General features: G+C 66.2%; 98 protein-coding genes and 3 pseudogenes (2 of these 101 only partly in view). 34 read left to right on the top strand and 67 right to left on the bottom strand.

What is annotated here, in order from left to right:
• Together QFZ23_RS06080 and QFZ23_RS06075 are read right to left on the bottom strand one after the other, a co-directional pair.
• Positions 1-1,495: the beginning of an FAD-binding and (Fe-S)-binding domain-containing protein gene (locus QFZ23_RS06080; protein ID WP_306921287.1), read on the bottom strand. It extends 1,604 nt beyond the left edge of the window; only the first 1,495 of its 3,099 coding nucleotides appear in the window; its start codon is at positions 1,493-1,495; the stop codon falls past the left edge of the window.
• Positions 1,496-1,642: 147 nt separating this feature from the next.
• Positions 1,643-2,074 carry a hypothetical protein gene (locus tag QFZ23_RS06075; protein WP_306921285.1) on the bottom strand — a complete coding sequence of 144 codons (432 nt, stop codon included), beginning with the start codon at positions 2,072-2,074 and terminating at the stop codon, positions 1,643-1,645.
• Between the two features lie 170 nt (positions 2,075-2,244).
• Between QFZ23_RS06075 and QFZ23_RS06070 the strand changes: the two genes are divergently transcribed.
• Entirely contained in the window at positions 2,245-2,676 is a 432-nt protein-coding gene (locus tag QFZ23_RS06070) for a DUF3592 domain-containing protein (protein WP_306921283.1), read from the top strand.
• 135 nt (positions 2,677-2,811) lie between these two features.
• Entirely contained in the window at positions 2,812-3,687 is an 876-nt protein-coding gene (locus QFZ23_RS06065) for a potassium channel family protein (RefSeq protein WP_306921282.1), read from the top strand.
• 147 nt (positions 3,688-3,834) lie between these two features.
• Here the strand turns inward: QFZ23_RS06065 and QFZ23_RS06060 are convergent, their stop codons facing one another.
• The 3 genes from QFZ23_RS06060 to QFZ23_RS06050 all read right to left on the bottom strand — a co-directional run bounded on the left by QFZ23_RS06060 (position 3,835) and on the right by QFZ23_RS06050 (position 6,339).
• Positions 3,835-4,035 carry a hypothetical protein gene (locus QFZ23_RS06060; RefSeq protein ID WP_306921281.1) on the bottom strand — a complete coding sequence of 67 codons (201 nt, stop codon included), beginning with the start codon at positions 4,033-4,035 and terminating at the stop codon, positions 3,835-3,837.
• 393 nt (positions 4,036-4,428) lie between these two features.
• On the bottom strand, positions 4,429-5,511 hold the full coding sequence (locus QFZ23_RS06055) for a TM2 domain-containing protein (protein ID WP_306921277.1): 1,083 nt from the start codon (positions 5,509-5,511) through the stop codon (positions 4,429-4,431).
• Positions 5,512-5,922: 411 nt separating this feature from the next.
• Positions 5,923-6,339: an ester cyclase gene (locus QFZ23_RS06050; protein ID WP_306921275.1), complete on the bottom strand. Its 417-nt coding sequence runs from the start codon at positions 6,337-6,339 to the stop codon at positions 5,923-5,925.
• A 199-nt stretch (positions 6,340-6,538) separates the two neighbouring features.
• Between QFZ23_RS06050 and QFZ23_RS06045 the strand changes: the two genes are divergently transcribed.
• Both QFZ23_RS06045 and QFZ23_RS06040 read left to right on the top strand, forming a co-directional pair.
• Complete coding sequence (locus QFZ23_RS06045) at positions 6,539-6,829, top strand: YegP family protein (RefSeq protein ID WP_306921273.1); 291 nt, start codon at positions 6,539-6,541, stop codon at positions 6,827-6,829.
• A 97-nt stretch (positions 6,830-6,926) separates the two neighbouring features.
• Positions 6,927-8,708, top strand: a complete 1,782-nt coding sequence (locus QFZ23_RS06040) for a RecQ family ATP-dependent DNA helicase (RefSeq protein WP_306921271.1) — start codon at positions 6,927-6,929, stop codon at positions 8,706-8,708.
• A 55-nt stretch (positions 8,709-8,763) separates the two neighbouring features.
• On the opposite strand, the gene QFZ23_RS06035 is transcribed toward QFZ23_RS06040, so the two are convergent.
• Together QFZ23_RS06035 and hisC are read right to left on the bottom strand one after the other, a co-directional pair.
• Positions 8,764-10,188: an amino acid permease gene (locus QFZ23_RS06035; RefSeq protein WP_306921270.1), complete on the bottom strand. Its 1,425-nt coding sequence runs from the start codon at positions 10,186-10,188 to the stop codon at positions 8,764-8,766.
• A gap of 69 nt (positions 10,189-10,257) precedes the next feature.
• Positions 10,258-11,367: a histidinol-phosphate transaminase gene (gene hisC, locus QFZ23_RS06030; RefSeq protein WP_306921268.1), complete on the bottom strand. Its 1,110-nt coding sequence runs from the start codon at positions 11,365-11,367 to the stop codon at positions 10,258-10,260.
• Between the two features lie 93 nt (positions 11,368-11,460).
• On the opposite strand from hisC, the gene QFZ23_RS06025 reads away from it, so the two are divergent.
• The 4 genes from QFZ23_RS06025 to QFZ23_RS06010 all read left to right on the top strand — a co-directional run bounded on the left by QFZ23_RS06025 (position 11,461) and on the right by QFZ23_RS06010 (position 15,906).
• Positions 11,461-11,964 (top strand): Lrp/AsnC family transcriptional regulator, encoded by a 504-nt coding sequence (locus tag QFZ23_RS06025; RefSeq protein WP_306921266.1) that lies wholly within the window; start codon positions 11,461-11,463, stop codon positions 11,962-11,964.
• A gap of 118 nt (positions 11,965-12,082) precedes the next feature.
• A complete protein-coding gene (locus QFZ23_RS06020) occupies positions 12,083-13,756 on the top strand; it encodes a thiamine pyrophosphate-binding protein (protein ID WP_306921264.1) in 1,674 nt (557 codons plus the stop codon).
• A gap of 57 nt (positions 13,757-13,813) precedes the next feature.
• Positions 13,814-14,569, top strand: coding sequence for an ArsR/SmtB family transcription factor (locus QFZ23_RS06015; RefSeq protein ID WP_306921263.1), 756 nt, complete (start codon positions 13,814-13,816; stop codon positions 14,567-14,569).
• A 140-nt stretch (positions 14,570-14,709) separates the two neighbouring features.
• The gene (locus tag QFZ23_RS06010; RefSeq protein WP_306921261.1) at positions 14,710-15,906 is read left to right on the top strand and encodes a TerC family protein; all 1,197 of its coding nucleotides are present in this window, start codon (positions 14,710-14,712) and stop codon (positions 15,904-15,906) included.
• A gap of 157 nt (positions 15,907-16,063) precedes the next feature.
• On the opposite strand, the gene QFZ23_RS06005 is transcribed toward QFZ23_RS06010, so the two are convergent.
• From QFZ23_RS06005 to QFZ23_RS05975, 7 genes are all read right to left on the bottom strand, one after another.
• Positions 16,064-16,195, bottom strand: coding sequence for a hypothetical protein (locus QFZ23_RS06005; RefSeq protein WP_306921259.1), 132 nt, complete (start codon positions 16,193-16,195; stop codon positions 16,064-16,066).
• Between the two features lie 446 nt (positions 16,196-16,641).
• Positions 16,642-17,265, bottom strand: a complete 624-nt coding sequence (eda, locus tag QFZ23_RS06000) for a bifunctional 4-hydroxy-2-oxoglutarate aldolase/2-dehydro-3-deoxy-phosphogluconate aldolase (RefSeq protein ID WP_306921256.1) — start codon at positions 17,263-17,265, stop codon at positions 16,642-16,644.
• The gene (locus tag QFZ23_RS05995; protein ID WP_306926705.1) at positions 17,258-18,643 is read right to left on the bottom strand and encodes a mannitol dehydrogenase family protein; all 1,386 of its coding nucleotides are present in this window, start codon (positions 18,641-18,643) and stop codon (positions 17,258-17,260) included. Before QFZ23_RS05995 ends, eda begins: the two co-directional genes overlap by 8 nt.
• Positions 18,644-18,732: 89 nt before the next feature.
• The gene (locus QFZ23_RS05990; RefSeq protein WP_306926703.1) at positions 18,733-19,674 is read right to left on the bottom strand and encodes a PfkB family carbohydrate kinase; all 942 of its coding nucleotides are present in this window, start codon (positions 19,672-19,674) and stop codon (positions 18,733-18,735) included.
• Positions 19,675-19,712: 38 nt separating this feature from the next.
• The gene (manD, locus tag QFZ23_RS05985) at positions 19,713-20,924 is read right to left on the bottom strand and encodes a D-mannonate dehydratase ManD (protein WP_306921254.1); all 1,212 of its coding nucleotides are present in this window, start codon (positions 20,922-20,924) and stop codon (positions 19,713-19,715) included.
• 93 nt (positions 20,925-21,017) lie between these two features.
• Complete coding sequence (locus QFZ23_RS05980; RefSeq protein WP_306921252.1) at positions 21,018-22,043, bottom strand: L-idonate 5-dehydrogenase; 1,026 nt, start codon at positions 22,041-22,043, stop codon at positions 21,018-21,020.
• Complete coding sequence (locus QFZ23_RS05975; protein WP_306921251.1) at positions 22,040-23,461, bottom strand: MFS transporter; 1,422 nt, start codon at positions 23,459-23,461, stop codon at positions 22,040-22,042. The genes QFZ23_RS05980 and QFZ23_RS05975 overlap by 4 nt, the downstream gene beginning before the upstream one ends.
• Positions 23,462-23,615: 154 nt before the next feature.
• Between QFZ23_RS05975 and QFZ23_RS05970 the strand changes: the two genes are divergently transcribed.
• Complete coding sequence (locus QFZ23_RS05970; RefSeq protein ID WP_306921248.1) at positions 23,616-24,347, top strand: GntR family transcriptional regulator; 732 nt, start codon at positions 23,616-23,618, stop codon at positions 24,345-24,347.
• A gap of 21 nt (positions 24,348-24,368) precedes the next feature.
• On the opposite strand, the gene QFZ23_RS05965 is transcribed toward QFZ23_RS05970, so the two are convergent.
• On the bottom strand, positions 24,369-24,914 hold the full coding sequence (locus QFZ23_RS05965) for a YceI family protein (protein WP_306921246.1): 546 nt from the start codon (positions 24,912-24,914) through the stop codon (positions 24,369-24,371).
• 361 nt (positions 24,915-25,275) lie between these two features.
• On the opposite strand from QFZ23_RS05965, the gene QFZ23_RS05960 reads away from it, so the two are divergent.
• The gene (locus tag QFZ23_RS05960) at positions 25,276-26,013 is read left to right on the top strand and encodes an HNH endonuclease family protein (RefSeq protein WP_306921244.1); all 738 of its coding nucleotides are present in this window, start codon (positions 25,276-25,278) and stop codon (positions 26,011-26,013) included.
• Between the two features lie 65 nt (positions 26,014-26,078).
• On the opposite strand, the gene QFZ23_RS05955 is transcribed toward QFZ23_RS05960, so the two are convergent.
• The gene (locus QFZ23_RS05955) at positions 26,079-26,375 is read right to left on the bottom strand and encodes a hypothetical protein (RefSeq protein WP_306921243.1); all 297 of its coding nucleotides are present in this window, start codon (positions 26,373-26,375) and stop codon (positions 26,079-26,081) included.
• Between the two features lie 147 nt (positions 26,376-26,522).
• A complete protein-coding gene (gene fdhA / locus QFZ23_RS05950; RefSeq protein WP_306921242.1) occupies positions 26,523-27,734 on the bottom strand; it encodes a formaldehyde dehydrogenase, glutathione-independent in 1,212 nt (403 codons plus the stop codon).
• Between the two features lie 401 nt (positions 27,735-28,135).
• Between fdhA and QFZ23_RS05945 the strand changes: the two genes are divergently transcribed.
• Both QFZ23_RS05945 and QFZ23_RS05940 read left to right on the top strand, forming a co-directional pair.
• Positions 28,136-28,438 (top strand): DUF1540 domain-containing protein, encoded by a 303-nt coding sequence (locus tag QFZ23_RS05945; protein ID WP_306921241.1) that lies wholly within the window; start codon positions 28,136-28,138, stop codon positions 28,436-28,438.
• A 134-nt stretch (positions 28,439-28,572) separates the two neighbouring features.
• Positions 28,573-32,367 (top strand): TM0106 family RecB-like putative nuclease, encoded by a 3,795-nt coding sequence (locus tag QFZ23_RS05940; protein ID WP_306921240.1) that lies wholly within the window; start codon positions 28,573-28,575, stop codon positions 32,365-32,367.
• 2 nt (positions 32,368-32,369) lie between these two features.
• On the opposite strand, the gene QFZ23_RS05935 is transcribed toward QFZ23_RS05940, so the two are convergent.
• The 3 genes from QFZ23_RS05935 to QFZ23_RS05925 form a co-directional block, all read right to left on the bottom strand.
• A complete protein-coding gene (locus QFZ23_RS05935; protein WP_306921239.1) occupies positions 32,370-32,672 on the bottom strand; it encodes an acylphosphatase in 303 nt (100 codons plus the stop codon).
• A gap of 144 nt (positions 32,673-32,816) precedes the next feature.
• Complete coding sequence (locus tag QFZ23_RS05930; RefSeq protein WP_306921237.1) at positions 32,817-33,365, bottom strand: hypothetical protein; 549 nt, start codon at positions 33,363-33,365, stop codon at positions 32,817-32,819.
• Between the two features lie 414 nt (positions 33,366-33,779).
• Complete coding sequence (locus QFZ23_RS05925) at positions 33,780-34,652, bottom strand: pullulanase X25 domain-containing protein (protein ID WP_306921235.1); 873 nt, start codon at positions 34,650-34,652, stop codon at positions 33,780-33,782.
• 264 nt (positions 34,653-34,916) lie between these two features.
• On the opposite strand from QFZ23_RS05925, the gene QFZ23_RS05920 reads away from it, so the two are divergent.
• Positions 34,917-35,207, top strand: coding sequence for a hypothetical protein (locus QFZ23_RS05920; protein ID WP_306921234.1), 291 nt, complete (start codon positions 34,917-34,919; stop codon positions 35,205-35,207).
• Positions 35,208-35,223: 16 nt separating this feature from the next.
• On the opposite strand, the gene QFZ23_RS05915 is transcribed toward QFZ23_RS05920, so the two are convergent.
• Entirely contained in the window at positions 35,224-35,505 is a 282-nt protein-coding gene (locus tag QFZ23_RS05915) for a DUF2630 family protein (RefSeq protein ID WP_306921233.1), read from the bottom strand.
• Positions 35,506-35,801: 296 nt separating this feature from the next.
• Here QFZ23_RS05915 and QFZ23_RS05910 point away from each other — a divergent pair, with 296 nt between their 5' ends.
• The 3 genes from QFZ23_RS05910 (at position 35,802) to QFZ23_RS05900 (ending at position 38,325) form a co-directional block, all read left to right on the top strand.
• Positions 35,802-36,695: a glucose 1-dehydrogenase gene (locus QFZ23_RS05910; RefSeq protein ID WP_306921232.1), complete on the top strand. Its 894-nt coding sequence runs from the start codon at positions 35,802-35,804 to the stop codon at positions 36,693-36,695.
• Between the two features lie 222 nt (positions 36,696-36,917).
• A complete protein-coding gene (locus tag QFZ23_RS05905) occupies positions 36,918-37,892 on the top strand; it encodes an aldo/keto reductase (protein WP_306921231.1) in 975 nt (324 codons plus the stop codon).
• Positions 37,893-37,962: 70 nt separating this feature from the next.
• On the top strand, positions 37,963-38,325 hold the full coding sequence (locus QFZ23_RS05900; protein ID WP_306921229.1) for a DUF6457 domain-containing protein: 363 nt from the start codon (positions 37,963-37,965) through the stop codon (positions 38,323-38,325).
• A gap of 71 nt (positions 38,326-38,396) precedes the next feature.
• Here QFZ23_RS05900 and QFZ23_RS05895 read toward each other — a convergent pair whose 3' ends face one another.
• Positions 38,397-40,700, bottom strand: a complete 2,304-nt coding sequence (locus tag QFZ23_RS05895; protein WP_306921228.1) for an FdhF/YdeP family oxidoreductase — start codon at positions 40,698-40,700, stop codon at positions 38,397-38,399.
• 203 nt (positions 40,701-40,903) lie between these two features.
• Here QFZ23_RS05895 and QFZ23_RS05890 point away from each other — a divergent pair, with 203 nt between their 5' ends.
• Positions 40,904-41,479, top strand: coding sequence for a hypothetical protein (locus QFZ23_RS05890; RefSeq protein ID WP_306921227.1), 576 nt, complete (start codon positions 40,904-40,906; stop codon positions 41,477-41,479).
• Here QFZ23_RS05890 and QFZ23_RS05885 read toward each other — a convergent pair.
• Entirely contained in the window at positions 41,418-42,386 is a 969-nt protein-coding gene (locus QFZ23_RS05885; protein ID WP_306926701.1) for an adenosine deaminase, read from the bottom strand. The two genes, QFZ23_RS05890 and QFZ23_RS05885, sit on opposite strands and share 62 nt — an antisense overlap.
• A gap of 147 nt (positions 42,387-42,533) precedes the next feature.
• Here QFZ23_RS05885 and QFZ23_RS05880 point away from each other — a divergent pair, with 147 nt between their 5' ends.
• From QFZ23_RS05880 to QFZ23_RS05875, 3 genes are all read left to right on the top strand, one after another.
• Positions 42,534-45,083 carry an ABC transporter gene (locus QFZ23_RS05880; RefSeq protein WP_373427853.1) on the top strand — a complete coding sequence of 850 codons (2,550 nt, stop codon included), beginning with the start codon at positions 42,534-42,536 and terminating at the stop codon, positions 45,081-45,083.
• Positions 45,038-45,235, top strand: a complete 198-nt coding sequence (locus QFZ23_RS23685) for a hypothetical protein (protein WP_373427852.1) — start codon at positions 45,038-45,040, stop codon at positions 45,233-45,235. The genes QFZ23_RS05880 and QFZ23_RS23685 overlap by 46 nt, the downstream gene beginning before the upstream one ends.
• A 205-nt stretch (positions 45,236-45,440) precedes the next feature.
• Positions 45,441-46,142, top strand: coding sequence for a transglycosylase family protein (locus QFZ23_RS05875; RefSeq protein ID WP_306921225.1), 702 nt, complete (start codon positions 45,441-45,443; stop codon positions 46,140-46,142).
• 237 nt (positions 46,143-46,379) lie between these two features.
• On the opposite strand, the gene QFZ23_RS05870 is transcribed toward QFZ23_RS05875, so the two are convergent.
• Positions 46,380-46,907, bottom strand: coding sequence for a hypothetical protein (locus tag QFZ23_RS05870; RefSeq protein WP_306926699.1), 528 nt, complete (start codon positions 46,905-46,907; stop codon positions 46,380-46,382).
• A gap of 265 nt (positions 46,908-47,172) precedes the next feature.
• Between QFZ23_RS05870 and QFZ23_RS05865 the strand changes: the two genes are divergently transcribed.
• The 3 genes and pseudogenes from QFZ23_RS05865 to QFZ23_RS05855 all read left to right on the top strand — a co-directional run bounded on the left by QFZ23_RS05865 (position 47,173) and on the right by QFZ23_RS05855 (position 51,063).
• Positions 47,173-48,141, top strand: coding sequence for an MSMEG_6728 family protein (locus QFZ23_RS05865; RefSeq protein WP_306921224.1), 969 nt, complete (start codon positions 47,173-47,175; stop codon positions 48,139-48,141).
• 8 nt (positions 48,142-48,149) lie between these two features.
• Entirely contained in the window at positions 48,150-49,010 is an 861-nt protein-coding gene (locus QFZ23_RS05860; protein ID WP_306921222.1) for an NAD-dependent epimerase/dehydratase family protein, read from the top strand.
• Between the two features lie 135 nt (positions 49,011-49,145).
• Positions 49,146-51,063 (top strand): annotated as a pseudogene (locus QFZ23_RS05855) (DUF222 domain-containing protein).
• 216 nt (positions 51,064-51,279) lie between these two features.
• Here the strand turns inward: QFZ23_RS05855 and QFZ23_RS05850 are convergent.
• The 3 genes from QFZ23_RS05850 to QFZ23_RS05840 all read right to left on the bottom strand — a co-directional run bounded on the left by QFZ23_RS05850 (position 51,280) and on the right by QFZ23_RS05840 (position 56,307).
• On the bottom strand, positions 51,280-51,600 hold the full coding sequence (locus QFZ23_RS05850; protein WP_306921220.1) for a hypothetical protein: 321 nt from the start codon (positions 51,598-51,600) through the stop codon (positions 51,280-51,282).
• Positions 51,601-51,709: 109 nt separating this feature from the next.
• A complete protein-coding gene (locus QFZ23_RS05845) occupies positions 51,710-53,647 on the bottom strand; it encodes a gamma-glutamyltransferase family protein (protein WP_306921218.1) in 1,938 nt (645 codons plus the stop codon).
• A gap of 74 nt (positions 53,648-53,721) precedes the next feature.
• On the bottom strand, positions 53,722-56,307 hold the full coding sequence (locus QFZ23_RS05840) for a Tex family protein (protein ID WP_306926697.1): 2,586 nt from the start codon (positions 56,305-56,307) through the stop codon (positions 53,722-53,724).
• Positions 56,308-56,572: 265 nt separating this feature from the next.
• Here QFZ23_RS05840 and QFZ23_RS05835 point away from each other — a divergent pair, with 265 nt between their 5' ends.
• Positions 56,573-56,869, top strand: a complete 297-nt coding sequence (locus tag QFZ23_RS05835) for a hypothetical protein (protein WP_306921216.1) — start codon at positions 56,573-56,575, stop codon at positions 56,867-56,869.
• Between the two features lie 24 nt (positions 56,870-56,893).
• Here the strand turns inward: QFZ23_RS05835 and QFZ23_RS05830 are convergent, their stop codons facing one another.
• The 12 genes from QFZ23_RS05830 to QFZ23_RS05775 all read right to left on the bottom strand — a co-directional run bounded on the left by QFZ23_RS05830 (position 56,894) and on the right by QFZ23_RS05775 (position 70,721).
• A complete protein-coding gene (locus QFZ23_RS05830; RefSeq protein WP_373427922.1) occupies positions 56,894-57,673 on the bottom strand; it encodes a triose-phosphate isomerase family protein in 780 nt (259 codons plus the stop codon).
• A 129-nt stretch (positions 57,674-57,802) separates the two neighbouring features.
• Positions 57,803-59,200 (bottom strand): MFS transporter, encoded by a 1,398-nt coding sequence (locus tag QFZ23_RS05825; RefSeq protein ID WP_306921212.1) that lies wholly within the window; start codon positions 59,198-59,200, stop codon positions 57,803-57,805.
• A 61-nt stretch (positions 59,201-59,261) separates the two neighbouring features.
• Positions 59,262-60,029, bottom strand: coding sequence for an SDR family NAD(P)-dependent oxidoreductase (locus tag QFZ23_RS05820; RefSeq protein ID WP_306921211.1), 768 nt, complete (start codon positions 60,027-60,029; stop codon positions 59,262-59,264).
• A gap of 83 nt (positions 60,030-60,112) precedes the next feature.
• Positions 60,113-61,081, bottom strand: coding sequence for a 3-hydroxyacyl-CoA dehydrogenase family protein (locus QFZ23_RS05815; protein ID WP_306921210.1), 969 nt, complete (start codon positions 61,079-61,081; stop codon positions 60,113-60,115).
• 2 nt (positions 61,082-61,083) lie between these two features.
• Positions 61,084-61,566: a ribose-5-phosphate isomerase gene (locus QFZ23_RS05810; RefSeq protein WP_306921208.1), complete on the bottom strand. Its 483-nt coding sequence runs from the start codon at positions 61,564-61,566 to the stop codon at positions 61,084-61,086.
• Positions 61,563-63,338: a dihydroxyacetone kinase subunit DhaL gene (gene dhaL / locus QFZ23_RS05805; RefSeq protein ID WP_306921206.1), complete on the bottom strand. Its 1,776-nt coding sequence runs from the start codon at positions 63,336-63,338 to the stop codon at positions 61,563-61,565. The genes QFZ23_RS05810 and dhaL overlap by 4 nt, the downstream gene beginning before the upstream one ends.
• Before the next feature lie 47 nt (positions 63,339-63,385).
• Positions 63,386-64,381 (bottom strand): sugar phosphate isomerase/epimerase family protein, encoded by a 996-nt coding sequence (locus tag QFZ23_RS05800; protein WP_306921204.1) that lies wholly within the window; start codon positions 64,379-64,381, stop codon positions 63,386-63,388.
• 213 nt (positions 64,382-64,594) lie between these two features.
• Positions 64,595-65,326, bottom strand: a complete 732-nt coding sequence (locus QFZ23_RS05795; protein WP_306921203.1) for a GntR family transcriptional regulator — start codon at positions 65,324-65,326, stop codon at positions 64,595-64,597.
• Positions 65,327-65,796: 470 nt separating this feature from the next.
• Complete coding sequence (locus QFZ23_RS05790) at positions 65,797-66,870, bottom strand: alkene reductase (protein WP_306921200.1); 1,074 nt, start codon at positions 66,868-66,870, stop codon at positions 65,797-65,799.
• A gap of 274 nt (positions 66,871-67,144) precedes the next feature.
• The gene (locus QFZ23_RS05785) at positions 67,145-67,522 is read right to left on the bottom strand and encodes a hypothetical protein (RefSeq protein ID WP_306921198.1); all 378 of its coding nucleotides are present in this window, start codon (positions 67,520-67,522) and stop codon (positions 67,145-67,147) included.
• A gap of 543 nt (positions 67,523-68,065) precedes the next feature.
• On the bottom strand, positions 68,066-68,746 hold the full coding sequence (locus QFZ23_RS05780; RefSeq protein WP_306921196.1) for a DUF6318 family protein: 681 nt from the start codon (positions 68,744-68,746) through the stop codon (positions 68,066-68,068).
• A 220-nt stretch (positions 68,747-68,966) separates the two neighbouring features.
• Positions 68,967-70,721, bottom strand: a complete 1,755-nt coding sequence (locus QFZ23_RS05775) for a purine-cytosine permease family protein (RefSeq protein WP_306921194.1) — start codon at positions 70,719-70,721, stop codon at positions 68,967-68,969.
• Positions 70,722-70,926: 205 nt separating this feature from the next.
• Between QFZ23_RS05775 and QFZ23_RS05770 the strand changes: the two genes are divergently transcribed.
• Both QFZ23_RS05770 and QFZ23_RS05765 read left to right on the top strand, forming a co-directional pair.
• Positions 70,927-71,361 (top strand): pyridoxamine 5'-phosphate oxidase family protein, encoded by a 435-nt coding sequence (locus QFZ23_RS05770; protein ID WP_306921192.1) that lies wholly within the window; start codon positions 70,927-70,929, stop codon positions 71,359-71,361.
• 26 nt (positions 71,362-71,387) lie between these two features.
• Positions 71,388-71,822: a very short patch repair endonuclease gene (locus QFZ23_RS05765; protein WP_306921191.1), complete on the top strand. Its 435-nt coding sequence runs from the start codon at positions 71,388-71,390 to the stop codon at positions 71,820-71,822.
• A gap of 7 nt (positions 71,823-71,829) precedes the next feature.
• Here QFZ23_RS05765 and QFZ23_RS05760 read toward each other — a convergent pair whose 3' ends face one another.
• On the bottom strand, positions 71,830-72,585 hold the full coding sequence (locus QFZ23_RS05760; protein ID WP_306921189.1) for a response regulator transcription factor: 756 nt from the start codon (positions 72,583-72,585) through the stop codon (positions 71,830-71,832).
• A gap of 101 nt (positions 72,586-72,686) precedes the next feature.
• Here QFZ23_RS05760 and QFZ23_RS05755 point away from each other — a divergent pair, with 101 nt between their 5' ends.
• Entirely contained in the window at positions 72,687-74,378 is a 1,692-nt protein-coding gene (locus tag QFZ23_RS05755; protein WP_306921186.1) for a sensor histidine kinase, read from the top strand.
• 60 nt (positions 74,379-74,438) lie between these two features.
• On the opposite strand, the gene QFZ23_RS05750 is transcribed toward QFZ23_RS05755, so the two are convergent.
• The 12 genes from QFZ23_RS05750 to QFZ23_RS05695 form a co-directional block, all read right to left on the bottom strand.
• Positions 74,439-74,987, bottom strand: coding sequence for a TetR/AcrR family transcriptional regulator (locus QFZ23_RS05750; protein ID WP_306921184.1), 549 nt, complete (start codon positions 74,985-74,987; stop codon positions 74,439-74,441).
• A 371-nt stretch (positions 74,988-75,358) separates the two neighbouring features.
• On the bottom strand, positions 75,359-76,636 hold the full coding sequence (locus QFZ23_RS05745; protein WP_306926695.1) for a 5-methylcytosine restriction system specificity protein McrC: 1,278 nt from the start codon (positions 76,634-76,636) through the stop codon (positions 75,359-75,361).
• 25 nt (positions 76,637-76,661) lie between these two features.
• A complete protein-coding gene (locus QFZ23_RS05740; RefSeq protein ID WP_306921182.1) occupies positions 76,662-78,893 on the bottom strand; it encodes an McrB family protein in 2,232 nt (743 codons plus the stop codon).
• 54 nt (positions 78,894-78,947) lie between these two features.
• Positions 78,948-79,223 (bottom strand): hypothetical protein, encoded by a 276-nt coding sequence (locus tag QFZ23_RS05735; protein WP_306921180.1) that lies wholly within the window; start codon positions 79,221-79,223, stop codon positions 78,948-78,950.
• Positions 79,224-79,225: 2 nt separating this feature from the next.
• Positions 79,226-79,654, bottom strand: a complete 429-nt coding sequence (locus tag QFZ23_RS05730; protein ID WP_306921178.1) for an acyl-CoA thioesterase — start codon at positions 79,652-79,654, stop codon at positions 79,226-79,228.
• A gap of 56 nt (positions 79,655-79,710) precedes the next feature.
• Entirely contained in the window at positions 79,711-81,642 is a 1,932-nt protein-coding gene (locus QFZ23_RS05725; RefSeq protein WP_306926692.1) for an ABC transporter ATP-binding protein, read from the bottom strand.
• A gap of 182 nt (positions 81,643-81,824) precedes the next feature.
• Entirely contained in the window at positions 81,825-83,558 is a 1,734-nt protein-coding gene (locus QFZ23_RS05720) for an ABC transporter ATP-binding protein (RefSeq protein WP_306926690.1), read from the bottom strand.
• 285 nt (positions 83,559-83,843) lie between these two features.
• Positions 83,844-85,910 carry an MDR family MFS transporter gene (locus QFZ23_RS05715; RefSeq protein ID WP_373427851.1) on the bottom strand — a complete coding sequence of 689 codons (2,067 nt, stop codon included), beginning with the start codon at positions 85,908-85,910 and terminating at the stop codon, positions 83,844-83,846.
• Positions 85,903-86,400, bottom strand: coding sequence for a MarR family winged helix-turn-helix transcriptional regulator (locus QFZ23_RS05710; protein ID WP_306921176.1), 498 nt, complete (start codon positions 86,398-86,400; stop codon positions 85,903-85,905). Before QFZ23_RS05710 ends, QFZ23_RS05715 begins: the two co-directional genes overlap by 8 nt.
• 226 nt (positions 86,401-86,626) lie before the next feature.
• Positions 86,627-88,363 (bottom strand): thiamine pyrophosphate-binding protein, encoded by a 1,737-nt coding sequence (locus QFZ23_RS05705; RefSeq protein ID WP_306921174.1) that lies wholly within the window; start codon positions 88,361-88,363, stop codon positions 86,627-86,629.
• A complete protein-coding gene (gene speB / locus QFZ23_RS05700) occupies positions 88,360-89,472 on the bottom strand; it encodes an agmatinase (RefSeq protein WP_306926687.1) in 1,113 nt (370 codons plus the stop codon). The genes QFZ23_RS05705 and speB overlap by 4 nt, the downstream gene beginning before the upstream one ends.
• A 163-nt stretch (positions 89,473-89,635) precedes the next feature.
• Positions 89,636-90,211 (bottom strand): helix-turn-helix domain-containing protein, encoded by a 576-nt coding sequence (locus QFZ23_RS05695; protein WP_306921172.1) that lies wholly within the window; start codon positions 90,209-90,211, stop codon positions 89,636-89,638.
• 289 nt (positions 90,212-90,500) lie between these two features.
• On the opposite strand from QFZ23_RS05695, the gene QFZ23_RS05690 reads away from it, so the two are divergent.
• Positions 90,501-92,042, top strand: coding sequence for a sodium:solute symporter (locus tag QFZ23_RS05690; protein ID WP_306921170.1), 1,542 nt, complete (start codon positions 90,501-90,503; stop codon positions 92,040-92,042).
• A gap of 105 nt (positions 92,043-92,147) precedes the next feature.
• Here QFZ23_RS05690 and QFZ23_RS05685 read toward each other — a convergent pair whose 3' ends face one another.
• Positions 92,148-92,381 (bottom strand): hypothetical protein, encoded by a 234-nt coding sequence (locus QFZ23_RS05685; protein ID WP_306921168.1) that lies wholly within the window; start codon positions 92,379-92,381, stop codon positions 92,148-92,150.
• Between the two features lie 247 nt (positions 92,382-92,628).
• On the opposite strand from QFZ23_RS05685, the gene QFZ23_RS05680 reads away from it, so the two are divergent.
• Together QFZ23_RS05680 and QFZ23_RS05675 are read left to right on the top strand one after the other, a co-directional pair.
• On the top strand, positions 92,629-93,816 hold the full coding sequence (locus QFZ23_RS05680) for a VIT1/CCC1 transporter family protein (RefSeq protein ID WP_306921166.1): 1,188 nt from the start codon (positions 92,629-92,631) through the stop codon (positions 93,814-93,816).
• 147 nt (positions 93,817-93,963) lie between these two features.
• Positions 93,964-94,869, top strand: coding sequence for a matrixin family metalloprotease (locus QFZ23_RS05675; RefSeq protein WP_306921164.1), 906 nt, complete (start codon positions 93,964-93,966; stop codon positions 94,867-94,869).
• Between the two features lie 147 nt (positions 94,870-95,016).
• Here the strand turns inward: QFZ23_RS05675 and QFZ23_RS05670 are convergent, their stop codons facing one another.
• The 4 genes from QFZ23_RS05670 to QFZ23_RS05655 form a co-directional block, all read right to left on the bottom strand.
• Positions 95,017-96,150, bottom strand: coding sequence for an LOG family protein (locus tag QFZ23_RS05670; RefSeq protein WP_306921162.1), 1,134 nt, complete (start codon positions 96,148-96,150; stop codon positions 95,017-95,019).
• A gap of 137 nt (positions 96,151-96,287) precedes the next feature.
• A complete protein-coding gene (locus QFZ23_RS05665) occupies positions 96,288-97,064 on the bottom strand; it encodes an SDR family NAD(P)-dependent oxidoreductase (protein WP_306921161.1) in 777 nt (258 codons plus the stop codon).
• 36 nt (positions 97,065-97,100) lie between these two features.
• Entirely contained in the window at positions 97,101-98,468 is a 1,368-nt protein-coding gene (locus QFZ23_RS05660; protein ID WP_373427850.1) for an MFS transporter, read from the bottom strand.
• A gap of 268 nt (positions 98,469-98,736) precedes the next feature.
• Entirely contained in the window at positions 98,737-99,444 is a 708-nt protein-coding gene (locus QFZ23_RS05655; protein WP_306926683.1) for a FadR/GntR family transcriptional regulator, read from the bottom strand.
• Between the two features lie 397 nt (positions 99,445-99,841).
• Between QFZ23_RS05655 and QFZ23_RS05650 the strand changes: the two genes are divergently transcribed.
• The 3 genes and pseudogenes from QFZ23_RS05650 to iolB all read left to right on the top strand — a co-directional run bounded on the left by QFZ23_RS05650 (position 99,842) and on the right by iolB (position 102,723).
• Complete coding sequence (locus QFZ23_RS05650; RefSeq protein ID WP_306921160.1) at positions 99,842-100,840, top strand: gamma-glutamyl-gamma-aminobutyrate hydrolase family protein; 999 nt, start codon at positions 99,842-99,844, stop codon at positions 100,838-100,840.
• Positions 100,841-100,967: 127 nt separating this feature from the next.
• Positions 100,968-101,708, top strand: a complete 741-nt coding sequence (locus tag QFZ23_RS05645) for a GntR family transcriptional regulator (RefSeq protein ID WP_306921158.1) — start codon at positions 100,968-100,970, stop codon at positions 101,706-101,708.
• A 108-nt stretch (positions 101,709-101,816) separates the two neighbouring features.
• A pseudogene (gene iolB, locus QFZ23_RS05640) lies at positions 101,817-102,723 on the top strand (5-deoxy-glucuronate isomerase).
• Between the two features lie 67 nt (positions 102,724-102,790).
• Here iolB and QFZ23_RS05635 read toward each other — a convergent pair.
• Positions 102,791-104,070 (bottom strand): annotated as a pseudogene (locus tag QFZ23_RS05635) (MFS transporter).
• Between the two features lie 172 nt (positions 104,071-104,242).
• Here QFZ23_RS05635 and QFZ23_RS05630 point away from each other — a divergent pair.
• Entirely contained in the window at positions 104,243-104,692 is a 450-nt protein-coding gene (locus QFZ23_RS05630; RefSeq protein ID WP_306921156.1) for a MarR family winged helix-turn-helix transcriptional regulator, read from the top strand.
• A 106-nt stretch (positions 104,693-104,798) separates the two neighbouring features.
• Here the strand turns inward: QFZ23_RS05630 and QFZ23_RS05625 are convergent, their stop codons facing one another.
• From QFZ23_RS05625 to QFZ23_RS05585, 9 genes are all read right to left on the bottom strand, one after another.
• Positions 104,799-106,241 (bottom strand): sugar porter family MFS transporter, encoded by a 1,443-nt coding sequence (locus QFZ23_RS05625; RefSeq protein ID WP_306921154.1) that lies wholly within the window; start codon positions 106,239-106,241, stop codon positions 104,799-104,801.
• Complete coding sequence (locus tag QFZ23_RS05620; protein WP_306921152.1) at positions 106,238-107,113, bottom strand: sugar phosphate isomerase/epimerase family protein; 876 nt, start codon at positions 107,111-107,113, stop codon at positions 106,238-106,240. Before QFZ23_RS05620 ends, QFZ23_RS05625 begins: the two co-directional genes overlap by 4 nt.
• A gap of 75 nt (positions 107,114-107,188) precedes the next feature.
• On the bottom strand, positions 107,189-108,202 hold the full coding sequence (locus QFZ23_RS05615) for a Gfo/Idh/MocA family protein (protein WP_306921151.1): 1,014 nt from the start codon (positions 108,200-108,202) through the stop codon (positions 107,189-107,191).
• Between the two features lie 36 nt (positions 108,203-108,238).
• A complete protein-coding gene (locus QFZ23_RS05610; RefSeq protein WP_306921149.1) occupies positions 108,239-109,150 on the bottom strand; it encodes a sugar phosphate isomerase/epimerase family protein in 912 nt (303 codons plus the stop codon).
• A 136-nt stretch (positions 109,151-109,286) separates the two neighbouring features.
• A complete protein-coding gene (locus QFZ23_RS05605; RefSeq protein ID WP_306921148.1) occupies positions 109,287-110,798 on the bottom strand; it encodes a CoA-acylating methylmalonate-semialdehyde dehydrogenase in 1,512 nt (503 codons plus the stop codon).
• A 44-nt stretch (positions 110,799-110,842) separates the two neighbouring features.
• Positions 110,843-112,792: a 3D-(3,5/4)-trihydroxycyclohexane-1,2-dione acylhydrolase (decyclizing) gene (gene iolD, locus QFZ23_RS05600; RefSeq protein WP_306921146.1), complete on the bottom strand. Its 1,950-nt coding sequence runs from the start codon at positions 112,790-112,792 to the stop codon at positions 110,843-110,845.
• Positions 112,793-112,795: 3 nt separating this feature from the next.
• Complete coding sequence (locus tag QFZ23_RS05595; RefSeq protein ID WP_306921144.1) at positions 112,796-113,746, bottom strand: Cgl0159 family (beta/alpha)8-fold protein; 951 nt, start codon at positions 113,744-113,746, stop codon at positions 112,796-112,798.
• On the bottom strand, positions 113,743-114,744 hold the full coding sequence (iolC, locus tag QFZ23_RS05590) for a 5-dehydro-2-deoxygluconokinase (RefSeq protein ID WP_306921143.1): 1,002 nt from the start codon (positions 114,742-114,744) through the stop codon (positions 113,743-113,745). Before iolC ends, QFZ23_RS05595 begins: the two co-directional genes overlap by 4 nt.
• 220 nt (positions 114,745-114,964) lie before the next feature.
• Positions 114,965-115,343 carry the 3' portion of a tautomerase family protein gene (locus QFZ23_RS05585; RefSeq protein WP_306921141.1) on the bottom strand. It continues 26 nt past the right edge of the window, so only the last 379 of its 405 coding nucleotides appear in the window; its start codon lies beyond the right edge, outside the window; its stop codon occupies positions 114,965-114,967.

Raw genomic sequence — 115,343 nt, 5'->3', positions numbered from 1 at the left:
CGGAGAGCGAGCCGCCGTGCCGCACCACCAGCCGCGCGGCGTCGGCCGAGAACCGGCGGAACACGTCCCGGCCCTCCTCAGAGCGCAGGTCGTACGTAATGCGGATGTGCATGCAGCCGGCACCGAAGTGCCCGTACATGACGCCGTGCAGGCCGTAGCTGTCCAGCAGCCCGCGGAAGTCCGCCAGGTAATCGGCCAGGTTCTTCGGTGCGACGGCGGAATCCTCCCACCCCGGCCAAGACTCACCGCCCGTGGACAGGCGCGACGAAAGCCCGGCCCCGTCCTCGCGTACCCGCCACAGCGAGGCCCGCTCCATCGGGTCGGGCACCGGCCGGCCCGCGACGAGGCGCCCGTTCTCTTGGAGGCGAACCAGCAACCGGTTGGCCTCGGACTCGACTTCGGCGGGATCGTCACCGTCGAGATCCACATACAGCCAGGCCTTGCCCTCCGGCAGACCAACTACGGCGCCCTCGCCGCGGCGGAAGCGCATCGTATCCACGATCGCCTCATCGATGCCTTCCACCGCAGCCGGGGAGAACTCGAGGATGGTTTCGATGTCCCGCGCCGCGTCCACCACGTCCGCGTAGCCGAGGCACACCAGTAGAGCGCTCGCCGGTTTGGGCACCAGCTTCATCCGGGCTCCGGTGAGGATCGCGCACGTACCCTCGGAGCCCACCAGGGCCCGGGCGACGTTGAAACCCTTCTCCGGCAGCAGGTTGTCCAGGTGGTACCCCGAGACCTGCCGCTGGATCCGGCCCAGCTCCACGCGGAAGTCGGCCAGGTTGTTGTGGGCCAGTTCCTTGAGCTCATCCGTCAGCGCAGCGGCGCGCGCCGTTGCCTGCTTGTCCTCCGGGTGCGTGGCGCGCAGCCCCGTGGCAGTGGCGGTGAGCCGGGCACCATCGGAGGTGACGACGTCGAGCTCCACCACGTGGTCAGACGTGCGGCCGTAGCGGACAGAATGGTTGCCGCACGCGTCGTTGCCCAGCGAGCCGCCCACGGTGGCGCGGTTCTTCGACGACGGGTCCGGGGCGAAGGTGAAGCGGTTGCCGGTTGCCTGCTCCACCTCGCGTGTGAGCACGGCGAGCACCACGCCCGGGTCCACGGCCACGGCGCCTGCCGCCTCGTCGATCCCGTGGATCCGGTTCATGTGCCGGGAGAAGTCCAGCACCACGCCTGGCCCGATCGCGTTGCCCGCCATTGACGTGCCGCCGCCGCGGCTGATCAGTGGCGTTCCCGTCGCCCGGCACACCGCGAGCGCTGCCACTACGTCTTCCGCGGACCGCGGGAACACCACGGCCAGCGGGGGCACCCGGTAGTTGGAGGCGTCGTACGCATACTCGGCCAGCCGGCGCGGCGAGCTGTCGGCGCTGATTCCGGCCGCAGTCAGTTTCTCCAGCACCTTCTGCTGTGCGGCGTTGCGCGCTTTGCCGGACTCTTCGGTGGAAGGTTCGACGGCGGCGGCGTCCGCAGCGGAGGCACGGTCAGTCTGCTTCATGTTGGCCAGCGTAGTCCGCGGACGCCGCGGCGGCCGATCACTGGGGACAGCGGGACGCCCGTCGGCTGGAGTTTCGTGGTCCACCATGTGGGCCACAGGCCGCGCCACAAGTGCGCATCACCGTTTTCTCTCAGTTGAACTTTTCTTTCAGTTGAGCTGCCGGGAGCTCGGCTCCGGAATTCCTCGTTCGATGCGGAGGCGCTTGGCGCGGGCGGCGGTGCCGGCCAACCGGCCGGCGTATAGGGCGCCGGCACCGCCCGCTGCGGTCAGAACCAGGGCTCCCCACATCGGGTCCTGGCCCTGACTGGTGGGCCCGGCCACGAGCAGGACAGAAAACACGGCGAGGGCCGCGAAGAACACCACCATGACTATGAACCCTCTAGCTGACAGCACGGCGGGGTGGGAGCTGGCGGAGACCACACCGATCTCGTCCTTGGCGTAGCTGTAGAGCCTGCCCTCCGTGGTGCGGCACAGGACGCGCTTCTCGCCCCGGGCCAGTGCCAGGTCATGGTGGGCACGGACCTCGTTATCCTGGCTGGCGCCGTCCCCGTGGCTGTTGCCGGGCTTCCCGTGCTGCATTCTGGTCCTGCCTGCTTCGGTTCCAAATTGTCGTCGCAGTGAAGTATGCCAGCACGGGTCGGCGTGACAACTCCTCTCACAGGCAGGTCACGGATTGGACCTCCCGGCCGCGGCATTCTGCTGAGTTCAGGGCAAACTGGCATACTGCTTGGTGAACCTTGGGGGATCACTTGAAAATCGTGCTGTACGTCATTTGGGCGCTGTTTGTTGCCGGCGCCGTCTACTCCGTCCTCCACGTGGTCAGGAAGGCCGGGCGGCACGAGCAGCTAACAGCCGGTTGGCCAAGGGTGCAGGCCGCCGTGACCGGCAGCCGGGACGGCTGGAGCGGCGGCGCAGGCAACATGAGGCGCAACCGCCGCTTCTGGCCCACGTACCAGTTCACCGACTCCCACGGTACGTTGTTCATGGGGGAATCAGAGCTTTCGTTTGCCGAACAGCCGGTGCCGGGGTCGCCGCTAGAGGTCGCTTACAACCCAGCCAACCCCGACGAGTCCTTCCACGTCTCCTCCAAGACGAGAATCACCCTGGGCTGCCTGATTCCGTTCTTCGCTGTCTTTGCCGTCGCCCTTTTCTGGTTCATCGGCGTCTTTCCGTTGGGCTGATTGATCATCCTCAAGCAGCTACGCGCTCATCCGGGACGGCGTGCAGCGCTACGGCATCCCGGCCGCCCAGCCCCGGCGTCCGGTACCCCTCCCGGAGCCTCCAGCCCCGGGATTCGTTCGCCCGTAGGATGAGACATGCACTTCGAGGACACGCTCTTGACGGTACTGGGAGCCGGACTGATTCTTCTGATGCTCGCGGACGTCTTCCATACCCTCCTTTATCCGCACGGCTCCGGACCTGTGTGCAGAACAATAATGCGTGTCTTCTGGTTCCTCTCGCGAAGGTTGAAAGGGCGCCCCGGCACACTGGCCGCTCCTGTGGCGATGGCCGCCGTCATTGCCGCATGGGCAGGTCTGGCGATTGCGGGGTGGGCGCTGCTTTACTTGCCGCACCTCCCGGAAGGTTTCGTGTACGGGGACGGCGTGCCACAGCAAGGAGATTTCGCCGAAGCAGCCTACATATCGATGGTGAGCCTCTCAACAGTGGGGTTCGGAGAAGTGGTTGCCGGCTCGCCGATCATCCGGCTGCTGACAGGACTCCAGGCGATCACGGGGTTCGGGCTGCTGACAGCCACAGTCTCGTGGTTCCTGCAGCTGTTCCCGGCGCTCAACCGCCGCCGAGCCCTTGCCCACCATCTGAACCTGATCAGGGAATCAGTTGAACCTAACGGCATTGCAGGACTGGAACCCTTGCACGCCGCTGCGCTGCTGGAATCCCTGGCCATAGACGTTGCCACGGTCAGCATCGATTTGCTGTCCTTTCGCGAGAGCTACTATTTCCGCGAGGTCGAACAACGGGGTTCCCTGCCGGACACCATCTCCTACGCCCAGCAGTTGGCTGCTGAGGCTCAACAAAGCCCGAACACCGAGCTCCTGTTTGCCGGACGAATGCTCGATGCATCGTTGGAGGAGCTGGCGGCAGTCCTCCGCGGCAAGTTCGGCCACCCGGGCGACACCACTTCAGCGGTCTTTGACAGCTACGCCCTGCACCATAAACACCGCCAGCGGTAGACCCGGACTACACGGTGACGTCCCTGCAGGATCTGGCTGGCGCATTGGCCAACGTCGCGGGTTGAACGCAACTGCCTCCCTCGGCGCCTCATGGACACGCCCCGCCCGCAGCGGAGTCGGTTGGGCGCAGGTCAGAAAGCGGAGGGCTCAGGTCAGCTTGTAGCTCAACCGGTACTTGGCGCCGTCTTTGGTGAACTCCATGATCCCGTCCTTGCCTCCGGGTTCGAGGACCTGCTGACCGAGGTAGTCATCGCCCTCGACGTCGTTTTCATAGAGCTTCACCGAAACCTTGCCGGTGAACTGGAGCGTCCTGTCGATCTTGTTCTTGTCGCCCTCGCTGATCTGCACGGACTTCCCCAGGTTCTGGTCCTCGATCCGGATCCGGATCTCGTCATCACCGACGAAGTCCTCCTGCTCAATGCAGTGCAGGGTTCCGAGATGGATCTTGCCGCCCGGCAGAGAGGTCAGCGTGCTGGCCGACGATATGCGCCCTGCCCTTGCCCTAGGTTGAGACGAGCAGCAAATTGTTGCCCTTGCCGTCCCAGTTCTTCCACCACGCGACACCCTGAGGGGTGTGGTCGCTGAGTTCTTTGCTGGTCAGATCCGGCCCCGGCCTGAAGCGCGAGTCGTCATGTGTGCAGTCCGGTTTCCCAAGTAACTCGCAGTTGTTGTCGTTTTGAGGGCTCATAACGACAACAACTGCGAGTCAGTTGGGTGTACCCGTTCAGTTGAGATGCGCTGCTACTTCGCCGTGATGGTCCAGTCGCCGTCGGAGTTGACCTGGACGAAGCCGGGGCTGAGCTTCACGGTGCCGCTGTAATCGCCGATCTTGTTGACTGCCAGCTCTGGAACCTCGCTGCCGAAGCCCTGCACCAGGAAGTTGCTTTCGCCCTTGTTGGTGATGGTTGCCTTGTCGCTGGCCACGTCCCAGTAGAGGACCTTGTCCCCGTGGCCGCTGACCTTGTCCGTGGAGGTCGGTACGCTGTCGATGTCCTCGATTTTCAACGTCCAGGCGGAATCGGCGCTGACGTTGAACTCGGTGGTGGGCGCACCCGCGCTGGTGTCCACGAGGTGCGAACCGGCGTAGGCGCCGGTGGTGTTGACCAGCAGTATCTCGGCGCCGTTGGTTTCCAGGGCGGTGTTGCCGCTGCAGGCCTTGCAAGTGAAGGTCACCACGGCCGGGAGTCCCTTGAGGTCAACCGTCTTGACGTCGTCGCCGGTACCCGTCAGCGTCTGGGCCTCGAGGTGGGGCCGGCCTTCCCCGGCAGCTGCTTCCTCGGTGGTTGTGGGCTGCGCGGAGGAACCGGCGGCGCTCTCCTGCGTGACAGGCGCCGCAGAGATGATCGGCGGGGTGGCGGCCTGCCGGACAACAGCGGCAGCAGCAATCCCGCTGAAGACACCGATCACCAGGTTGACCACCAAAAGGACAACCGTGACCACAACGGCCACCTTCTTGTGCTGCGCATACCCTGCCAGCGGCCGGCGGTTCTTGTCCGTCTGCCTTCCGGCCAGTGTGACGATCAGGTCCACGAGCGACCAGGTGCCCAGGCCGCCCAGCGTCAGCAGCTTGGCGATGCCCGTGCCGATCTTGCCGAGGTAGAAGCGGTCCACGCCCAGGCCGCCAAGGAGCAGCGAAAACAGCCAGGTGACCAGGAAGGACTTCTGCGGTTCCGCTCCGTACTGCCCCGGGAAGGCCCCGTACTGCCCCGGATACGCCTGCCCAGCGTTTTGCCCGTCCAACAACTGCCCGTTCGCATACTGCGGCGCGCCGTAGGTGGTGTAGTCGGAGGGCGGCGGCGGCGGGGTTGGGCCGGGGTGGCTCATTGCGGTCCTTTCAGGGCAGGCGACGGCAGGGGTCGCCGAGGTGGCGGAGTGAGGAAGAAGGTGGGCAGTGCGGAAGGGGGTGGTGCGGAAGGGTGCGGCGAGCGGACAGTCCACCTGCACAAAGAACGCCCTGTGAGCGGAAATTTGTGGTGAATGACACGTCGCCCGACAGCGGGCACATGGCTTCAAAAAGCCCGATTGCTTAAGGCTTTATGGCTTGCACATCTGCTGCTGTCCCCCAGTTTGACGCTTTGGCGTCACCGCCCCCTGAAGGGATAATACAGGGCTTCCGGAGGGCACGCGGGGACGCCACGGCGCGTCCCGGAAGACGCGCCGTGAAGGCAACGACGACGGCGGTCCCCGCCCGCCGTCGTCGTACCTTTGCTCTCTTTTGGGGTTGCTGTTCAAGCCCTACTTTGGCACGGCTCCGATCTGCTGCATCAGGTTCAGCATGTCCGTCGATCCCCAGTGTTCGGCCACCTTGCCGTCCTCGACGCGGATGATGTCGATGCCCGAGAACTCAACGCTGTTGCCACTGGCCGGCACCCCGGCGAAGTCGCCCTGGTGCGTCCCCGTGAGGATGGTGTGGACGGCCTCCAGATTCCCGTCAGCAAGTGCCGGCTCGGAGGTCTTCACTGCGAGGTCCGGAAACGCGGTCCGGATGGCGTTCACATAGAACTTCACGCCCTCCTTGCCCGGGGGCTGGCCGGGAAAGCCCTCCTCGTGGTCGACGACATCGTCCGTCACCATCTCGTCGATGAGCGACAGATTGCCGCCCGTCAGTACCTCGTCGTAAAAGCGCTTGATCAATCCCTGTCCGCCAGCCATCCCGTGCTCCTTAGTGCTTGTGGCTGTGTATGGCGGTTGCATTGTCCTCCCGCCGCAACACGGCTTCAATGGCGCGTTGCTTCCCGAACCGGGCGGCACGATCCGCCGGCAAAAATCGGGCGGTTCGTCCGGGCGGGAAAGGTCCAAAATAGACCTAGGGGACATGCCAGGACATGCAGCGCGAACGGAGGGAATTATCATGGCCGGACACTTTGAAATCGTTGATGCTCCAGACGGCGGCTTCCGCGTCAGGCTTCTGGATGGCGCAGGAACACTGGTTGCGACCTCGGTGAAGTACCCCACCAAACAGGCTGCTGTTGCCGGGATTTCCTACACCAGGGAGATCGCCGGAACAGGCCTCATCCGCGACATGAGCCGCGGTGGCCACGGGGAAATCATCATCCCCAAGTCCAGGGCCGCGCATGCGACCGCGAGATTCCACTCCCATACGCGATTCCCGGCGGTGGAGCGGGGCGCCCGGACCCTCTGACCGGTCGGGAGGCATGACGTCGGGGCGGGCCTGGGACTAGGGTGGATTCACGGCTGAAGACACCCGGCCCCTGGAACGCCCCTACGGAGCTGCCACCATGACCGAAGCCTTCGCCCCCGCAGACGCCGCCGCCTCAGACGCGGAATCTGAAGCCGGCACCGGTAGAGCCGCCGACGCCGAACTCCGCCGCATCGCCTCCGAAAACCTCGGCCTCCCCCACCTCCGGGACGGCCAGCTCGCCGGCATGCGCGCCCTCGTTTCCGCTCGGGATGTGCTCGCCGTGATGCCCACCGGCTACGGCAAGTCGGCGATCTACCAGGTGGCCGCGCTCTTCATGCACGGCGGCCACGGCAGCGTGAAGCATCCCGACGGCGCCGCCGCCATCAGCGCAAGGCGCGGTCCCGCCGTCGTCGTCTCCCCGCTGATTGCGCTGCAGGAGGACCAGCTGGACGGCCTGCTGGAGGACCTGGGCGGGGAGTCCGCCGTCGCCATCAACTCCGGCCGGAAGGATTCCGAGGTGGAGGACGCGTGGGAGGCGGCCGAACGGGGCGAGGCCGCGTTCCTCTTCCTCGCCCCCGAGCAGCTGGCCAAGACCGAAACCGTGGCACGGCTGGCGGCGCTGGACGTCCAGCTGTTCGTGGTGGACGAGGCCCACTGCGTCTCGTCCTGGGGGCACGACTTCCGCCCCGACTACCTGCGGCTGGGCGAGGTCCGCGGGCAGCTCGGCAACCCACCCGTCGCCGCGCTGACCGCCACGGCCTCTCCCCCGGTGCGCGACGAAATCCAGCAGCGCCTGCGCATGAAGGACCCGCAGGTGCTGGTCCACGGCTTCGACCGGCCCAACATCCGGCTGGACGTCGTCCGCCACCTCGAGGACAGGGACAAGCAGCGCGCCGTCGTGGAGCAGGCGGCAGAACTCCGCGCCGAGCTCAACGGTCCGGGACTGCTCTACGCTGCCACCCGCAAGGACACCGAAACCTACGCCGCCGAACTCGCCGAGCACGGGCTGCGCGCCGCGGCCTACCACGCCGGCCGGAAGCAGGGCGAGCGGGATGAGGTCCACGAGCAGTTCCTCGACGACGAGCTGGACGTCGTGGTGGCGACCACCGCCTTTGGCATGGGCATCGACAAGCCCAACGTCCGCTTCGTGATCCATGCCGACATCCCCGAGTCACTGGACGCCTACTACCAGGAGGTCGGGCGCTCCGGCCGCGACGGGCAGCCCGCCTCCGCCGTCCTGCACTACCGGCCCGAGGACCTCGGCCTGCGCAAGTTCTTCGGCACGCACAAGCCGGACGAGGACGCGCTGCTCGCCGTCCTCACCGCCCTGCGCGCCGCCGACGGCCCGATCACCCAGAAGGCGCTCGCCGAGCAGACCGGCATCCCCGGCCGCCGGCTGACGGGGCTGCTGAACGAACTGCAGGAGACCCGTTCCGTGAAAGCCCTCAAGCGCGGCGTCCGGCTGGAGGCCGGCGCCAAACTGCCCAAAGTGGTGGAACACGCCGTCGAACTCGCCGAAGCACGGCAGCGTGTGGACCGATCCCGGATCGAGATGGCGCGCGGCTACGCGGAGACGGACGCGTGCCGGCGCCAGTTCCTGCTGGGCTACTTCGGCGAGGACCTGCCCGAGCCGTGCGGCAACTGCGACAACTGCACTGACGGTTCCGCTTACGAGGAGGATTACGACGACGGCGCCGCGGCGGCCGCGGGCGGGGAGCCGTTCCCGCTCCAGGCCGCCGTGGTGCACAAGGAATGGGGCGCTGGCATCGTCATGCGGCACGAGGAGGATGTGATCACTGTGCTGTTCGAGCAGGAGGGCTACAAGACGCTCTCCCGCCAGGCCGTGACGGACGGGAAGCTGCTGACCCTGTCGACGTGAGTAATCAGCCGACGTTGGATTTGGGTGCTATTCGCTCCCCGCCCGGAGTCCGGCTTCAGTCGATGAGCACCGGAGGCTCGGCGCGCTCCGACGACTCCACGCGGCCTGGGGCCTTGGCAGAGCGCTTCATGAAACGGTGGTGCAGCCAGTTCGCCACAGCCAGGAAGGCCACGAGGCCGAAGGTGCTCAGGAGTTGGGGACGGGAATCCTCACCGATGAAGCCGACCGTGAAGATGGCCGCGAGAATGAGCAGGCCAAGGCCCGTCAGCCAGGGGAAGCCTGCCATCCGCAGCGGAAGGGCCGTTCCTTCACGGTCCGCGCGCAGACGCAGTGCAAGTTGGGCGAGCAGGGCCGAAGTCCACACCAGCAGGGACGTCGAGCCCACGATGTTAAGCAAAATGGGAAGGATCTTCTCCGGGAAGGCCACCTCGAGCACGGCCGTGACGACGCCGAAGGAGACACTGGCCAGGACTGCGACAACCGGGACCCGGGCCTTGGACACGAAAGCGAGCGAGCGCGGCGCTTCACCGCGCTCGGCGAGGGAGAACGCCATCCGGGAGGCCCCGTAGAGGTTGGCGTTGAGGGCGGAGAGCAGTGCCGCGACGGCAACGAAGGTGATGGCGGTGGCTGCGCCGGGCATGCCCGCGGCCTGCAGCACGGCAGCGAACGGGCTCTTCAGGCCCGCCGAGCCCGCGGGAACCACAGCCGCGATGATGAAGATCGCGCCGATGTAGAAGATGAGGATGCGCCAGAGGACCGTGCGGACAGCCTTTCCGACGCTGCGGGCAGGATCCTGGGTTTCGGCTGCGGCCACAGAGACAATCTCGGTGCCGCCGAAAGCGAAAGCCACCACAAAGAGCGCCGTGGCGATCCCCGCGAAACCGTGCGGAGCGAAATCGCCTCCGGTGAAGTTGGCCAGGCCCGGTGACTGGATGCCCGGCAGCCAGCCGAAGAGGAGGGCGACGCCGATGAGGAGGAAGCCGACGATTGCAGCTACCTTGAGCAGCGCGAACCAGAACTCGAATTCGCCGAAGTTCTTCACCCGGGTGAGGTTCACGGCAGTGAGCACCGCGATGAACACGAAGGCCATCAGCCATACCGGCAGGGCGGGGAAGATCGTGGAAAGCAGGCCTGCCGCACCGAGGGCTTCAGCCGCGATGACAACCACCAACTGCAGCCACCAGAGCCAGCCCACGGTGGCACCGGCCACGGGACCGTAGGCCCGGGCGGTGTAGACGGAGAAGGCGCCGCTGTCCGGGTTGGCGGCAGCCATCTCACCAAGGGCCCACATCACGAGGATGATGAGAGTGCCGGCAACCAGGTATGAGATGAGCACCGCCGGGCCGGCGGCTTGAATGCCGGCGCCCGAACCGATGAAGAGACCCGCGCCGATGGCGCTTCCGAGTCCCATCATTGTGAGCTGGCGGGGTTTCAGGGCGGCGCCAAGCGGCTGGGCAGACGTCATTGTCTGTTGTTCCATGGGGATTCCTCTGGGTTGTCTGTCGAACGGGTAAAGGTGGAACGGGTAAAGGTGGAACGGGCGGGGCTTTCAGGCCGCGTGGGCTGCCAGGACGGCTTGCAAAACCTGGAGGACGCGATCGTTGGAAGCAGGGTCGGCAACGGTGATCCGGATACCGTCGCCCTGGTATGCGCGGACCAGGATGTCCGCTTGGTCGAATGCTGCCACGAGCCTCGCCCGGAGGTCATCGTCTGCCCGGATCCACAGGAAGTTGCCTTGGCTTGGCTGCAGCTTCCAGCCCTGGGCTTCCAGCCGTGCGGCCAACCGCGAGCGCTCTTCCTTGACGACGGCGACCCTCGCCTGCATCTGGTCGGCCGCGTCCAGCGAAGCGACAGCAGCCTTCTGGGCCAGGGCGGTCACCGAAAAGGGTACGGCGGTCCGGCGCAGCCCCTCCGCGATGCCTGGAGCTGCCACGGCATACCCCACGCGCAGGCCGGCCAGCCCATAGGCCTTGGAGAATGTTCGCAGGACGCAGACGTTCGGGTACTCGCGGTAGAGCGCCAGGGAGTCGGGGCCGCTGCCTGCTTCGGCGTATTCCACGTAGGCCTCGTCGATCACCACGAGGATGTCGGAACGGAGGGAGCGGAGGAAAGCCTCAATGCGTTGGTGGCTGATGGGAACGCCGGTCGGATTGTTGGGGGTGCACAGAAGGATCACCTTGGTATGTTCGGTGACGGCGGCGGCCATGGCGTCAAGATCGTGGCCCTCGGCATCGTCCAGCGGGACGCGGACCGGCCGGGCGCCCGCCAACTCCACCAGGATGGGGTAGGCCTCGAAGGACCGCCACGCGAAGATCACTTCATCGCCGGCGTCGCAGATCCCGGTGATGATCTGCTGGAGGACGCCGACGCTGCCGGGTCCCACCGCGATTTCCCCGGCGCTGACGGCGAGGTGCCCGGCGATCCGTTCGCGGAGCTCGACGGCGGCCATGTCCGGGTAGCGGTTCATCCTGCTGGCCGCTTCGGCCACCGCGGCGGCGGCCGCGGGAAGGGGTTCGTAGTGGCTTTCGTTGCTGGCGAGGGCCGCGACGTCCGCGCCGGCACTGCGCCGGCCCGGGACGTAGGACGGCAGGCCCGAGACCGCCGCACGCAGGATGGGGTGCGCGGTTTCGGTTGCCGTCAGGATCTGATCTGTGGTCATGAGGCTTGATCATGGAAGTGACCGGGGCCACATTGCAAGATACTCTTGGTCCCTTGGGATTTCTGCTCAACTTCTAACGTCTGTGGTGAATATATGACCATCCCGAATCCCCGCGCCTTTGATTCCTTGGACGCCAGGATCATCCTCGCCCTCGATAAGGACCCGGAGGCCAGCGCCCTGGCACTTTCCCGGACACTCGGCGTCGCACGGAACACGGTGCATGCGCGCTTGGCCAGGCTCGAGCGCGGCGGCGCCCTAGGGTCCTTCAGCCGGAGGCTGGACCCCGCAGCCTTCGGCTACGGCCTGATGGCTTTCCTTTCCCTGGCCATCAGCCAGACCCGCGCCGGCTCGGTGGAAAACGGACTCGAAGCGATTCCGGAGGTCATCGAGGTGCATGCCACCACGGGGGACGCGGATCTCATGGCCAAAGTGGTGGCCCGGGATACGGCCGATCTCTACCGCATCACCAACCAGATCCTGGAAATCGAGGGGATCCAGCGGACCAGCACGGCCATTTCGGTCCTGGAACTCATGCCGCCCCGCTTCGACGGCCTGCTGAACCGGCTGTCGCAGCAGGAATCTCGCACATCGGGCTAGGGCGAGTGACCGCGGCTACGCTTGAGCATATTTGCAGTGTTCCCAGATTTTACTGACAAATATCACAGCAGAAATCTTGTCTCTTGCTTATTGCGAGTCTGGATCCGACGATTCCTGCATGACTTCACTGACAGTGTCCGGCCGCGTTGCGCAGGTTCTCAGCAGCTATCTCAGCGACGTGTTCGGCGTGATGGGCAACGGAAACGTCTACTTCCTGGACGCCGCCGAGAAGGAGGGCCTCCGCTTCACCGCCGTTCGCCATGAAGGCGGCGCCATCGCGGCGGCGGACGCCTACTACCGGGCATCCGGGCGCCTCGCGGCGGGGACCACCACCTACGGTCCCGGCTACACCAACGCCCTGACGGCCCTCGCGGAAGCGGTCAAGGCGCAGATCCCGGTCGTGCTCGTCACAGGGGACGCCCCGAGCAGCGGCCTCCGTCCCTGGGACGTGGACCAGGCGGCAATCGCCGCCGGGCTGGGAGCGGCGACCTTCACGGTCACCCGTGAAGCTGCGGGCTCCATCACCCAGGAAGCGGTGGAGTACGCACTTGCCCGGCGGACCGCCGTCGTCATCGCCATTCCGTACGACCTTGGCGCGCTTGAAGCAGCGGAGGAAGAGCTTCCCGCGCCGCCGGCAGCTGCAGTTGCGGACGCCGTCGACGCCGGGCTTGGACGGGCGGCCGAACTGCTGGCCGGCGCGAAGCGGCCGCTCATCCTGGCCGGCCGCGGTGCCCACCTCGCCGGCGCCGGCCCCGAACTCCGGGAACTCGCCGACCGCCTCGGCGCGCTCACAGCCGGGACCGCACTGGCGCTGAACCTGCTGCAGGGCGAGGGGTACCTCGGCGTCGCGGGCGGCTTCGGGACGGATACCGCCGCCGGGCTCATGGACGAGGCGGACGTGGTGCTCGTGGCCGGGGCAAGCCTGAGCCCCTTCACCATGCGCTTCGGGCACCTGATCGGCCCGGACGCCACCGTTATCCAGGTCGACACCGCCATGGAGCCGACGAACCCGCGGGTGGACATGTTCGTCAGTGCGGACGCGAAGGCCGCCGCAGCCCGGGTCCTGCGGCTGCTGGATGGCGCCGCCCCCTCCGGGGCCGATGCATCCAAAGCCTGGCGCGCGGAAGCACTCAAGCGACTGGCCGAAGGACCCTGCCACCACCCCGGCACCGCGGAAACCCCGGACGGCCGCCTTGACCCCCGGGCGCTTGCCTCGGCACTGGACGCCATCCTGCCGGAACGCCGCACCGTGGTCCAGGACGGCGGGCACTTCCTCGGCTGGGCACCCATGTACTGGCGCATTCCGCGCCCCCAGGACCTGGTCATGGTGGGAACCGCCTTCCAGTCGATTGGGCTCGGCCTCGCCAGCGCCGTCGGGGCCGCCCGGGCAGTGGACGACGGCAACACCCTGGTGCTGGCCGCGGGCGACGGCGGATTCCTGATGGGCCTGTCCGATCTGGAGTCGCTCGTGGGCTCGGCGAGCAGCGCCGTCGTCGTGATCTATAACGACGCCGCCTACGGGGCCGAGATCCATCAGTACGGCTCACAGGGCCTCACCGAAAAGCCCATGCTGATCCCTGAAGTGGACTTCAATGGCATCGCCCGCGCACTCGGGGCCGAGTCGGCAATCATCCGCTCGCTGGCGGACCTTTCTGCGCTCAAAGACTGGATCGACGCCGGCGCCAATGGAACCTTCGTAGCCGACTGCCGCATCACCTCAAGCGTCCGGGCCCCTTGGCTGAGCGAGTGGATGAAGGCGTCGCAAGCGGCGAAGGAGGTGGTGGCGGGCTAGGGCCGACTCAGCCCGCCTCCATTGACATGTGACCAAATGGTCACCTATCCTGACCGTGTGGACGCCGTATTCAAGGCCCTCGCCGACCCCATCCGCAGGGACCTGCTGGACGCACTCTTCCTCGAGGACGGCCAGACGCTGGGTGCTCTGGAGGCACGGTTCGAGATCACCCGTTTCGGCGTCATGAAGCACCTGAAGATCCTGGAGGAGGCGGGCCTCGTGGTGACCCGACGCCGCGGCCGCGAGAAACTGCACTTCCTCAATCCGGTGCCCATCAGGCTCGTCCACGACCGCTGGGTGAGCAAATATGCAGAACCATGGGCCGCTGCGCTTAGCGACCTCAAGACCCGATTGGAAAGTCCCATGGAAAAGATCTTCGAAATCTACATCAAGACCACTCCGGAACGGCTTTGGGAAGCCATCACGGACAGCGATATCCGCAGCAAGTACCAGTTCGGGAACACGCTGAAGTCGGACTGGACGCCGGGCTCCCGCTTCGAGATGGGCAACCCCAAGGCCGGGGCACTGCTGGGTGAGGGCGAGAACCTGGAGGTCGATCCCCCGCGCCGGCTGGTGCAGACCATGCGCGCACTGTGGGGCGAGGACGTGAAGGCGGAGGGCACCTCCCGGGTCACCTGGGAAATCGAGCCGGTGGGCGACGACTCCTGCCACCTCACCGTCACGCACGACCAGCTCCGCGAAGGCGCCAACGAACAGCTCTACGGCGGCTGGCCGATGATCCTCTCCGGCCTGAAGACCTGGCTCGAGACCGGGCGGCAGCTCACCACGCCGGGCTCGCTGATGTACGGCTGAGCGCCGGCGCTTTTCTCAACCGACTCGCAGTAGTTGTCGTTTTGAGCCCTCAGAACGCCAACCACTGCGAGTCAGTTGGGAAGGCTGGGTAGGGTTGATTCCAAGCGCTCCGTCCGAATCACATTCAGGAAAGAGGCAGCATGGAAGTTTCCCCTATCGTCTGGACCCTCACGATCGCCGGAATCGTCGCGCTCCTGGCCTTCGACTTCTTCTTCCACGTCCGCAAGGCCCACACCCCCACCCTGAAGGAATCGGCCACCTGGTCCGCCATCTACGTGGGCCTGGCCTTGTCGTTCGGCCTGGGCGTCTGGTTCTTCGGCGGCTCCAAGATGGGCACCGAGTACTTCGCCGGCTACGTGACGGAAGAGGCACTGTCCGTGGACAACCTCTTCGTCTTCCTGATCCTCCTGTCCAGCTTCAAGGTGCCCCGCAAACACCAGCAGAAGGTGCTCCTGTTCGGCATTGTCTTCTCGCTGCTCGCCCGGACCGGCTTCATCTTCCTCGGCGCCGCGCTGATCAACAGCTTCGCCTGGGTGTTCTACATCTTCGGGCTGATCCTGCTGATCACCGCCGGCAACCTGCTCAAGCCTGACAACCACGACGACGACAGCGAAACCCTGGTAGTCCGGCTCGCCAGGAAGCTCCTGCCGGCCTCCGGGCATTTCGACGGCGACAAGCTCTTCACCGAGGTGGACGGCAAGAAGGTCCTCACGCCGATGCTCCTGGTGATGGTGGCCATCGGCGCCACGGATATTCTCTTCGCCCTGGACTCGATCCCGGCCATCTTCGGCCTGACGCAGAACGTGTTCATCGTGTTCACGGCCACCGCCTTCTCGCTCATGGGCCTGCGGCAGCTGTTCTTCCTGATCGACGAACTCCTCGACCGGCTCACCTACCTCTCCTATGGCCTCGCCGCCATTCTCGGCTTCATCGGCGTGAAGCTGATCCTGCACGCCCTGCACGAGAACAACCTGCCGTTCATCAACGACGGTCAGCACGTGAACGTCGTCGAAATCAGCACGGGCACGTCGCTCAGTGTGATCCTCGGCGTACTCGCCGTCACCATCATCGGTTCCCTGCTCAGCCCCAAAGGCAAGGCCAAGGCCATGGTCTCCAACGCTAAGCGACACGCCACCTCCTACGTGGACCTCAACTACGAGACGGACATCGCCGAGCGCGAGCGGATATTCGACAAACTTGTCCGCGAGGAGCAGGAGCTGAAGAGGCTCCCGGAGAAGTACAAGCGCCTCATCCGGAACGAGACCGAGTTCATGAACCTGATCCGCCGGGCCCACGCCGAGCACGACCAGGCACTGGAGCGCGCCGGCGAGAAGTAGGTCTCCAACAGCAAGGGGGCCCACACCCGCAGGGTTCCCTGGCCGAGCTTGCGAGGCTAGGGCGCGGGTGGGGAGGTTCCCGAGGTTCCCGCCGCCAGTTCCGCAAGCTCCGCCAGGAGCCGGAAGCCGTGCAGGTCCACGGGTGCCGCTGTCGCGGTCAGAAGTACGACGGCGTGGTGTCCGGGCCGAGCTCGCCGCGGCTCAGGGCGTCGGCATAAAGCAGCCCGGTGATGCCCTTGGAGACCGACCCGATCTCGAAATCAGCAGCAAGGGAGGCGCCGTGGCTCACCACGGCAACCTCCCCTGCGGAAACGGTGGCCGCGGCAAATAGCCGGTGGCCGCGGCCAAGAGCCTTTCGTAATTGTTCTGACAGTCGTGCGTCGCCATGGACGTCAGGAATCGGCAGGCGCTCCAGCGTCAGTGCCTGTGAAGCATGTGGCGGATCTTGTCTCCGAGTCCTCCAGCGGTGCGGCCGCGACCCATTGAAGAGGTCCGTCCTGTGGTGTAGGGCTTGGTGCCCCGTGTGTATCCCCTCGTGTATCCACCGGTTGTTCCTTGCGTGGTCCGTCCGGAAATACGTCCTGCGGCATTCCTGATCATGTTGCCCAAGTTCATGATGAACTCCTTAGGTTGTGCGTCTGTTCAGGCTGCGACCGGGTTTTAGGACCGGTCTTTCCCGACTTTACGCCCGTCCCAAACCCAGATCTACGGTCAACCAGGAATGCCGCAAAATTCTCATCGCAGGGCTGCCGCTTCCCGCGCCAGTTCGGTGATCTGCTGCCAGTCCCCGCTTTCGACGGCGGCGCGCGGCGTCAGCCAGCTTCCTCCGACGCAGCTGACGTTGGGCAGCTTAAGGTACTCCGGCGCAGTCAAAAGGCTGATGCCGCCTGTGGGGCAGAACGTCACCTGCGGGACGGGTGCCCCGATGGCTGCCAGGTAGGACGGTCCACCGGCAGGACCGGCCGGGAAGAACTTCATGGTGTCCAGCCCACGCTCCAGCACGATCATCACCTCACCCACCGTGGCCACGCCCGGAAGCACCGGCACCTCGAGGCTGAGCATGTGGTCCAGCAGCGCGGGGGTGACGCCGGGGCTGACCAGGAACTGTGCACCCGCAGCCACGGCGGCGTCGGCTTGGCCGGGAGTGAGGATCGTCCCGGCGCCCACCAGGATGTCAGGCACCTCGTTGGCGATGGCCTTCAGCGACGTGAGCGCCGTGTCCGTCCGCAGGGTCAGCTCGATGATCCGGACGCCGCCGTCAGCAAGGGCCCGGGCAACTGGAACCGCGTGCTGCGGGTCCTCTATGGTCACCACGGGGATGACCGGGGAGACGTTCAGAACGCTGGTGGCGTCAGTCATGGTTGATCTCTTTTCTCAGGCCGTCCAGCCCGTGTGTGTCGACGATGCTGTACCAGTGGATGAGGAGGTCTGCGAACCCTTGATGCCGGGCCAGTTCGGGGTCAAAGACGCTGCGGCGTCCCAGCAGCGCCGGGACTACGTCGGCCGCGGACCGCGAGGCCGGCAGCGCCGCATGGAGTTCGGCGGCCAGCGGATCGCTTAGCTGGTCCACGGGAGTGGTCGCCACGTGCCGCATCCAGGCAGCGACGGCGAGTGCTGCCCACCGAGGTTCCCGTCCGGCGTCGAGGTTTCCGCGCACGGTGCTAAGCAGGCGCAGGCCGATCTTCTGCGAACCGTCGCTGCCCACCTTGGCCGTGGTGTGGGCCAGGTGTGGGTTAGCGAAACGGGTCAGCACCTGGGCGCAGTACTCGTCCGCGTCGAGCCCCTCCGGGAGTGTGATGGTGGGCAGGACGTCCTCGGCCATCATGCGCCGCGCGGCGGTGAAGAACGCCCCCTCGGCCACGGCGTCGCTGATGGTCTCCTTGCCGGCGGCGAGGCCGAGATAGGCCAGCAGCGAGTGGCTCGCGTTGAGCAGCCGCAGCTTCCCCGCCTCCCAGGCCCTGACATCGCTGCTGAACAGGGCTCCGGCGTCCTCCCATCGCGGACGTCCGGCGGCGAAGTTGTCCTCGATGACCCACTGCATGAACGGCTCGGCCACCACGGCTGCCTCGTCCCGCAGCCCCAGATCACGTTCGACGGCGTCCAGGTCACCCGCCGTCGTGGCCGGCACCATCCGGTCCACCATGGTGCTGGGGAACGCGACGTTGGCGTCGAGCCAGGCGGTGAGCAGTTCGGCTTCGGCAGGCGGCAGGGCCGCGGCGAAGGCATGGACCAGCGTTCGGGTCAGTTCGCCGTTGCCGGGGAGGTTGTCGCACGAGACCACGGTGATCGGGCCGGTCCCGGTGCGCGACCGCTGCTGCAGGCCACGGGCGACCTGGCCGATGGCCGTGAGCGGCGCACGGCCGCCAAGGTCAGCCCTGACTTCCTCATCCTCCAGGTTGAGGGATCCGGTGCGCGGGTCGATCCGGTAGCCCTTCTCGGTGATGGTCAGCGTGACCACGAGGGTCTCCGGCGCGGCGATCCGTTCCACGACGGCGGCCGGGTTGTCCCGTCCGGAGATGGCGTCCACGATGCTGGACACTACGCGGAGCGGTGCCGCTCCCTCGCCCCGTTCGGCCACGGTGAAGAGTCCGTCCTGTGGAGCGAGCTGCCGCGCCACGGTGTCCGAGCGCTGGGTAACGCCGGTGATCCCCCAGCCTGTTTCTCCGCTGGCCAGCATGGCGTTCTCGGTGAAGACAGCGGTGTGGGCGCGGGCGAAGGCGCCCAGGCCCAGGTGCACGATGCCAGGCTTCAGGCCGTCGGCCCGCAGCGCGGCGCCGGGGAACTCGGCCCTGTCACGGAGGTTTGCACTGCTCAAAGTGGCACTGCTTAGGCGTGCGATGACAGCTCTCCTTCCCCTGTCGCCATAGTCTGCGCCCCCAGGGCGTGGGCGCGGGTCTGCTCAAAGCTCGGAATGAAGCCGGTGCCGCCCTTGCCGCCCACCACGAGTGAGGCCGCGGCTGCTCCATACCGGACAGCCTCGGCGAGGCCGTCGCCGAGCACCAGCCGCGCGGTCAGCGTGCCCACGAAGGCGTCACCCGCTCCGGTCTGGTCCACCACTGCCGGCGCTGGAATGGCTTCGATCCACGCGGACCCGGTGTTGCTCTCCAGCTGGATTCCCTCGGCCCCGCACGTAACGGCGACGTTGGCGGTGCCCAGCGAGCGCAGCTTCGCGGCGGCCTCCCGCGGCGAGGACGTGGCCAGCAGGGCGGACGTCTCCCCGGGGAAGGAAGGCGTCACCAGGAAAGCCTTCGGCGCCAACTCAACGACGGCCGCCGTCGCGTCCTCCACGGAGGTGAGCCGCGCGCGGTAGTTCGGGTCAAAGACAAAGCGGTTGGCAACCTCGGCGGCTTTGAAGACGGCTGCGCGGGACGAAGCCGAGATGGCGCAGGCGATGCCGCCGGCAATCACGGCCCCGGCTGCGGCAAACACGTCCGGGTCCACGTCGTTCGGCCCCAGAGTGGAGCCGACGCTGCCGCTGCGCGCGTAGGAGAACTCGCGCTGCCCGTGGGGGTCGCAGTGCACCAGGTACACGCCCTGCTGGCCGGGATGGAACTTCAGGAGTTCGGTGGAAATGCCGAGTTCAGCGATCCGGGCGGCGACCGCCTGGCCGAGGTCGTCGTCGGGCAGTACTGCCAGCAGCGCGGTGCGGGCACCGGCCGCCGCGGCAGCCGCCGCGACGTTCAGCGCGTCGCCGGAGATGCCGAGCTGCGCCGGAACACCGTGCCCGAACGGGACGTCCGTGGCCACCTCGAGGAGGATCTCCCCCATGGCGACGACGTCGAACGGCTGTGCTTCTGTCGGGTTACTCACCAGTCATGCACCGACCCGTCGAGGCGGCGGTTGATGGGCAGGTACTTGGGGTCAAACGGGAACGCGGCGGCCGCCTCCTCGTCGAACTGAACGCCGAGGCCTGGAGCGTCGCCGGGGTGCATGTAGCCGTCGGTGAAGGTGTAGGAGGCCTTGAACACCTCGTTCGCGGGATCGCGGTGGCCCATGTACTCCTGGACGCCGAAGTTGGGGATGCTCATGTCCACGTGCAGCGCCGCGGCGAAGGACACCGGCGAGAGGTCACCGGCGCCGTGCGAGCCCGAGCGGACGCCGTACAGGTCCGCCAGCGAGAAGATGCGGCGCAGGTGCGTGATGCCGCCCGAGTGTGAAACGGACGTGCGGATATAGTCGATCAGGCGTTCCGTGATCAGCTGTTGGCAGTCCCAGATCGAGTTGAACACCTCACCCACGGCGATCGGCGTGGTGGTGTGCTGGCGGATCAGGCGGAACGCCGACTGGTCCTCGGCCGGCGTCGGATCCTCGATCCAGAACGGGCGGAACGGCTCCAGCGAGGCACCCAGCCGGCCGGCCTCAATCGGCGTCAGCCGGTGGTGGACGTCGTGCAGGACGTGCACGCCGTAGCCGAACTGCTCCCGCACGTGCGCCATCATCTTCGGCGCGAAGTCCAGGTACGCCGTCGTCTCCCACAGGTCCTCCTGCGGGATGTTGCCGCTGGCAGGCTCATACGTCCTGCCGTCCACCGGCGCGATCCCGTAGGTCTTCTCCAGCCCAGGCACCGCGGCCTGCGCGCGGACGGCCTTGTAGCCGAGGTCCAGGTGGTGCTGGAAGTCTGCGCTGAGGTCCTCCAGCGAGGAGCCGCTGGCGTGGCCATAGACCATGACGCCCTCGCGGGCGGCGCCGCCCAGCAGCTCGTACACCGGCATGCCGGCGGCCTTGCCCTTGATGTCCCAAAGTGCGACGTCGATCGCGGCGATCGCCGTCATGGTCACCGGCCCGCGGCGCCAGTAGGCACCCTTGTAGAAGTACTGCCACGTGTCCTCGATGCGGCGGGCGTCGCGGCCGATCAGCAGCGGGCAGAGGTGCTCGGACAGGTAGGACGCCACAGCCAGTTCACGTCCGTTGAGGGTGGCGTCGCCGATGCCGGTAATCCCGTCCTCGGTTTCGATAACGAGCGTGACGTAATTCCGTCCTGGCGACGAGACGACTACGCGTGCGTCGGTGATCTTCACTGGTGGGTCCTTTTGTGTGTCGGGTATTGCAAGTAGGTCGCAGCAGATGGCGTTTTGAGCCCTCAGAACGCCATCTGCTGCTACTTAGTTGGGTCAGGAGAGGCGGAGCATGACCTTGCTGCTGCCGGCGGCCGGGTCCGCGGACACCCGCATGGCTTCCGCGGCCTGGTCGATGCCGAACTTGTGGGTGATGACCGGTGAAACGTCCAGGCCTTCAGACATCGCCTGGAGCGCGTCGGTGATCTCGTCCGCGAACCGGTAGGAGCCGATCCACGTGATTTCCCTTGTCACGAGGTCCCCGAGTGCGGCCGGGGCCGGGGCTCCGGGCAGGTTGCCCACCTGGACGATAGTGCCTCCCCGGGCAGTGGCCCGGAGGATGCCGCCCAGTACCGCGGGGATCCCGGTCGCCTCGAACACGAGCTCCACGTCCTCCGGCAGCGTTGCGCCGTCCGAGAGGTTGCGAACCTCGTCCGCACCCATGGCCTTCGCAATCCGGAGCGAGGCGTCGTTGATATCCGTGGCCGTGACGGTTCGTGCGCCGGCGTACTTGGCGGCCGCGATCACCAGGGATCCGATCGGCCCGGCGCCGTTGACCAGCACGTCGCGGCCGGCCAGCGATCCCGCGCGCCCCACCGCATGAAGTGCGACGGCCAGCGGTTCAGCAAGTGCCCCGCGAAGGGTGTCCACGCCGTCGGGAAGCGGACGGACCTGCGACGCGCGAACCAGCTTCCGTTCACTGAAGCCGCCGTCGGTGTGCGGATCGAAGGCTGCCGACCCGAAGTACCGGATCTGGGGGTACAGGTTGGTCCGGCCGCTGAGCCGCTCCGGCATGATCCCGTCCCCCACGACTTCGGCGGGATGGACGGTGACCGGCTGGCCGACGTGGAGGTTTTCGACGCCGTCGCCCAGCTGGGCGATCCGGCCGGCCACCTCATGGCCGAGGACGAGCGGGGACTTCAGCTGCGCGGTCCCGGAGGCGCCGTGGCGCCAGTAGGAAAGGTCGGAGCCGCAGATCCCGCCCCATTCGACGGCGAGGACAACCTCTCCCGGCCCGGCGACGGGCTCGGGGCGTTCGTCGATGCGGAGGTCGTTGGCGCCGTGGACGACTACTGCTTTCATGCGGCGTCTTCCAGGCGGACCAGGTCGCGGCCGCGGACCTCGGGGCCAACAGCCGCGGAGACCAGGGTGATCAGCGAGTAGCCGATGAGCATGGCGGCCAGGGGCCACCAGTGCCCGGTGACGGCGGTCAGCGTAGCGGCGAGGATCGGGCCGATGGCCGTGGCGAGGATACCGCCGATTTCCTTGGCCAGGGCGAGCTGCGTGAAGCGGGTGCGCGCTCCGAAGAACTCGGCCATGGTGACGCTCTCCATCGAGAAGAGGCTCAGTACGCCCAGGTTCAGGCCGGCGACGACGGCGATGGTGACAAGAGTCGGATTGCCGCTGGTGACCATGAGCATCATGGGAATTGCGAAGACTGCGGTGGTGGCGCTCAGGATCAGGTACAGGGGACGGCGGCCAAAGCGGTCGCCCAGGATGCCGATCAGCGGGATGGTGGCGAAGCCGATAATCGAGCCGATCATGATGGCCGTGGTGCCGACGGACTTGTTCATGAGCAGGACCGTGGCCAGGTAGCCGATCAGGAAGGTCTGGATGAGGCCGGAGTTGCCGGCCTGTCCGAAGCGGAGGCCGAGGGCGATCAGGAAGGACTTGCCCTTGCGCTGGTGCAGCGCGGCTTCGATGGTGCTGGCGGACTGGGTCTGGTGCTTGGGCTGGTCTGCTTCGTTTACCGCGGACGTGTTTGCTTCGGCGGCGAGGTCGCGCTTGGCAAGTGCGACGCCGTCGACGACGTCCTCACGCTGTTCGAAGACCGGGCTCTCCTTGAGGGAGCGGCGGATCCAGACGGCGAAGATCATCAGCAGGAAGCTTGCCAGGAACGGCAGGCGCCAACCCCAGGTCAGCAGCTGTTCCTCGGAGAGTACCGCCACCAGGATGGCCCAGAGCGCGGAGGCGGCGAGGGTGCCGGAGTTGGTGCCGAGGCAGACGAGCGAGGAGATCAGGCCGCGGCGGCGGGCGGGGGCGTATTCCGCCAGCATCACTGTGGCGCCGGCGATTTCCGCGCCGGCACCGAAGCCCTGGATCAGTCGCAATGCCACGAGGAGGATGGGGGCCCAGATGCCGACCATGGCGTAGGTGGGCAGGACACCGATGAGCGTGGTGGACGCACCCATCAGCGCGATGGTGATGAAGAGGACCTTCTTCCGGCCGATCCTGTCGCCCATGCGGCCGAAGTAGACGGCACCAAACAGGCGGGCCACGTAGCCGACGCCGTAGGTTGCCATCGCGGCGATGAGGCCGATAACCGGGCTGACGTCGGGGAAGAAGATCTTGTTGAAGACGATGGCCGCGGCCAGCGAGTAGAGCTGGAAATCCATGAATTCCATGGCCGTTCCCAGCCAGCCGGAGACCGCGACCTTCGCGAGGTCCTTAGTGGTCCTTGTTTCGGTCTTGGCGGTGGGCGGTGCGATGCTCTCGGTCATCAGTTGCTCCTTTGCAGGCGATGAAGAAGGGGAGTGGGAGAGTTCTGCCTGGATGTGGCCGGGTTTGGAGGACAGGAGAGCTGTCCTCCGGCCGTAGCTGACTACCATACAAGCACTACCATTCTAGTTTGTCAACGATGGCTAGACTGGATGCATGGCAACCGGCAAACCCGAAAAAGGGCAGTCCCCGCGGCTTTCCGTGCGGGACCAGACACTGGATACGCTCCGGCGTCGCATCATCTCCCTGCAGCTCCCTCCCGGCGAGCCGCTGTCCGAGAACGAGCTCGCCCAGGAACTTGGCGTCAGCCGGACGCCCGTGCGCGAAAGCCTCATCCTGCTGCGCGAGGAGGGGCTGGTGCAGGTCTTCCCGCAGATCGGCTCGTTCGTCTCGCTCGTGGATCTGGGACGGGTCGCTGAGGCCCAGTTCGTTCGCGAGGCCATCGAATGCGCGTCACTGAAGGACGCCGTGGTTGACGCCTCCGGCCTCGATGGGCTGCGCGAGATCCTTGCTGCACAGCGTGACGCGGAAGCCACCGGCGACGTCGAGGAGTTCTTCCGGCTAGACGAGGCCTTCCACCGCGAGCTCCTTCGTCTGGCGGGGCACGAGTCGGCCTGGACAGCGGTCAATTCCGCTAAGGCCCACCTGGACCGCGCCCGGCGGCTCAGCCTGATCGACACCCGCCCCGTGTCCACGCTGATTGAACAGCACACCGCCGTGGTGGACGCGCTCGAAGCCAACAACCGCCCCGAAGCGGACAGCTGCCTGCGGGTTCACCTGCGCGGCGTCTTCGAGGACGTCAAGCGGATCCAGGCATCATCACCCGAGCTCTTCTCGGACGGCACAGCATCACGCCCGGTCCGCCGCAGCATCGCCCGGCTTTCCTAGATCCGTTCGTCCCTGCGAAACCTACTGCTGCTTGACCAGGGCAGCCTCGAGGTTGATCTTCACCTTGTCGCTGACCAGCAGGCCGCCGGCTTCGAGGGCCGCGTTCCACGTCAGGCCGAACTCCTTGCGGCTGATCTCCGCCTCGGCCGAGAAGCCCGCGCGGGTGGCACCGAAGGGGTCGACGGCCACGCCGGTGAATTCGACCTCGAGCTCGACCGGCTTGGTGATGCCCTTGATCGTGAGGTCGCCCGTCAGCGTGTAGTCCTCGCCGTCGCCCTCGAGGTGAGTGCCCTTGAAACTCATATCGGGGAACTTCTCGACGTCGAAGAAGTCCTCCCCGCGCACGTGGGCGTCACGGTTGGCGTCACCGGAATCGAAGCTGGCCGTGCTGACAGTGGCATGCAATGAGGAATCGGCCAGGGAGTCCCGCACGTGGGCTTCGCCGGTTGCTTCCCGGAACCGCCCGCGGACCTTGCTGATCCCGGCGTGCCGCACGCTGAAGCCGATTTCACTGTGGGACATATCGAGTGTCCAAATGCCGGGGGTCAGGCCCGCGGGAAGAGTCATGACGCATCTCCTTTGAAGGGAAAACCTGCTGGTCAGTGCGATTTCAACACTGGTTTAGCCCGGCGGCGAAGTCAAGGACGAGTAGCTTCACCGGAGGGCATCCGGACGGCAAGCGAACCAACCGGAAAGGCCACACATTCCTAGCCAATTTTCAGGAAACTTCTCTAGCCTAGAAGCAGGCCCACCGCGTATCCCCCATCCGAGGTGGTCCTGCCGCTAGGAGTAGCCCCGCAAAGCCGTTTGGCAGTGCGGGGCTCTCTGCGTTTCGGGTACGTCATCCGCGTGGCACCGCCAACTCCGTCCTGCCGGCCAGTACGATCGATCGTTGAATCGACAACCAGCGCCACGGGAGTAGACCGCCTTGCACCACGCACGTTCCCACGGGAGGAACTGGTTCGCAGCCGGCGCCCTTGCCGCCGTCATCCTGGCCACCACCGCCTGCGGCGGGGGCATCAGCGCAACCCGGCAGCCGTCGTCGGACTCTGTCCCCGGCGGGTCAGCCGGCAACGCGCCCGGGTACGCCGTCAAGGCAGCCGACCTACTCGCCACCCTGCCCGTCAAAGGCCGCGCCCCAAAAACGGGCTACGACAGGGAAGAGTTCGGACCGGCCTGGTCAGACACGGACCACAACGGCTGCGACACCCGCAACGACATCCTGGCCCGGGATCTCACCAAGACCACCCGCAAGCCAGGAACAAACAACTGCATCGTCCTGACCGGTACACTGGCCGATCCGTACACGGCCACCACCATCGCCTTCACCCGCGGCAGCAAAACCAGCAGCGCGGTCCAGATCGACCACATCGTTGCCCTCAGCGACGCGTGGCAGAAGGGCGCCCAGCGCCTCAGCAAGGCACAGCGGACCGCCCTCGCCAACGATCCCTTGAACCTGCTGGCCGTTTCCGGCCCCGCCAACCAGCAGAAGTCCGACGGCGACGCCGCCACCTGGCTGCCCGGCAGCCGCGCCTACCGCTGCCCGTACGTGGCGCGCCAGATTTCGGTCAAGGCGAAGTACAAGCTCTGGGTGACCCAGGCCGAACGCACCGCGATGGCCTCCGTCCTGGCCCAGTGCGGCGGCACTGTAGCTGGAACCAAGTAAGGCAAGTAGCTGGAACCAAGTAACCAGGCCCGCCGCCACCCGAAGCCGGCCAGACGGGCCGCTCCTCAGCCCTCCTCCGGCACCTCGCCCGCGAACGGGTAGTCGTCCTCATCACTGCCCGGCGTGCCCGCGGCCTGCTCAATGGCGTCTGCCTCGGCCGCTTCCTCGGCGGAGAGGTCCGGCGCCGCGGGCGGCCCGTCGGTCCGCAGCGGGGTCCGCTGCTCCAGGGCGTCCGCCTCGGGAACGTCCTCGGGCAGCGGCCGCTGTTCCTCGTCCCCGGACTCCCCGCCTACCGGCTGGCGCTGCTCAAACGCATCGACTTCCGGCACTTCGAGCGGTGTTTCGTCAGGCTGGCTGTTCATGGATCTCCTCCTGCGGCTGGTTTGGTCGTTCCACGAGTCTGGCCCTACTACACGATGACGGCAATGGGGTCCGCGTGCTGCACAACCCTGTGGGTCGGGCCGCACGCGGCCCCGCGCCGTTAACTCCTCTCCTGCCTCGCGCCTACGTCAGCTGAGGTAACCGTTCGGGTTCAGCACGTACTTCGTGGCGGCACCGGCGTCGAACTCGGCGTAGCCCTTCGGTGCGTCCTCCAGCAGGATCGGCTTGGCGTTGACGTTCTTGGCGATCTGCACACGGTCGTGCAGGATGGCCATCATCAGCTGCCGGTTGTACTTCATCACCGGACACTGACCCGTGGTGAAGCTCAGCGATTTGGCCCAGCCCGTGCCGAGACTCAGGCTCAGCGATCCCTTCTTGGCAGCCTCGTCGATGCCGCCCGGGTCACCTGTGACATACAGTCCCGGAATGCCCAAGGCACCGCCGGCGGCAGTGATGTCCATCAGCGAGTTCAACACCGTGGCCGGCGCCTCCTTGGCGCCCTCGCCATGGCCCTTCGCCTCAAATCCCACAGCGTCCACGGCGCAGTCCACCTCTGGGACCCCCAGGATCTGCTCGATCTGCTCAACCGGGCCGCCCTTGGTCAGGTCCACGGTTTCGCAGCCGAAGCTGCGGGCCTGCGTCAGACGGTCACTGTTCATGTCGCCCACAATTACGACGGCGGCACCCAGCAGATGCGCGCTCGTCGCCGCTGCGAGGCCCACAGGACCGGCACCCGCGACGTATACAGTGGAGCCGACGCCGACCCCCGCCGATACGGCGCCGTGATAGCCCGTGGGGAAGATGTCCGAAAGCATGGCGAGGTCCAGGATCTTCTCCATGGCCTGGTCCTTGTCCGGGAACTTGAGCAGGTTCCAGTCCGCGTACGGCACCAGGACATAGTTGGCCTGGCCGCCCACCCAGCCGCCCATGTCCACATAGCCGTAGGCGCTGCCCGGGCGGTCCGGGTTCACGTTGAGGCAGATGCCGGTCTTCCGCTCCTTGCAGTTCCGGCACCGGCCGCACGAAATATTGAACGGCACCGAGCAGATATCCCCGACCTTGATGAATTCGACGCCGGGTCCTACCTCCACCACTTCACCGGTGATTTCGTGGCCCAGCACCAGGTCCGGTGGCGCCGTGGTCCGCCCGCGGACCATGTGCTGGTCCGAGCCGCAGATGTTGGTGGCCACCGTCTTGATAATTGCACCGTGGGGAACCTGGCGCCCCACGTTGGCCGGATTTACGCCCGGCCCGTCCTTAAGTTCAAAAGTGGGGTAGTCGATATCGATGACCTCCACCTTGCCGGGCCCCTTGTAGGCAACGGCTTTGTTCCCTTCCATCTCTTTCCTCCTGGCGTCACGGACCCTTCCCCGTGAAGGGTCGGCGGTGAATTCCTGAGTGATGTGATGCGCCCTCCAGGGCATTTCCTTGAAAGGCCCGGACGACGCCGTCGGGCCCTAAAAGTGGAGGGTCCTGCCAGTCTAGAACGGTGCCCGCAAAGGGTCCATGGGGGTTTGGAGCGGGAAATTGAGAGCGGACACTCTGGGGTTGTTTGCCGCTCCGAGGTCCGGCTTCGAGGCCCTGCCAGGCCGCCCACAGGTCCGGCCGGGCGCCTCCGGGGCAGTTCCTGCGATTACGGCAATTACGCAACACAATTGGGTCTTTTTGATCCGACCCTTCGGGCCTACGTTGGGAACAGCGAGTCGCCCCGCCGGGGCGTCCGAAATCTTGGAGGAATCCCATGAGCACGCATGTAGCCGATTGCAGCGTCACCAACTGCTCCTTCAACGACCACTCTGAATGCAACGCCGAAGCCATCACGGTTGGCGGCACCACAGACCATGCCTCCTGCGCCACGTTCATCGACACCGGCATACACGGCGGCCTTCCTAAGGTCCTCGCCGGGGTCGGGGCATGCCAGCGGGCGGAATGCATCCATAACGAGCACCTCATGTGCAACGCATCGGAAGTCCATGTGGGCCCCGGCCCGGACAACGCCGACTGCCTCACTTACTCCCACAACGGCAAGCAGCCCGTCACCTAACCTGCGCAGGCATGTAGGGTCCCCCATTGGGCCAACTCCCGGCCGGTGCGGCCTGATTGTCATAGCCTCTTGCTAGATTCAAATCAGCGCACCGGGAACCGTCCCGGGAGCGAGGCTGCCAATGGGGAGGCCCCATGTTCCTGCTCGACCCAACCACGCCGGGAGCACCGGCTGACCTGGTGTTCTCAGCCAGCGACCTCGTCGCCGCCAGCGAGTGCGAGTACCGCACGCTCCGGATCCTGGACGAGAAACTGGGCCGCTCCCCCAAAGCCGATTTCCCCGCCGACGAGATGCAGGCGCGGGCTGGCACGCTTGGCGACCTCCACGAGCATAAGGTGCTCGCCGCCCTCATCGACCGCCACGGCACCTGGGATCCGGCGCGCGGGACCGGGGTTTACTCCGTGGAGCGCGGAACGATGGACCGGACTGACCTGGCGGACAAGGCGCGCGAAACCGCCGCTGCCCTCCGCACCGGCGCCGATGTCGTCTTCCAGGCCACCTTCTTCGACGGCGAATTCCTGGGCTATGCGGACTTCCTGGTGCGCGAGGAGGCTGACCTGCCGGGCTCTGGCGTGCCGGGCAGGGAGCGCGGTGCGCAGCGGTACGCGGTCTGGGACACCAAGCTGGCGCGGCATGCCAAGGTGGGGGCACTGCTGCAGCTCGCCGCCTACGGCGACCAGCTGATCGGGCTCGGGCTGGTACCCGCTCCGCGCGTCACCCTGGTACTGGGAAACATGGAGCGCAGCTCGCACTCACTGGACGATCTGCTGCCCGTGTACCGCGAGCGCCGGGCGCGCTTCCGCGAGCTCACCGCTGCGCACCGTCACGCGGAGGCCCCTGTAGCGTGGCAGCAGCCCGGTGTCAGTTACTGCGGCAGGTGCGACTACTGTGCCGAGCAGGTGGCCGGGCACCGGGACCTGCTGATGGTGGCCGGCATGACCTCCATCCAGCGGAAGAAGCTCGTGGCGGATGGCATCACCACCATCGACGCCCTCGCCGAACTCCCTCTCCACCTGGCCACAGGTTCGCGGCGGCGCCTGCGTGACCAGGCCAGAATGCAGACCGGGCTGGACGCAGCCGACGGTTCACGGACCTTCGTGAAGGAAGGCCAGCGGCACACCATCACGTACAAGGTGCTGGCAGACAACGCGCTGGCCGGCATTCCTGCCCCGAGTGACGGCGACATCTTCTTCGACTTCGAGGGCGACCCGCTCTGGCAGGATCCCGCGGGCCAATGGGGCCTGGAGTATCTTTTCGGGGTCATTGAGGCCCCGCGGCCCACTGATCCGCCGGGCCAAGAACCGGTCTTTCGGCCTTTCTGGGCTCACTCCCGGGCGGGCGAACGCCAGGCGTTCCTGGACTTCCTGGCCTACGTGGAGGAGCGCCGCGCGCGGTATCCGGACATGCATGTCTACCACTACGCGCCCTACGAAAAGACGGCACTGCGCAACCTCTCTCTGAACCATGTCGCCGGCGAGGACGTGGTGGATTCGTGGCTGCGGGACGGGCTCCTCGTGGACCTTTATGCCACAGTCCGGCATTCACTCCGGATTTCCGAGGCCTCGTACTCCATCAAGAAGCTCGAGCCCCTGTATATGGGAGACAACCTGCGATCCGGGGACGTCAAGGACGCCGGCGCTTCCGTGGTGGCCTACGCCGCCTACTGCGAGGCGCGCGATGCCGGCCCTGACACGCAGGCGGAGGCGGCCGCCATTCTGGCCTCCATTTCCGACTACAACCAGTACGACTGCCTTTCCACGCTGCGCCTGCGGGACTGGCTTCTGCAGCTGCGTGGCGGTGCGCCTGTCGCCCCTGGCGAGGCTGGCGTGGCGGACGCTGACGCGGGGATGCGCGGTGTGGGGGCGGCCGGTGTGGGGACTGGCGTGGGGGCGACTACTGCCGGTCCGGCGACGGCGTCCGGCTCCCAAACGCCGTCGGATGCAGTTCCGGACGCGGAACCTTCGCCGGAGGAAGCAAGCCTGCGCGCCTTCCTGGACGCCATTCCGGAGCACCGCGAGCTGACGCCGGACGAGCAGGCCGTGGCCATGGTCGCGGCGGCCACCGGCTATCACCGGCGGGAGCGCAAGCAGTTCTGGTGGGAGCACTTCGACCGCCTCGAATCCGAGGTCGACAGGTGGCGGGACCAGCGCAACGTCTTCATCGTGGAAGCGGCCGAGGTGGTCTTGGACTGGGCGCCGCCTACCTCCCGAGCCCGGACGGAGTCCCGCACTTTGCGGCTCACCGGGATCATGAGCGAGGGCTCGGAATTCAAGCCGGGCTCCACTTGGTTCCGGATGTTCGAGGACCCCCTGCCCGACGGTCTGGGGGAGGTCGACGGCGGGCGGACACCGCGGCGTGCGGCGACCGGCCAGTCGGCAGGCACGGCAACAGCACTCCATGAAGCCGCCATGCCGCCCTCGCGGGACGGCGTCTTCGGCACGCACGTGGATGCTGTGGAGGACCATACTGATCAGCCCGGCCGGACCGTCATCACCATCACGGAGAAGTCCACGGGCAAGGTTCCGCCGTACTTCCAGCTGCCCATGGCACTGACTGACGACCGTCCCATTCCCACCGTCAGCATCGAGGCAGCCCTGGCGGAACTCGCGCAGGTTGTCGGCTCCTCGCTGCCGGAACTCCCCAAGCATCCCGGCGTGGACATCCTGCGCCGGACAGCACCCAGGCTGGCCGGCATCCTGAGCCTGCCTCCGGTCAGCAACGACGCCAACGGAAACGCCGACTACGTCTCTGCCATTACCCAGGCACTGAAGCACCTGGACCGGTCCTACCTCGCTGTGCAGGGACCGCCGGGAACCGGCAAGACGTTCGTCGGCTCCCACGTCGTTGCCCGGCTCGTGGAGGCCGGATGGAAGGTGGGCGTGGTCGCCCAGTCCCACGCCGTCGTTGAGAACATGCTCTGCACGGCGATTGTGAAAGCCGGGGTGGATCCCGGCGTCGTCGCCAAGAGACTGGCGCAACCGCACGACGTGCCGTGGACCTGCGTCGCCGATGAGGACATCGCTAGGCTTTTGGACGCCGACGGCGGTTGCCTGGTTGGCGGAACCGCCTGGACCATGACAGGCAAATACGTGCCGGCAGGGTCACTGGATCTGCTGGTCATTGACGAGGCCGGCCAGTATTCGCTGGCCAACACCCTGGCTGTGGCCCGGTCCGCGAAGCGGCTTCTGCTGCTCGGCGACCCGCAGCAGCTTCCGCAGGTCACCCAGGGCTCCCATCCGGAGCCGGTCGATGAGTCGGCGCTGGGCTGGCTGTCAGCCGGGCATGCCACGATGCCTGCCGAGCTGGGCTACTTCCTCGCCGATTCCTGGCGCATGCATCCCGAGCTGTGCCGCAAGGTGTCGGTGCTCAGCTACGACGGCAGGCTGGAGTCGGCGCCGGCGGCATCCCTGCGCCATCTCGACGGCGTGCCGCCGGGCGTGGAAACCGTCCTGGTGCCGCATGCCGGCAACACCACGAGTTCGGCGGAAGAGGCTGCCGCGATCGTCGGACTGGCACGCGAGCATATCGGGCTCAAGTGGACGCCGGGCAAGGACGAGCCGATCCGGCGGCTGGAAGCCAAGGACATCCTGGTGGTGGCCGCATATAACGCCCAGGTGCAGGCCGTCCGGCACGCCCTGGACCAGGAGGGCCTGTCCGGCGTGCGGGTGGGAACGGTGGACAAGTTCCAGGGCCAGGAAGCTCCCGTGGTGCTCGTGTCCATGGCGTGTTCGGCCATTGCGGAGGCACCGCGCGGAGCCGAGTTCCTGCTCAACCGCAACCGGATCAACGTAGCTGTGTCGCGGGGCCAGTGGCGGGCCGTGATCGTCCGCTCCCCCGAGCTGACGAACTACATGCCCTCACGGCCCTTCGCGCTCGAGGAACTCGGGGCCTTCCTGGGGCTCAGCCCTGGTGAACTCAGCCAAGGGTGAACTCAGCCGACTACCTGAAAGCTCCTGAATCCGCCTTCGGCCGGGGAGACCTTCTCGTCGACGTGCGCCACCCTCCCCGGCGCCTGGGATGATCCGAGCCAGCGCCTGAATTCGACGATGTCCGGCTGCGGTCCCTCCGCGACGACGGCGACCGAACCGTCGTCGTCGTTCCTGACCGAACCGGTCAGCCCTAGCTCGTCGGCCTTGCGCGCCGTCCAGTAGCGGAAACCGACACCCTGGACCATTCCCGTGACGCGCGCGGTGAGGCGGACGCTGTCCGGCTCTGCTGCCTTCGAGTCAGTCATGGAACCAATGTAGCGCCGGCGGCCTTGGTCTCGACAGGCTCGACCAGCGGATCAGGCCCGGCCAGCGGAACCAGGCCGGCTAGCGGAACCAGGTGGCCCGCGGTACCGGGGTGGCCGGCCGACTTGGCCCGCTGGGCGGAGGACCTAGCCCGCTGGGCGGAGTGAGGTGATCATGGCGCGGATGTTCTTGTATTCGGGGGTTTCCGTGTACGCCTCAGGGGTGTCCACGTTGGGCGGGTTCCCCGGTGTGGTGTCGAACGGGTTGTAGACGCCGCCGAACATCGCCCCGCTTGGCGGCCAGCTGAAGAAATGGGCTATCGGGCAGGCCGTGGGACCGGTGGGTTCCGGCGCCGAGGTGATGCCGTAGGCCAGCATCGTCGTCTTCGCAGGGTCGGTGGCGGTGTCATCCTGCCGGGATTCGAAGGTGAATCGCGGTGTGCTGCCGGACTGCTTCAATGCCGGGAGCGGCTCGGAGTCGTACATGCCGTACGGTTGCTTCTTCAGGCATTCCGCGCCAACCACCATGTTGGTACGCAGCGTTGCCATCGACTTGCCCGCAGGGTTGCGGACTTCCACAAACACGCCGCCGCCCGGCGGCGTCTGTCCGGCGGGATCCTTGACGGTCCACTCGGACGGAAGGTCGAACGCCAGCTTGCCGTCAGACGTCGTAAAGGTCTTCCAGCCCTCAGGCAACGTTGCGGACGGCGTCGCGGTGGCCGTCGCCGGGCTGTCAGTTGCCGTTGCAGTTCCGCTTGCCGGTGCGGAGGCCGCGTCCGAGGAAGAGACAAAAGTTGTTGGGGCTACAGACCCTCCTCCACCAGGCGAGGAAGGCGCCCCGCAGCCGGCAAGTGCAACCACGGCGGCCAAAACGGCGGCCCCGGACAAAGTCCCTGACCAGCGAAAAGTCCCTGAATGGCGCAAAGCTCCTCCTTGAGTTACGAACGTGCTCCCCATTCTGGGCTTTCCTCCATGGACTGGGAAAGAGGCAGGAGAGCATCGCATCCCAAGTGTTGCCATCGATAACGAACCGGGTCCGAAGGCGTTGACCCTCCCAATGGAAAAGCCCCGCGGCAGCACGGTGCTGCAGCGGGGCTTCGGCCGGTGGAGTTAGTTGACGGTGATGTCCCGTGTCCGGTGATCGTAGCGGATGGTGAGCTGGCCGCCGGAGTGGTGCAGTTCGTGGTTGGCGCCATCGAACGCCCCGAACGCGCCGTAGTTCTCATCCCAGGAACGGTTGAGGGCGATCTTGAAGTTGTAGTAGCCGGCCGGGATTTCAGCCGAAAGCTTCCACAGCTGGTCCAGCTCGTCCAGCTTCATCTGTGCTTCGTCGTACTGCGGCGCCCAGTTCTCGGGGGCTCCCAGCAGGGTGTTGAAGTCGCCGGCCACGGCCACCGCGGCGGGCTGGTCGATGGTTTCCGCGGAGTTTTCGACGGGAGCCTCCGCCTCGGCGTCGGCTTCTGCCTTTTTCCGGACAGCCTTGGCTACGGGAGCGACTGCATCCTCGATCAGCTTGGCTGCCTTGTCGACAACCTTCGCTGCCTTGGACGGAGCCTTCTCGTCCTTTGCTGCGGCGACCTTCGCGGGTGCCTTCTTGGCTGCCGGCTTGGCAGGTGCTGCCACCGGAAGGGGCGTGTCGGCAGGGACCGGAGTACCGGCGTCGAGCGCTGCCGAGAAGCTGGCCGCGTCCGGGAAGGCGACCGTTGCACGCTGGCCGTCCTCGGTGATGGTCCAGCCAGAGCGTCCCTTGACCAGCCAGCCTGCCTTGACCAGCTTGGCCGTAGCGGTGGTCAGTGATTTGTGGCCCCGCGGAATGCCGCCGCTGAGGAGCTCAGCTTCGTAGGCGTTCAGCGGAACCCGGACGAGGGCTTCAGCCAGCACGGCGCCGGCGTTCTGCGATTCACCGGACAACACCCCCTCTGCCAGAACGTCCAGCACGGCCTTAAGGCGGATGTTGGTGTTTTCGGCGGCAGTCTTACGCATGGTTCCCCTTACAGAGCGATTGTTCCCACAGTAGTTTGCCAAGTACTGGGCAAATCTGACGACTTTGTTCGGTAAACATTGTGTGTCGTGACCGACTATGACGGGGATTACACCTGAATCGAGCCGTAAATCTCGGTTATTCAGGCCCGCGAAACTGCTTCCGGCTCCATTTCTTGTCCAAATACCCGGCTCACTTCGCGGCGACGGAAATGGAAAGTAGGCTTACCACATAGAGTGAGGCACCAGCTGGAAGGGATGAATTCAATGAGTGAACACAGCAGCAACGCAGACGGCTTTATCGTTCCGGACCCATCGAAGATCCGGGACGACGGTCCAGGCGACGCAGGAGATGACGCCAACGCCATCCGGTTCAGCGAGGAGCAGGCCCTTATCGAGGAGCAGTCGCACGGCATCCGGCCGGAGCGCTATAACGTCCCATCCGGCGGGCCCACCATGGAGGAAGCCCGCGGAAGCATGGACCTGTCCGACGACACCGGCGACGCGGCTTCCGCTGACAGCAGCGACGACGGAATGCACAGCGGCCAGGAGCAGTAGTTACCGCGCTGGCCTCTTACTGGACATAGCCTTCCACCTCATTGACGGGGCGGGCATCCGCCACGTTGGGATCCTCGCCAGCCTTCGCCTTTGCCCGGCGCTGGCGCAGCAAGTCCCAGCACTGGTCCAGCGCCTCTTCCACCTGCCGCAGCCGGGCGCGGCGCTCACGCTGACCATCGGCATCGTCGTCGGAACCGTTCACGCCGGGGCCACTGGCGCCCGACGCCGTCGGCTCACGGAGCTGGTGTTCTTCCTCAACCAGCGCCTGGATGCGCTGCAGAATGTCCTGGTCGTCCATCGCCTTCACTCCTTGGGTTACCCCGGGCCGGATTGCCTGTCGCGGATCGCCGCGGACCGCAGCGGCCCGCCGGGCTGGGACTGCCAGCCTAATGAGGTGAGGCAGCCTGCGGAAGAGGTTGCCGCACGCCCTTCGCATGGGATGCTCGCGCCTCGCAATCCGAAGGGCAGCATCACTGGCGGCACAGCCCTCGTCTCGTTAGGGTAGACGGTAAGCATGCTTAGCATTATCCCGATGCCAGCACCGCCCGAAACAAGATGATCCTGTCCGCGTTCAACACCATCTGGAGGAGAACCATGACCGACCAGTACACGTTCAAGAATCCTGTCACCGCCTACGAGCATATCGAGCCGCCCAAGCAGCACCAGCCCGAACCCGGACTGGACGCCAAGCTTGAACCCAAGGCCGACCTGGGCGAGGACACCTACCGCGGCACCGGACGCCTCGACGGCCGGAAGGCAATCGTCACGGGCGCCGACTCAGGCATCGGTGCAGCGACGGCGATCGCGTTCGCCCGGGAAGGGGCCGACGTCGTGCTTTCCTACCTTCCCGAGGAGGAAGAAGACGCAGCCAAGATCGCGAACCAGATCGAAAAGGCCGGCCGCAAGGCCGTGAAGGTGCCTGGCGACCTCAAGGATGCCGCAACGTGCCAGAAGCTGGTGGACACCGCGCTGCAGGAACTGGGCGGCCTGGACCTGCTCGTGAACAACGCCGGCAAGCAGGTGGCTCAGGAGGACATCGGCGACATCACCGACGAGCAGTTCGACCACACGCAGAAGACCAACGTGTACGCCATGTTCTGGCTCACCAGGGCAGCGGTGCCGCACCTTCCCGCCGGTTCCACAATCATCAACACGACGTCGATCCAGGCCTACAACCCGTCGCCGACCCTCGTTGACTACGCCACCACGAAGGCCAGCATCAACAACTTCACCAAGGGCCTCGCCCAGCAACTGGCGCCGAAGGGCATCCGCGTGAACGCCGTGGCTCCCGGGCCGATCTGGACGCCCCTGCAGGTCAGCAGCGGCCAGCCCAAGGAAGCCCTCCCCGAATTCGGCAAGGACACTCCCCTGGGACGCGCCGGACAGCCAGCCGAACTCGCCCCGGCGTACGTGTTCCTGGCCTCGGCGGAGTCGAGCTTCGTGGTCGGCGAGACCCTGAACGTCAACGGCGGCAGCCCCACGCCATAGCTGCTGCCCGCTCCGCGCGTCAGGTTGCAGCGCATTCCTGCACCACTTCAGGAAGCAACACCGCCGCCAGCCACCGGGAAACCGCGCCAGCATGCGGGGAACCCGGGGCGGGCGGCGTTTCGGCGCCACCAAGGTGGAGCAAAAATGCTGCGAATCGACTTATAGTGTCGACTACACCGCACCTCCCTGAGCCACTCCCGCAACCTACCTGAGGAGAGCCCCGTGGAATCCCGCACACTCGGTTCACTTTCCGTCTCCAGTCTCGGCCTCGGCTGCATGGGCATGAGCGAGTTTTACGGAACCGGCGATGACAGCGAGTCCATCGCCACCATCCACGCCTTCCTCGACGCCGGCGGAACCCTGCTGGACACCGCAGACATGTATGGTCCGTTCACGAACGAGTTGCTGGTGGGCAGGGCCATCGCGGGCCGGCGCTCCGATGTGGTCCTGGCCACGAAGTTCGGGAACGAGCGGCGGGAGGACGGTTCCTGGGTGGGCATCAACGGCCGCCCCGAATACGTCCGCGCCGCCTGCGACGCCAGCCTGCAGCGACTTGGCGTGGACCACATCGACCTCTACTACCAGCACCGGGTGGACAAGACCGTCCCAATCGAGGACACCGTCGGAGCCATGGCGGAGCTCGTCGAGGCCGGTAAAGTCCGGTATCTGGGGCTGTCCGAAGCCAGCGCCGACACCATCCGCCGGGCGCATGCCGTCCATCCGATAGCCGCGCTGCAGACCGAGTATTCACTCTGGGAGCGGGAGCCGGAGACGAAGGTTTTCCCTGTGCTGGCCGAGCTGGGGATCGGTTTCGTGCCCTACAGCCCCCTTGGCCGGGGCTTCCTCACTGGCCAGCTGCGCAGCCCAGACGACTTTGCTGCGGATGATTTCCGGCGGCACTCTCCCCGTTTCCAGGGCGAAAACTTCACCCGGAACCTGCAGCTTGTGGACCGGGTCAAGGAACTCGCAGATGAGAAGCAGTGCAGTCCGGCACAGCTCGCTCTGGCCTGGCTGCTCGCGCAGGGCGATCACATCGTCCCCATTCCCGGCACCAAGAAGCGCGAACGCCTGGCAGAGAACCTGGGCGCGGCCGCCGTCGAACTTTCAGCCGGGGACCTGGCCCGCCTTGATGAACTTGCCCCGGCGGGCGCTGCCGCGGGGGCGCGCTACCCGCACATGACCTCGATAGACACCTAGAGTCCTGCCCCGCGCGCCCGCCGGGAGCATCGGCACCACCGAGCAAGAGTTGAGGAAGAAAGGGAGTCCAATGACAGGCAATACCGAAGGCGACGGCGGCACCGCCTCCGCCGGAGAGACCGGCATCGGCGCCGCGGACCAGGACCTCGCACACTGGAGCCAGCGGCTCATCCAAGCGCTGCAGATCCTGGATCTCAAGGTAGACCAGCAACTGGTCGCTCGCCTGGCCGACGAGTCTTCCCGCGCGGTCAGCGGGCAAGCCGGTCCGGTCACCGCGCTGCTGGTTGGCTACGCAGCGGGGCTGCGGGCACACGGCAGCAGCGCGTCGCCACAGGAGGCGGTGCAATCGGCGGCCGACGTCGCCCTGCAGCTCTGCGAGCACGGAACCGAAGGCGGCCCCGACAGCGAGGGTTGGTCAAGCACCGCCCAGTAAGCGCCGGGCCCCCGCTCCGCCCCGCCCGTTCCGGGACCGCGGGCGGGAGCCAGTTCAGGACGCGCTGGGCGCTAGGCGGTCTCCGCGCTGGGCTCCAACCTCACGATCACAGCCTTGGACGCCGGCGTGTTGCTTCCCTCCGCGACGCTGTCCAGGGGCACCAGCACGTTGGCCTCCGGGTAATAGGTGGCCGCGCAGCCGCTGGCCGTGGGGTACGAAACGACGCGAAGTTTCCTCATCACCCGCTCCACGTTGTCCTCGTACACGCCGTGGATATCCACGAACTGGCCGTCGCTGAGGCCAAGTTCGGCAATGTCCTCGGGGCTAACGAACACCACGTCACGGCCCTTTTTGATGCCGCGGTAACGGTCGTTGTGCCCGTAGATGGTGGTGTTGAACTGGTCGTGCGAGCGGACGGACTGCAGGATCAGCGTGCCGGCCGGCCGATCGATGCTCTCCAAATGATTGACCGTCAGGATGGCCTTGCCAGTTGGCGTGGGGAAGGTCCGCGAATCGCGCGGGCCGTTGGGCAGGACGAAGCCGCCTTCCTGCCGGATCTTGTCGTTGTAGTTCTCGCAGCCAGCAACGACGTGGGAAATGTGCTCGCGGATGAGGTCGTAGTTCTTCTCGAAGCCTGCCCAGTCCGCGCTGGACTTCCCCGCCACCGTCTCCCGAGCGATCCGGCAGACGATCGCCACCTCTGACAGCAGGTTCGGCGCAACGGGCTGCACCCGCCCCGCCGAGGGATGAACGGCGCAAACAGTGTCCTCCACGGAAACGAACTGCGGACCGGACTCCTGGACGTCGATTTCCGTGCGCCCCATGGTGGGCAGGATGAGGGCTTCCCTGCCCGTCACCGTGTGGGAGCGGTTCAGCTTCGTGGAGATTTGAACGGTGAGGTCGGTGTTCTCCATTGCCGCTTCAGCCGCATGCGTGTCCGAAATGGCGGCCACCAGGTTTCCGCCCAATGCCACGAAAACCTTGATCCCGCCGTCGCGCATTCTTCGGATGGTTTCCACGGCGTCAGCGCCGTGCTCGCGCGGGGGGTCGAAGCTGAACTCCTTGCCGAGCGCGTCGAGGAAGGCGGGCGGCATCTGCTCCCAGATGCCCATGGTCCGGTCCCCCTGCACGTTGCTGTGCCCGCGAATCGGCGAGGCGCCGGCGCCCGGCTTACCGATGTTTCCGCGCAGCAGAAGAAGGTTGATGATCTCCTTGATGGTGGCCACACCCTTCTTGTGCTGGGTGATCCCCATGGCCCACGTGATGATGACACGGTCGGCTTTCAGATACCGGGCGGCCAGCTCGTCGATTTCGTCGCTGCGGAGCCCGGTGGCGGCCAGGACGGTCTCGTCGTCAAGCCCGTCGAGATGCGCTTTGAGTTCTTCCAGGCCCTCGCAGTGCTCCGCCAGGAAGTCGTGGTCCAGCACGGTCCCCGGATTCTTTGCCTCGGCGTCGAGGACCCGCTTCGAAATGGCCTGCAGCAGCGCCATATCGCCGCCCACCCGGATCTGCAGGTACTGGTCCGCGAGGTCGGTGCCGTGGCCAATGATGCCCTTGACCTTTTGCGGGTTCTTGTACCGCATCAGCCCGGCTTCCGGCAGCGGATTGACGGCCACAATCTCCGCGCCCGCCTCCTTGGCTTCCTCGAGCGCCGTGAGCATGCGCGGGTGGTTGGTGCCCGGGTTCTGCCCCATGATGATGATGAGCTGCGCCTTGGCGAAGTCGTCATAGGTGATGGTGGCCTTGCCGATGCCGATGGTCTGGCCCATCGCCCAGCCGGACGATTCATGGCACATGTTCGAGCAGTCCGGCAGGTTGTTGGTGCCGAACGCCCGTACAAACAGCTGGTAAATAAAGGCTGCCTCGTTCGATGTCCGGCCGCTCGTGTAGAAGGCGGCCTCGTCCGGGCTGGACAGTCCGTTGAGCTTTCGGCCCAGAATCCCGAATGCCTCGTCCCAGCTCACGGGACGGTAATGGTCTTCCCCTGCCGGCTTGTACACCGGCTCCGTCAGGCGGCCCTGCATTCCGAGCCAGTACTCAGTTCTCTGGCGCAGCTCACTGACCGGGTGCTCTGCCCAGAAGTCCGACTCAATCACCACCGGCGTGGCTTCCCAGGTGACGGCCTTGGCCCCGTTTTCGCAGAACTCAAAGGTCTTCCGGTGGTCCGGGTCCGGCCAGGCGCAGCTCATGCAGTCGAAGCCGTGCTTCTGGTTCAGGGCCAGCAGCGTCTTCTCTGTCCTGCCCAGGCCCATATGTTTGATGGCTGGCTGCATCGAGTGCAGGACGCCCGGTATGCCGGCGGCCCATTCCTTCGGCTTGCCTACCTCGAGGTCCTTCTCGTCCGCCTCTTCAACGTCTGGGTTCTTGCGCGGCATGCTGCACACTCCTTGACTCGGCATCGTCCCGGTACTGCTGTCCGCGGCACCGTCACCGCAGTTTCGCCTCCCTCACAGGACTAGCAGTTATGGAAGGCGCCTGCAAGCATTCGGCCCGCTGCCGGCTGGAAGGTCCTGCCTGCTGGCGCGTCGACGCCGACGGAGCGGACAATTGGAGCACCCGCAGACCGTTTGGAGCCGCTATGGGCCATTCAACGGGCTGGCTAAAACACCACAGGCTTCCGGCTTTTTTTATCCTGGCCTACGCAATTTCCTGGGCCTCGTGGCCGTTCTTCGCGGCCGGGCTGATGCCGCGGATGGAATTCCTGCCGGTGGGTCCGCTTGCCGCGGACATGGCCGGCAACATGTGGTTCGACGGCTTCGCCGGTCCCTTCGTCGCCGACGTCGCCCCCGGCGCGATCCTCGCAGGCGGCTCCGGCATGCTGGTTGTCGGAGGGCTTTCCAGCTACGTGCTCTTCGCGCTGGGCTGGATGTTTTTCGGCATCGCCGGCTGGCTCTCACGCATGTTCCCCGCGTGGATCGGCGTGGCCTTCGTCGTCGCCGGCTTCCTCGGCTACAACGCGGGACTGCCTCCCTACGGGATCCCCATCGGTCTCGTCATGGCGGCGCTGGGCTGGTGGATCATCCGGACGGGCGCGCCTGCAACGACTCCGAGTGGTTCCACGACCGGCGGCCAGACGACGAGTGCGCCGAAGCCTAGCCCGACAGCTCGGCCAGCAGCTCGTGCTTCCGCTCCTCGCTGGCGAAGGACGACCTGATGGAGTTCGCGGCGAGCCTGACCCGGTCGAATTCGGACAGGCCCAGGACCGATTCGAGCTGGGTGAAGTTGGTGTCCACGTAGCCGCCGAAGTACGCCGGGTCGTCCGAGTTCACGCTGACGTTGAGCCCGGCGGCCAGCATCGCCGGCAGCGGATGGGCGGCCAGCATGTCCACGGCGCGCAGCCGGACGTTCGACAGCGGACAAACCGTCAGCGGAACGCGGTCATTGACCAGCCGCTCCACGAGCTCGGGATCCTCCATGCACCGGATCCCGTGGTCGATCCGCTCCACGGCCAGGACGTCCAGCGCCTCCACAATGTACGACGGCGGGCCCTCCTCCCCCGCGTGCGCAATCTTCCGCAGGCCTGCTTCGCCGGCCCGGGCAAACAGCCGCGTGAACTTCGACGGCGGGTTGCCCACCTCTGCGGAATCCAGGCCGATGCCGGCGATCGGCGCATTCATCGCCAACAGCCCCTCCAGGACCTCGAGCGCCGATTCCTCTGAGAGATCGCGCAGGAAGGCGGCAATCAGCAGCGTGGAAATGCCGAACTCCTCCTCAGAGGTGGCGAGCACCGAGGCCACGCCGTTGACGCACGTCTCCAGGGAGACACCGCGCGAGAGGTGCGCCTGCGGATCCATCATGATTTCCGCGTGCCGCACCCCGGCCGCCGCAGCCCGCGCCAGGTAGGCCCGGGTCATGTCCGCGAAGTCCTGCTCGGTCCTCAGCACGGCCATGTTGGCGTAGTACAGGTCGAGGAAGGACTGCAGGTCGGTGAACTCGTACCGGCTCCGCAGCTCGTCCAGATTCGCGTACGGCAGCTCGATCCCGTTCCGTTCAGCGAGCGCAAAGATCAGTTCCGGCTCCAGCGTCCCCTCGATGTGAAGGTGGAGCTCCGCCAAAGGCATCGGTGTCGGGGCCGCCACCAGCTCCTCTTCATCTGAAAGCGCAGTTTGATCTGTTGGCCCGGTTTGACCTGAAAGAGCAGTGGGATCGATCGGTGCAGCGGCGGCGTCGTAAGTGTTCACCCCGACAGAATAGTCCCCGGACCGGCCATGACCGCTAGAGTCGAACAGATGCGGACTGAAGAGTATGCTGCCCCCTTGGCCGAACTGGACTGGAGTCTGGAAACCGGCTCCGGCGCCCACCATTCCGCGGACGGCTTTGTCCGGGTGCGTGGTGCCCGTGAGAACAATCTTCGCAACGTGGACGTGGCCGTCCCGCGCGACGCGATCGTCGCCTTCACCGGCGTATCGGGATCGGGCAAGTCCTCGCTGGCGTTCGGCACGATCTACGCCGAAGCCCAGCGCCGGTACTTCGAATCCGTGGCGCCCTACGCCCGGCGCCTCATCCAGCAGGGCCACAATCCCAAGGTGGAAATGATCACGGGGCTGCCTCCCGCCGTCGCGCTTCAACAGCGCCGCGGGACACCGAGCAGCCGTTCCACGGTGGGGACGGTGACCACGCTGTCCAATTCGCTCCGCATGCTGTTCTCGCGCGCCGGCAGCTATCCGGCCGTTGCCGGCACGCTGGACTCGGACGCTTTCTCGCCCAACACGGCCGCCGGGGCATGCCCCGAGTGCCACGGCCTCGGCGTTGCGCACACCGTGAGCGAAGCCTCCCTGGTCCCGGACCCGTCCCTGAGCATCCGGGACGGGGCCATCGCCGCCTGGCCGACGGCGTGGCAGGGCAAGAACCTGCGCGACATCCTCACCCATCTGGGCCACGACGTCGACACCCCCTGGCAAGAGCTGCCCCGGAAGGACCGCGACTGGATCCTTTTCACCGAAGAGCAGCCGGTCGTGGAAATCACCCCTCAGCGCGACCGGGTGGCCAAACCGTACAAGGGCAAGTTCTGGAGCGCCAAGAGCCACGTGCTGCACACCCTCGCGGATTCCAAGAGCAACACGATGCGCGAACGGGTGCTCCGCTTCATGGAAACCGGCCCCTGCCAGCGGTGCAGCGGCAGCGGACTCACCCCGGAGGCCCTGGCCGTAACCTTCGCCGGAAGGACCATCGCCGAACTCAACGCAGTGCCGATGGCCGAACTGGCAAACATCATCCGCCCGACGGCCGAGCTGAAAGACGCCAACACCGCCTCCCGCAAGCTGTCCTCCGGTGAAAGCAACGAGGTGGCCGTGGCCATCACGCGTGACCTTCTGCAGCGGATCACGGTCCTGCTGGATCTGGGGCTCGGCTACCTCGCTCTGGGCCGGTCGACGCCTACCCTCTCCCCGGGCGAGATGCAGCGCCTCCGGATCGCCACGCAGCTCCGCTCGGGTCTGTTCGGTGTGGTGTATGTGCTGGACGAGCCGTCGGCAGGGCTGCACCCCGCCGACGCCGAGCCCCTGCTCGCTGTGCTGGAACAGCTCAAGTCGTCGGGCAACTCCGTGTTCGTGGTGGAGCACAACATGGACATCGTGCGCCGCGCCGACTGGCTCGTGGACGTGGGACCGCGGGCTGGAGAGGGCGGCGGCGAAGTGCTGTACAGCGGCCCGGTTGCCGGCCTCGCCGGCGTGGAGGCCTCCGTCACACGCCCGTTCCTCGTCCCGGATGGTTCCAGGGGCGGTGCAACTGCCGGCGCCTCCGGCGCATCTGACAGCGGCATGCCTAACGACGGCGAGCCTGACAGCGGTCCCAACAGCCGCCGTCGGGAACCGGGTGCTTGGCTGGAACTGAACGACATCACCCGCCACAACCTCCGCGGCCTCGACGCATCCTTCCCGCTGCAGGTCCTGACCGCCGTCACCGGCGTCTCCGGCTCGGGCAAGTCGACGCTGGTCAGCCACGTCCTGGCCGAGGTGGTCGGATCGCAGCTGCACGGCGACGCGGGCGCGGGCGGCACGGATTCCGCGGGCATTGGGGCCACCGACGAGGACGAGCCCGTGGACGCCGCCAATTCCGGCACCCCATTGAGCGTCGGAACAGTGACCGGCCTGCACCACGTGGACCGGCTGGTGACAGTGGACCAGAAACCGATCGGCCGCACGCCCCGGTCCAACCTGGCCACCTACACCGGACTGTTCGACGCCGTGCGCAAGGAGTTCGCCGCCACGGACGAAGCCCGGGCCCGCGGATACGGCGCCGGACGTTTCTCCTTCAACGTGTCCGGTGGGCGCTGCGAGACCTGCCAGGGCGAGGGCTTCGTCGCCGTCGAACTGCTGTTCCTGCCGGGCAGCTACGGTCCCTGCCCGGAATGCGGCGGTTCCCGCTACAACCTGGAAACCCTCGAAGTCACCTACCGCGGCAAGACCGTGGCCGATGTCCTGGGCATGACCGTGGACGCCGCGGCCGAGTTCCTCGCGGACGTTTCCTCGGCCGCCCGCAGCCTGCAGACGCTCCGGGAGGTCGGGCTGGGCTACCTGCGGCTCGGACAGCCCGCACCGAACTCTCCGGCGGTGAGGCCCAGCGCATCAAACTCGCCACCGAACTGCAGCGGGCACGCCGCGGCCACACCCTGTACCTGCTGGACGAGCCCACCACCGGGCTCCATCCGGCCGACGTCCGGCTCCTCATGGCCCAGCTGCATCGCCTCGTCGACGCGGGAAACACGGTGGTCGTGGTGGAGCACGAAATGGACGTGGTGGCGGAAGCGGACTGGGTGATCGACCTCGGACCGGCCGGCGGGGACGCCGGCGGCAAGATCATTGCCTCCGGAACGCCGGCCGCCGTCGCCGGTTCACCCGACAGCCGGACGGCGCAGTACCTGGCTTCCGCACTCTGCCGGAGTGCCTCGGAACCGCTTGACTGTCAATAAAGATCTCGATTTGATAACGTCCCGCAACACCTTTAGGGTGGGACACATGCCCGCGCGACGCGGGCCCATGAATGCCCGGTGCCGCCACCACCAGTTACTGCCCGGCCGGCGGACACCGAAATGACCTCTAGTTCGTCAGGGGGCGGGCAGTAGCGCGACAACGTCCGGGGACGGACCGAGCGCGGGTGGCCTCAGGAGCATCCCAATGAAGAAGTCTACTTTCAGTACTGCCGCGCGCCGTGGAGTCACCCTGGCCGCTGTTTCCGCCGCAACTCTGGCTCTTTCCGCCACTGCCGCTAACGCTGCAGCGCCTACCGCCACGAACGGTTCCACCTGGGACGCCCTCGCCCAGTGCGAGAGCGGCGGCAACTGGGCCACCAACACCGGCAACGGTTTCTCCGGCGGCCTGCAGTTCACCCCGCAGACCTGGGCCGCTTTCGGCGGAACGGGTTCTCCCCAGAGCGCTTCCCGCGCCCAGCAGATCGCCGTGGCCGAAAAGGTCCAGGCCAGCCAGGGTTGGGGCGCATGGCCCGCCTGCTCCGCCAAGCTGGGCCTGAACGGTGGCGGTGGCGCTCCTGCACCGCAGATCCTGCCCCAGAGCGCGCCGGTCCAGGCCGCACCCGTCCAGGCGCCGGTCCAGACCGCTCCCGTTGCCCAGGCCCCGGTGGCCGAAGTAGCCCAGGCCCCGGTGGCCGAAGTTGCCCAGGCTCCGGTCCAGGCCCGTCACGCTGCCGCCATCGCGGTAAGCGGCGAGACCTACACTGTCCAGGACGGCGACACCCTGAGCAAGATCGCCGACAAGCTTGGCATCCAAGGCGGCTGGCAGCACCTTGCCGACGCCAACGCTGACACCATCAGCAACCCGAACCTGGTGTTCGTGGGCCAGGTTCTGCAGCTCCCTGCCTAACCCTGCTTGGTCAGGCCGCTGAGCGGCACTGCCATAAAGCTCGACGCCGGGCGGTCCCTTTCGAGGGGCCGCCCGGCGCTGTTGTGTCCCGGCGTTGCTGCGCCTGCCTTCAGAGTTGGCTGCCTTCAGAATTGCCTGACTTCAGAAACGACGACGCCGGGCGCCCCCTGAGTGGGGACGCCCGGCGTCGTTCTTAATTCTCTTCAGCGTGACGGCTGGAACCGTCGGTGAACGGCCCTAGGCCGCGGTGGAAAGTTCCCGGACGATGCGCACCTTCCAGGCGGCGTCGTCACTGGTGTCAAGGAGCGCGACTGTGCCGGAGGCGAGATGCAGGCCAACCCGTTTGGCATGCAGCAGCTCAAGGTAGAGGTGCTCGTTGATGCGGGCAGGGCTGTCGATGACGAACTTCACGGCGTCGCGCACCTTGCGGTAGTTGTCGCTGCGCTCGCGGTGCAGGTGCAGCTCGAGTTCGTGGCGCTGCTTAAGGCGCGGCTCGTGCTTGTTCAGCCAGTTCACGGCAGCGTGGACGCCAATCACCAGGGCCAGCGACACGGCGTAGATCCACCATCCGGTGGACATCAGGAAGAGCGGCAGGTTGGCGACGGCCACCACTGCAATGAAAACGCGCAGGGCGACGAGCCGGCGCAGGGTCAGCGCAACGGAAGCAAGCGCGGTGCGGAAACGGTGCTGGTCCTTGCGCGCGGCCACCGGGTCCAGAGTAAACTCGTCGAGAACGAGGATCCCGTTCGCGTCGGGGGCCAGCATTTGGCCGTACTTCGGAACGAACAGTTGAGGCTCCTGTGACGGGTGTGAATTCGTCTCCGCGTGGGCAGAGGACAGGGGCGCGGGCGAGGTAAGAGTCATGAGTTGGCTTCCAGACGCTGTTGAGGTTTCGGATATCTTAGTGGATTAATCAACCTTCCGTATGCATGGGTCCACTATGTGAACAGCCGGCCGTCCATTTTGGCCGCTGGTTGTGCCGTCCGGCACTTCAATTGGCACAGCGCGCCCGGGGCGGCAGACTGAAGGGATGCAAACCTTCCTTCCCTATCCCGACTTCCGGCAAAGCGCGGCCGCGCTGGACACACCCCGGCTCGGCAAGCAGCGCGTAGAAGCGCTGCAGACACTCCGTGCGCTGGTCATCCCGGAATACGGGTGGCAGTCACACCCCGCCATCCGCATGTGGATGGGGCACGTTCCGGCGCTCACCATGTACGGCCTGGCCATGGTGGACGAATGGACCAAGCGCGGGTTCGACGACAACACCCGGGACAACATCCGCGAGTTCGCACCCCAGGCCGCGCACCCGGATTATGCCGCCAAGATCCTGCTTCCGCCGTGGCTCGGCGACCCCGACTTCCACCTGAGCCACCGCTCTAACCTGATCCGCAAGGACCCGCACTTCTACGAACAGGTGTTCCCCGGCACCGAGCACGGGCTGGAGTACGTCTGGCCGGAGCCCAGGCACGAGTTCCTGCCCGAGGATCCAGAGGGTGACATTCTCTGGATCCTCCGCGAGCACGTCGGCCACGGCGACCCCGAGCAACTGGACAAGGTTGGGCTTCCCGCCGTGGGGCGGGCTGCACAAGGTTCCGCTGCTGCTTCGGGCGGCGGGGCTAGTTCCGCCGGGGCTGCCGGTTCCGCCGGGGCCGGGGAGTCCGCCGAGGACTACCAGTTCGTCTACGCTGAGGAAACTTCGCGCCGCACCTCCAAGGTCGCCCGGAAGGCCCCCGCCAAGCCGCTGGTCAAGAAGCCGTCCCGGAAACGGCAGCGCCAGGAGGCAGCCTTCTCGACACTTCCGGGCAAGTCACCGGTGGCCGTGCCTTTCGACGGCGGCAGGAGGTTCGCCGTCGGAATGGTCGTGGGCCGTCCCATCACGCTCGACGACGGGCGCTTCGGCCGCAACTTCCAGGTCACCGACATCATCGACCGGTCGGAGTTCGACTACCCGGCGCTGCTGCAGGATCCGCGCGTCTTCTTCCCAGTTCCGGCGCTCTGAGCCGGCAAATGACTATCCTTCTCGCCGGCTGCGGCGACCTCGGCACCGAGGCGGGTCTGCGGTTCGCCGCTGCGGGGCACCGGGTGGTGGGCTGGCGCCGTTCGCCGGACAAGCTCCCGGCTGAGATCGAGGGCGCCGCTGCGAACCTAAGCACCGCCGACCTGCCGCCTGTCCCGGCGGACACTGCCGCCGTCGTCATAGCTGTGGCAGCGGATGCGCCTACTGAAGAGGCATACCGGAGCGCGTACCTGGACGGCGTCGCGCATGTGCTCGACGCCCTCGCACGCGACCATGTGACGCCCGGACGTGTCCTTTTCGTCTCGTCCACAGCCGTCTATGGCGACGCCGGAGGCGGATGGATCGATGAAAACACGACTTCGGAACCCGCGGGATTCTCTGGCCGCGTCATGCGTGAGGCGGAGGATTTGTTGCTGACGCGGCTCGATGGAACCGGGACCTCACCTATTGTGCTCAGGCTTGGCGGAATTTACGGGCCAGGTCGCACGCGGCTCATCGACCAGGTTCGAACTGGCGCCGCCGTCATTCCGAACCAACCGCGTTACACCAACCGCATCCACCGTGACGACGCCGCCGGTGCCATCGTGCATTTGCTCAGCATGCCTGAGGCGCCGTCACGTGTTTATGTGGGCGTGGACAACGATTCAGCCGAGTTGGGCGACGTCCTGCGTTTCCTGGCGGCTGAGTTGAGGCTTGACGTTCCGCCGACGGGTTCTCTGGGCGGCGCTCGGGGCGGCAACAAGCGGTGCAGCAACGCGCTGCTTCGGGGAACAGGCTTTTCGTACAAGTACCCAACCTTCCGCGAGGGCTACCGCGACATTCTGGCCGGCGTCGGAGTGCGCCACCCCTGAATCAAGGCACCGCCGTTGAAAGTGGTCCGGCTGAAATGGCCGGGATATAAAAAATTTTCAAAAACTTTTCCCTTTTCGCCCGCAGTGACCTTCATCACCCCTAAAAATGTCAGACCCCGCTGACAAAGTAGTTCCATGGAAGCCATTGGGGAGCAGGGAGCGGATACCGCAGCCGGGAGGGACGTCTCCGGCCTGAGTGCCGCTGCTTTGCTGCGGAGCCGCGGGTTACGCAGCGTTCCCTCGGCTGGCCTGGCAACCGCTGAGCTTGCGTCCCAAGCGCTGGCAACCTCTGATTTGGAGGCGGGCCTGGCGCTGCTGGACTCCGCAACCACCGCGGCGCAGGAGGAGCTGGCCGCAGCCAACTTCCTTGAAGCGGCGGACTTCGCTGAACTCGCCGAGGAACTCTCCCGCCGTATCGAGTACCTCCAGTTGCTTGCTGCCGCGGCGGTGGATCGGACGCGGACCGAGGCGATCAATGCCGCCGGGACGGCCAGCCGCGCGGCCGGCTGGACCACCGGCTGGAACACCGAACCAGCACCCGAAACCGCCACTGGGAGTGTGCCGGTGTGTGCGGTGACCTGGTCCCCGGCCGATGACGGGTCCCGGAACACCGCCGAGTTCCTCCGCACCCGGCTCCGGATCAGCACCACCGAAGCCCGCCGCCGCCTCGCCCTCGCCACCGCCACCCTCCCCCGCACCGGCCTCGCCGGCCGGCCCATGCCACCCGAACACCAGGAAACCGCCGCCGCCCTCACCGCCGGAATCATCTCCTCCCGCGCCGGAACCATCATCACCACCGCCCTGGACAAAGTCCGCCACATCCCCGACCCCGCCGCGATCGTCCACATGGAACACAACCTCACCCAGACCGCGATCGACAACGACCACGACTTCCTCACCCGCATCGCCCACCGCTGGATCAACGCCCTCGACCAGGACGGCACCGAACCCAGCGAAGAAACCCTCCGCCACCGCCAAGGCATCTTCCTCCACCACAAACGCGGCGGCCTGCACCACTTCGAAGTCCACGCCACCACCGACCAATTCGAAGTCCTCACCACCATCATGAACACCGCCACCAACCCCCGCACCACCACCCCCAACACCACCCACCGCGGCAGCGACGGCAGCGCCGAGAGCACCGGCCCCGACAACAGCCCCGGCAACGGCAGCAGTGGCAGCGACAGTAACAGCGGCAGTAGCAGCGGCAGTGACGGCGGCAGTGCCGCCGCAGCCAACCTCGACGCGGTCTTCAACGCCCCCGCCCCGGTCCCGGACCTGGACCTGGACCGCCGCACACGCCCGCAGCAACTCCTCGACGGCCTCGTCGGCGGCTGCAAGGCAGCCCTCGCCGCCGGCACCCTGCCCACCACCGGCGGACTCCGCCCCCAGGTCATGGTCACCGTCTCCTACCAGGACCTCCTCAACAGCATCCAAACCACCGCCAGCCCAGGGCCCCCGCTACAACAAAAACCACCCCACCACCCGCCCCGGCACCCAGCCAACCGGTCCAGACACCTGGCACACCAGCGAACCCCAGCCCGATCCGGGCACCGACCCGCACCCCAGCCCCGGCACCGACTTCGCCGGCATCAACTGGACCGGCGCCGCGCTGCCCGGCACACCCACCACCGGCAGCGGAACCTTCACCTACACCGGACCCGTCACCGCCTCCACCATCCGCAAAATCGCCTGCGACGCCGACATCATCCCCATACTCCTCGGCACCGAAGGACGCCTCCTCGACATCGGCCGCACCACCCGCATCTTCCCGCCCCACATCCGCAAAGCCCTCACCGCCCGCGACCAAGGCTGCGCCTTCCCCAACTGCACCATCCCCGCCCCCTGGTGCGAAGCCCATCACATCACCTACTGGTCACAAGGCGGACCCACCGGCACCGACAACGGCGTCCTCCTCTGCACCCACCACCACCACCTCATCCACAAAGAACAGTGGAAAATCCACGTCAAAAACGGGATCCCCTGGTTCATCCCGCCACCCCACATCGACCCCCGCCAACAACCCCGACAAAACCACCACCACAAAACATGAACCGCCGGACAGGACCGCGCCCAGTTGCGAAGTCGGCTACGTGTCACCAGCCTGTCGAGATACTCGCGCAGGGGAACCGAAAACCGGGAGATGCCTGGTAGATCCAGGCGTGCGGTGATCTGCCGGTATGGGTTCACTAATTTCGGACCCAAAGCAGAAGCGCCCGGCCCATCAAGTCGGGACCAAGCGCTTCCGGTGAAACGATCATTGCAGCGGCTATGCGTCCTGCCAGCCCCTGCCTTCCGTGAAGGTAGCTACCAGAGTGCCCACGCCTGCCTGAAGCGAATTCGAAGGATCCTCGTACAGGGACGCCTCCGTTGCCCGGCTGTGGGTGATGAGCTGCTCGGCTTCGAGCTTCGCTTCGGGCACGGTGGCACCGATGATGCCGGTACGGGCGGGAAGCTCGGGAGTGTGCACTACCTCGGCATTGGTCTCCGAGAGCGGGATGGTGGTCCCGGGTCGAATCTCGTCGTGCGGAAACTCGAATTCGGCGTCGTCGGGGGCAGCGGGAATCGTGTACTCCAGGAAGTAGTTCATGCCCCCAGCCTTGCAGATAACCGCCACGCCAGAAACCCCGCCCCGCCGCCCGCGGACACGAATATTCACCGCCCCTTCAACGGAGCCACGAGCGAAAAGAGCTCCGCTCCTACCGTCCCGCCGCGTATCCCTGCGCACCCCGCGGGTTCGCGGCAGCCTGCAGCACGCCGGTCCTGGGATCGCGTACGACGGCGGACAGCCGTCCCAGCGTCCAGTCGCCAGCCCTGGTGATCCGGTGTCCCCGTCGCTCTAGTCCGGCGATGACGTCGCCGCCCAATCGATCCTCGACGACGGCGCCGCCAGGTTCCCAGGTGCGCGGCCAGAAAGACCCGGGCATCGACGTCGTGTGGAACGCCGGCGCATCGATGGCCTGTTGCGGCGTGTACCCGCCGACGATGGTCCGTAACAGGTACAGCAACTGCCACTGGTCCTGCTGGTCTCCCCCCGGCGAGCCGAGCGCGGAGACAGCAGCGCCATCACGCAGCACCAGCGTCGGCGTCAGCGTGGTCCGGGGCCGCTTGCCCGGCGTCAGCGTGGACGGCGTTCCGGGCTCAAGCCACGTCATCTGCAACCGCGTGCCCAGGCAAAACCCGAGCTCAGGGATCGCGGGCGACGACTGCAGCCAACCGCCGGACGGCATGGCCGAAACCATGTTGCCCCACCGGTCCACAACATCGATGTGGCACGTGTCGCCGCGGGTTTCCCCGTTGGACGCCACACTGGGTTCACCGAGCGTGGGTTCACCGAGCGTGGGTTCACCGATCGTCGGTTCGCCAACGCCGGCGGCGGCAGCCGCGGAACCCAGGCGGCCGGGAGCGGCACGACCTCCCGAAGGGGGCGACCCGCCGTCGTCATTCAACAGTGCAGCCGGAACATACTCGGTGCGAAGCGCGGGCACGTACGGCGCACGCCCGGGAACGGAGCCCGGACGAAACTCAAACGACGCATTTTCCGTGATCAGCTCCCGGCGGGACGCCGCGTACTCTTCGGACAGCAGGTAATCGAGCGGGACATCCGCGTCGCCGTAGTAAGCCTCACGGTCCGCCAGTGCGAGCTTCTGGGCCTCCAGGATGGTGTGTGCCCCGAGCTCGGTGGACGGGTCGAGGTGGTCGTCATCGAAGCCGGCCAGGATCGCGAGCATCTGCAGCAGGGCCGGCCCTTGCCCCCAAGGGCCGGTCTTGGCGATGGTGTGCCCGCGGAACTCGAACGTGACCGCTTCCTCATACGACGCGCGGAATCCGGCCATGTCAGCCATCGTCATGACGCCCCGGTGGTCGGTCCCGGACGAGTGGCGGTGCGGTGTGCGAACGCTTTCGGCCACGGCGCGGGCCACGAAGCCCTCGCTCCATTCCCTGCGGGCGGCGTCGATACGCTCCTCTCGCGTGTGCGCGGGCTCTGCGGCGAATGCCTCGCCGAGGCCGGCACCGGCCTGGACCAGTTTCTGGAGAGTGCGGGCAAGCGCCGGATTCCGGACCAGCTCACCCTCCTCCGGGATTCGCCCCTCCGGCATCCACAATTCGGCAGACGTGGACCAGTGCTCGCGGAAAAGCCCCGCCACTGCCGAGATCGTGCTGCAGACGCGCGCCAGCACCGGGTGGCCGTCGCGCGCATACCGGATGGCGAAATCCAGGACTTCCGCCAGTTCCCACGTTCCGTGGTCTCGCAGCAGCAACAGCCAGGCATCGACGGCGCCGGGAACCGCCGCGGCGAGCGCACCTGATCCGGGCACAAGTTCCAGGCCCTCGGCGCGGAAGTGTTGGACGGTAGCGCCCGCGGGCGCAGGGCCCTGGCCCATCAGGACCACGGGTTTCCCAGGCTCCTCCGCCGTGCTGAAGACGCCGGTCATGTCGCCGCCCGGCCCGTTGAGGTGCGGCTCCACCACAAACAGCACGAACGCGGCGGCGGTGGCCGCGTCGAACGCGTTGCCGCCCCGCTCCAGCACGGCCTGCGCTGTGCCGGTGGCGAGCCAGTGGGTCGTAGCGGACATGCCGAACGTGCCCTGCAGGGTAGGACGGGTGGTGAAAGTCTCCGGCCTCGTAAAACTCATAGGGGCTACTGTAGTCACCGGCTTCCGCCCGTCCCGGATACTGTGCCCGCGACACGCTCCGCCCGTGCGGGAGCCTACTTGCCGAGGCCGGCCCGGCGCAGGGCTTCGGCCATGGCTGTATCCGCTGGAGCTGGCCGCTGACCGGACTGCTTCGGCTGCCGCATTCCGCCGCTGCGCTCGGCCGCAGGCTGGCCCGAATCACTGCCCTGGCGTGCCCCGGGCTTTCCGCCAGATTGGTCTTGAGCAGCCGACCGGTTCCGGCCGCCTTCCCGACCACCGCCGCGGTTGCCGCCTGCCGAACGTTCGGCGGTGCGGCCGACGGCGCGGCCGACGCCATCCCGGTCGCGGCCGCCTTCCCGGTCGCGGTCGCCGCCGCGTCCCCCAGCCGAGCGTCCCCCAGCCGAGCGTCCCCCAGCGGAGCGGTCGCCGGAAGCGGCCGGTTCGTCGTCGAGCCTCAGCGTGAGGGAGATACGCTTCCGCTCCGGATCAGCCTCAAGCACCTTCACCCGAACCACCTGTCCGGACTTCACCACCTCGCGCGGATCGGCGACGAACCGGTTCGCGAGGGCGGACACGTGAACCAGCCCGTCCTGGTGAACCCCCACATCCACGAACGCGCCGAAGGCAGCCACGTTGGTGACGGTTCCTTCGAGGACCACGCCAGGCAACAGGTCCGAGATCTTCTCGATGCCCTCGGAGAACGCCGCGGCCTTGAACGCCGGACGCGGATCGCGCCCCGGCTTCTCAAGTTCGGCGATGATGTCGCGTACGGTGGGGAGCCCGAAGGTTCCATCGACAAAATCGGCAGGGTTCAGCCGTCCGGCATCGGCCAGCGGAGCAAGACCGGCGGCTGCCCCTCCGGAAGCACCGGAACCGCCAGCGGCGCCGGCCGCAGTCAGGATCTTCCGGGCCACCGAGTACGCCTCGGGGTGGACGCTGGAAGCGTCCAGCGGCTCCGCTCCTCCAGTGATCCTGAGGAACCCGGCACACTGTTCGAACGCCTTTGCTCCGAGCCGTGGCACCTTCTTCAGCTCGCTGCGCTTGGCGAACGGCCCGTGCTCGTTGCGGTACGCCACGATATTCTCGCTCAGCAGCGGCCCGACGCCGGCCACCCGGCTCAGCAGCGCTGGGGACGCAGTGTTCACGTCCACGCCCACGGCGTTCACGCAGTCCTCCACCACGGCATCCAGGCTGCGGTCCAGCTTCGCGGCCGTGACATCGTGCTGGTACTGCCCCACGCCGATCGACTTCGGATCGATCTTCACCAGCTCAGCCAGCGGATCCTGCAGCCTGCGGGCAATGGACACCGCGCCGCGCAGGGACACATCCATACCGGGGAGTTCGGCAGCGGCAAGGGCGGACGCCGAGTACACGGACGCGCCCGCCTCGGACACCACCAGCTTCTGCGGCGCCACGGCACCGGCGCCGGAGCCGGCAGCTGCAGAGAGCCGCTTGATCAGTTCGGCGGCGAGCTTGTCCGTTTCGCGCGACGCCGTTCCGTTGCCGATGGCCACGAGTTCGACGGCGTGCTTCCGCGCCAGCCGCTCCAGGGTCGCCAGTGCTTCGTCCCACTTCCGCGCCGGCGCGTGCGGATAGACAGTGTCCGTGGCGACTACCTTGCCTGTCCCGTCCACCACAGCAACTTTGACACCTGTCCGCAGGCCGGGGTCCAGGCCCAGGGTTGAGCGGTTTCCGGCAGGCGCCGCCAGCAGCACGTCGCGCAGGTTGGCGGCGAAAACGCGCACGGCTTCGTCTTCCGCGGCGGCGAACATCCGTCCCCGCAGGTCGGCGGTCAGCCGCGCGAGTACCCTGGACCGCCATGCCACCTGGGCGGTTTGGAGCAGCCAGGAATCGGCAGGCCGGCCACGGTCAGCAACCCCGAGGAACCGGGCCACGGCGGATTCGTAACGGGTGCGCGCGGCGGCGAGGGCCTCCTCGTCGGCCGGATCCGCTTCGGTGAGGTCCAGCTCGAGCACCCCGTCCTTCTCACCCCGCAGCAGGGCCAGCACGCGGTGCGACGGCATTCCCGACGGGGCCTGCGAAAACTCGAAGTAATCCGCGAACTTCTGCCCCTCGGATTCCTTGCCCTTCTTCACCCGGGACACCATCCGGCCCTGCGTCCACAGCCGCTCGCGCAGGTTCTCGGCAAGGTCGGCGTCCTGGGCCACGCGCTCCACGATGATGGCGCGGGCGCCGGCGAGCGCCGCAGCGGCGTCGTCGATGGCGTGGTCCGCGTTCAGGTACTTGGCCGCCTCGCGTTCGGGATCAAGTTCCGGGCGCTTGAGCAGGATGTCCGCGAGCGGTTCCAGACCGGCCTCGCGGGCGATCTGTGCCTTGGTGCGCCGCTTGGACTTGAAGGGCAGGTAGATGTCCTCAAGCCGCGACTTCGTATCGGCAGCAAGGACGGCGGCCTGCAGTTCCGGGGTCAGCTTCCCCTGCGCGGCAATCGCCTCCAGGACAGTCCGACGGCGGTCCCCCAGTTCGCGGAGGTAGCGCAGGCGCTCGTCGAGCTCGCGGAGCTGGCCGTCGTCGAGCGTCCCGGTGGCTTCCTTGCGGTAGCGGGCGATAAAGGGAACCGTTGACCCGCCGTCGAGCAGTTCCACAGCCGCTGTCACCTGCCATGCCTTTACGCCGAGCTCGGCGGCGATCTGGGCCGCTATTCGGGCTGCGACATCGTCCGCGCCTTGGCCGCCGGCCGGCGCGGGTGCGGGGGTGTCCTTCGGCTTTGTCCCGGCGGCGGAGGCGGGGCTGGGCGTGGGCGTGGCGGGGTGCTGCGGCTGTTGGGTCACCAGAACATTTTGCCCTACGCGTCCGGATCCGGGGCGATCAAGGGTTGGCGAACGGAGTAAACCGCACTACCCACAGCCGCTCTTAAGTGGTGTAGTGACTTTATGCAGCGGGGGTCATCGACTTAGGCGGCGCATCATGCAGGAATTGCTCATCATTCTTCAGGACGGCTTCAACGACGATGAGGTCGCCATCACGGTCAACGGCAAGGAGGCCCGGTACGACCGCGATGTCACCACCCGGGAGCTGTTGGGCATGGCCGAGGAAGTCTCCGTTGAACTGCCAGCAAAAGGCGCAACAGTGGGGGTTGAAGTTACCAGCCGCAATCTCAGCGCGGAAATGAAGCTTCACGGCAGGCCACGGAGCCTCCTTGTGTCCATTGAGGACGGCGAGCTCGTGCTCAGCGAGGGGACGGGCCGGGAGGCGTTCCTTTAGTGGCGGCCTGCTAGGGTCAGCCGGCTAGGGGCGGGGAGCGCCCGACAGCGACAGCGCTTCGTCCAGAACTTTTCCGAAGTTCGCGGCGTCGTGCGCGAACCGGCCGAGGAACAGCCCCGACACCCCGGCCAGTGTGGGCAGCAGGCCGGGTTTCGCGGAGCCGCCATAAATCACGGGCGACCCCTGCAGGCCGTGGGCACCGAGCAACTCCCGCAGAATACGGACGACGGCGGACACGTACTCCGCGCTGGCGGGCTCGGCTGCTCCGATGGCCCAGACGGGTTCGTATGCGATGACCAGCCGGGCGGCGAGCCCCCAGTCGCCGCCGACCGCGGCCTCGATCTGTCCGTAGACGAACCGGGCGGCGCCTTCCGCGCCCGCAGTGCTGTCGGCGTCGGCTGCTCCGGTACTTGGGGTGGTCTCCGTGCCGTGCGACTCCTCCCCAACGCACAGCAGCGGGGTAACGGCGGCGTCGTCGGCCGCCCTGACCTTGAGTGCGATCATGGCGTCGTCCTCGCCGAAGTGCCGCCGCCGTTCGGCGTGCCCGATCTCCACGAGTCCCACGCCCAGCTCTGCGAGCAGCGACGGCGAGAGCTCACCCGTCCACGGGCCGTCGGCCCAGCCGCAGTTCTGGGCACCCAGGACCAGCGGCGACCCGGCAATGATCTCCCCTGCGGCCGGCAGCATCGGGAAGGACGGAATCACGAACGGAACCACCCGCCCGGCCGCGAGGGCCGGGCGGGCGTCCACCTGCTCTCGCAGTTCTTCCAGCCAGCGGAGGCTGTCCCCGTAGCCCAGGTACATCTTGGTGCTGACGCCGACAAGAATCGTGCCGGGGTCTTTGATGGCCTGGTTGAGCTGGGTCACGGGGTTTCCTGCCTTTGCTGGAGTACTCAGCGCTGGTGTTGCTGCGCTTCTGCGGTTTGTTGCTGACTACTTTTCCAGCAGTGCAGGATCTTGGGCAGTTTTCCCGGGCGCGCCGGTTTCGAGCAGGTCGTCAGCTTTGTTCTTGAACTTCCGGGTGCCGATCATCATGACCGCGGCGAGGAACGGCAGCACACCGAGTGCGTAGACGCCCATGGTGCCCGTGTCCGAGGCGGTGACCTGGTTGACGGTAGTCCGCAGGATCGGGGCCACGAAGCCGCCCAGGTTACCCAGCGAGTTGATGAGCCCAATGCCTGCCGCGGCGGCAGTTCCGGTGAGGAATGCCGTCGGATACGACCAGGCGATGGGGCCGATGGAGAGGAAGCTGCACACCGCGAGGGTGATGAACACGATGCCCAGCGCGGGCAGGTGGTTGGCGCCGGCCCAGGCGGAGCCGAAGATGCACAGGCCGGTGGAGATGAACAGCCCGGTGCCCCAGACCCGGCGGCGGATCACAGTGTTGGCAGCTTTGCCGATGAAATAGCAGGCGAAGATGCCGAAGAACCACGGGATGGCAGCCATGAGTCCGACGGCGAGACCCACCTTCTGGCCCGTCAGCTGGGCTACCTGCTGGGGCAGGTAGAAGGTCACGCCGTACACGGCGATCTGGAGGCAGAAGTAGATGACCGTGAAGTACCAGACGCGGCCGTTCTTCATGGCTGCGAGGACGCCGCGGGGGCCGGACTCTTCCTTGACGTTGTCCTCAAGGGCCATCACGTCCAGCAGCGCCTTCTTCTCGTCCTTGTTGAGGAACTTGGCGCCCTGCGGGCTATTGATCAGGAAGAAGAAGGCGGCGATGCCGGCCAGCACGGCGAGCATGCCCTCGACGAAGAACATGACCTGCCAGCCCTGGACGCCGGGAACCTGGTCGCCGATGTTGATCAGCCAGCCGGACAGCGGGGCGCCCATCATCTGGGAGAAGGGCTGTGCCAGGTAGAAGATGGCGAACATCTTGACGCGGACCTTGTTCGGGAACCAGGCGGCGAGGAACATGATGACGCCGGGGAAGAGGCCGGCCTCGGTCACGCCCAGCAGGAACCTCAGGATCACGAAGGAGGTCTCGTCCTGCACGAAGGCGAAGCAGGCGGAGACGATGCCCCAGGTGACCGCGATGCGAGCCAGCCACACCTTGGCGCCGAACTTGGTCAGGAGCAGGTTGCTGGGGATTTCGAACAGGGCGTAGCCGATGAAGAAGATGCCGGCGCCGAGTGCGTAGGCGCCCGCGCTGATGCCCTTGTCCGCTTCGAGTGCGGCCTCGGCGAAGCCCACATTGGTGCGGTCCAGGAAGGCCACGACGTAAAGGATGACGAGCATGGGCATGAGCCGGAAGGACGCCTTGGAAATGGCCGATTTGAGAACCGGCGAGTCCAGCAGCTCCTTCGTGGTGGATGGGTTGGTGACAGTCATTCAAACTCCTCTTTGAGTAAAAAGTGAGCAAATCAGGTGTCTGGGGTGAAAGGACTTTTTCCTAGTGCATGTAGAGGCCGCCATCCACATTCAGCGTCTGGCCGGAGATGTAACCGGCGTCCTCGCTGATGAGGAAAGCGATGGCTGCTGCGATGTCGCGGGTGGAACCAACCCTGTTGACCACGAGGTCCTTGACCAGTTCGTCCTTGCGTTCCTGGCTCAGGGTGCCGCCCATGATGTCGGTGTCGATGGGGCCGGGCGAAATAGCGTTGACCGTGATGTCGTACTCCCCCAGTTCACGGGCCGTGGAACGGGTCAGGCCGATCACGCCTGCCTTCGCCACCGAGTATGGGGTCTTGGAGAACGTCCCGCCGCCGCGCTGCGCGGAGACGGAGGAGATGTTCACGATGCGGCCGATCCGGTGCTTCGCCATGGATTCAGCCACACGGCGGGTGGTGTAGTGGACGCCATTGAGGTTGATGTTGAGCACGCGGTTCCACTCGGCTGCGTCGAGTTCCAGATACGGGACGGGCGAGCTGACGCCGGCGATGTTGGCGAGGGCCACGATCTGCGGCAGCTCCGCCTCGATGGAGTCGATCGCCGCGCGGACCGATGCCTCGTCCGCGACGTTCGCGCCCACGCCGTGGGCCTTCACGCCGTACTGGCTGGCGATCTCCTTGGCCGTGGCCTGGCAGAGGGCGTCGTCGAGGTCGATGATGCCGATGTTCCAGCCCTGCTCTGCCAGGTAGTTAACCGTGGCCCGGCCGATGCCGCGCTCCGAGACAGCACCGGTGACGATGGCCGTGCGCTCAGACGGAAAAGTGCTCATGGATGTGCTCCTAAGTGTTGAGTTTTGGGCATGGCGCAGCGGGACCGTGCCCGGCTGCGGGCAGGGTCCTTGCGGGGTGGAGATTAGTTGATCGGGGCCGGGCCGAGTTCCTCGATGAGCTTCTGCATCGCGACGTAGGCCTTGTTGCGGTAGGCGATCAGCTCGGGGGTGCGCTCGGCCGGAACATTCAGGAAGCCCGCACCGGTCTTGGTGCCGAGCTTGCCTGCCTCCACCAGGTCAGTGAGGATCTTCGGTGTGGCGAAGCGCTCCGGGAAGTCGGTCTGCAGCGACTTGTAGCAGAAGTTGTAGACGTCGAGGCCTGCCATGTCGGCGATGGCGAAGGGGCCGAAGAACGGCAACCGGAAGCCGAAGGTGGTGCGGACCAGGGTGTCCACGTCCTCCGCCGTCGCGATGCCCTGCTCCACCAGCTGCGCGGCCTCGTGGAAGAGCGCGTACTGCAGGCGGTTCAGGACGAAGCCGGTGACGTCCTTGACCACGGCCGTCTGCTTGTTGGCGGAGTGGACCAGGTCGCGGACAGCGGCAACCGTCTCGGTAGACGTGCCCTCGTGCGGGATGATCTCGACGCCGGGGATGAACGGCGACGGGTTGGAGAAGTGCACGCCAAGGAAGCGCTCCGGGTTGGCGACCGGCTGGGAGAGCTCTGCGATGGAGATCGTGGAGGTGTTGGAACCGATGATGGCGTCCGGCCGGGCGGCAGCGCTGATGCGGGCCAGCGTCTCGTGCTTGATGGCGATGACCTCGGGCACTGCCTCCTCGATGAAGTCGGCGTCAGCCACGGCTTCCTCGATGTCCTTCGCGGCCCAGAGGTTCTGCTTCAGGATTTCGGTGGATCCTTCGGGGAACAGTCCGTCCGCCACGAACTGGTCGGACTCGATGAGCAGGCGCTCGTAGTTCTTCTGCGCCACCTCGGCGGACACGTCAGCGAGAGCAACGCGCGCCCCGCCGAGGGCGAGGACCTGGGCGATGCCGCCGCCCATGTAGCCGGATCCGACGACGGCGAACTTGCGTGAGCTGGTGGGTGTTTCGGTCATGTTCAGTCGGCCTTCGTGTAGTCGGGTTCGTACGAGCAGATGGCATCCACCTTGGCGGCAGAGGACGAATTTTCATCGAAGCGGTGCTCCAGCCATTCGCCCACGAGCTTCTTGGCAAGTTCCAGCCCGATGACGCGCTGACCCATGGTGAGGACCTGGGCGTTGTTGCTGAGAACGGAGCGTTCCACGGAGTAGCTGTCGTGCGCCGTGACGGCGCGGATGCCGGGGACCTTGTTGGCGGCGATGGCCACGCCAAGGCCGGTGCCGCAGATCAGGAGTGCGCGGTCCGCTTGGCCTTCGGCCACCTTGCGGGCGGCTGCCACAGCCAGGTGCGGGTACGCGGTGGAGTCGTTGGCAGCGACGCCAATGTCCTCGACGGAGGCAACGCGGGGGTCCGCCTCCAGCAGGGCCTTCAGTGCTTCCTTGTACTCAACGCCGGCCTCATCGTTGCCGATGACAATGCGCCAGCCTTCTGTGTTGCTCATTCCATTGCTCCGTTTCCGGCCGTCGAGGCCATGTGGGACGCGGCCGGTGTTGAATCGGCCGCATCAGAGGCGAGGTAGGTGGCCACGCGCTCGGCAATCAGCCCGAAGGAGACTGCTCCGGGGTCCGGGTGGCCAAGGCTCTTTTCAGCCAGCGGGCGGGCGCGGCCCTTGAGGGGGCGCAGGTCCGCGGTCCGGCGGGCTGCTTCGTTTGCCGCGGCAGCGGCGGTGGTGAGGGCATCGGCCAGGGAGGCACCGCCGTCGAACGCCTCTTCGAACGCGGCCCGGAACGGCAGGAGGGCGTCAACCATGGTCTTGTCCCCCGGCTCCGCTTTGCCGAGTTCGGTGATGGCATTGCTGAAGGCGGACACCGCTGCGTTCGCGTCCCCGGCGGCGTAGGAATCCCGGTTGCCCAGCGCGAGGCCGGCGGCCATGACGGCCGTGCCCCACAGCGCACCCGAGGTCCCGCCGGCACGTTCGCTCCATGCCTCGCCTGCGGCGGTGAGCACACGTTCAACCGAGGCTCCCGCAGCGGCGTTCTGTTCACCGGCCGCGGCAGCCGCATCAACGCCACGGCGCATGCCGATGCCGTGGTCGCCGTCGCCGGCGATCGCGTCCAGGTCGCCGAGTTCCGATTCATGTTCGACGACGACGTCCCGCACTTGGGCGAGGACGGCGGCTGCCAGCCGGCCCAGGTTAGCGGACGCCGCGGTTGCCTTTTCGGTCTCCTCGTCGGCAGTGTCTTCGGCGCTGGAGAGTTCGCGGCGGGTGCGCGGCGCGGTGTTGCCCCTGCGGAAGGCAGGGGTGTCGGCCGGCGCGGCCCAGAACTGCTCGAGTTCGTCGTCGAGCCACAGCAGGGTGAGCGAGAGCCCGGACATGTCCAGGCTGGTAACGAGTTCGCCGCACTCCGGTTCCAGGACGGTCAGGTTGGCGGCGCTGAGGAGCTTTTCGACCTTGCCGAAGAGGAGGAACAGCTCGTCGTACTTGACCGTGCCCAGGCCATTGACGATGGCAACTACGCGGTCACCGGCGTCGTCCGGCTTGTCCTCGAGAAGCCGGGAGACCAGCAGCTCGGCGAGTTCGGACGCGGTGGGCATGGGGTGCTCGGAGATGCCCGGTTCGCCGTGGATTCCCAGGCCCAGCGACATCTGCCCGGCCGGGACGTGGAACAGCGGCTCGGACGCGCCGGGAAGGGTGCAGCCGTCGAAGGCGACACCCAGCGAACGCGTGCGATGGTTCGTCTTGATGGCGAGGCGCTCCACCTCGTCAAGGTTGAGGCCTGCTTCGGCCGCGGCGCCTGCGATCTTGAAGACCGTCAGGTCGCCGGCGATGCCGCGGCGCTTCTCGATCTGGTCCAGCGGGGCGCTGGCGATGTCGTCCGTGACCAGAACGGTGCGCGTCTCGATGCCTTCAGCGTTGAGCCGGAGCTGTGCCTGGCCGAAGTGCAGCACATCGCCGGCGTAGTTGCCGTAGCTCAGCAGCACACCGCCGCCCGCGTTTGCCGCCTTGGCCACGCGGTAGACCTGCCCGGCGGCCGGCGAGGCGAACATGTTGCCGCACGCGGAGCCGGCGGCCAAGCCCGGCCCGACCAGGCCGGCGAAGGCCGGGTAGTGTCCCGAGCCGCCGCCGATAACGAGTGCCACCTGGCCGGAGGTCATTTCCGTGGAGCGGACGACGCCGCCGTCGACGCGGACAACGTATCCGCGGTTGGCGGCCACGAAGCCGTCAAGCGCCTCGTCTGCGAAATCAGCGGGATTGTCGAAGATCAGGGTCATGGTTCCTCATTGAATCCGGGTTGGTTGGTCGGTTCTGGTGCGCTGTTTTAATGGGCGACGGCGGCGGGCTGCTGCCGCCCCTGCGCCACCTGGCTCTTGCCGAGGGCGTAGCCATCCTTCTTGGGCAGCACGTGGCGGCGCAGGTAGTCCTGGTTGCTGGCCGTCACGGAGAGGCCGTCGCCGCCGTAGTGCTCGGTGCAGATGATGCCTTGGTAGCCGACGGAGAGGGCAACCTTGAACGCCTCGCGGTAGTTAATAAGGCCGCTTTCCATGGGGGCAGGCATGGCAACATACATGTCGCGTGCCACGTCCTCGTCACGGATGTAGTTCTTCATGTGCCAATAGTTGGAGTACGGCAGGGTCTTGGCAACCATTTCCCGCCAGTCCTCGATGGGCCGGTGCAGGCGGATCAGGTTGCCGAGGTCCGGGTTGAGGCCGACGTTGGACAGGCCGATGTCCTGGACGAACTGCACGGACGAGTCCGCGGTACCGATGTAGGTGTCCTCGTACATCTCGAGCGAGAGCAGGACGCCCACCTCTGCGGCGTGCCGGCCAAGTTCCTGGAAACGCGCGACGGCGTTGTTCCAGGCTTCCTTGTCGCCGACCGGGTCCTTGTGGCCTTCGACGGTCCAGAACCAGAGCTGCTTCTGCTGTTCCGGGGTGATTGCCTGGTGCAGGCCGAAGGAGACAACTTCGCAGCCGAGTTCAGCGGCGGCGTCGATGGTGCGGTGGCTGTAGGCCAGGTTGTCCTCCCACTTGCCCTCTTCGATCACGCTCTGGCGGATGGCGGAGATGACCGGGATGCCGATGCCGACGCTCTCGGCGGTCTGCTTGAACTCGGTGAGGCGCTCTTTGCTGAGATCGCCGGGACGGACCCAGCTGTCGGTGAGGTCGGCGTTGGCGAAGCCGGCTTCCTTGACCTCCGTGAAGACTTCCGCCCAGGCGGAGGCGTCAGCGTCGTTGATGTGGGTGCCCTGGGCGTCGACGCCCGGGAACTGCAGCAGTGCCGCGGTGATGGGCCAGTTGTCGGCGGTGTAAGCCATGGTGTTCACTCCCTCGTGGAATCCTGTTTCCTATAGGATTTACTATCTGATAGGAGTTGTCAAGGTCACATCCCTTAGCCCCCCGGCCGTGATTGCCAGCCATCGAAGATCCTATAGAGATGATGCTTGCGTGTGAAGAGCCTCACGCTCGAGGCATCAAGTCATTGCATCTTCCACGCTACGCCTCCCGGTCGCTCATGCGCGCCGGGGCCGCTACTCCTCCGGGGCGTCCGCCATGGCGCGTTCGCGGACCTTCTGAATGTGGGCCGCCATGGCGGCTTCCGCCTTGCTGGGGTCACCGCTGGACAATGCGTCCAGGACCGACTGGTGCTCGGCGATGGCATTCTCGGCGTCGGTGATTCCCACGCCCCCGAAAAGCCGGAAGCGCTGAACCTGTCCGCCCAGTGCGGCGTAGGCGCCGACGAGGAACTGGTTGCCCGTCTGCTGGGCTATCAGCTGGTGGAAGCGCTCGTCGGCCTCGAGATAATCCTTGTACTCGGCAAAGGACGGACCGCGCGGTGCCGACTTCAGGTCAGTGACTGTTTGCTCAAGCTCGGCGAGGCGGTGCGGGTTCAGACGCGCGCAGGCAAGCCGGGCGTTGACGGGCTCGATCGCAAGGCGGGCCTCCATGAGATCCGCAAAGTCCTCCCGGGTAAACACCGGCGCAACGCTGTAGCCCTTGAGTGCCACCCTGCGGACCATGCCGGTGTGTTCCAGGCGAGCCAGTGCTTCACGTACAGGGGTCGGGGAAACGTCCAGCTCGCGGGCAGTTCCGTCAATGCTGACGGCGGCCCCGGGTTCCAGCCTGCCGTCCATGAGCGAAGCCAGCAGCTCCTCGTACACGTGGTCGGCCAGAACCTGGCGGCTGACAGTCCGGCCTCCCTTGCGTCCGGTCTGATCCTCGGGCCGGCTGCCGGCGCGGGTGCCGTTGGACGCTTTTTGCATGATCAGATCCTATAGGGGCGCCTCAGGGAAGGCCGCACCTACGTCCTTCAGATGACTCGTCCGCTCCGTCTTACCGCTGCCAGACTGAGAATGCGGAGGCGCCCCCGATGCCCAAAAGTATTGCCAGCAAGAATATGAAGAGCACGAGAAGGGCGCCAGGAATCTTTTCCCGCGGATTCATGCCACCACCATCGTGATCCAAAACGATGCGCAGCGGCGGGAGCATCTCCTGCACGCCGCACTCAAAGACGACACCTTCAGTGCGCTGTTCTTCATGGTGAGACCCGTCGGGTAGATGCTGAGTGGATTTCCTGCTGGACAAAACAGTGCAGGGGCGAACTCAGGACTCCATGCGACAAAGGGTCAAGATTCACTCAAGAAAAAACGCCCCATTAAGCCAAAGGAACCACCCGGCGAACGGGCGGTTCCATTGGCTACTTACCGGAGCCCGGAATGGGGCAGCGCGAGGGCTAGGCCGGCTGATACACGGGGTAGTCGGTGTAACCCTTCGCGCCCTCTCCGTAGAACGTGGACTGGTCCGGTTCGTTCAGCGGCAGGCCTTCGCGCCAGCGGCGGGCGAGGTCCGGGTTGGCGATGGCGGGCCGGCCCACCACGACGGCGTCAGCGTGGCCGTCGGCCACGAGTGACAGTGCTTCCTCGCGCGTGGTGATGAGGCCGAAGCCGGTGTTGACCAGGAACGTACCGTTGAAGCGGGATCGCAGGTCCTGCACCAGGTCACCGGTCGGGTCCGCGTGCAGGATGCTCAGGTAGGCCAGGTTGAGCGGAGCGATGGAGTTGACCAGCACCTCGTAGGTTGCCCGGACGTCGGCGGCGTCGGTCTCTTCGATGCCCTGGACGTTGTGCTCGGGCGAGATCCGGATGCCGACGCGGTTGGCACCCAGGGCCTCCACGACGGCGTTCACCGTCTCAATGACGAAGCGGGCGCGGTTTTCGGGCGAGCCGCCATAGCTGTCGGTGCGGACATTGGTGTTCGGCGCCAGGAACTCGTGGAGAAGGTATCCGTTGGCGGAGTGCAGCTCAACGCCGTCAAACCCTGCCTCTATGGCGTTGCGCGACGCCGTGACGATCTCCTCGCGGACGACGGGCAGCTCATCGATGGAGAGCTCGTGCGGGACGGGGTGCTGCTGTTTGCCGTTGTAGGTCCGCGTTTCACCATCGAGGGCAATGGCGCTGGGGGCCACGACGCGGTGGCCGCCGTTGATGTCCTCATGCGAGACGCGGCCGCCGTGCATGATCTGGGCAAAGATACGGCCGCCCTCGGCGTGGACTGCGTCGGTGACCTTCTTCCAGCCGGCGATCTGTTCTGGCGTTACCAGACCGGGCTGTCCCGGGTAGGAGCGGCCGGCCGGGCTGGGGTAGGTTCCCTCGCTGACGATCAGGCCGAGCGACGCGCGCTGGCGGTAGTGCTCCGCCACGAGCGGTCCAGGGACGCCCTCTTGGCCGGTTCGGACACGGGTCAGCGGTGCCATGACGAGGCGGTTGGGGAGTTCAAGCTCGCCGAGTGTCAGCGCGGAAAACAGCATGCGGAGTTCCTTTCAGAATGCATCAGGTTCACCAGCCGTAACTGCCTAGCGTGTGCAACTATTCCGGGTGTGGCTGAGTTCACCATGCTGAGTTAGGTAAGTCTTACGGCGGCACCCAAGTTGGGTGCCGCCGTCAGACTTTGCGAAGCGCGGCAGCTGCCGAGAGGATCCGCGGACTGGGCTCGGCATTCCCGTCAGACAGAAAATTGGGGGCGGGCCAGCGAAGAAACCAAAATTACAGGGCCTGCGGCATTGAGATGTGAATTCACGGCAGCTACCGTCCCTTCGTTGTTGACGCGGCAGGGCAGCCTTCACCGCGTGGATTGGTGATGCAATCGTCGGCATAATTGCGCGTGACCGAACGCCACACGCTCACCGTTTGGGGCGGCGAACTGAACTGGCCCTGGTTGGGGATGGGAAGGTCCGGCCCGCCGTTCACGGAGTAGGTTCCCTGGAAGTACGTGGTGAGGACTACGCTGAAGTCGCCGGTCGCGGCGTAGGCGTGGCTGGTCCGGGTCTTCTCACCCCACCGGTCCTGAGGGAGCGGGCCGCCCATGGTGGTCGTGGGCCCAAGCGACCTGCCGTCGCCGTAGTCCCAGCGGTACTGGACAGGTTTGGCGATGATGTGAACCTTCTGCCCGAGCATCGTCACGTCAAAGGACTGTTCCGATGACTCGGCGAAGAAGTTGGTTTCGGCGCCCCTCAGCGTATGGGGTCTCGGCTGTATACCTAGAGTGCCTGCGTTGACAGGAAGTTGCTCGAAACGACGCTGGATCTGGGCGGCGATCCTTCCGAGGACGTCACTTGGGTCCTCGGTATATACACAGCGGTCGGGCGATATCCGGCTCCAGACCGGTGGGCTTAATACCTTCAGCGACTCATACCAACGTACTGGGCGGCCATCCTTGCCATCGGTGCACTTGATCGAGGCCGCCAGGCACCCAATGTCAAAGTTGTTCTTGCCGTCATCCAGGCACAAATACTCGAACTTGTAGATTTTTGGGTCTTCTGGCAGCGACTGGGGCATATCTACCCAGCCGCCAGCACCGGGATCATACCGCCATACGCCTATCCCGCTGTCGTTCCACGAGAGATCAGAACCCCCATCGTTCGCATTTGAAATCGCTGGCGCCGAGATGGCGATGAACCCGGAGAGCGTTCCAGCAACAAATTGCCTCCAGTGAGATGACACGAACTAACCACCAAGTCGGTCTACGTTGAGGGCATGCCACTTACCCTTCACGTATTCGGCGATCATCAGATCACCCAGCACCCCGGATGGTGCCACCTTCTGGCCGACAGAGCCATCCGCGTTTCGAAGCGTTCCGGCCTCCTGCTCAGACTGAATTGCGACCTGGAGTTGGCCGGGGACCACTTCAACAAATTTGGACTGGGCAGCCTGCACCTTGATTGAGGCGCCTTCAACCCACCTACCACTCGAATTCCATTTCACAACTCCAGGAAAAATCTTGCCGCACATTGCGCACGAGGCACCGGTTATTGACCTGATTGGCGACAAGTCACCCGTCTCGAAACCGTAATTCAGCAAGGCAAACCAGTACTTCGCAAACGCCTCCAGCCCCTCTTTCGTGTTCTTGTCGGCCAGAGGCGGCTTGACCGGCACGGGGACGTTCTGCGCCCTCCCCTTGGCGTCAGCTGGCTTGTAGACGGGCTTCGGTTTGGCCGTGGCGGTGGAGCTTGGAGTGGCAGAAGCCGACCCCGAGGCGGACTGAGCTGGCGACGCGACGACCGAGGCAGTTGGACCGGCCTGAGGGTCGCCTCCGCCGCTGCAGCCGGTGAGCGCAAGGATGGACACAGCGACGGTGGAAATCACAGGCAGACGGAGGCGTTCAGAAATGCAGGTACGAGAAGTCATGCGCTAATCCCCCCGGATAGGTTTCAAGACATCTGTGTCCAAACAATGGTTAAAGGGTAACTGAGATCACACCTTTGGGCTCAAAGTTATCCACAGGCCCTTCAGCGCCCCAGCGAACCGAAGGGGTGCCACGACACAACACAAAGCGGGTCCGGTGAGAAACTCACCGGACCCGCTTCGGTCCCGATCACGGCGCCGACATCATCGCGCGGCCCGGGCATCACATCGCGCTACCTCGGGACTGCGCCGGCAGGACCAACTCCCCCGTCCTATCCGTCGACAAGGCGAGCGAGGAAACGTACTGGGGTTCGCCGTCGGGCCCGTCCTGGGCGGAACGCACCATGTCCGGGCGTTCGAACTCGATCCCGGTCACGTGGCAGAGCAGTTTTGCGTCGCTAGGGTTCCCGTCGTCGTCGAACATCGGCAGGTCAATGCCGTCATCGGTGCGGCGCAGGTAGTAGCTGCCCTTGGTCAGGACCGCCAGAGCGGGCGGCAGAACCAGCGCCAGGCCCACCGCGAAAATCGGCGAGTACGGCTGGATCACGGAACCAAAGGCACTGAAGAACACCGCGATGGACACTGCGGCCGAAACCAGCATGGACACAAATCCAACCGGGTTCACGGCGTGCAGCATGCCGCGCCGGAATTCGGGGGTCTTGGGTGAGATCTTCAACAGGTACTTGTTGATGGCAATGTCCGAGGCCACCGTGACCACCCAGGCCATGGCGCAGTTGGCATAGAAGCCCAGAATCGTGTTGAGGAAGTCGAACATGTTGGCTTCCATCAGGATCAAAGCGATCAGCAGGTTCACCGCAACGAACACCATCCGCCCGGGATAGGTCTTGGTCACGCGGGTGAAGCTGTTGGTCCACGCCAGCGAGCCGGAGTAGGCGTTGGTTACGTTGATCTTGATCTGGGAAATCACCACCAGCACCACGGCCAGGCTCATCGCCAGCCACGCCGGCATCATCTCCCCGTAGACGCCGAGGAACTGGTGCACCGGCTCATTCGCAGTGGCCGAGGCCGCAGGATCCAGCTTGGCGATCAGGTAGACGGCGATGAACATTCCCACGATCTGCTTGACCGCACCGAACAGCACCCACCCCGGCCCGGCAAGGATCACGGCCCGCCACCATGCCCCCTTGTTGTCGGCGGTCTTGGGCGGCATGAACCGCAGGTAGTCGATCTGCTCCGCGATCTGCGCCATCAGTGACAGGCAGACGCCTGCGGCAAGCATGACCGAGGCCAGGTTGGTTCCGGCAGCACCGGAATTCCCCGTGTAGGCGAAGAAGTCATCGATGCTGCCGGGGTGGGTCACCAGCAGGTAGCCGACCGGAACCACCATAAGGAGCAGCCACAGCGGCGTGGTCCACACCTGGAGTTTGGCCAGCGTGTTCATCCCGTAAATGACGAGCGGGATGATGATGACCGTGGAGGCGGCATAACCGAGCCATTGCGGAATGCCCAGCCCCAGTTCGAGGCCCTGCGCCATGATCGATCCCTCCAGCGCAAAGAAGATAAACGTGAAGGTCGCAAAGATCACGTTCGTCACCACGGAGCCGTAATAGCCGAAACCGGAGCCTCGGGTTATCAGATCCAAATCGATGTTGTAGCGGGCCGCATAATAGGCGAGCGGAAACCCCGTGGCGAAGATAATCACGGCGGCCACGACAATTCCGAGGATCGCATTCACCGTGCCATAGGCAATCCCGATATTCGCCCCGATCGAGAAATCAGCCAGGTAGGCAATTCCCCCCAGTGCACTCGTCGCGACCACGCCGGCGCTCCACTTGCGATAGGAACGCGGCGCGAACCTGAGCGTGTAATCCTCCAGGCTTTCCTTCGTGGCACTCAAGGCGTCCGCGTTGCCGGCCGCCCGTGGCCGCTTGGCCTCCAGCCCGACGGCGGCACGTTCGACGGCGGCACGGCCGCCCGGGCTATCCAACAGTTCGCTGTCCTTCAGGTCATTAGTCATGAGGCATCCGCTTTCGTCACAGGTTTGTCTTCGCCGACGGTAGTCACGCGGTGCGACAGCGCGGTTCCGGGGGTATTACAGCGGTGTAAAGAGTTCTACGCGTCCGTCAAACGGCCGCGCTATACCGTGGCGCGGCACCGCGCTTGCTGGGAAAATCAGTTCATACCCCTATCGTTTTTCTACAAGCTGTAGAAGAATGGAGCGCATGATGTTCAACCACGCCGACGGCGATCCCATCCTGGTCCTCGACGAAGAGCAGTGCTGGCAGCTTCTGGAGGACACCCAGCACGGCCGCCTGGTGGTAACCGTGGCGGGTGAGCCGGATATCTTCCCCGTCAACTACGTGACCAGCCGGCGGAAGCTGTACTTCCGCACAGCGCCGGGCAACAAGCTCGCCCAGGTGACAATCAATGACAGGGTTCTGTTCGAGACAGACGGCATCATGTCGGACCAGGCGTGGTCGGTGGTGCTCCGCGGTACGGCCCGTGTCCTGAGCAAGTCGGCGGAGATTGCCGAGGCCGAAGAGCTGGGGCTCGCGTCTTGGGTGCCCACGTTGAAGGACTTCTACGTGGAGATCGATCCCGGTTCCGTGAGCGGCCGGCACTTCCAGTTCGGCGAGCAGCCGGAGCGCGGTTTCTAGCAGAACTGCCGGCCTAGACTGGAAATATGGCGGACCGGCTGACACCTGAGCAGCGCAGCTGGAACATGTCCCGGATCCGGGGCAAGAACACCAAACCCGAGTTGCTGGTGCGCAGCCTCCTGCACGCCAAGGGCTACCGGTACCGCCTGCACGGCGCGTCGCGCGGCATCAAGCTGGCCGGCAACCCGGATCTCGTTTTCGCCGGTCGGCGCAAGGTCATCTTCGTCAACGGCTGCTTCTGGCATTTCCACGACTGCAAGGTGGGCCAGCACTCCCCCAAGGCCAACGCGGACTTTTGGGAAACGAAACGCTCCCGCACCCGGGACCGCGACGCCAGCCAGCGCCGTCAGCTTGAAAACGACGGTTGGGAAGTACTCACCGTCTGGGAGTGCGAACTCAGGGACCTGTCCGCCGTCGAAAAACAGCTGGAGCTGTTCCTCACAGCGGGCTCACCCAATTGAGCGTGGCTCAGTTCTCAGCCGGAGCCAGCCGGTACCCCACGCCGCGGACAGTCTGCAGCCAGCGCGGATTCTGCGCCGAATCGCCGAGTTTCTTGCGCAGGTTGCCCATGTGCACCTCAACGGACCGCTCGTCCGCCTCGCTAATGTAACTTCCGACGTCGTACGGTTCGTCCCGCAGCCGGCGCACCAGATCCGCTTTGGTACGGACCATGCGGCCCGCCTCGAGCAGGGCATGCAGCAGGTCGAACTCGGTGCGGGTCAGGCTCAGCTCCTGGCCGTCAACGGCCACAGTCCGGGAGTCGTAGCTCAAGTCCAGCCCGTTGTGGGTGTACTTGCGCCCCTCGTTCGCGGCGGCGCCAGGCGAGGCGGCCTCTTCGGCGAGATCCGGCGTCGAACGCGGACGCCGCATCATGGCCGCAACGCGGGCACGCAGCTCACGCGGACGGAACGGTTTGGTGAGGTAGTCGTCGGCGCCAGACTCAAGGCCGATCAGGGTGTCCAGCTCTTCTGCACGGGCAGTAAGCATGACAATGTAGGCGTCGGAGAACTGGCGGATCTGCCGGGCCACTTCGAAGCCGTCGATGTCCGGCAGTCCGAGGTCGAGCGTGATGACCGCCGGGTCCAGTTCCCTGGCGGCAAGAACGCCCTCGGCTCCGCTGCTTGCGGCGCGCACCTCAAAGCCGGCCTGCGTCAGAACAACGCGCACCAATTCGCGAATATCGTGGTCATCCTCAATGACCAGCCCCACGCGTGTATCACCCATCGCAGCCCCCTCAGCCCGCTACATCCCGTCTGCAGTATAGCTCCCGGCGGATATCCTGCTCCTATGCGTTTCTCACGCCCCGTCCAGATGGACCATCGCCCATGAGCAGTATCGCCTGGAAAGATCCCTCCGGCCGGATCCTGCTCTTCCGGCGACCCTTCCACGAGTATTCCCTGCGGGCCCGGGTTATGCTGAGCCAAATGCCGCTTTCCGTGACGGCGGGAATCGCAGCTTTTCTTATTCTGGCCTTCTTCCCTGAGACGCTGCTCAATCCCCTTTTCATCAGTTTCCTACTGTCGCAGGCAGTAATACTGATCCTTTGCTATGCCGTGCCCTGGCACCGGCTGCCCTTTCCCTCTTTCCTGGTAATACCCCTTTTGGACCTGGTCTCGATCTGCCTGGGCAGGGAAGGCGGGCAGGACAGCCTGACTGGACTGAGCCTCATGGCCGTTTTTCCGGTCATCTGGCTCTGCGCGTCCGGGCTGTTTCCCAGGGCCGCTGTGGCACTGTCCTTCTTCGGCCCCTTGGGGATCATCTGGGTGCCGCTGTTTCTCCGCGGCGCTGTCTCCGGCCAGGACCTGGTGCGCTCCCTCCTGCTGCCGGTGATGATGCTGGGCATCGGCGTCACCGTGTCCGTCATGACACTCAGCATGGTGCGGCAGCAGCGGGACCTCGAGGAGCAGCAGCGGGACCTCGAAGAAAAGGACTCCCAGCTCCGCGGCGTGCTGACCGGAAGCAAACGCCAGGAGCGCCTGCTGAACACGGTCCTGGACACGGTGCACCTGGGCGTCCTCGCCGTCGATGCGCAGGGCCATGACATCCTGATGAACCGCAAGCAGCGCAAGCATCACCAGCTGGCAACGCCGCCAACCATCGAGGACCCCAACGAATCCCAGCTGCTGGTGTTCGCCGCCGACCGGACCACCCTGGTCCCCGCCGACCAACGGCCGGTCCGGCGCGCGGTCCTCGGCGAGGAATTCACCGACTATCTGGTGTGGCTCGGAGCGGGCGTCGAACAACGCGCGATATCCACGAGCGCGAGGCCTATGAAGGATCAGGACGGGAATTTCGCCGGCTCCGTCATTGTGTTCAGCGACGTCACCGACCTGGTGAACGCCCTGGCTGCCAAGGACGATTTCGTCTCCAACGTCTCCCACGAATTCCGGACTCCACTCACTTCGATTCTTGGTTACGTCGAGCTTCTGTTGGACGACGACGACGACCTCACCGACTCCCAGCGCGGCCCCCTGGAAATCATCCGGCGGAACTCGGAACGGCTGCTCACGCTGGTCTCCGACCTGCTGTCGACCCGCAACGGCCAGCTGCTCGTCACCCCAGAGGCAGTTAATGTGGCAGAGCTCGTACGCAGCAGCGTCACCGCCGCCCTGCCGCGCGCCGCCGAATCGGGCATCCGCCTGCGCGCCGACGCACCGGAGAGACTTGAGGCCCACATCGATGCCGCGCGCATCTCCCAGGTGCTGGACAACCTCGTATCGAATGCCATCAAGTACTCGCCCGACGGTGGTGATGTGCTGGTGTCGCTGCGGTCCGAAGACGGCCACATGGTGTGCAGCGTGAGCGATACGGGAATGGGGATGAGCCAGCAGGACCAGGAGGATGTCTTCGCCAAGTTCTTCCGGTCCGCAGCCGTGCGCAATTCAACGATTCCCGGCGTCGGGCTGGGGCTGTCCATTAGCAAGGCGATTGTGGAAGCCCACGGGGGCCGCGTCTCACTCGCCAGCGAAGTGGGGAAAGGCACGACATTTACCTTTGCCGTGCCGGTGCAGACCTGACTTATCTGCCTCGCTTTGACCGCGGCAACCGTGGGGCAGCGTCGTTTGCCACGCGACCGGTTACGCCCGGTGGTTCTCGATCAGCCAGCCGGCCAGCTGCCGGGCGCGCTGGGCGGCATCCAGGTCACCTTCCGCCGCGGAGATAATGGAGCCCTTCATGAGGATGTGCCAGGAACGGGAGAAATCGTCGGTCCGCTGCAGCCCTGCCTCGTCCGCGAGCTGCTTCACGTGTCCGCGGATCTTGGCCAGGTAATCGATGCTGGCCCGCCCCAGCGGGTGCGTGGCGCCCATCTCCAGCAGCACGTTGATGAACGAGCAGGCTTCAAAGTCGGTGCGGTGGAACCAGTCGGTGAAGACGTCGAAGATGGCCAGCAGCTGCTGCTCGGGAGTGTCCGCCCTGCGCCGCGCCTCCCCCATGATGGCGTTGACAGTCCATACTTGGTCGCGCTTCTCGAGAAACGCCAGCACGAGCTCGTCCTTGGAAGCGAAGTGGCGGTAGAACGTGGCCTTTGCGACGCCGGAGCTGCGGATGAGTTCGTTGATGCCGACGTCCCGGACGCCGCGGCTGGCGAAAAGGTCATAGGCCGCGTCAACGATTCGTTCGCGCATTCTGGAAGCACCGGACGCCGCAATCTCCTCGCCATGCAACGGGTTTCCCGACATAAGGGGGTCACCCGGTGTGACGGCCGGCTGCGGTCCAGTCTGAAGCCCTCCGAAAGGCACTCTCCCGGCGCTCCACGGCTTAGAGCTGGGTACCTCTGCCATTACGAACAGTCTATCCCAAACGCCAAGACAGACCTGTCTGTCTTGGGATGCTGTTCTCACAGGTCAGTGCAATTTCTACTGGCCGGAACCTCGGCCCGTTCAGAGCCCTCGACATAGCGGGAGTCGATGTATCGAGCGGTCGTCATAACGGACTACATACGGTTGGAGGCTCTCAACTTGCCTCGCCCACACTGCCGGGTCTCGGATCCGCAGGACTAGCGCCCGAGGCTCGCCTGGCGCACCACTTCTCCCCAGGACTGCTCGGCAAGGTCGGCGACCGCGGCCAGGATCTCCGACGGCGGCCGGGAGAGATCCAGCGGAAACTCCACGATGTCGATGTCGGTGTTGAGGATCCGCCGCAGCTTCACCTCGCCCTCCCCCGCGTAGACCAGCCAGGCCGTGGGCACGCGCAAAGCCGTGCAGTAGGCCAGCATCTGGAAGTGGTCCCCGGACAGTGACGCGCCCTGGTCGCTGCCGGCCCGGTACTTGGCGTCGTATACCACCACCGGCCGGCCGCCCAGCAGATGCACGGCATCGGGCCGCACGGTCAACCGGTCCGAATCCCGGACGGCCTCGTTCAGCATTGCGTTGTACTGCAGCCTCATCTCCCCAGGAAACGCGGCCATGGCCCGGCGCAGCGCCGCGCCGACGAAGTCCTCGAAGACCTTGCCCATATCGACGACGAAGGACGCCGTCTGCTGCTTGCCCTCCCCCGCCTCCGCGGAAGCATTGCGCAGGATCACCTCGGAGAGCCTCAGCGCCGCGTCGTATCGGAGGTTCATCCGGCTGGCCCGCCACTGCGGAAGTGGAACGCCCGGGCGGAGCCGGGTGACGCCGTCGAGCTTTCCCTTCATCTGCCGCAGGCGGCTCAGCACATCCGGACGCACGCCAGGGACACGGGACATGCGGTCGAGGGCGGCACGCAGGATCCGGTTTTCCGGGATGTCCTCGGTGAACTCGTCGTAAGACACTTCCAAGGGCACGAGCATCCCCGGCCGGCGCGATATCTGGTCGGAAATGCGGATGCGGCCCTTGACCGTCCGGAGCGAGTCGTCGACAGTGACGTAACCCTGCAGGACACCACGCTGCAGGGCGCGTTCGGCGAGCTGCACCAGAGACGCCGCCAGTGCGCTCCACAGCTCGGCATCCTCGTCGGCCGCCACGGTGTCGTCGCGGAAGCCCTGGTCCCCGGCGTAGCTCAGCAGAAAGAGCAGCCGGCTCAGCCCGAGCCGGTCCTTGGGACGCACGTCGAGCTGCACCAGCGGAGTACGCACGGACCCCACCATGCCGACAGGTTCGATCCTGAAGAGTCCCATGCCCATGGGCGTCGCCTTGGCCAGGCCGCTGGAGTTCAGGAAGGCGGCGCTGTCCGGGTCGAGCTTCTCCACAGTGCCGCCGGAGAGCTCGTCCAAGACGATGTGCCGCAGTGCCTGGGCCGAACCGCGGCTCCCGCCGGTCGCGGAACCGGCCGGGCGCGCGGAGCCCGCCGCCATAGTGGACACACCGAAGCCGGCCGGGCTAGCGAGCCGCAAGGCGTCCCAGCAGCTGGTCCAGCCCGAAGCGCTCTTCGAGCTGGGCCCGGTTCAGCTGGCCGTGGTAGTGCTCCTCCAGCAGCGGCATGAGCTCGTACTTCCAGATGCGGCGGAGGCCGGCGGGGGTCTGGGCGGCTTTCTTCATGAAGTAGGACGGCCCGATCATGAGGTCGCGGTCCCATTCGTCGATGGCCTGGTTGAGCGCGTCCAGCAGCAGTGCCGGCGTGGTGTCCAGCTGCCGGGCCTCCAGGAACCTCAACAGCGATCCCTTCACCGGCTCGGTCTGCGGGTGCAGTTCGATGAACGCGAAGCGGCGGCGGATGGCGGCGTCCATCATCGCGATGGAGCGGTCCGCGGTGTTCATGGTGCCGATGATGTACAGGTTGTCCGGGAGCGTGAACGGCTCGTTGGGGCTGTACTGCAGGTAGATCCGGTCATCGCGGTATTCCAGCAGGAAGTACAGCTCACCGAACACCTTGGCGAGGTTGGCGCGGTTCATCTCGTCGATGATCAGGAAGTACGGCTTGGACTCGTTGCCCGGTTTCGCCGCCTCCTCCGCCAGCCGGCGCAGTGGGCCGGCCACGAGCTTGAAGGAGACCTGGCCCTCGTCGGTCTTGTCCGGCCGGTACCCTTCGAAGAAGTCCTCGTAGGCGTAGGACGGATGGAACTGGACGAGCTTCACCCGCTCGTCGGCGCTGTCCTGCGCCAGTTCGGCGGCGAGGTGCTTGGCGAGGTAGGTCTTGCCGGTTCCCGGCGGGCCATACAGCACCAGCTGCCGGTTCTCCTCGAGCAGATCGGCGATCTCCTGCAGCGGCTCCACCTCCATGTGGAGGGAGTCCGCGAACTCGCGCGTTACCGGACGGAAGCCGCCCAGCACGGGGAGGGCGACGGTGGCCGGCGACGCATCGGCGTCGGGCTCGGTTTCCGCCTCGGCGGGCACCAGCGCCTGCAGCGCCTGCACCACCCGGGTGACGTCGACGACGATGCCCGGCGTGGCCAGCTGGCGCTGGATGTGGCGCGGCAGGTCAGTCACGGCATGGGCTTCGTCGAACCAGCGCACCTTGCGGCGCATCCGCCGGTTGTCCCCGTTGTGGTCCGGCTCCCCAAGCACGACGCCGATCCGGACGGCCCCGGCGTTCTGGTACAGCGCGAGGTCCCCGGGTTTCATCACGGTGAGGAAGGCGAAGACGGCGGTCTTGGTGTCCTCCCGCTCCACGTAGCCGAGGTGCTTGTAGTCCTCATCGACGGCGTGCTGAACCACCCCGGCCGTAACGCCGGCGTCGAGCAGGCGGAGGTGTTCGACGTCGAGCGTCACCTTCTCCTCTGCCTGCCAGGCAGCCAGGAGTTCGGCGTTGTCGTGGTGGGTGCGCAGCAGCCAGGCGCGGCGGCCCGGGTCCCCGACCTTCCGCCACTGGCTCACAAGCTGCCGGGCGTACCAGTCGATCCGCTGGCCGGCCTGCTCATCCAGGTGCAGGCGGATACGGCGGATGTCAGCGGTGATTTCCTCCTCGCTGTCCCCCTTTGCGCCGCCGACGAGGGAGGCGAAGGCGTCTCTGATCTCCTGGCGTTCGATGTCCGCCACCACCGGCTCGAAGTAGCTGGGCCAGGCGAGGTATTCGATGCTGCGCCGGATGGCCGGCTGGTCATCGGGCGTTCCCGCCGCGAGCAGGTGGAATGCCAGCGGATCCTTCAGGGCCTTGCCGATTTCGGCCGTGGACTGCCGGTCGACGTGCTGGACGAACCGGCAGAGCCATTTCAGGTGGTCCCAGATGGTCCAGTTGAATTCGGCAGTCCTGTCGCGGATGACGCCATGGTCGGTCATGCCCTTGTAGAGCTCCTCCGGGAGCTCCAGGGGCGGCTCCAGCCAGGACGCCGCCTCGGCGACCCGCGCCCGCTTAACCTTGAGCGACTTGACCTCGTGCGCCAGCGGCAAGGACTGCAGGAAGAGGAGCTCCACGGCCAACTGTTTTGCCGAAGGGGACGCGTCCGCCAGGTTGTGCCGCAGGTTGGTCATCATGGGCGCCTTGGCGTCCGCGACTCCCCGCTCAAGCCGTTCCAGCAGTTCCGCCGCGGCCTCCGCCGTCCACGTCTGCGTACGGCCGTCCAGCGCCGACGGCCTGCCCTGCAGCCCGGCGCCGAGCACAAACCACGCGGCGTCCTCGATCTCTTTGGAGATTCCGAGGGCGCGGTGCATGGCAGGCTTTGGGGCGGGGGTCATGCCTTCAAATTTACAGGGTTAACCTGAGCGCCAGCACCATGCCGGGCCAGAAAGCTACTTCCGGGTAACCTCGGGCGGCCGCTTCCGGCCGAAGGCGAAATAGCAGCCCGGGCCGATGAAGTTGACCAGGGTGGCCAGCCGCCAAAACATCTTGGAGCCACGGATCTGCTCGGCGGGACGGCGCGAAAGGTCACGCTGGGCGGCGGCGAGAAAAGCTAGCTGCGCGGTTCCGATCATGATCGTGCCGATGCGGGCAGCAGGCGGAAGTTCCTTCCAGGACTTGTTTTTCTTCCAGGCCGCTTTTTTCGTTCTCAGGTTCCTGGTTCCCACGGTCAATGCTCCTTGCGCTCTTGGAAGGGCTCCAGCAGCTGCTTCTGCTTCGGAGTCAGCCGCAGCACCCTTCCGGTGGCTTCATCGACGAAGGCTAAATGGCTTGAGGCCTTCACACAATCGTCGCCAGTCACGGGGTCCTGCACAAGGTAGTGAATGTCGAAGCTCGCACCCTTGACGGCGCCGATCCACACTTGGACCGCCGCCGGAACGTTCCGGTATTCGAGGGTCTTTACGTACCTGATGCGGTGGTCCACCACGAGCGCCATGGTGCCCGTGGGAACGTCGTTGAACAACGACACGTGAGGATCGATCCCGGGCAGTCCGGCACCGGCGGGCGGGCCGAAGGCGGCGATGCGCGCCTCCTCCAGCATGCGGACGATCTCCACGTTGTTGATGTGCCCGTAGGCGTCCATGTCCCCCCAGCGCATGGGCACGAGCACCTCAATGCGCCGGGGGTCCGGGCGGCCTCCGGGGTTCGCGGCGGTCAGCTGTGCACCGCCGTTGAATCGTCCACGGGCGTCTCCTCCGCATCCGCGCCGGCGAACTGCGACACGTACAGCCGGTAGTAGGCGCCTTCGGCGGCGAGGAGGGTCTGGTGGTTGCCCTGCTCCACGATCTTGCCGTTCTCCATGACCAGGATGGTGTCGGCGTCGCGGATCGTCGACAGGCGGTGCGCGATGACGAAGCTGGTCCGGTCCGTTCGCAGCGCAGCCATGGCCTTCTGCACCAGGAGTTCGGTGCGGGTGTCCACCGAACTTGTTGCCTCGTCCAGGATGAGCAGCGACGGGTTGGCCACGAAGGCGCGGGCGATGGTGATGAGCTGCTTTTCACCGGCGCTGACGTTGTTGCCTTCCTCGTCGATGACGGTGCTGTACCCGTCTGGCAGCGCCCGGACGAAGCGGTCCACGAACGTGGCCTTTGCCGCTGCCATGACCTGGTCCTCGGTGGCGTCCAGCTTGCCGTACCTGATGTTGTCGTAGATGGAGCCGCCGAACAGCCAGGCGTCCTGCAGCACCATGCCCACCTTGGAGCGCAGCTCGGCCCGGCTCAGTTGGGTGACGTCCACGCCGTCGAGCGTGATGGAACCGGAGTTGAGCTCATAGAAGCGCATGACCAGGTTCACCAGCGTGGTCTTGCCGGCGCCGGTGGGTCCGACGATGGCCACGGTGTGCCCCGGCTCCGCGGTGAAGGACAGGTTTTCGATCAGCGGCTTGTCCGGCGTGTAGCTGAACGTGACGTCCCGGAACTCGACGTGGCCGTCTGTCTTAGCCGGCAGGTGCCGTGTGGCGGTCTCGGCGTCCTGCTCATCCGCGTCCAGGAACTCGAACACGCGCTCAGCGGATGCCACGCCGGACTGCAGCATGTTGGCCATGCCCGCCATCTGCCCCAGCGGCTGGGTGAACTCGCGCGAGTACTGGATGAAGGCCGTGGCGTCGCCCAGGCTCATGCTGCCCGAGGCGACCCGCAGGCCGCCCACGACCGCGATGCCGACGTAGCTGAGGTAGGAGACGAACTGCATCACGGGGAAGATGATGCCGGACACGAACTGCGCGCCGAAGCTGGCCTTGTAGAGGGCCTCGTTGCGCTCCTCGAAGCGCTCCAGCATGTCGGCGTCGCGGCCGAATACCCGCACCAGGTCATGCCCGGAGAAGGACTCCTCAATCTGGCCGTTCAGCTCACCGGTGTTCTTCCACTGCGCTGCGAACAGCTTCTGGCTGCGCGCGCCGATCACGCCCGCCGCAGCGCCGGACAGCGGCAGGGCGATGAGGGCGATCAGTGCCAGCTGCCACGAGACGATGAACATCATGATGACGATGCCGATCACGGTCAGCAGGGAGCTGATGAGCTGCGCGAACGCCTGCTGCAGCGCCTGCTGTACATTGTCGACGTCGTTGGTCACCCGGGAGAGCACGTCGCCGCGCTGGCGGGTGTCGAAGTAGTTCAGCGGCAGCCGATTGAGCTTCTTTTCCGTATCGTCGCGGAGCTGCCGGATCACCTTCATGACGATCCTGTTGAGGACGTAGCCCTGGAGCCACAGGAAGATGTTGGCCACGAAGTACATCAGCAGCACGGCCGATATCAGGACGGTCAGCTTCTGGAAGTCGATGCCTGTTCCGGGCACCAGTTCCATCCGGGAGACCATGTCCGCGAAGTTGTTCTGGCCCTGTGCCCGCAACCCCTCGACGAACTGGTCCTTACTGACGCCGGAGGGCAACTGTTTGCCCACCACACCGCCGAAGATGACGTCCATGGCCTGGCCCAGCACCTTGGGCGCAATGACGTTGAGGATCACCGAAACGATCACCATGCCAACCACGACGTAGATGCCGGCGGCTTCCGGTTTCAGCAGGCCCATGAGCCGCTTGGCGGACGGCCAGAAATGCTGGGCCTTCTTGGCGGGCATCGCACCGAACATGCCGCCGTCGGCCTCGCCCGGCTTGTATTCCTCCTCGACGAAGTCGTCGTCCTCGAGGGTCGGAACTTCCGTGGCTCCGTGACTTTGAAGCTTCTCGGCGTCCTGGCCGGTGCTGGCGTCCTGCGGGTACGCTTCGCCCTGGCCGATGCCGGGGTTCTGGCTGGTGCCCTTGTTGTCGGCGCTCATGCCACTTCCTCCACGCTCAGCTGGGACTCAACAATTTCCTGGTAGGTGGGCGACGTTTCGAGGAGCTCCTCATGCGTTCCGCGGTCCACGATCCTGCCGTTGTCCAGCACAAGGATCTGGTCCGCCTCCGTGATGGTGGAGATGCGCTGCGCCACGATGATGACGGTGGCATCAGCGGTGGTGCGCTTGAGCGCGGCACGCAGCCGGGCGTCGGTGGCGACGTCGAGCGCCGAGAAGGAGTCGTCGAACAGGTAGACCTTTGGCCTGGTCACCAGGGCGCGAGCGATGCACAGCCGCTGGCGCTGGCCGCCGGAGACGTTGGTGCCGCCCTGGGCGATGCGGGACGCGAGCCCGTTTTTCTTTTCCTTCACGAAACCGTCGCCCTGGGCCACATGCAGCGCATCCCAGAGTTCGTCGTCGGTAGTCTCCGGCTTTCCAAAGCGGAGGTTGTGCTCAATGGTTCCGGAGAACAGATATGGCCGCTGCGGAACCAGGGCAACGCGCCTGGTGATTTCCGCCCGGTCCAGCTGGCTGACGGGGACGCCGTCGAGGAGGACTTCGCCGTCGGCAACGTCGTAGAGCCGCGGCAGCAGCGAGAGCAGGGAGGTCTTGCCGGCACCGGTGGAGCCGATGATGGCCACGGTCTCCCCCGGCCGGGCGGTAAAGCTGATGTTGCTCAGGACCGGGGCCTCGGCTCCGGGGTAGGCGAACGTGACGTTGCGGTACTCCACCACGCCCTCCAGCTGTCCCGGGGTGACCGGCCGCTCGGGGTCATGGATTGACGGTTCGACGTCGAGTACCTCGCCGATGCGGTCCGCGCAGACGGACGCGCGCGGGATCATCATGGCCATGAAGGTGCCCATCATCACCGCGATGAGGATCTGGAGCAGGTACTGCAGGAACGCTGTCAGGGAGCCGACCTGCATGTCGCCGGAGTCCACCCGCTGGCCGCCGAACCAGAGCACGGCCGCGGTGGACAGGTGCAGGATCATGCCGATGGCAGGAAACATCAGGACGAACAGCGCGCCGATCTTGAGCGATACGTCCGTCAGTTCCTTGTTGGCCTGGCCGAAGCGCTCGGTTTCGTACGGTTCCCGGACGAAGGCGCGGACCACGCGGATGCCGATGATCTGCTCGCGCAGGACCTCATTGATGCGGTCGATCTTCTTCTGCATGGAGCGGAACAGCGGCATGAGGCGCACCACGATGTATCCGACCACCACAATGAGGATGGGGACCGAGACCCAGACCAGCCAGGACAGGTTGATGTCCTCGCGCAGGGCCATGATGATGCCGCCGATGCACATGATCGGCGTGGACACCATGAAGTTCAGGCCCATCAGCACCAGCATCTGGACCTGCTGGACATCGTTCGTGCCGCGGGTGATCAGGGTGGGCGCGCCAAACGAGTTGACGTCCTTGGCCGAGAAGCTGGTCACCTTACGGAAAACTCCGCGGCGAAGGTCGCGGCCCACCGCCATGGCAGTCTTCGATCCGAAGTAGACGCCGGCAACGGCGGCGCCCACCTGGAGGAAGGCCACGAGGAGCATGACGGCCCCTGTGCGCCAGATGAAATCGGTGTCGCCGCGGGAGACGCCCTCGTCAATGATCTGGGCGTTGAGGCTGGGCAGGTAGAGCGCCGCAATGGTGGATGCCAGCTGGAAGGCGATGACAGCCAAAATGTACGGCAAATACGGTCTGGAGTAACGCCGTATGAGGGTGACGAGCATGCTCACGGATCCTTCGGGAGAGCGCGAATGAGTTAGGAGAAGTAATAGCAGACGGGCCTGACAGCCAAAGCCTTCCAACTCTACGAAATCTGTTGCCCGTGCGAAACGTCGCGGGCGAAGATCATCCCAACGGACGACGCCGGCTCACTCCCGCCACAATCCTCACAGACACTTAAGCCCTCCAAGCGGGTCGCCGACGTCGTACGCCCTGCCGCTTAACCGGGGTCTGTGCACAGATATTGGCTTTGCGGCCATTATCTGTACACGAACTCCGTCCGCGCGGGCCTATTCGCCGCGATGCTTGCCGTGCGAGGCGATGTAGTGTGCGGCGGCGCTCTGGAGCTTTCGTTCCTTGGCCAGCCGCCGGCTCAGTGCCTTCAGTTCGGCGCCTACCCGGGCCTGCTCCTGCGCGATGATCCGCTGCTGCTCGGCCTGCCGGGCGACGGCGCTCAGTGCCTTGGCCAGCTGAAGCTGCTGTTCCGCGAGAAGCCCCTGCGTTTCCTGGATGAGCGGCACCAGGTCCGCAGTTTGGTTGTGCTTCTCGGCCAGCATGGTCCGGGCCCGCGCCGGCGGTTCGTTCATCGGCAGGACGCGTTCCGCCAGCCGCTGCCTGCCGGGGTAGGACGGCTCCTTGGCATCGTCGGCCAGTTGGCGGGTCAGCACTTCCGCGAACTCACGCTCGAGGTCGTCGTCGGAATACTCAGCGGCGGGCAGCCCGGAACCCTGTTCGGAGTCCCGGGCGGGCCCCGCACCGGAATCAGCGGAAGCCGGAGCAGCAGCATCGGGTCGGATATCAACGGTCCGGCGCAGCGGCTGTTCCTTGATCAGGAGCACGGCGATAAGGGCAACAACCGCGATGGCACCGGCAATCAGGAAGATCTCTGCCGTGGCATCGCCGTAGGCCGCCCGCATGATGTCCCGGATCGGGGCAGGCATGTCGGCCAGGTCCAGGCTGGCGCCGGAAGCGCCGGAGCCTGCCCGGATGCCAGCGTCGGCAAGCCCCTGGGTGGCCAGTTCCTTGACCCGGTTGCTCATGATCGCACCCAGCACGGACACGCCAACCGCACCGCCCACTGAACGGAAGAAAGCTACAGACGCACTGGCCGTGCCGATGTCGCTGGCGCTGACGGTGTTCTGTACGGCCAGGACGAGGTTCTGCATGAGCATGCCGAGCCCGAGGCCCAGGATCGCGGTGAAGACGCCGGACTGCCACAGTTCCGTGGTGTGGTCCATGGTGCCGGCAAGGCCCAGCCCGCCGATCAGCAGGACCGACCCGGCGATCAGGTAGCGCTTCCATTTGCCGGTTCGGCTAATGAGCTGGCCGGAAAGCACGGAGCCAATCAGGTTGCCGGTGATCATGGGCAGGGTCAGGAGGCCCGCCTCGGTGGGTGTTGCGCCGCGTGCCACCTGGAAGTACTGGCCCAGGAAGGTCGAGGAGCCGAACATTGCCACGCCCACGGCCACGGAGGCCCAGATGGCCAGGGCGGTGGTGCGCTCGGAGATGATCTTGAGCGGGATGATGGGCTGCGAGACCTTTGATTCCACCACCAGAAGCAGTGCCAGCAGGGCGACACCGCCGCCCACCATCAGTGCCGACTGCCAGGACCACCAGTCGTAGTAGTCGGGGTTTCCGGCGAACGATACCCAGATGAGGAGAAGGCTGACGCCGGTGGTGAGGAGGATGGAGCCGAGCCAGTCGATCTTGGCCGGCCGCTTGACGTGCTGGATCTTGAGGGTGATCTGCAGCAGGATGAGTGCGACGACGGCGAGCGGAACGCAGACGAAGAACGTCCAGCGCCAGCCCAGCGGGCTGTCAACGATGAAACCGCCAAGCAGCGGCCCGCCGGCCGTGCCGACGGCCATGACTGCGCCCATGTAGCCGGAGTACTTTCCGCGGTCCCGCGGCGGAATCATGGAGCCGATGATCGCCTGGGCCAGGGCAGTCAGGCCGCCCATGGCGATGCCCTGGACAACGCGGGCCGTCAGCAGCAGCGGGATGGTCTGCGACAGGCCGGCCATCACCGATCCGGCCACGAAGATCACGATGCTGAGCTGGACCAGGACCTTCTTGTCGAACAGGTCAGCGAGTTTGCCCCAGATCGGCGTGGTGGCGGCGTTGGCCAGCAATGCGGCAGTGATGACCCACGCGAAGTCCGTCTGTGTGCCCTTGAGCTCGGACATGATGGTGGGCAGCGCGTTGGCCACGATGGTGCTGCTGAGGATCGCGGTGAAGAAGGCCGCCAGGAGCCCGGTGAGGGCCTCCATGATCTGCCGGTGCGTCATGGGGGCCTGGGGCGGGTGGGCCGAAGGGCGTGACGTGGCCGTCGCGGGGACGGCAGCGTGGCTAGCCAATGAACTGCTCCTTGCGTTTGGTAGTGGTTGCGATGGGGCCGGCCGTCGTTGCCCGGGCGGATTCCCGAAGGGATTCCGCGAGTTTGGAGAGTACTTTCGCCGTCTCCTCGGCGTCCTGCTGGCTCCAGTCCTGCAGGAATTCCTGCAGGGTGGCTACGCGGTGATCCTCGATCTCAACGAGCTTCGCGCGGCCGGCGTCCGTCAGGGCGACCAACTGCGCCCGCCCGTCGTCGGGGTCGGGCCTGCGGTGGACCAGCCCGAGTTCCTCAAGCTCTGCGATGTGCCGGCTGAGGACGGGCGCGCTGACGCCCAGCCGTGCGGCCAGGTGCGTGGCGCGGGATTCCCTCTCCCCCACGAAGCGGAGGACGCCCTGCAGGGCAACTCCCGCCTCCAGGCCGCGCGAGTTGGAGACGGCCACGCACCGGACGGCGCGCTGGAGGTCGAAGATCTGCCGCACGAGTTCGGCCGCTGTGTTTGGCTCAACTGCCATGGTGGATTTGCCCCTTATTGCTTGCCTTAGGCAACTATAGCAAGAAATGGTTGCTTTAGGAAACTAAGCAATGCAGTCAGGCGTCTGGGCCGGTTAAAAGGCAGCAGCGCGAACGGACACTTGAGGCCCCAGTTCCGGGTGGAAATGGGGCCCCAAGTGTTCGTTCGCGCTGCGGGCGGGTGCTCAAGTGTCCGTTCGCGCTGGAAGAGCGTTGAAGGGGCGGTGGCTAGCCGTCCAGGTGGGTCGGTGCGAACATCTTCAGCAGTGTTTCGACGACGACGACGTTCGGGCCGTCCGCGGCGAAGCCCGCCTTGAGCGCGTCCCCCACGTTTTCCGGTGCCACCCGGGTGGCGGGAACGCCGAAGGATTCGGCCAGCTTCACGAAGTCCGGCCGCGCGAGTTCGGTGGCGGTGGCCTTGCCGAAGGCGCCCACCATGTATTCGCGCAGGATGCCGTAGCCGCCGTCGTCCACGATCAGCCAGGTGACCGGGACGTTGTGCTGCTTGGCGGTGGCGAGTTCGGCGATGGAGTACATGGCCGAACCGTCTCCCGAGACAGCTAGCACGCGGGCCGAAGCCGCGGACTTGCCCACGGTTTCCAGGCCCACGGCACCGCCGATCGCTGCCGGGAAGCCGTAGCCAAGGCCGCCGGCACCCTGGGCGGAGTGGAACTGGCCCTCGCGGGCGTCCCAGCAGCTCCAGCCCCAGTACGCCGAGATGGTCATGTCCCAGAATGTCTGCATGTCTGCCGGAACAGCCTCGCGGATATCGGCCATGAACGTCAGTTCCTTGGCCAGGTCCTGCGATTCCAGCCGGTCCTTCACCTTGCGCAGCGACTCGCGGACGAGGTCCTCCGGCGAGGTCCCGTGCCAGTTGGCGCGTTCGCCGTGCGGCTCCGTGAGTGATTCGTCGAGGGCAGCCAGTGCCTGGCCGGCGTCGGCCCTGATGCCCAGGCCGGGACGGTTGGATTCCAGCACACGCGGTTCGGCGTCGATCTGGATGATCCTGCCGCGCGGTTCAAAAGTAAAGTAATTGGATGTGACCTCGCCGAGGGAGGAGCCGATGACCACCAGGACGTCAGCGTCCTCGAGGAGGTCCGTCATGTGCCGGTCCTCGATCCACGACTGCAGCGACAGTTCGTGGTTCCACGGGAAGGCCCCGTTGCCGCCGGGCGTGCAAATGACGGGAGCCCGGAGCTTTTCCGCGATCGAGAGCAGCGACTTTTCCGCTCGGCCCCGGCGGGTTCCGCCGCCGGCGATGATGGCGGGACGTTCCGCCGTCGACAGCCATTTCACGGCTTCCCGGACAAGCTCGACGCGCGGCGGGTTGTCCGCCGCTTCGGCCAGCGCATCCTCCACGGGCGGCACCATGATGGGGTCCAGCAGCACGTTCTGCGGGACCTCGAGCCAGACCGGGCCCTGCGGCGAGGAAATCGCCTCTGTCCAGGCGTCCTGGATGGCGGACGGAATACCGGACGCGTGCTGGATCAGGCGCTGGCTCTTGGTGACATTCGCGGCCGACGCCTTCTGGTCATCGAGCTGGTGCAGCATGCCCTTCCGGCGGGCGCCCAGGCCCTCGAGGGGGATCTGGCTGGCAACCACCACCATGGGCACCCCCGTGGCGTAGGCTTCCTGCAGCCCGGCCAGAGATGTCAGCGCGCCCGGCCCGGTGGACAGGAACAGCACGCCCACCTCCCCTGTGGCCCGCGAGTATCCGTCGGCGGCGAAGGCGCTGTTGTTCTCCAGGCGGGAGGACACGAACTTAAGGTTGCCCCGACCCATCGCGTCGAAGAGGCCCAGCGCGTGCTGGCCGGGGATGCCGAACACCGTCTTCGCTCCCAGCGCCTCCAGGGTCTCGACGACGAGATCCCCGCCGTTGCGGACACCGGTCCCAGCGCCTGCTCCCGAGGGACCGTCGCCTGCCCCTGCGGGAGCAGACGCCGCGCCGGACTCGACGGCGGTCACTTGGAGTACTCCCCCACAGCGGCACGGACAGCGCCGTTGCCGGCCGGCGCGGGCGAGGCTGCGGCGAACCCTGCCGGACGGCGGGCTTCGCGGCCCAGCGCCTGGGCCGCGTAGCCGGTCTCGGCACCGAAGCGGTCGCCCGCGACGGTATTGTCCGCCATAAGGGTGACCAGTTCGTAGGCAACGTGGCTGGCGGCCACGCCGGTAATCTCGGCGTGGTCGTAGGCCGGGGCCACTTCAACGACGTCGGCGCCGACGAGGTTCATGCCGCGGAAGCCGCGGATGATCTCCAGCAGCTCACGGCTGGTGATGCCGCCGGCTTCCGGCGTGCCGGTTCCGGGCGCGTGGGCGGGGTCCAAAACGTCGATGTCCACGGAGATGTACAGCGGACGGTCTCCGATCCGGTCCCGGACCTTGGCCACAGTCTCAAGGACGCCCTGGTAGTAAACGTCCGCGGAGGTGACGATGCCGAACCCGAAGCGGTGGTCGTCGTCGAGGTCCTTCTTGCCGTACAGCGGGCCGCGGGTGCCGATGTGGCTGATGGCCTCGGTGTCCAGGATGCCCTCCTCCACGGCACGGCGGAACGGCGTTCCGTGGGTGTACTCCGCACCGAAGTAGGTGTCCCAGGTGTCCAGGTGGGCATCGAAATGCAGCATGGCGATGGGGCCGCCGGCACGCTCGGCTGCTGCGCGCAGGAGCGGCAGCGCGATGGTGTGGTCACCGCCCAGCGTGAGCAGCTTGCTCCCGCCCGCCGTCAGGTCGAGGGCGTTCTGCTGGATGGTCTCGATGGCCTCGTTGATGTTGAACGGGTTCACGGCCATGTCGCCGGCGTCGGCCACCTGGCAGTTCTCGAACGGGCTGACGTCCCAGGCCGGGTTGTACGGGCGGAGCAGCCGGCTGGCCTCGCGGACGTGGTTGGCGCCGAAGCGGGCACCGGGGCGGTAGGAGACGCCGGAATCAAAGGGCACTCCCACCACGGTGATGTCGGACTTGGCCACCTGGTCCAGGCGCGGCAGCCGGGCATAGGTTGCCGCCCCGGCGTAACGGGGAATACGGGATGAATCGATGGGGCCAAGGTTGCCGTTGGCTTCGATGCGCAGCTCTTCCAAAAGGAACGCCTCTCCTTCGAGGATGAATTGTCCAGGGTGGGTTGTGACAGCCATCATACACGCGAAGTTGCCCAATGTGCACCGGGTGTTTACAAGAAACACCACCGAGGCAGAAAAAAGCCCGGACCGCCAACCAGGCGGCCCGGGCCGATTCCAAAGAGCGCTACTGGCTGGCAGCCGGCACCAGCACCCAGAGAACCTCGACGGGCTCATCGGTCGGATTGACCCAGGTGTGAGGTTCCCGGCCCGGGAAGGTGACGGTATCGCCGGTGGTCAGCTCATACTCCTCGTTGGTGAGGATGAGTTTAATGGTCCCCTTGATCACATGCAGGACATCGACGTCGCAGTCAACGGCATACAGTTCCGATTCGCCGCGGCCCCGCGGATCGATGACGGCCTGGATGATCTGCACGCGCCGTTCGGACCGCGCGGTCAGCAGCCGCTCCACGATCCCCTCACCGCCGAGGGAGATGCGGGGACCGGCGTCCCGCTTGGTCAGGTGTGTTTCCGGCGCAGCGAACAGATCGCCAATGGAGATTGACAGAACCTGGCACAGAGTTACGAGGGACGCCACGGAGGGCGAGGTCAGGTCCCGTTCCACGCGGCTGAGAAAGCCTTTGGTTAACCCGGTGGCGTCAGCCACCTGCTCTATGGTGAGCCGCTGGGACTGGCGCGCGGCACGGATTCTTGAACCGATGGCAACCGGAACATTGCTCGGCTCAACTGGAAGTGCCTTCATTTACGAACCTTTCACGGCCGGCCGCCCGGCCCCATCATTGGAGTCATATTATCGGCACCGCCCTTCTGTGACGCGGGGCAAACCGCGCTGCGGAGCTTTGCGTCTTGACTGTTACCCGAATCACAGCCTACGCTTCTATGCAACAAGTGTTGCTTGTGAAACAACTCCTACAGGCGACGCCCAGCAAGGAACCCAGCGTTCCCCCCGATTTCCATTCAGCGCAGCCCTCCGGTCAGCCCGTTTCCCTGCTCGGCCCGCAAGCTGCCAAAGCTCCAAGGATCCCCAAATCATGGACGCAAGTTTCGTCAATATCGCCATCGTGGTGGTCTACCTGGCCGCCATGCTGGCCTTCGGCTGGTGGGGCAAGTCCCGCACCAAGAACAACAGCGACTTCCTTGTGGCCGGCCGCCGCCTGGGGCCGTTCCTCTACACCGGGACAATGGCCGCCGTCGTCCTGGGCGGCGCCTCCACCGTTGGCGGCGTCGGCCTGGGCTACAAGTTCGGCATCTCGGGCATGTGGCTCGTGGTGGCGATCGGCGCTGGCGTCCTGCTGCTGAGCCTTCTCTTCGCCGGCACCATCCAGAAGCTGAAAATCTACACCGTCTCCCAGATGCTGTCCCTGCGCTACGGCCAGCGCGCCACCCAGACCTCCGGCATCGTCATGCTGGCCTACACCCTCATGCTGTGTGCCACGTCCACGGGCGCCTACGCCACGATCTTCGTTGTCCTCTTCGGCTGGGAGCGCTGGCTCGCCATCGCCGTCGGCGGCGCAATCGTCTTGGTCTACTCCACCATCGGCGGCATGTGGTCCATCACCCTCGCCGACCAGGTGCAGTTCATCATCAAGACCGTCGGCATCTTCTTCCTCATGCTCCCGTTCGTCCTCAACGCCGCGGGCGGCCTGGACGGCATCCGTGCCCGCGTTGACGCGAGCTTCTTCCAGCTCGACGGCATCGGTGTGCAGACCATCATCACGTACTTCGTGGTGTACACACTTGGCCTGCTGATCGGCCAGGACATCTGGCAGCGCGTCTTCACCGCTAAGACCCCCACCGTGGCCCGCTGGGGCGGCGCCACCGCTGGCGTCTACTGCATCCTGTACGGCGTCGCCGGCGCCTTGATCGGCCTGGCCGCCCGGGTGGCCCTGCCCGACATCGACGTCGCCACTCTCGGCAAGGACGTTGTCTACGCCGAGGTTGCCACCCACATCCTGCCGATCGGCATCGGCGGCCTGGTCATGGCCGCTGCCGTCGCCGCCATGATGTCCACCGCCTCCGGCGCCCTCATCGCCGCTGCAACGGTGGCCCGCGCCGACGTTGTGCCGTTCGTGGCCAGCTGGTTCGGCAAGACGATCAACACCGACGACACCGAAAACCCCGAGCACGACGTCAAGGCCAACCGCTACTGGGTCCTGGGTCTGGGCATCGTGGCCGTGCTGATCTCCATGGCAGCCCAGGACGTCGTGGTGGCCCTGACCATCGCTTACGACATCCTCGTGGGCGGCCTGCTGGTAGCCATCCTCGGCGGCCTGGTCTGGAAGCGCGGCACCGGCATCGCGGCCGCCTGGTCCATGGCCGTCGGCTCGGTCCTGACCTTGGCTTTGCTGATCGCCTACGCAATAGGGATTATCCCGAGCGAAGACGGCGTCTACGCCAACGATCCCATCTACTGGGGCCTCGCCGCTTCGCTGCTCGTCTACATCGTGGTCTCTTACCTCACGCCGCCCACGGATCCCGAGGTCCGCGAGGCCTGGGACCGTCGCGTTGCCGGAGCGGTTTCCGAGGAACTGCCCTTGGACTCCCACCCCGTGGCCAGCCACGCGGCGCACTAGGCAAACTGAATTAACTACGACGGCGGTGCCTTCCCTTCGCGGGGAAGGCACCGCCGTCGTGGTTTAAGCGTGCGGCCCTAAGCGCCGGGGTTTAGGCGTGGGACCCTATTCTTCGTAGCCTTCGTCCTCACGGAATTCGTCGGTGTCCAGCGACACTACCCGCTCGTCGCCGTCAACCGCTTCGGGTGCGACAGGAACAACCCTTTCCTCGGAGTCGATGAACTCATCTTCGGTGTCCCAGTCTTCGTCCACCGGCGCGTCCTCGGCAAAGTCGTAGGCGGGATCGGACTCGATGGTGTGGCGGGTGTCCGGCTCGGGGCGCGATCCGTTGGTGTTCATCAGGCAGACCTCCGTGTGGTTGGACTTCCGTACCCGCCGTCGGCAGGGCACATTTTCATCAGATCACCGCGGGTGCAGGCGGTCAAGGGCGTTCGGACGGGCCGGCGGCTTTGGCTCGTGCGGCCGGAGTTATTGAGGTTTCCCTAAACTATTGGCTAAGGGTTACCGGCCGAAAAACCGCGGAAATACGCGGTAAAGTGGGCGATGCAATGGGGCCGCATCACGTCCCATCTACCCAGGAGTTCCCGTGTCTCAGCACGCCAAATCTGACCCCCACGCCACCGGCAACGCGTCGGCCTCAACAAACGGCGCCGCAGCCAGCGCCGCCTCGACGAACGGCGCCGCAGCCCGTCCGGAACCCAGCGCCGCTGACATCAAGCGCTGGCGCCAGTACCTCGCCGACGAACGGGCCGAGGCCGCCGTCTACCGCGACCTCGCCCAGAACCGCACGGGCGAAGAGCGCGCCATCCTTCTGGCCCTCGCCGAAGCCGAAGGCCGGCACGAGGCGCACTGGCTGAAGCTGCTGGGCGAGCACACGGGCAAGCCCCGGCACGCTTCCTTGCGCAGCCGCCTTCTGGGCTTCCTCGCCCGGCACTTCGGGTCCGTGTTTGTGCTCGCGCTGGCGCAGCGGGCCGAGGGCCGCTCCCCCTACACCAGGGAACCGTCCGCCACCCCGGCCATGGCGGCCGACGAACAGATCCACGAGGAAGTAGTCCGCGGCCTGGCAACACGCGGCCGCAACCGGCTGGCCGGCACGTTCCGCGCCGCCGTGTTCGGAGCCAACGACGGCCTGGTCAGCAACCTCGCGCTGGTCATGGGCATGGCCGCCACGGGCGTTGGCAGCGGCGTGGTCCTGCTCAGCGGCATCTCAGGACTCCTGGCCGGAGCATTCTCCATGGGCGCCGGCGAATTCGTGTCGGTCCGTTCCCAGCGCGAGCTCCTGGACGCCACACGTCCCACCCAGGTGACGCTGGTGGCGGCACCCCAGCTGGACATCGAACACAACGAGCTCCTGCTGGTCTACCTGGCCCGCGGCATGTCCCGCGAGGCGGCCGAACACCGCGTGGCCGAGCGCATGGGCCTTTTCACGTGCGACTGCGATCCAAGCCTCTCGCTCCATCCCGAACTGCCCGAGACCCCGGACGAGCACGAAGCCGTGGGCACTGCCTGGGGCGCCGCGCTCTCCAGCTTTTGCTTCTTCGCCTCGGGCGCCATCGTGCCCATCGTTCCCTTCCTTTTCGGCATGACCGGGATCGGCGCCCTCATCGTGGCGGCAGTCCTCGTGGGCATCGCGCTGCTGGCCACGGGCGGCACCGTCGGCCTGCTGTCCGGCACCTCGCCGCTGACCCGCGGACTGCGGCAGCTCGCCATCGGTCTTGGAGCGGCAGGCGTCACGTACCTCCTGGGCATGGCGTTTGGCGCTGTCATCGCCTGATTGAGGGACAGCCTGATCCTCCCGGATCGCCCAGCCGGTTTCATTGCCTGGTGAGCTGAACTGTAAAGTGGGCCTGTTTGCCGTGAAAGGGGTGCAGTGGAGGGTCAAAACCCCGGTCACATTCAACGCCGGCACCAGCCGCGCCACTTGGGTCCGGCCACCGCGGCGGCGAGGTTCATCCGCCGCCTGATCGTGCTCGCTGCCCTTGGTTGTGCGGCGTTCCTCGCGGCGGGAATGGCGTATGGGGACCCCCGCTTTGCCGGTGCGCTGAACTTCCGCATCGGTTCCGGGGACCAGTCCGCGTCCCGGCAGGATGATTCCGGCCAAGATCATGCTGGGCAGGATCCGGCCGGGCAGGCGGGGCAACCCGGGCTGGGCGGACAGTCTGGAGGGGCTGAGACCGGTGCGTCTGTTGGCCCAGGCGGTACCGCGGGCGCACCCCCGCCGGGCCGCGAGGAGGCAGCCACTCCCCTGGGCAAACCGGAGCCACCTCTGGAGCCCAGCAACTCGTACAAGTTTCTGGCCGTAAACAGTGACGGCTCCGCCGTGGGCTACTCGCCATGCCGTCCGCTGCATTACGTGGTGAATGCCAGCCTTGCGCCGGAGGGTGCAGCAGGCCTTGTTCCCCTGGCAATCCAGGCCGTCTCCAAGGCCACCGGCATCCAGTTTGTCGACGATGGCGCCACCGACGAGCAGCCCTCGGCCCAGCGTGCCCCCTACCAGCCCGAGGCCTACGGCGAGCGCTGGGCACCCCTGCTCATCAGCTGGACCACGCCGGACGTGACCCCCAAGCTGGGCGGCAAGGTCATCGGCACCGGTGGCAGCACCCATTACCGCTACGGGGACGGGCCCAAGAGCTATGTCACCGGCAGCCTGGAGCTGGATGCCCCGCAGATGGCTACGGAACTGGAACGCCCCGACGGCACCGCCTACGCCACCGCCGTCATCCTCCACGAACTGGGCCACGTAATGGGGCTCGAGCATGTCAACGACCCCGTACAGCTCATGTATCCGGAGATCGGCGCCCCGACGGCCTTGCGGCTGGCGACCTGAATGGCCTCTATCGGCTCGGCAAGACACCCTGCCGCAAGGACCTGTAGGCCGCCCTCCGTCTAGACGGCAGGCCCGGCGCCGCCTTTTGCGCTTTCCGCAGCCGGTCCCCGCTGCCGGTTCCCGCAGCCGGGTTTACCCCCGGTGCGTTCATCCGCCGAGGACAGCGAGCGCCTCATCCACGCTGTCCACCAGGAAGATCCGCTGTTCCATTGCCCGGCCCGCGGCGAGGCTTTGCAACATGGGCCAGGCCGGGAACCGCTGCTCCCAGTGCTCCCTGCCGACCAGCACCATGGGGGTCATGGCCTCCGGGGCGCCGTAGTAGTTCTCGCAGGCGTCCTGGAAGATCTCCTGCACCGTACCCGCCGCACCCGGCAGGAACACGATCCCTGCGTTGCAGACCTCCAGGAGAATTGCCTCGCGGACCGCATTGGCAAAGTACTTGGCGATGTGGGTGGCGAAATAGTTGGGCGGTTCGTGGCCGTAAAACCAGGTGGGAATGCCGAGGGACGCGGTCCCGCGCGGAAAGCGTCCGACGGCGGCTGCCGCAGCACGTGCCCAGGCGGACACCGAGGGGCGGAAGCCGGGGACGGCCGCCAGCTCTCGAAGCACACCGTGGAAGTCCTCGTCGTCGGCCGTGCTGAGGTAGGCACCCAGGTTCGCGGCCTCCATGGCCCCTGGACCTCCGCCGGTGGCCACCAGGTGGCCGCGGCGGGCCAGGAGCCGGCCCAGTGTGGCAGCGGCGGCGAAGCCGCCGGTCCCCCGCTGCAGGGCATGGCCTCCCATGACCCCGACGATGGAACGGCCACCGCTGTTGAGGGTACGGACGAATTCCTCCAGGGCATCGCCGACGGCGTGATCGTGCAGGGCTGCCGCGAGGGTGGAATCGAGGCGGTTCCGCTGGCCAGGCCGCATGCTCCATTGGTAGACCAAAGCGTCGGGTGTCTTCTCGTACGGTTCATCGACGATGCCTGCGTACAGTTCCTGCGGGGTGTAGAGCCCTGCCCGGTACGGATTGAAAGGAACGCCGGTGAGCCGCGGGAAGATCAGCGCGCCCCGGCTGCGGAGTGAAGCCTCCACGCCCGGGTCGAAGGTGCAGCCCAGGAAAACCGCGCCCTCAGCGTCCAGGGCTGCCAGGGCAGTGCCCCGTCCACGGAGGTCAAGCGACTGTGCGTGCCAGCCATGCATCGCCTTGGCCCCGGCGTTTACCAGCCGGTCGAACCTGTCGATGCTGTCCACCTCAAGGGTCCGCGGGCTGGGGTTCAGGCTGCCGGAGGGGTTCATGCTGCCCAGCCTAGTGCGGTGTTCTGCCGGTGGCCGGAAACTCGTGCCGAGCCGGAGCCGGACCCCAAAGACGAAGTGCCCCGCCGGGTATCCCGGCGGGGCACTTCGGATAAATCAGGAACGGGTCAGGAAACCGGTTAGGAAACCTGGAGGCCGCCGTTGATGTCGTAGGTGGCGGCGGTGATGTAGCCCGAGTCCGCACCCAGCAGGAAGGAGATCAGCGCAGCCACTTCCTCGCGGGTACCGACGCGGCCCATCATGATGCCCTCGGACATCTGGGCCTTGCGCTCCTCGGTCAGCGTGCCGCCCATGATGTCGGTGTCGATCGGACCCGGTGCAATGGCGTTCACGGTCACGCCGAACTCGCCGACTTCGCGGGCCAGAGCTCGGGTGAAGCCGATAATGCCGGCCTTGGAGGCGCTGTAGGCCACCTTGGAGTAGGTGCCGCCACCGCGCTGGGCGGAGATGGAGGAGATGCTCACGATGCGGCCGAGCTTGCGTTCGATCATGCCCTTGAGCACCCGCTGGGAAACAACGAACGTGCCGCGCATGTTGATGGCGAAGACCTTGTCCCACTCCGCAACCGTGGTTTCCATGAAGGGGGTCGGGGAGCTGATGCCGGCCAGGTTGGCAAGAGCCACGATCGGCGGCAGCGATGCTTCGATCTCAGTGATCGCCCGGTCCACGGATGCTTCGTCGGAGACATCGGCGCCGACGCCGATAGCCTTCACGGCACGGTTGGACCCGATCTCCGCGGCGGCGGCCTTCGCGTCCTCGGCGTTGATGTCCAGGATCGCGATGGACCAGCCTTCGCTGGCCATGCGGTCAGCTGCTGCGCGGCCGATGCCGCGGGCGGACGCCGCGCCGGTCAGCACAACGGTGCGCTCGGCGGGGAAAGGGGTGATTGAGCTCATTGCGGGTATTCCTTCGGGTGGTTCTGGGATGGGTCTTTAGTGGCTGGCCGGAACGTTTGCGGCGGCCTTGACTGCCGGATCCAGCGCCGCATCGCCTTCCGGGCGCCTGCGGGCATAGAGGTAGGTGGCCACAGCTGTGACGCACAGGCAGAAGGAGAGGAACAGGAGGCCGCTCTGGTTGTTGCCGGTGGCGTCCTTCAGCAGGCCCACTGCGTAAGGGGCGACGAATCCGCCCAGGTTACCCAGTGAGTTGACCATGGCCAGGCCGGAGGCTGCGGCTGCGCCGGTGAGCGCTGCGGACGGCATGGACAGGAATGGGGCAATGGCTCCGTAGATCCCCATGGCCGCGGCGGTCAGGGCGATGAGTGCCAGGATCGGGCTGACCGGAAGCAGGTAACCGGCGGCGAGCAGGCCCAAACCGGCCAGGACCATGCTGACGGCGCTGTGCCACGCACGTTTGCCGGTCTTGTCAGCACGCTTGCTCCAGAAGTAGACGAAGGCTGCAGCCACTGCGTACGGGATGAGGACGATGAATCCGACCTCTGCCGTGGAGAACTTGCCCAGGGCTGCCACGATGGTGGGCATCCAGAGTCCGAGGCCGTAGATACCGCAGACCAGGCCGAAGTAGAGGGCCGAGTAGACGATGGTTCGCTTGTCCTTGAGGCCGGCCAGGAAGTTATGGCTGCTGCCCTTGGACTTGGCTGCCAGTTCGGCGTCCATGGTGGTGGCGAGCCATTCGCGTTCGTCGGCGTTGAGCCACTTGGCGTCACGCGGGCGGTCCGTCATCAGGAAGGGGGTCAGCACGCCCAGCAGGATGGCGGGGATGCCTTCAATAATGTAGAGCCACTGCCAGCCGTGCAGGCCCATGACGCCGTCCATCTGGAGGAGCAGGCCGGAAACAGGCGCACCCAGCGCGTTGGAGATGGGCTGGGCCAGGATGAAGATACCCAGCACGGTGACGCGCTGTGCGGCCGGGAACCACAGAGTCAGGTAGAAGAGGATGGCGGGAAAGAAGCCGGCCTCGGCGGCGCCGAGCAGGAAGCGGATGATGTAGTAGGTGGATTCGCCGTTCACCAGGGCCATTGCCGCTGCGAAGATGCCCCAGGTGATGAGGATGCGGGCCAGCCATTTGCGGGCGCCAAACTTGTACATGCCGGCGTTGCTGGGGATTTCGAGCACGGCGTAGCCGAGGAAGAAGATGCCGGCGCCCAGTCCGTAGGCTGCGGCGCTCAGGCCAATGTCCTCGCTCATGGTCAGTTTGGCGAAGCCGACGTTGTTTCGGTCCAGGTACGCGATGAAGTAGAGCAGGACAATCAGGGGCATTACGCGGCGGCGGACCTTGCGGAGCGTGCGGTCTCCAAGCTCGCCGAGTCCGGAGGACTTTGTCGTTAATGAAGTCATCATCGACCTTCTGTCTGGCGGTTCCCGGCCCGGCGGCTTCGCGGTGGGAATCCGCTGCTTGTCTTTGTGGTGGTTTCTGTCCGGTTCAGTGATTATGTCCGAATTATCTGATGTCAGACATCTGACGGAAGAACATGACCAAAAGCATAGGAGGGTGACGCGCATTACGTCAAGATGAAACGGGTGGCGCGTGGAAGGTCGGCAGAGGGGACGGGTGGACCAGCAGAAAATCGGGACCCGGAAGAAGTCAGGACCCAGGAATAGCCGGAGCCTAGGAGCGTTGGCCGTGAACGTAACGTTCGTAGTCCTCGAAGGTCTGGTCCATGTGTTCGTCCATCGCCTTGCGCGCCAGCTCGGCGTCGCCGGTGAGGATGCTCTCCAGCACGCGCTGATGGAAGGCGATGGCGTGGCGCTGGATCTCCTCGATGGCAGAAGTCTCGCGGCGGGCGCGGTAGAGGGACTGGCCCAGCTGGGCCAGTAGGGCGCGGACAAACGGGTTGCCGGAAGCCTTCAGAACGGTGTCGTGGAAGGCAATGTCCGCCGCCACGAACCCGTCAAGGTCTCCGGCCTGGTGATACCGCTTCATGTCCGCGACGGACGCCCGCATCTCCTCGGCATGCTCGGGGGTGTGACGTCTGGCGGCGAGCGCGGCGGCGCCGGTTTCCACCATGCGCCGGACCTCGATCAGACCACGGGAAACTTGGTCGTCCGCGTTGCCGTGCGAGGCAGCCTTGATGATCGCGTCGAGACCGGTCCAGTTGTCTGCCGGATTCACGAACGTCCCGCGGCCCGCTTTGACGTAAAGGATGTTCTGCGCCCGGAGTGCCTTGAGCGCTTCGCGGGCGGTCAACCGGCTGACGTCATAGGCCTTGGCGATGTCGGCTTCCGGCGGCAATGCATCATGCGGCTTCAGCCTGCCGTCGAGTATGTCGTCCAGCAGACCGTCAACGAGGTCGTCAACAAGTGTCCTGCGCCCCACCGACTGCCCTACTTTCGCCTTGCCTATTGCTCCCAACACTACCGAAACCGGGGCAGACGCAGTAAAAACGGCGCGAAGTGCGTCAGCTTGTGGCTTGGGCCGTCACTTATGAGTCCAGTCTGGCGAGCGTCCTGTCGATATTCCCCGGACGGCGGCCCAGATAGCCGGCAAGCCGAAACAGGAACTTGCCGCAGGCATGGCGCATCCCACCGTTCGGTCACGAGCATTCCGGGCACGCCGCCGCTGTCCGTGGCGGTTTCAGCAGGTAACGCCACGCATGCCCGTAGAAGTGGCGCCAGGCGATCCGGCGGCCCTCCTCGAACTCCGTGACGGTGTTGAGAATGCGGTAATTTGCGGGCCCAGCCTAAACCGCCCTGAGATGGGGCAGAATTTGAGGATGCAGAATTCAACGCGGAATTCAGGAACAGGGCAGACCCCAGACACAACGCAGGGCCCGGATGCAGACGCGACACAGAGTGCGGTGCCGGGCGGTGTGCGCCGGCCGCGGATCGGGATTCCCGTCCGGCTGAGCAACTCGGCGGAGGATCCGGACCCGCGGGTGGCAAAGGCCAACAGCCTCTTCGGCTGCATCGTCAGCCTCATCCGCGATGTCGGCGGGGAGCCGGTGCTGCTCACCCCCGAGTCGCTGGAGGGCGGACTTAACGGCGCACCCGGCAGTGAAACGGCGGGCGGCGGCGCACCCGGCAGTGGAAGGGCCGACGGCGGAACTTCCGACGGCGTTAAGGCGGCGGACGCGCCCATGGCGCTTGACGGCGTCGTACTTCCCGGCGGCGGCGACGTTGACCCGCGCCTCTACGGCGAGGAGCCGGGGCCCTCCCTCTATGACGTCAACGCGGAGCAGGACCGGCTGGACATCGCGGTGGCGCGTCGCGCGCTTGATGCCGGCACGCCGGTGCTGGGAATCTGCCGCGGGCACCAGCTGCTCAACGTCCTGTATGGCGGGACGCTGGTCCAGGACATGACGCCGGGTACGGTGCCGCACCGCCAGATCCCGGCAGCGGCCAACAGGCCCTGGGTCTGGCACGAGGTGACGATCAGCCCCGGATCCAAGGTGGCGAAGATGTACGCCGGCGCCGCAAATCCGGAACCCGGCGGGACGGCGTCGGCCGATGCTGGTGCGGCCGCGGATGAGGCAGCGGCGGATGATGCAGGCGCCATTGAGGTCAAGATCGCTTCCGGCCACCATCAGGCTGTAGACCGGGTGGCGCCGGGGCTGCTGGTGACCGCGGTGGCGGATGACGGCACGGTGGAGGCGCTGGAGGATCCCGATCGGTGGGTTGCCTCGGTGCAGTGGCATCCGGAGGCCCTGGAACTGACCGAGGAGCAACGGCTTGCCCCGTTCCGAGAGTTCGTGGAGGCCTGCCGCACCCCCTGACCGCCGGGCTCCTTGACTGCCGGCGGCTCCCTGCTATGATCAAAATCAGAGTATGTCCTAACAATCGGACATGCACTGACATACAGGCTTCTGGACGCAGGAACCTGCAGCACAAAGGGAGCACTCAATGGCGAACCGACTACACCTCAGCATCGACCGCTCGTCGCCGGTGCCGCTGTACCATCAGGTCGTCCAGGGCATTGAAGCTGCCATCCACACAGGCCTGCTGGAACCCGGCAGCCGGTTGGAGAACGAGATCGATCTCGCCGCCCAGTTGAACCTCTCGCGCCCCACCATGCGCAAGGCCATGGACGAACTGGTGCGTTCGGGGCTGCTCGTCCGCAAGCGGGGTGTCGGCACGCAGGTGGTGTCGAGCCAAGTCCGCCGCCCGCTTGAGCTGTCCAGCCTGTACGACGACCTGACCAACAACGGCAGCAAGCCCACCACCGAGGTGCTCACCTTTGCGCACATCGAGGCCGACGCCGCCACCCGGGAGGCCCTGCATCTCTCCGCCGGGGCCAAGGTCTACCACTTCACCAGGCTCCGGAAGGTGGGCGGCAAGCCGCTGGCCCTGATGGAAAACTGGGTGCGCGACGACATCACGCACCTCGACGAGGACCTGCTGAAGACGCAGGGCCTGTACAGCATCCTGCGCAGCGGCGGCGTCAACTTCCGCCTGGCCACGCAGCGCATCGGCGCGATGGTGGCCAACGACTACCAGGCTCCGCTCCTTGAAACCGAGGCCGGCTCCGCCCTGGTCACCATGGAACGCACGGCCGTCGATGACACGGGACGGAACGTGGAGACCGGCCACCACGTCTACCGTGGTGACTCCTACAGCTTCGAAATGACACTGGTCCAGCGCTAGGCCCGCACGGCGTTATGCCTGCACAGCGTTAGGCCTGTAGCGGCTGCCCTTGCGCCGGGCTGTCGCGTGCCGGACCGACCACCACACATCCGAAAGGAACATGAACCTATGGCTGAATGGGTATACCCCCTGGGCAGTGCAGCCGAAGACTGCTGGGACGTTTCGCTGGGAACGTCGGACTCGAAACTTGCCGTGGAAGGCTGGGAACACACGGGCCTGAAGGTGGCCACACTGGCGCCGGGCGCCGCCGTCGAACTTCCGTCTGCAGCTGAAGAACGCATTGTCATCCCGCTGAGCGGGGCGTTCACGGCGTCCGTCGACGGGCTGGACTACCCGCTTGCCGGGCGGGCCAGCGTCTTCAGCGGCCCCACCGACGTGCTGTACACCGGGACGGACAAGGCTGTCACGGTCACGTCGTCCGACGGCGGACGGGTGGCCATCGCCACGGCCCCCGCCAAGGTCCGGTACCCCACCCGCCTGATCACCGCGGCGGAGACGCCCGTGGAACTGCGCGGAGCCGGAAACTGCTCGCGCCAGGTCCACAACTTTGGCACCCCTGCCGCGCTGGAAGCCGACCGCTTCATCGTCTGCGAGGTCCTCACGCCCGCCGGCAACTGGTCCTCCTACCCTCCCCACAAGCACGACGAGGAGAAGGAAGGCGAGACCCGGCTCGAGGAGATCTACTACTTCGAGACGCGGGTGGCCGACGTCCCCGGTTCCACGGGGCCCGGGCGAGAATGCGGACGCCATCGGCTACCAGCGGGTCTACGCCTCCGACCACCGGCCCATCGACGTTGCAGCCGAAGTCCGCACCGGCGACGTGGTGCTGGTCCCGTACGGCTGGCACGGCCCGGCCATGGCCGCGCCCGGCTATGACATGTACTACCTCAACGTGATGGCCGGACCCGGCCGCGTGCGGGACTGGCTCATCAGCGATGACCCGCACCACGGCTGGGTCCGCCAGACCTGGAAGGGCCAGAACGTGGACCCCCGGCTGCCATTCGGGGCGAAGTAGGGGACCTTCGCATATTGCCGCCGTCCGGAGCGCGAGGCTAACCGACGCGAGGCTTCGGACCGCTGGGCTAGCGGACGGAAACGGGTCCGACGTCGGCCGGTTCAGTCTGGACTGAACCGGCCGCTTCCGTCTCCACGCTGGTTTGGGACGCAACAGTTGCAGGCGCGACGGTTGCATCTGGAGCCGGAACCCGGCGGGCGGCTGCCTTGGCCCGGGCGGCAGCGCCCGCCATCACCACCAGGCCCAGCAGGTAATCACGGCCCCTGCCCAGATGGGCGAGGTGTACCCGAGGCCGGCGGTGATGGTCACGCCGCCAAGCCAGGCGCCCAGGGCGTTGCCCACATTGAACGCGCCGATGTTGGCTCCGGACGCCAGCGTGGGTGCCTTGGCCGCGTACTTCATGACGCGCATCTGCAGACCGGGCACAGTGGCGAACCCGAAACCGCCCAGGAGCAGCAACGAGGCGATGGTGAGCACCTGGTTGCCAGCGCTCAGGGCGAAAACCACCAGCACGACGACGAGGACCGAGAGCACGGCCAGCAGGGTGCGGTCGACGTCGCGGTCCGCCGCCCTGCCGCCGAGGGTGTTGCCGACAAAGAGGCCGACGCCGAAGACGATCAGCAGCCACGGCACCGTTGATGCGGCGAATCCGGAAACCTCCGTGAGCGTGAAGGCGATGTAGGTAAAGGCGCCGAACATTCCGCCGTAGCCGAGGATGGTCACCAGGATGGACAGCCACACCTGGCCGGAGCGGAAGGCGCGCAGTTCACTTCGCAGGCCGCCACCTGCGGTGTCACCGTTCCCCGCGTTGGGCACCAAGGCCAGAATGCCGGCCAGCGCAAGCACGCCGATGCCCGTGATGGCCCAGAAAGTGGAACGCCAGCCTGCCGCCTGGCCCAGGAGCGTGCCGAGCGGAACTCCGAGGACATTGGCTGCCGTGAGGCCGGTGAACATGATGGCGATGGCGGCGGCCTTCTTCGTCGCCGGGACCATGCCGGCAGCCACCACCGCCCCGATGCCGAAGAAGGCGCCGTGCGCGAGGGCGGCAACCACCCGGCCAGCCATCATCGCCCAGTAGTCAGGGGCAAGGGCGGACAGCAGGTTGCCGGCGATGAAAAGCACCAGCAGCATGGCAAGCACGGGCTTGCGATGGAAGCGGGAGACTGCAGCCGTGAGTCCCAGCGCTCCCACCACGACGGCGAGAGCATAGCCGGAGATGAACCAGCCAGCGGAAGCTTCGCTCACCTGGAAGGCCGTGGCCACTTCGGGCAGCAGGCCCATGATGACGAATTCGGTGAGTCCGATGCCGAACCCGCCAAGGGCTAGGGCTATCAGGCCAACAGGCATGGATATGCTCCTTCGGAACTGTACTGAATGCGGAGCGCGACGTAAGCTAATAGTTGCAAGCGCGCTATATTTTGTTGCACAAGCAAATATTGCACAGAAAGATATAGCGCGCAAGCAACTATCTGTGCCGGCTCTGTTCCGAGTGAGCCGGTGAACTGAAGGAGGAGAGCCCGTGGGCATCAAGGACGACGCCGTGGAGGTGCGCGCCCAGGGGTGGCGTACCCTGGCGGCCCTGCACGGGCTGATCGAGGCGGAGCTGGAACGGTCGCTGCAGGGGCAGGCCCAGCTCTCAGTCGTCGAATACACCGTGCTGGACGCGCTCAGCCGCCAGGATGGGTGGCACATGCGCATGCAGCAGCTGGCGCGGGCCACGGCTCTCAGTGCCAGCGCGACCACCCGCCTGGTGAACCGGCTGGAGGACCGCGGCCTGCTGACCCGCATCCTGTGCGCGGACGACCGCCGCGGCATCTACACCGAGCTCACAGGCAGCGGGAGCAAGCTGTTGGCAGAAGCCCGGCCGGTCCACGACGCCGCGCTGGAGCGGACCCTGGCCGAGGCGCAGCAGGTGCCGGAGCTGGCGCCCCTGGTGGACGCCCTCCCCCGCCTCCACGCTGGCGTCTAGCCTCCGACTGCAGGAACCCCTCCGGCGATGGAGTTTTAGTACAGATGATGCCCCCTCGAAGGCCGCGAGAGGGCATTATCTGTGCAAACTCCGGAGTAGGACGGGCTTAGTGGACCGGGGTTCCCGCTTCGACGGCAGTCTTTGCTTCGGCGGGGACGCCGGCCTGGTGCTTGAAGTAGTGTTCTACGTCCTCGAGGCTCTTGTCCTTGGTCTCCGGGACGTACTTTGCGGCGAACAGAATCGCCCCGACACCCAGGACGGCGAACACGAAGAACGTGTTGGAGATGCCGATGGCCGCGAGCAGCTGCGGGAAGCCGAAGCCGATCAGGAAGTTCACGATCCAGAGCACGAAGGCCGATGCGCCCATGCCCAGGCCACGCAGCTTCAGCGGGAAGATCTCCGAGAGCATGAGCCAGGTGACCGGTGAAATGGCTCCCTGCTGGAATGCGAGGAACGTGACGGTCAGCGCCAGGATCACGTATCCGCGCCCGGTGCCCTCGGGCAGGATCAGCGAGAACAGGCCGATCAGCAGCAGGGCCGAGGTGGTTCCGACCTGGCCGGTGATAAGCATCCTGCGGCGCCCCACCTTGCCGAGGAGCCAGATCCCCGCGAAGGTGGCAAGCACCGAGATGACACCGTTGGCGATGTTGGCGCTCAGTGCCGCTTCCCGGCCGAAGCCGGCATCGGCGAGGATCTGGGTGCCGTAGTACATGATGGAGTTCACGCCGGTGATCTGCTGGATCACCGCAAGGCCGACGCCGACGAAGAAGATCCGCCGCAGCCAGGGAACCTGCAGGTGCTTCCAGGACCCCATCTTGGACTTGTAGTCCTCCACGGCCATGGCCTTGACTTCTTCGAATTCGGCCGTCGCCTCGGCCTTGGAGCGGATGCGCTGGAGCACGCCGAGCGCCTCGCCGAAGCTGCCCATCGAGGCGAGCCAGCGGGGGCTTTCGGGCATGAAGGCCATGCCGATCCACAAGGCGACCGCCGGCAGCGTGGCAATGACCAGCATCCAGCGCCAAATGCCCCCGGCCTCACCGAAGGTGTTGCCGAGGTAGGCGTTGAAGATGAAGGCGAGCAGCTGGCCGGTGACGATCATGAGCTCGTTCTGCGTCACGATCCGCCCGCGCCGGGCCGGCGGCGAGACCTCCGCGAGGTACACCGGCACCGTCACGGACGCCCCGCCCACGGCCAGGCCCAGGATGAACCGGGCCGCCACCATGAACTCGGTGCTGGGAGCCAGGGTGCAGGACAGCGTGCCGGTCAGGAAGATGACGGCCAGGACCATGATCATCTTGCGGCGGCCGTTTCGGTCCGCCAGCCGGCCGCCGAACAGGGCACCGAAAGCGGCGCCGAACAGCAGCGACGACGTCACCATGCCCTCGGCCAGCGGGGTCAGACCCAGGTCCTCCTGCATGTAGGGCAGGGCACCGTTGATGACGCCTGTGTCGTAGCCGAAGAGCAGGCCGCCGAAGGTGGAGATGATGGTGACGGTGCGCAGTGCCCGGTGGTGTTTTAAGTCAGCCTTCCCAGAAGGCGCCGCCGTCATACGCTGACCTTCTGCACGTACTGCTTCATGGTGTCCAGCTGGAAGCGGGAGACCTCCTCGGCATTCTCGTTTTCGGCGAAGACGCTGGAAACCATGACGGTGTCCTCCCGGTCCAGGAACCCGATTTCCTTCAGGCCGCCGAAGAACTCATCCCAGTTCACGTCGCCGTCGCCGATCTTCAGGTGCTGGTGCACCCGGACGGCGTTGCCCGGCGGGTTGGTGATGTAGCGCAGTCCGTGGGAGGCGTGGTGGTTCATGGTGTCGGCGACGTGGACCAGGCGGAGCTTGTCCCCCGCCGCGCGCATGATGTCCAGCGGCGAGTTCTTCATGTGGAAGCTGTGGGACGCCACGTAGACCATGCCGACGTTCTTCGAGTTCAGCCCGCGGATGACGCGGATCGCAGCCAGGCCCTCCTCCACGAAGTCGTCCGGGTGCGGGTCTATGAGCAGGTCGATGCCTTCGCGCTCGATGATGGGGAGCAGTTCCTCCATGGAACGGTAGAACGCACGCTCGGATTCCTCGGCCAGCTCCGGCCGGCCGCTGAACTCGGTATTCATGGTGCTGACGCCCAGGTCCACGGTGATCTGGATGGCGCGCTTCCAGTAGCGCACTGCTGCCTCGCGGGCGTCCTCGTCCGGGCCGGACCAGCGCAGCACCGGCAGGACGGACGCGATTTCGATTCCTGCGTCGGTGCACGCCTTCTTCAGCTGGCCCACCAGTTCGTCGTCGGCCTTGGGGTGGTTGAAGAAGGGGATGAAATCCGGGTGCGGCGTCATCTGCATGTACTTGTAACCGAGGTCGGCCACCACCTTGGGGAACTCCAGCAGGCTGTGGCTGTGGTGGAAGGGGGTGGGGTCAAGGGCGATTTTCACGAGAACACTCCATTGTGGATAAGGAAGGGGCGGAGACACTGAAGGGGACGAATGACTCCGTCCCCTTCTCACGTCCTACTTGTAGAGATCAGGCTTCGCAGCCAGCTTCACGGCGACCTTCTCGCCGTTCTTCTGGGCTTCCACGCCGGCTTCGCAGCAGGCAGCCGTGGCGTAGCCGTCCCAGGCGCTGGGTCCGCCGATTTCTCCGCGGAGCGCGGCGTCCACCCAGGCCTGGATTTCGACGTCGTACGCGGCGCCGAAACGCTCCTCGAAGCCGGGGGTGACCTTGCCCCCCCAGCGGCCGTTGCTGCGGGTGTAGGGCCCCTTGTCGCCGCCGATGCTCACGATCCCGTCTTCGAAGGAGGCCTGCGTGGCCACTTCGTAGCCGAACTTCGCGTTCACGTAGATTTCGACGTCGGCCAGGACACCGGACTCGGTTTCGATCAGGACGTGCTGGGGGTCGTGCTGGCCGGCCGGTGCGTTCTTCGTGGCCTTGCCGAGGCGGACCTGGACCGAGGTGATTTCCTCGCCGGTGAAGAAGCGGATGGCGTCAAACTCGTGGACCACGGAGTCGTTGATGAGCATTTCGTTGGTGAAGCCCGCCGGGGTGCTCGGGTTCCGGTGCTGGTGGTGCAGCATGAGCAGTTCGCCCAGTTCACGGTCGCGGATGACCTGACCCAGGGCGGAGTATTCGGCGTCGAAGCGGCGCATGAAGCCCACCTGGATGCGCTTGCGGCCCAGCTTCTCCTCGGCCTGGACGATCTTCCAGGACGACTTGGCATCCGGCGTCAGCGGCTTCTCGCACAGGATGGGAATGTCCTTGGCGATGGCCTTGAGCAGGATCTCCTCGTGCAAGAAGCCGGGCGTGGCGATGAGGACGGCGTTGACGTCGCCGTTGTTCAGCGCCTCTTCAGCGTCGGCCAGGGCAACGGCCCCGGGGATGCCCTCGATGGCGGCCTGGGCGCGGGCGAGGTCAACGTCGACGACGGCGGCTACTTCAGCGCCGTGGATGCGCTTGCTCAGGCGCTGGATATGGTCCGTGCCCATGCGGCCGGCGCCGATAACGGCGACGCGAAGGGTTTCAGTCATTGTTCTTTCCTTACGTTTGGGATGCCGGGGCGGAGGTTAGTTGACCGCCGTGCGGGAGCCGCAGGACAGCAGGTAGTTGCGGGTGCGCTTGGCGATGGGCATCGGAACGTCGAAGGCCACCGGGTACATGTCCTGCTCAACGATGCCGAAGATCGGCCGGTCCAGGGCCTCCACGGCTTCGATGACCGCGCGCAGGTCGGGCAGACCGTTCGGCGGTTCGGTCATGACGCCGGCCAGGTTTGCCGCTGCCCAGGTCATGTTCTCCTCGTTGACCTTCTTGAGGACGTCCGGGTTGATCTGCTTCAGGTGCAGGTACCCGATCCGGTCCGGGTAGTTCTTGATGAGCTCCAGGCTGGAGGCGCCGCAGTATTCCGCGTGGCCGGTGTCCAGGCACAGGTTGAGGTACTGCGGGTCCGTCGCGCCCAGCAGTGTTTCGATGTCCTCCTGGGCTCCGACATGCGAGTCAGCGTGGGAGTGGAACTGCTGCTTGAGGCCGAAGTCCTCGAGCAGCGTCTTTCCGAGCCGGTTGTGGCCGGCAAACAGGTCGCTCCAGGCCCTTTCGCTGAGCGTGCCGCTCTCCACGGCCTCGCCGGTGACGTCGTCGCGCCACATGGCGGGGATGACCACAATGTGCTCGCCCCCCATGGCTGCTGTCAGTTCGGCGACCTTGCGGGCCGGCTCCCAGGCCGTCTCCCACTGGTCCAGGCCGCGGTGGAACGAGGTGAAGACCGTGCCCGCGCAGACCTGCAGGTCGCGCTGCTTGAGCTCCTCAGCCAGCCGGGTGGGGTCGTTGGGCAGGTAGCCATAGGGGCCCAGTTCGATCCACTTGTACCCGGATTCCGCTACCTCGTCCAGGAAGCGTTCCCATGGGGTCTGCTTGGGGTCGTCCGGGAACCAGACACCCCAGGAATCCGGTGCGGTGCCGATGATCAGCTTGTTCTCAGTCATGACAGCGTTGTCTTTCTCTTTTGCGGGGCCTACCCCGCCAAGTCTGGCTGTGGAGCCACATCGGCGAGGGTCCCTGCCTGAGCTTGCGAAGGCTGGGAGCCGATGGGGACTTGCGAGGCGAGGCTGGCGGTGGGGACTAGTTGGAGGGGAAGTTGTAGGAGGCGCCGGAGGCGTGGGTGGGTTCGGGCCAGCGTGAGGTGACGACCTTGCCGCGGGTGTAGAAGGAGACGCCTTCGGGGCCGTAAATGTGCTTGTCGCCGAAGAGGGAGGCTTTCCAGCCGCCGAAGGAGTGGTAGGCCACCGGGACGGGCAGGGGCACGTTGATGCCGATCATGCCGACGGTGACGGAGCGCTGGAACTTGCGGGCGGCGGCGCCGGAGGAGGTGAAGATGGCGGTGCCGTTGCCGTAGGGGTTGGCGTTGATCAGCTTGATGCCGTCTTCGAGGGTGTCGACGCGGACGACGACGAGGACGGGTCCGAAGATCTCCTCCTGGTAGGCGGTCATTTCGGTCTTGACGTGGTCGATCACGGTGGGCCCGACCCAGAAGCCTTCCTCGTGGCCGGGGACGACGAGGTCGCGGCCGTCCACCACCATAGCGGCTCCCGCGGCTTCGGCCTCGGTGACGATCTTCACGATGCGTTCCTTGGAGGCGGGGGTGATGACCGGGCCCATTTCCGCGCCCGGGACGGTGCCGTTGTTGACTTTGACGGCGATGGCGCGTTCTTCGACCTTCTTGACCAGCAGGTCCGCGGCGTCGCCGACGGCGACGGCGACGGAGATGGCCATGCAGCGTTCACCGGCGGAGCCGAAGGCGGCGGCGGCGAGGTGGTCGGCGGCGTTGTCCAGGTCGGCGTCGGGCAGGATGATGGCGTGGTTCTTGGCGCCGCCGAGGGCCTGGACGCGCTTGCCGTGGGCGGTGGCGGTCTCGTGGACGTACTTGGCGATCGGGGTGGAGCCGACGAAGGAGATGCCGTCCACGTCCGGGTGGGTCAGCAGCCCGTCGACGGTTTCCTTGTCGCCGTGCAGGACCTGGAACACGCCGTCGGGCAGACCGGCGTCCTTCCAGAGCCTGGCCAGCAGCAGGGAGGCGGAGGGGTCGCGTTCGGAGGGCTTGAGGATGAAGGCGTTGCCGGTGGCGATCGCCATCGGGGCCATCCACAGCGGCACCATGACGGGGAAGTTGAACGGGGTGATGCCGGCGACGACGCCGAGGGGCTCGCGGAAGGAGAAGACGTCGATGCCGGTGGAGACCTGGTCGGAGTAGTCGCCCTTGAGCAGGGTGGGGATGCCGCAGGCGAACTCGATGACTTCCAGGCCGCGGCCGATCTCGCCTTTCGCGTCGGAGAGGACCTTGCCGTGCTCGGCGGTGATCAGCTCGGCGAGTTCGTTCACGTGCTCTGCGACGAGTTCGCGGAACTTGAACAGCACCGCGGTGCGCTTGGCCAGGGAGATGTCACCCCAGGAGTCGGCAGCCTTGCGGGCGGCGGCGACGGTGTTGTCCAGGTCGGCGCGGTTGGCAAGGCGCAGCTGCGCGGTGACCTGGCCGGTGGCCGGGTTGTAGACGGGCTGGGTGCGGTCGCCTTCGCCGGCGGTCTCGGCGCCGTTGATGAAGTGGTTGATGGTGGTGGTGACGGTCGTCGTTGACATAGAGATGACTTCCTTGTCTGTTGCTTGAGGGAGAGGCTTGGGGGTCAGCCGAGCAGCTTGCGCTGGCGGTTCTTGTGGTCGGTGTAGGTCTTGTAGGCCTGCTGGGTGGAGTCGAGGTCGGAGACCTGGGAGACGGGCACGTCCCACCAGGATTCGGAGTCCGGCGCGTCCAGCAGCGGGTCGGATTCGACGTGGATCACGATCGGGCCGCCGCGTTCCGGGGCGGCCTTGGCGTCCCGGATGGCCTGTTCGAGTTCGGCGATGGCCTTCTCCCCCGGCTCGATCCGGATCACCTTCACGCCGAGGGACTCGGCGTTCAGGGCCAGGTCCACCGGGAGGGTGTCGCCCTCGTCGAAGCTGTGCTGCTCCTCGTCGAGGACGCGGTACTGGGTGCCGAAGCGCTGCGAGCCGAGCGATTCGGAGAGCGACCCGATGGAGGCGTAGCCGTGGTTCTGGATCAGGACCACGATCAGCTTGATCCGTTCGGCGACGGCGGTGACCAGTTCGGTGTGCATCATCAGGTAGGAGCCGTCCCCCACCATCACCACGACGTCACGCTGGGTACCGCCCTTGGCGGCCTCGGCGAGCGCTGCGCGCTTGACGCCCAGGCCGCCGGGGATCTCGTAGCCCATGCAGGAGTAGGCGTATTCGATGTGGTAGCCGAACGGGTCCCGGACCCGCCACATCTTGTGCAGGTCACCCGGCAGCGACCCGGCGGCGCAGATGACCACGTCGGAGGCGTCCATGGCCCGGTTCGTGGCGCCGATGATCTCGTTCTGCGCCGGCAGCGGCGTGTGCCGGGTGTCGAAGGCCGCGTCCACCGTGGTGTTCCAGCGCTGCTTCTCGGCGGCGATCTTCTGTTCCAGGTCGGTGCCCACGCGGTAGCCGCCCAGGGCCTGGTTCAGCTTGGCCAGCGCCTTGCGCGCGTCGGCGACGATCGGCAGCGAGGTGCCGTGCTTGTACGCGTCGATCGGTGCGACGTTGATGTTGATGAATTTCAGGTCCGGGTTCTGGAACGCCGTCCGCGACGCGGTGGTGAAGTCCTCGTAGCGGGTGCCGATGCCGATGATCAGGTCCGCCTCGGCAGCGATGGCGTTGGCCGCCGTCGTGCCCGTGGAGCCGATGGCTCCGAGGGAGAACCGGTGGTCCCAGGGCAGGACGCCGACGCCGGCCTGCGTGTTGCCGACAGGGATGCCGGTCAGTTCGGCGAACTTGGCAAGTTCCTCGTTGGCGTAGGCGTAGAGGACGCCGCCGCCGGCGATGATCAGCGGCCGCTTCGCGGCCCGGATGGCCTCGGCGGCGCGGCGGATGTCGTCATCGTCCGCTTCCGGGCGGCGGATCCGCCACTCACGCTCGGCGAGGAACTCCTCGGGCACGTCGAAGGCTTCGGCCTGGACATCCTGGGGCAGCGAGATGGTCACAGCGCCGGTCTCGGCCGGGTCGGTCAGGACGCGCAGGCCGTGGTGGAACGCGGAGAACAGCTGCTCGGGCCGGGTGACGCGGTCGAAGAACTTGGACAGCGGCCGGAACGCGTCGTTGACCGTGAGGTCGTAGGCGTAGGGCTGCTCAAGCTGCTGCAGCACCGGGTCCGCGGCGCGGGTGGCGAACGTGTCACTGGGCAGCAGCAACACCGGCAGCCGGTTCGTGGTGGCCAGCGCCGCACCGGTGAGCAGGTTGGACGAGCCCGGGCCGATGGAGGTGCTGATCGCGTAAGTCTGCCGGCGGCGGGTGTGCCGGGCGTAGCCGACGGCCTGGTGCGCCTGGGCCTGTTCGTTGCGGCCCTGGTAGTACGGCATGATCCTCGGATCGAGCTGCTGGTACTGCTTCAGGGCCTGCCCCACGCCGGCCACGTTCCCGTGCCCGAAAATGCCGAACGTGCCCGGGATCAGCCGCTCGCGGTAATCGACCCCGGCAACGGAGTCGACGGTGTACTGCTTGGAAAGGTACTCGACCACGGCCTGCGCCACGGTCATCCGGCGGGTTCCAGTTCCCATCGTTTACTCCGATACTTCTGCGGTGTGGGCTGATGTGGTGTGGTGGAGGAGGGAAGCGGCCGCGGCGACAGCCCCGGCAACATCGCCGTCCTGCGGGTACAGCAGGGTCCGGCCAACCGTGAGGCCCTGCACGCCGGGCAGGGCGAGGGCGGCTCCCCAGGTGGCGAACACCTCGTCCTGGGTGCCTGCCGGGTCTCCGCCCAGCAGCACGGTGGGCATGGTGGTCGCGGCCATGACGCGTTCCATCTCGGCCACGACCGGCAGCTTCATCCAGGTGTAGGCGCTCGTGGAGCCCAGGCCCTCGGCGATGGCGATGGACTTGATCACGGCGTCCGGGCTCAGGTCGTTGCAGACCCGGCCGTTCTCCCGGACGGACAGGAACGGCTCCACCATGGCGATGAGCCTGCGTTCGGCCAGCGAATCAATCGCCTTCGCCGTGGCCTCCAGCAGCGAGACGGTGTCCGGGTCACCGAGGCAGATCCGGGTCAGCATCTTGCCGCCGTCCGCGCCCAGCGCCTCCAGCGCCGCGGCGGTGTGGCCGGTGAAACGGTCATCGAACTCGTTGACCAGCCCCGTCAGGCCACCGCGGTTCATCGAACCAAACACCAGCTTGCCCTCGAGGGCACCCAGGAGCAGCAGATCATCCATGATGTCCGGGGACGCCAGGACGCCGTCCACTGCCGGGTTGGCCAACGCAATCTGCAGCCGGTCCAGCAGCTGGCGGCGGTCCGCCATCGCCACCGGATCATTGCCCACGGCCAGGGCGCCACGGGCCGGGTGGTCGGCGGCAACGATGAAGTTCTGCCGGCCATACTTCAGGCCGGGGTGCCGGCGGCGGGCCTTGGCGGCCCGGGCCACCGCGTCCGGGTCTTCGAGCCGGATGGTGCTCAGGTGCTCGTAGCGGCGGGGGTCATCATCCACCGCGAGGGTCGCGGTGCCGGGGTTCAGGCTCACAGGGCCGCTCCTTCAGGGATAGAGGTGCCGGGAACAAGCCGCCCGCGCTCGGCGAGCAGCGAGGTGACCTCAGCCGGCGTCGGCATGGCATCCGCGCAGGACAGCCGGGAGGCAACAATGGCACCGGCAGCGTTCGCGTAGTCCAGGACCTGCGCCAGCGGCCAGCCGGACAGCAGCCCGTGCACAAAGGCACCGCCGAAGGAGTCACCGGCACCCAGGCCGTTGACCGTCTCCACCGGGACAGGGGCGGAAACCACCCGCTCGGCACGGGTCTTGGCCATCACACCTTCCGGGCCGAGCTTGACGACGGCGATCTCCACGCCCGCGTCCAGCAGCCGGTCCGCCTGCTCATCCGGGGTGCCCGGGCCCACGGCCACGGCGCATTCCTGGTCGTTGCCGATGGCCACCGTGACGTGCGGCAGGATCCGGGCCACCTGCTCCCGGGCTTCCTCCTCGGACGCCCAGAACATCGGCCGGTAGTCCAGGTCCAGAATGGTGTACTGGCCTTCCACCAGGCCCGTACGTGGCCGGGCCTCGTGGGCCCTGATGTGCGCCTCGCGGCTCGGCTCCTGGCACAGGCCCGTCACCGTGGACCAGAAAATCCGTGCGTTCCGGATAGCGTCCAAGTCCAGCTCCTCGGCCTTGATCTGCAAGTCAGGCGCCGTGGGGAAACGGCCATAGAAGTACAGCGGAAAATCATGCGGCGGCTGGATCGCGCAGAACGTGGCCGGCGTCTGCAGCCCCTGGACCGGGCTGACGAAGGAATCATCCACACCGAACTTTTCCAGTTCGCGGTGCAGATACACACCGAACGGGTCATCACCGGTACGGGTGATGACCCCGGTCCGCCGGCCATGGCGGGCAGCGGCAACAGCAACGTTGGATGGCGAGCCGCCGAGGTACTTACCGAAGGACGTGACATCCTCCAGCCCCACCCCGATGTCGTTCGGGTAGATATCAACGCTGATTCGCCCGATCGTGAGCAGTTCGTGGGTCACGGTAATCGTGGACCTTTCTTTTGGATCTCAACCTCTAGCAGCCGAACGGCCAAGGCTCCGGCGTTCCGCGGCCCCGTGAGCGGGACCACATGAACTACTGTGCCCTAGAATTTATGTCCTGTCAAAGGTTTGTACTGACATACTTACAACAAGCAGAACTCCGCCAAAATGGGAGGTACGGAACTGGGCGCAGGGGCCTGACGGCAGTCCATTTTCGCGCCTATTTCTTCGGCACGGCGAGCTCACCGGTGATGTACTGGGCGCGGCCAAATCCGAAGGACCAGTCCCCCGCCGTGTTCTCGACGTAGCCAATAAAGACGTCCTCGCCGGCGACCCCAAGCGCCGCCAACTTCTCCGCGACTGACGCAAAGAGGCTCTGCTTCGCCTCCTGGCTACGCCCGCCCTGGGTGAAGATCTGGATCATGATGACGTCGCGGGTGCGCTCGAAGCCGAGGCCCGCGTCCTGAGCCACGATCTGGCCCGACGCATGTTCGGTGACAATGTGGAAGTAGTCGCGTTCCGGGATGCCATACTCAGCCAGGATGGCGTCATGGATGCCCCGACTGAGGCGGTTGAGTTCATCCTGGCTGCGCCCCGAG

The organism is Arthrobacter globiformis, from assembly GCF_030818015.1.
In the GTDB taxonomy this organism is placed as follows: Bacteria; Actinomycetota; Actinomycetes; order Actinomycetales; family Micrococcaceae; genus Arthrobacter; species Arthrobacter globiformis_C.
This window is presented reverse-complemented; position numbering and strand designations above follow the sequence as displayed.

Bases quoted from the DNA above. Each gene is read 5' to 3' on its own strand.
- QFZ23_RS06075 (WP_306921285.1), bottom strand. From the start codon at position 2,074: ATGCAGCACGGGAAGCCCGGCAACAGCCACGGGGACGGCGCCAGCCAG.
- QFZ23_RS06065 (WP_306921282.1), top strand. From the start codon at position 2,812: ATGCACTTCGAGGACACGCTCTTGACGGTACTGGGAGCCGGACTGATT.
- QFZ23_RS06055 (WP_306921277.1), bottom strand. From the start codon at position 5,511: ATGAGCCACCCCGGCCCAACCCCGCCGCCGCCGCCCTCCGACTACACC.
- QFZ23_RS06050 (WP_306921275.1), bottom strand. From the start codon at position 6,339: ATGGCTGGCGGACAGGGATTGATCAAGCGCTTTTACGACGAGGTACTG.
- QFZ23_RS06045 (WP_306921273.1), top strand. From the start codon at position 6,539: ATGGCCGGACACTTTGAAATCGTTGATGCTCCAGACGGCGGCTTCCGC.
- QFZ23_RS06040 (WP_306921271.1), top strand. From the start codon at position 6,927: ATGACCGAAGCCTTCGCCCCCGCAGACGCCGCCGCCTCAGACGCGGAA.
- QFZ23_RS06035 (WP_306921270.1), bottom strand. From the start codon at position 10,188: ATGGAACAACAGACAATGACGTCTGCCCAGCCGCTTGGCGCCGCCCTG.
- hisC (WP_306921268.1), bottom strand. From the start codon at position 11,367: ATGACCACAGATCAGATCCTGACGGCAACCGAAACCGCGCACCCCATC.
- QFZ23_RS06025 (WP_306921266.1), top strand. From the start codon at position 11,461: ATGACCATCCCGAATCCCCGCGCCTTTGATTCCTTGGACGCCAGGATC.
- QFZ23_RS06020 (WP_306921264.1), top strand. From the start codon at position 12,083: ATGACTTCACTGACAGTGTCCGGCCGCGTTGCGCAGGTTCTCAGCAGC.
- QFZ23_RS06010 (WP_306921261.1), top strand. From the start codon at position 14,710: ATGGAAGTTTCCCCTATCGTCTGGACCCTCACGATCGCCGGAATCGTC.
- eda (WP_306921256.1), bottom strand. From the start codon at position 17,265: ATGACTGACGCCACCAGCGTTCTGAACGTCTCCCCGGTCATCCCCGTG.
- QFZ23_RS05990 (WP_306926703.1), bottom strand. From the start codon at position 19,674: ATGGGGGAGATCCTCCTCGAGGTGGCCACGGACGTCCCGTTCGGGCAC.
- QFZ23_RS05980 (WP_306921252.1), bottom strand. From the start codon at position 22,043: ATGAAAGCAGTAGTCGTCCACGGCGCCAACGACCTCCGCATCGACGAA.
- QFZ23_RS05975 (WP_306921251.1), bottom strand. From the start codon at position 23,461: ATGACCGAGAGCATCGCACCGCCCACCGCCAAGACCGAAACAAGGACC.
- QFZ23_RS05970 (WP_306921248.1), top strand. From the start codon at position 23,616: ATGGCAACCGGCAAACCCGAAAAAGGGCAGTCCCCGCGGCTTTCCGTG.
- QFZ23_RS05965 (WP_306921246.1), bottom strand. From the start codon at position 24,914: ATGACTCTTCCCGCGGGCCTGACCCCCGGCATTTGGACACTCGATATG.
- QFZ23_RS05955 (WP_306921243.1), bottom strand. From the start codon at position 26,375: ATGAACAGCCAGCCTGACGAAACACCGCTCGAAGTGCCGGAAGTCGAT.
- fdhA (WP_306921242.1), bottom strand. From the start codon at position 27,734: ATGGAAGGGAACAAAGCCGTTGCCTACAAGGGGCCCGGCAAGGTGGAG.
- QFZ23_RS05945 (WP_306921241.1), top strand. From the start codon at position 28,136: ATGAGCACGCATGTAGCCGATTGCAGCGTCACCAACTGCTCCTTCAAC.
- QFZ23_RS05940 (WP_306921240.1), top strand. From the start codon at position 28,573: ATGTTCCTGCTCGACCCAACCACGCCGGGAGCACCGGCTGACCTGGTG.
- QFZ23_RS05935 (WP_306921239.1), bottom strand. From the start codon at position 32,672: ATGACTGACTCGAAGGCAGCAGAGCCGGACAGCGTCCGCCTCACCGCG.
- QFZ23_RS05925 (WP_306921235.1), bottom strand. From the start codon at position 34,652: ATGCGTAAGACTGCCGCCGAAAACACCAACATCCGCCTTAAGGCCGTG.
- QFZ23_RS05920 (WP_306921234.1), top strand. From the start codon at position 34,917: ATGAGTGAACACAGCAGCAACGCAGACGGCTTTATCGTTCCGGACCCA.
- QFZ23_RS05915 (WP_306921233.1), bottom strand. From the start codon at position 35,505: ATGGACGACCAGGACATTCTGCAGCGCATCCAGGCGCTGGTTGAGGAA.
- QFZ23_RS05910 (WP_306921232.1), top strand. From the start codon at position 35,802: ATGACCGACCAGTACACGTTCAAGAATCCTGTCACCGCCTACGAGCAT.
- QFZ23_RS05900 (WP_306921229.1), top strand. From the start codon at position 37,963: ATGACAGGCAATACCGAAGGCGACGGCGGCACCGCCTCCGCCGGAGAG.
- QFZ23_RS05895 (WP_306921228.1), bottom strand. From the start codon at position 40,700: ATGCCGCGCAAGAACCCAGACGTTGAAGAGGCGGACGAGAAGGACCTC.
- QFZ23_RS05890 (WP_306921227.1), top strand. From the start codon at position 40,904: ATGGGCCATTCAACGGGCTGGCTAAAACACCACAGGCTTCCGGCTTTT.
- QFZ23_RS05885 (WP_306926701.1), bottom strand. From the start codon at position 42,386: ATGCCTTTGGCGGAGCTCCACCTTCACATCGAGGGGACGCTGGAGCCG.
- QFZ23_RS05880 (WP_373427853.1), top strand. From the start codon at position 42,534: ATGACCGCTAGAGTCGAACAGATGCGGACTGAAGAGTATGCTGCCCCC.
- QFZ23_RS05875 (WP_306921225.1), top strand. From the start codon at position 45,441: ATGAAGAAGTCTACTTTCAGTACTGCCGCGCGCCGTGGAGTCACCCTG.
- QFZ23_RS05870 (WP_306926699.1), bottom strand. From the start codon at position 46,907: ATGCTGGCCCCCGACGCGAACGGGATCCTCGTTCTCGACGAGTTTACT.
- QFZ23_RS05865 (WP_306921224.1), top strand. From the start codon at position 47,173: ATGCAAACCTTCCTTCCCTATCCCGACTTCCGGCAAAGCGCGGCCGCG.
- QFZ23_RS05860 (WP_306921222.1), top strand. From the start codon at position 48,150: ATGACTATCCTTCTCGCCGGCTGCGGCGACCTCGGCACCGAGGCGGGT.
- QFZ23_RS05850 (WP_306921220.1), bottom strand. From the start codon at position 51,600: ATGAACTACTTCCTGGAGTACACGATTCCCGCTGCCCCCGACGACGCC.
- QFZ23_RS05845 (WP_306921218.1), bottom strand. From the start codon at position 53,647: ATGAGTTTTACGAGGCCGGAGACTTTCACCACCCGTCCTACCCTGCAG.
- QFZ23_RS05835 (WP_306921216.1), top strand. From the start codon at position 56,573: ATGCAGGAATTGCTCATCATTCTTCAGGACGGCTTCAACGACGATGAG.
- QFZ23_RS05830 (WP_373427922.1), bottom strand. From the start codon at position 57,673: ATGTACCTGGGCTACGGGGACAGCCTCCGCTGGCTGGAAGAACTGCGA.
- QFZ23_RS05825 (WP_306921212.1), bottom strand. From the start codon at position 59,200: ATGACTGTCACCAACCCATCCACCACGAAGGAGCTGCTGGACTCGCCG.
- QFZ23_RS05820 (WP_306921211.1), bottom strand. From the start codon at position 60,029: ATGAGCACTTTTCCGTCTGAGCGCACGGCCATCGTCACCGGTGCTGTC.
- QFZ23_RS05815 (WP_306921210.1), bottom strand. From the start codon at position 61,081: ATGACCGAAACACCCACCAGCTCACGCAAGTTCGCCGTCGTCGGATCC.
- QFZ23_RS05810 (WP_306921208.1), bottom strand. From the start codon at position 61,566: ATGAGCAACACAGAAGGCTGGCGCATTGTCATCGGCAACGATGAGGCC.
- dhaL (WP_306921206.1), bottom strand. From the start codon at position 63,338: ATGACCCTGATCTTCGACAATCCCGCTGATTTCGCAGACGAGGCGCTT.
- QFZ23_RS05800 (WP_306921204.1), bottom strand. From the start codon at position 64,381: ATGGCTTACACCGCCGACAACTGGCCCATCACCGCGGCACTGCTGCAG.
- QFZ23_RS05795 (WP_306921203.1), bottom strand. From the start codon at position 65,326: ATGCAAAAAGCGTCCAACGGCACCCGCGCCGGCAGCCGGCCCGAGGAT.
- QFZ23_RS05790 (WP_306921200.1), bottom strand. From the start codon at position 66,870: ATGCTGTTTTCCGCGCTGACACTCGGCGAGCTTGAACTCCCCAACCGC.
- QFZ23_RS05780 (WP_306921196.1), bottom strand. From the start codon at position 68,746: ATGACTTCTCGTACCTGCATTTCTGAACGCCTCCGTCTGCCTGTGATT.
- QFZ23_RS05775 (WP_306921194.1), bottom strand. From the start codon at position 70,721: ATGACTAATGACCTGAAGGACAGCGAACTGTTGGATAGCCCGGGCGGC.
- QFZ23_RS05770 (WP_306921192.1), top strand. From the start codon at position 70,927: ATGATGTTCAACCACGCCGACGGCGATCCCATCCTGGTCCTCGACGAA.
- QFZ23_RS05765 (WP_306921191.1), top strand. From the start codon at position 71,388: ATGGCGGACCGGCTGACACCTGAGCAGCGCAGCTGGAACATGTCCCGG.
- QFZ23_RS05760 (WP_306921189.1), bottom strand. From the start codon at position 72,585: ATGGGTGATACACGCGTGGGGCTGGTCATTGAGGATGACCACGATATT.
- QFZ23_RS05755 (WP_306921186.1), top strand. From the start codon at position 72,687: ATGAGCAGTATCGCCTGGAAAGATCCCTCCGGCCGGATCCTGCTCTTC.
- QFZ23_RS05750 (WP_306921184.1), bottom strand. From the start codon at position 74,987: ATGCGCGAACGAATCGTTGACGCGGCCTATGACCTTTTCGCCAGCCGC.
- QFZ23_RS05745 (WP_306926695.1), bottom strand. From the start codon at position 76,636: ATGGCGGCGGGCTCCGCGCGCCCGGCCGGTTCCGCGACCGGCGGGAGC.
- QFZ23_RS05740 (WP_306921182.1), bottom strand. From the start codon at position 78,893: ATGACCCCCGCCCCAAAGCCTGCCATGCACCGCGCCCTCGGAATCTCC.
- QFZ23_RS05730 (WP_306921178.1), bottom strand. From the start codon at position 79,654: ATGCGCTGGGGGGACATGGACGCCTACGGGCACATCAACAACGTGGAG.
- QFZ23_RS05725 (WP_306926692.1), bottom strand. From the start codon at position 81,642: ATGTTCGGTGCGATGCCCGCCAAGAAGGCCCAGCATTTCTGGCCGTCC.
- QFZ23_RS05720 (WP_306926690.1), bottom strand. From the start codon at position 83,558: ATGCTCGTCACCCTCATACGGCGTTACTCCAGACCGTATTTGCCGTAC.
- QFZ23_RS05710 (WP_306921176.1), bottom strand. From the start codon at position 86,400: ATGGCAGTTGAGCCAAACACAGCGGCCGAACTCGTGCGGCAGATCTTC.
- QFZ23_RS05695 (WP_306921172.1), bottom strand. From the start codon at position 90,211: ATGAAGGCACTTCCAGTTGAGCCGAGCAATGTTCCGGTTGCCATCGGT.
- QFZ23_RS05690 (WP_306921170.1), top strand. From the start codon at position 90,501: ATGGACGCAAGTTTCGTCAATATCGCCATCGTGGTGGTCTACCTGGCC.
- QFZ23_RS05685 (WP_306921168.1), bottom strand. From the start codon at position 92,381: ATGAACACCAACGGATCGCGCCCCGAGCCGGACACCCGCCACACCATC.
- QFZ23_RS05670 (WP_306921162.1), bottom strand. From the start codon at position 96,150: ATGAACCCCTCCGGCAGCCTGAACCCCAGCCCGCGGACCCTTGAGGTG.
- QFZ23_RS05665 (WP_306921161.1), bottom strand. From the start codon at position 97,064: ATGAGCTCAATCACCCCTTTCCCCGCCGAGCGCACCGTTGTGCTGACC.
- QFZ23_RS05660 (WP_373427850.1), bottom strand. From the start codon at position 98,468: ATGATGACTTCATTAACGACAAAGTCCTCCGGACTCGGCGAGCTTGGA.
- QFZ23_RS05650 (WP_306921160.1), top strand. From the start codon at position 99,842: ATGCAGAATTCAACGCGGAATTCAGGAACAGGGCAGACCCCAGACACA.
- QFZ23_RS05645 (WP_306921158.1), top strand. From the start codon at position 100,968: ATGGCGAACCGACTACACCTCAGCATCGACCGCTCGTCGCCGGTGCCG.
- QFZ23_RS05625 (WP_306921154.1), bottom strand. From the start codon at position 106,241: ATGACGGCGGCGCCTTCTGGGAAGGCTGACTTAAAACACCACCGGGCA.
- QFZ23_RS05615 (WP_306921151.1), bottom strand. From the start codon at position 108,202: ATGACTGAAACCCTTCGCGTCGCCGTTATCGGCGCCGGCCGCATGGGC.
- QFZ23_RS05610 (WP_306921149.1), bottom strand. From the start codon at position 109,150: ATGACTGAGAACAAGCTGATCATCGGCACCGCACCGGATTCCTGGGGT.
- QFZ23_RS05605 (WP_306921148.1), bottom strand. From the start codon at position 110,798: ATGTCAACGACGACCGTCACCACCACCATCAACCACTTCATCAACGGC.
- iolD (WP_306921146.1), bottom strand. From the start codon at position 112,792: ATGGGAACTGGAACCCGCCGGATGACCGTGGCGCAGGCCGTGGTCGAG.